Source organism: Ruegeria sp. HKCCD6604 (genome assembly GCF_013110635.1).
GTDB lineage: Bacteria > Pseudomonadota > Alphaproteobacteria > Rhodobacterales > Rhodobacteraceae > Ruegeria.
The window spans coordinates 57,672-171,267 of record NZ_WVQW01000003.1; the positions used below are offsets into that span (position 1 = coordinate 57,672).

Sequence of the window (113,596 nt, forward strand, 5' to 3'; positions counted from 1 at the left end):
CAACCTATTTGTACTTTGCAAATTTTGGCAATTTTTTTCTTGTTGTTGCGTCATGCGATCACAATATCCACGGGCTGGCTTTGCAGCGCGCCAGCTATGCTGTTGGGCAACTCCTCATCCACCACCAGAGTCGCTTTCACCGGCAGAGGTTTCATCACGATCGGACCAACCATGTTGAACTTGCTGCTATCAGCCAGGATCAGCGGCCGCTGCGCCCGCTGCATCATCATATGACGCAAGTTGGCGCCTTCCAGCGAGAAATCGGTAAACAATGCCCGAGAGCTCACACCGCCGACCCCGATCAATGCATATTCCGCATTGTATCGCGACAGGTGGTCGAGCGTGTCCAAACCCAATGTGGCATTCTCTGAAAAATCCAGCCGCCCGCCCAGCAGCGTGACTTCGGCGACCGCCGAAGCCAACACGGATGCAATCGTCAAATCATTGGTATATATGGTAAGATTTTGTCGCACAGTAGCCAGAGCCTGCGCCGCCGCCACTGTCGTTGACCCGCTGTCGATTATCACGCTGGCCCCGTCCGGGATCACGCTTGCCACATAGGCTCCAATCCGTTCCTTGCCTTTCGGGTTGGTTTGAGCCCGGTCGGCCATCGGAGGTTCCCGCCTGCGGATACTGGTCGCGCCGCCCCGCACCTGATGAAGCTTGTTCTCCAGTGCCAACTGTTCAATATCCTTGCGCACGGTTTCCCGTGACACACCAAGCCGTTCCGTCAGCGAACGGATCGAGACCGCTGGCTGGCGCGAGACTTCTTCCAGTATGATGGCGTGGCGTTCGGGTGCGAGCATTGACCGGCCCTTTGGTTTTGGACTGCACGAATATGCCAAAATTTGCAAACATGGTACAGCCCAAACACCCAATCAGACACGCGTTGCCATGGCGCAGCGGTAACGCCCTCACACCAATGGTCCAGAGCGGTCAATGGACCCTGCCACCGGGCACGCAGTGACTACGTCGGGTAGATGAGGAACGATTTGCACAACGCTGCGACCGAGGCTTTGCAGCGCAGAATTGTCGCGCCGGTATCACCCGCGGCCTCAGCTTCGATCAAATCCGCAATCACGTTTGCCAATTGGTCGAACTCGGCCTCTTTCATTCCGCGGGTCGTTGCCGCGCTCACGCCCAGGCGCAATCCAACCCATTCTGGCGGTCGCGTGCTGTCATTGGGGATCGCGTTTTTGTTGGTTGTGATATTGGCCTTCTCCAGAACGACCTCGGCGCGTTTGCCTGTGATACCCTTGGGGCTGAGATCCACGAGCACCAGATGCGTGTCAGTACCACCGGACACGATACGCAACCCCCGGGACTGCAAGGTTTCCGCAAGTTTGGCGGCGTTGGCTTTGACCTGCGCTCCGTAGTCCTTGAATTCATCCGTAAGCGCTTCGGCAAGGCAAACTGCTTTGGCCGCCAGAACCTGGCTGTGGATCGAACCCTGAACGCCGGGGAAAACCGCAGATTGCAGCCTCTTGAACCAGTCCTCGTTGTTGGTGAGGATCAGCCCGCCACGAGGACCACGCAGTGTTTTTGTCGTGGTGCACGTCACAATGTCCGCATGCGGAAAAGGCGAAGGATGCACGCCCGCGGCGACCAGCCCGGCAATATGGGCCATGTCCACATGAAAATGCGCACCGACCTTCCTGGCGATTTGCCCCATGCGCTCGAAGTCGATTTCCCGTGGATAGGCAGACCCACCCGCGATCAGCAGCTTTGGCCGGATTTCCTCGGCCAGTTTTTCCAGCGCATCGCAGTCAATGACCTCGGATTCGGCATCGACACCATAATGATGCGGTTCGAACCAGCGACCCGACAGGTTGGCCTTCAGGCCGTGACTCAGATGACCGCCGGCGGCCAGATCCAGCGACAAGACCCTGTCACCAGGCTTGAGCAGCAGAAAGAAAACAGCAAGGTTCGCCTGGCTGCCGGAATGGGGCTGAACATTGGCATAGTCGCATCCGAACAGTTCCCTGGCGCGGTCAATTGCCGCCTGCTCGACGACGTCGACAAACTGACCACCCCCGTGGAACCGGTTTCCCGGATACCCTTCAAGCGTCTTGTTGGTCATCTCATGCCCAAGAGCATCCAGCACCGCGCGGCTGACGATATTTTCGGACGCGATCAGCTCAATTTGGTCCTGCTGGCGCTTTTTCTCGTTTGCAAGAGCTTCTGCGACGACGGGGTCGGTCATCCTGACTGGGTTTTCAAAGTGCCGCGACATCCGGGCTCCTCCGATGCGATTGCGTTTTCACCAAAATTCCAGAGTTCCACTGGCCGAAGCAAATCAGTATTGCTATTTATTTGCCGCAGAAAAACTAAGGCTTAAATGGATGTCACTTTCCCCTCGTCGCCCGAAAGGCCCACATCTCAATGCTTTACGAGCATTTGAAGCGGCGGCTCGGCTTGGAAGCTTTGCCGCTGCGGCAGACGAGCTATCCGTTACTCCGGGCGCGATAACTCAGCACGTCAAGGCCCTTGAAGCCTGGGCCGGCACCCAACTTTTTGTCCGAAATGCCCGTGGGGTCGAGATGACGGCGCTCGCCGAAGAGCTTTTGCCCGGGTTCACCCAGGCGTTTGATCAATTGGGAATGGCCGTGCAGGAACTTCGAACCAAGGCCCTGCCGCGCAAGGTCAAGGTCGCCGCGCTGCCGTCGATCGCGCAATTGTGGCTGGCGCCCAGACTTGGAACGCTCAGGCAAATTGCCCCGGATTTGTCCGTGTCTGTCGTGGCCCTTGAAACGCCGCCAAACCTTGCGCGTGAACCATTTGACATGACTTTGTTCTTTTCCGGTGAACCGATCGGAATCAACGAAATCAAAATAGCCGAAGATGTGATTTTCCCGGTTTGCGCGCCCTCGGTCGCGGACAGATTGAAATCTGTTTCAGATCTTTCGCGGGAAACCCTTCTCCATGACGGGGCATGGGCAAATGATTGGGACATTTGGCTGAACAGCCAACCGGATGGCGCAGGTGTACCGAAGACGGGAACCGTGCACTCGTTGTATTCCGTCGCGCTGGAAGAGGCGCGTCATGGCGGTGGCGTGTTGATGGCGCACGAAGTTCTGGTTCAGAAATTGCTGGACAATGGCGATCTGGTTCGCCCGTATTCGGCCTCGTTGAAGCTGCCCCGCGTAATGGTGGCCAAATTCACACCCTCTTTCAGCAGATCCCCCGTCTTCAAAGAGTTCAGATCTTTTTTGCTGAACGCAAACTGAAAAGCGGTGCTCGCAAAACGGGGTGTTCGCGCCGATCAGGCCCGCCTTCCCCTGACAGTCTCGGCTGGCCAGTTTTGGCGACGGATCCTTCGGGAAATACCATCAAATCCGTGAAGCTTCACATACTTAAGTCGTGGTCCGGCCTCGGACTGGAAGGTTGAGAAACGCGCCCCGACGATGCAAGCTGCTGTCAAGAACCATGGTTCGGGACGGAGGAAGAATGTCAGACGCGCGCCCCTCGGCGGAAACCGATCCTGGTCTCGCCGTACGCGACCTGAGCTTTCATTATGGCGCCAAGACGGCTTTGGATGCTGTCTCTTTTGACGTGTCGGCGGGAATGTTCTGCGGTCTGCTCGGTCCGAATGGGGCCGGGAAATCGACACTGGTGTCGCTGCTCACGCGATTGCTTGTGGCGCCGGACGGTGAAATCACGGTCGCAGGCCATGATCTGCGCCAATCCCCGCGCAAGGCGCTGGCAAAGCTTGGCGTGGTCTTTCAGCAACCGACACTGGATCTGGGTTTGACGGTGCGCCAGAACATGACCTATTTCGCAGCTCTGCATGGGCTACCACGATCCGAAGTCCCTGGCCGTATCGACGCGGCGCTGGATCGACTGAACATGCGGGAACGTGCCGGGGAACGTGTTCGCGATCTCAATGGCGGTCATCGCCGCCGGATGGAGCTGGCGCGTGCCCTGCTGCACGACCCTTCGGTGTTGCTGTTGGACGAGCCGACCGTTGGGCTTGATGCCGCGGCTCGGCACGCGATAACCGACCATGTGCACGACCTGGCGGAACAGGGGCTGTGCATCCTGTGGGCCACGCATCTGACAGATGAAATACGCGACGACGACCAGCTGCTGGTTCTTCATCGCGGTCAGATTCTTGCCAGTGGGCAGGTGGGCTGCTTGCGGGGGGATCAAACATTGTCCGATTGGTTCCTGTCCCGAACCGAGGTCCCGACATGAACGGTTTCCTGGGAGTCGCCCGCGCCATCATCGGACGCGAGTTTCTGCGTTTCATCCATCAACGCGAACGATTTCTCGCAGCTCTGGTCCGGCCAATGGTCTGGCTTTTGATCTTCGCAGCAGGGTTTCGTGCGGCCCTCGGCCTGTCGATCATTCCACCCTATCAGACCTATATCACTTACGAGACCTATATCGTCCCCGGCCTGTGCGCGATGGTTCTGTTGTTCAATGGGATGCAAAGCTCGCTCAGCCTTGTCTACGACCGCGAGATGGGCTCGATGCGCCTGCTGCTGACCAGCTCGTTCCCACGCTGGTGGCTGTTGTTCTGCCGTCTGCTGGGATCAACGGCGATATCCATTCTGCAAGTCTATACGTTTCTCGCATTGGCCGCTTTGTTCGGCATTGTACTGCCGTTACCCGGTTATGTCGCGGTTCTGCCGGGGCTGGTTCTGGGCGGTCTGATGCTGGGCGCGCTGGGACTGGTGCTGTCCAGTTTCATCAAGCAGCTGGAGAATTTTGCCGGGGTGATGAACTTTGTCATCTTCCCAATGTTCTTCCTGTCCTCCGCCCTTTATCCGCTGTGGAAAATGGCTGAGAGCTCGCCATTGCTGCGTGATATCTGCGCGCTCAATCCTTTCACGCATGTGGTCGAGTTGATCCGGTTTCTGCTTTACTTGCAAATCAACTGGGGCGCCCTGCTGTGGGTTCTGGCGTCAACCGCGATACTGAGCGCGATCGCCGTTTGGGGGTATGATCCGGCCCGGGGCCTGATGAGGCGGAAATCATGACGGCCGCACCACAAACCGCAAAGCGGAGTCTGCTTCTGAAAACACGCTTGGGCCTTGGGGCCGTCGTGCTGGGATCAGGCACCCTGCTGGCGGCCGCAATCCTTTACTTCGGGATGCAGACCGTCGCCAGCCGCCTGGAAACGGCACTGGCATCGGAAACCCGCATGGCACGCTATGCTGCTCTGTCGACCCAGGCCGCCACATTTCTTGTGATCGCAACCGAGTCGATACAGACCGGCCAAACGGTCGAGTCTCGACTCGATCGCCTTTCGCCGATCCGAGACCAGATTGGGGCAACGTTTCTACAGCTTCGTTCCGATGTGGAAGATGCCGTAGCCGCGGTTCAATCCCTGGGGCTGGACGAACAATCGCGATACGGAACCCAATCCCTGGGTCTGGCCAGAATGGAAGCGCTGCTGGCCAGCACGCTGGAAGGGCTAGCCGACGCAGAAGCCGATCACGCCCAGCTGCGCGCCTATGTCGACTCGTTTGCGTCGGCGTTTGATCCCCTTCTCAGCCAGGCGGTGAATACCGAGGTTCTGTTTCGAAACTCCGTCATGGCGGGGATCGAAAGGACCCGCTGGGTTCTGACCTGGGTGGCACTGACACTGGCACTGTTCGCCTTGCTCAGCACGGCGTGGTTCTACTTTGGTCTGGTGCGACCGCAGTTCTCTCGTCTGGATCGGCTGCGCAATGCGGCGGTTCAGGTCGGCCAATCCGAATTCGCAATTTCTCTGCCGCAAACCCGCAATGACGAGATCGGTCAGTTATATGGCGAGACCAACCGAATGGCGGCTGCATTGAGAAAACGCCAGGCCGAGGTTGACGCAGAATGGACCCGGTTGAACGAGACCATTGCCCAGCGAACCCGGGAACTGAGCGCTGCAAATGAATCCCTGTCCAAGATCGACGAAAACCGGCGCCGCTTTTTTGCTGATGTCAGCCACGAACTGCGCACACCGCTGACCGTCATCATGATGGAAGCTCAGATAGGCCAGAGGGATATTCAGACCGCACCAGAGACGTTGGCAACGATCGAAAGCAGCGCCGCAAAACTGAACCAGAGAATCGATGATTTGCTGCGCGTCGCCCGATCCGAAACCGGTGAATTGGCTCTGGAACCAACCAAAGTTGCACTATGCGATCTGATGCAAACAGTTGTGAGCGACATTCAACCTGAAATCGACGGCGCCGACATGCAGCTTGAAACGGGCGACTTCCCGGATTGTGCATTACACTGTGACCTGAACTGGATACGTCAGGTCCTGCTCAGTCTGATACGCAACGCGATCCGACATGCGCGGGACGGGAAGGCGTTGCTGCTGTCGGGTCAATCGGTTGACGGTGACGTTCAAATACAGCTGACGGATAACGGCCCCGGTATTCCCCACGGCGCCCAAACCCGGATCTTCGAGCGGTTTGTTCAGGGAGGGACGGCAAACAGTCAGGGTTTCGGTGTCGGGCTGGCGCTGGCCAGGTGGGTCGTCGAGGCCCATGAAGGAACCATTTCGGTTGCAAGCCCGGTTCCACGTGAAAACGCCCTGGGGTCAAATGCCGGTACAAATGTCTGCATTCGATTACCGCTGGCAGAGGCATAGAAAATGGTCTCCAGACTGCTGATCATAGATGACGACCCCAGAATCACGTCGGCCCTTGTCCGGGGCCTTTCGCTGCACGGCTACTCAGCCGAGGCTGAAAACCGCGCCGACCAAGGGTTGGAGCGGTTGAAAAGCGGTGCATTCTCAGGTGCGATTGTAGATGTGATGCTGGGAACGGATAGCGGTGTCGAACTGGTCCGGGCCGCGCGCCGTGCCGGGGTCGGAATCCCGATCCTGATGTTGTCGGCCCTCTCTGATGTCGATCACCGCGCCGCCGGGCTGGAAGCCGGGGCCGATGATTATGTCGTGAAGCCGTTCAGCTTTGATGAGCTTGTCGCCCGGTTGCAAGTACAGGAACAACGCGTGCTCTCTCAGCGCCCGGACCCCGCGCGCCTGTCGTCGCGGGACAGAACACTTTCAATCCGCGAGACATGCATTGCGCTCACCGAACGTGAATTCGAACTGCTCACGCTGCTCAACAGCAAGGCCGGATCGCCAATATCCCGAGGAGAACTGTTTGACACGCTCTGGTCACAGGACGGGTCCAGTAACGAAAATGTGGTGGACGTCTACATCGGATATCTGAGAAAGAAATTGGGGTCGGATGATTTTGGATTTGAAATCAAAACCATACGCAACCAGGGGTTTTGCATTCAGGGGGTCGCCCCGTTGTCGGATGACACCTGAGTACCGACCAAAGTCTAAATCCTTCTTATGAATTAAGAGTCGCACGGGCGCATGAGACCTGCCACATTGCTCGCAAGCACATCCTAGGAGGAGGACCCTGATATGGCTTGGAACAGACCTGTTATTCGCGAGATCGAATGCGGCATGGAAATCAACATGTATGGCCCCGATCATGACGATGAGCGCGGTGGCGGCCTGATCTGATCAGCCGCAAGCGCCAACAATAGATGACGTTGCGCGCGATAATACTAGGGGCCGCTGCTGGTGGCGGCCTTCCGCAATGGAATTGCGGATGTGAAAACTGCAATCTGGCCCGAAGCGGACATATTCCGGCGCAGACGCAATCATCACTCGCGGTCTCACCCGATGGCAAGAACTGGGCCATCCTGAACGCGTCTCCGGATATTCGAACGCAGCTTGGCAATACGCCCGTCCTGTATCCGACCGGGTTGCGAGAGGTGCCGATTCAATCGGTGCTGGTGACGAATGGTGACATCGACCATGTGGCTGGCTTGCTGACGCTGCGTGAGATGCAACCATTCACGCTGTTTGCAACCCAAAGCATTCAGGACGTCATCGCGCAGAACCCGATTTTCGACGCCTTGAACGCCTCGGTCGTGACTCGCGCGCCGATCTCGTTGAATCAGACGTTCGATCTGGTACCCGGCTTGCAGGCAACATTGTTTTCGGTGCCCGGCAAAGTGCCTCTGTATCTAGAAGGGGAACATGTCGAAACCGAATTGGTTGGCGAACAAACCGTCGGGGTGGCGCTGAGCGCGCAGGGGAAGACGGCATATTACATACCGGGCTGTGCCGCGTTGACGCCCGAGCTGCGCGCCCGGCTTGACGAGGCCGATCTATTGTTTTTCGACGGCACGCTTTGGCACGACACGGAAATGGTGCAGGCCGGGCTGGGTCAGAAAACGGGCAAGCGCATGGGCCATATGTCGATGGACGGCCCCGATGGATCGATCGCTGGTTTCGCCGATATGAAAATCGGGCGGAAAGTGTTCATCCACATGAACAACACCAATCCGGTTCTGCGCCCCGACAGCGCCGAGAACGCCCAGGCACGGGCGAAAGGCTGGACGATAGGCCAGGATGGCATGGAGATAACGCTATGACCCAAAGCCGCAAAGAGTTCGAGGCGCGACTTCGTCAGATCGGAGCCGAGCGTTACCACGACCTTCATCCGTTTCATCATCGCCTGCACGGTGGTCAATGCACGCCTGACGAAGTGCGGGCCTGGGTGATCAACCGCTACTATTATCAGCATTCCATCCCGATGAAGGACGCCGCCTTCATGTCGCGTGTAGAAGATCCTGCGCTGCGCCGAGCCTGGCGGTCGCGGATCGAAGATCATGACGGCACGGAAGACAACGAAGGTGGTATCCGGCGCTGGTTGCGACTGGCCGAAGCAGTCGGTCTTGATCCGGACTATGTCGCTTCATGCGACGGCGTATTGCCTGCCACCAGATTTGCGGTGGATGCTTACGTGCGATACGTCCGCGAAAAGTCGTTGCTGGAAGCGGTTGCGGCCTCACTCACAGAACTGTTTGCTCCCAAGATTCACGCCAACAGGATCGAAGGCCTGCTTCGGCATTACGATTTTGCGGATGACAGCTCACTTGCCTATTTCCGCAACCGCCTGAAAGAAGCCCCCAAGGATGTGGCTTTTGGTCTGGCATGGGTATTGGATCATGCCGACACCGCAGAAAAACAGGACGCGGCAGCCAAGGCACTGATATTCAAGACCGATGTCCTCTGGTCGCAGCTGGATGCCCTGTGGGGTGCCTATGTCGAACCTGCCCGAATTCCTCCGGGGGCATGGAAGCCGGACACCGGTTTACGGATGCGGCAGGCGTCGTGATGTTGGCGCAGGAGGTCCCCTTGCTGCCGCGTGGTGTCCGCATCCATTTCGATTCCGTGCGGGAACAATGGGTTCTGCTGGCACCTGAACGGGCCGTGACTTTGGATCAGATCGGACATGCAATTCTGAGCGAAGTAGACGGCCAACGCAGCTTTGGTCAGATCACCGCAAGACTGTCCAGGAAATACAACGCCCCGGAAGAACAGATTGTCGAAGACAGCTCGGGGTTTCTGGATGCCCTTCGGGTGCGTCGCTTTCTGGATGTCATCTGATGCAGGTAAAACCCCCTCCCCCAATTGCCATGCTGGCCGAGCTGACGCACCGATGCCCATTGTCCTGCCCTTATTGCTCCAACCCAGTCGAAATGGCCAAACTCGACAGTGAAATGGATGCTGAAACCTGGGCACGTATTTTCAAGGAGGCGGCGGCGCTTGGTGTCTTGCAATTGCATCTGTCAGGTGGAGAGCCCGCATCCCGCCGCGATCTGGCTGCGCTGGTCAATGCCGCGCGTGAGGCCGGGTTGTATACCAACCTGATCACGTCGGCGATCGGCCTGTCCGAGCGACGCCTGCATGAACTGGACGACGTCGGCCTGGACCATATCCAGCTTTCTCTTCAGGGCACTGACGCCGCGATGGCGGATAAGGTAGGCGGCTATCGGGGTGGGTTTGACCGCAAGATGAAAACGGTCGAATGGATCAAGAAGATCGGGTTTCCGCTGACCCTGAACTTCGTGCTGCACCGTCACAATGCCCACCAGCTGCCGCGGGCGCTGGAACTGGCGCGCGAAATGGGAGCACGACGGATCGAGGTTGCAACGGTACAGTTCCACGGCTGGGCCTTGCGGAACAGGGATGCCTTGATGCCGACGCGGGAACAGGCGCAACAGGTGACGCGACAGGTGGCCGAGGCCAGGAAAAACCTCAAGGGGCAACTGGTCATCGATTATGTTCCGGCGGACTATCATGATGACTATCCCAAGCGATGCATGGGCGGTTGGGGCACAACCGGGCTGAACGTGGCGCCAGACGGTCAGGTTCTGCCTTGCCATGCGGCACAGTCCATCCCGCATCTGACATTTGACCGGGTACAGGACAAACCGCTTGCGGATATCTGGTACAGTAGCAGCGCGTTCAATGCGTATCGCGGAACGGAATGGATGTCGGACCCGTGCAAAACCTGCGAACGCAAAACCATTGATTTTGGCGGCTGCCGCTGTCAGGCCATGGCCGTTATCGGAGACGCAGGCGCCACCGATCCGGTTTGCATAAAATCACCCCATCATCAGACCCTGCAAAACCAGGCAAACGAACATGCCGCCAAAGCGGATGCGCCCTTCATGTATCGAACCGCACCCGGTGCCGCGAGAGAGCCTGCGGAATGACCCTAACCCAGAACGGCCCCGTCTGGCCCGGCTACCAGGTTCAGGATCCGGTCGGAAAGACGCTGTGCTTCGGGTTTGGAATGCGTCACGAACAGGGTCGCCGGGCGATGCCGCGCGATGAGGTCCTCGGTCAGGGTCAGCATCGTCTCGGCCGTTTCGGAATCCAGTGATACAAAGGGCTCGTCCATAATCAGAAATTCAGGCTTCCCGGCAAAGGCGCGCGCCAGAGAAAGCCGGCGCTGCTGACCCAGTGACAACTGGCCGGGAAACAAATCTCCCTTTCCGTCCAAACCCACGTCAGTCAGCGCGGCGTCGGCCTCAGCCTGCGACAGGTCGCCATGAATCAGGGTAAGATTGTCGATAGCCGAACGCCATGGCAGCAAAGTGGGTTCCTGAAACACAATGGCCAGTCGATCCGGCCGCACGATCTGGCCTTCGAAATCCGGGTCAATGCCTGCCACCAATCGCAGCAGCGTCGTCTTTCCAATGCCCGATGGACCGGTCAGCGCGACCGTTTCCCCGGCGGCGATGTCAAATGCAATGGGGCCTAGGACGGCGTGGTGTTCAAAGCGCTTCTTCCGGATGTCAATTCGGATCATGCAGTTCTCCACCGTCGAGCGTTCCGCTCCAAGGGTTGAAGAACCAGCCATTCGACAACCAGCATGACGGCAATGAACGAAAATGCATAGACCAGCACCATTGCCACATCAAACAGCTGAAAATACAAGTGGATTTGAAACCCGACTCCGGATGAGCGCCCAAGAAACTCGACCACGAGCACGATCTTCCAGATCAAAGAAAGCCCGGACCGCGCAGCAGCAGCGATAAACGGGGCAAGCTGCGGCAGGATCACATGACGCTGTCGCCTTTGCCACGGCATCCGGTAGACCCGTGCCAACGCATCCAGATCCGGGCTCAGCGCCCTGCCGCCCTCTCGGAGGATCGTCGCGACATTGGGAATTTTGTTCAGCGTAACCGCCGTGATCGCCGCAGCTTCGGTCAAACCGATCCAGAGGTAGCACAGCACGATCAGAACCAGCGCGGGCAGGTTCAGGAAGACAACCAGCCATGGATCAAGCCAGCGGTTCAGCGCATCCGACCGCCCCATGGCCAGGCCAATGATCGTTCCCAAAGTCATTGCCAGCACGAACGCCCAGATCACGCGTGACAGGGTCGCGCCAAGGCTGCGCAGCAACTCTCCTGACGCAAGCTCTTGATGAAACCGGGGGATCAGGTCCCAAGGTTGCGGCAGAATCTGAGGGTCTGCGGTCAGCGACGCCGCAACAATCCACAACGCCACAAGGCCTGCGATGGACAAAAGCGGCGTGAGTCGCACGTTTTGCATCTGATCCTATTCCACGTCAGCAAAAAGACCCTGTGGCACTGTCGTCGCAGCGCCCACCAGCTCAGCCCCGCCCAATTCGGCCATAAGTTCCAGCATCTTGTTGGCCGCGACCGCATCGACCGGGCGACGATCGGGAATACCGGCGATCCAATCGAGCCTGAGTTGTTCAAACTGTGCATCAGACTTGACGTTCATCCGCGGTCTGATCGCCTCCCATGCCTCGGGCGAATTGGCCAGCAGGTCCTTGGCGTCGCGGCTGGCGGCAAACAGGCTTTGCGCAAGGTCGGGGTGTTCGTTCAGAAAACTCTGTTTCAGGTAATAGCCCAGCAAGGGCGTATTTGTGTCGAGCCCCAAAGCCTGCCCGGCTTCCTCAACCGAGATCAGCTCTTTCATGCCGGACGCTTTCATCTTGGCCAGGAAATGCCAGAAATTGATTGCCCCGGCATAGTCGCCGTTCAAAGCAGATTTGAAGATCAGCGGGGGCGCACCGAACACCTGTTCGGTGTCGGCTTTCAAGTCCATCCCGTATTCTTTTGCTGCATAGGCGCGCAAAATCAGCCAGGATTTATCCAGCGGACCACCCGCGATGCCGATCTTGCCGCCCGCCAAATCCTTCAAGCTGGTTGCCGGGCTGTCAGCGGGCACAACGACGCCGCCCACGGCTTTGGAATAAGGGATGAACACATAGTCCTTACCGGCAGCCCTTTGACGAGCAACCCAAATCCAGTCGGCAACCGCCAAATCCGCCTCATCCCCCTCGACCGCGATACGCGTTGCGCCATTGTCGGCAAATGGTTGAACATCAAGGACAAAGCCATGTTTCCGATCCAAGCCGTTCCGGCGAATGGTCTCCAGTTCCCAATTCACCGTTCCGATCTTGAGTACGGCCGCGCGAATGGTCGGCAGGGTCTCGGCTGCCAAAGCCCCCGAACTGAGTGCAAGTGCAAGGCAGGCGGCAAGAAGTTTGGTCATGACCCGATCCCTTTTATTCGCTATTCCGCCTTTCGGCTGACTTCATTCAAATCCTTGTCCAGCTTGATATCGAACTGGTTGCCGCCCTTGCAGATGACGTCATCCAGATCATAGCCATCATCTTCAACCTCGATGTCATCCGGGTCCATCTGGCACTCGACAGAGGCAAGATAGGCTTCGATCTTTTCCACCGTTTCCGCGTCAATGTCGTCGGCGAAAGCCGGGGCCGCGAGAAGCCCGACGGTTATCAAAACTCCCATATTTTTCATGTACCTATCCCTTCTCTATTGAATACTAACCGTGATGCGTTGCGTTTCGCCGGTGGACCCGGGGATGCGAATTTCATGACTGCCGGGTTTGATTGCGATGAACGACAATTCAGCCACGCCGGCCTTGTCAAACTCGATGCTGTCCACCGCCATCGGACGGATCTCGATCTTGTTGATCACGATCTCGTTCATCCAGATCGCGCGAAAGAACGATGGCCCCTCGATGGCCAGTTCCGCTGACCCGTCAGCGGTGATCTCAAGCTTGTAATACGCGCCGGATTGCAGAACCACGTCTTCACCCAGGGGTTGCCCCGAAGCAAGCGTCAGCTTGATGGTTTCCCCACGGTTGCATTTCGCCAGAAGCCCGGCAAATCCCAGATCGTCACACAGCGGCGCCGCCGATACTGGCCCACCCAACGCCGCAACCATCGCTGCAATCACTAGTTTCTTCATTCCCGTCCCTCCCAGAACTTCAGTCAATGGTCACCACGCCCCAGGGCTGTTGACCGACCTGTACTGACTTGATGGCTTTCTCTGCGGCCACATCAATGATTGTGATGTCGTTTGAATTACCATTTGTGGTCAGCAGGTATTTTTCGTCCGGCGTGAAATCCAACTGCCAGACCCGCTGCCCCACCAGTATATAGTCCAGAACTTCAAGGCTTTGCGCGTCAACAACGGCGACCCGGTTTGCAGGCCCCAAAGCAACGAACAGGCGTTTGCCGTCCGAAGTCACCTTGGCACCAACGGGCTGCAACCATTCCGGCTGCACGCCCGCCACTTCGAAGCTGATTTTGCCGACAACCGTCGGCGTTCCGTCTTCTGCAATGTCCATGACAGTGACGGTTCCACCGATTTCCGATGTCACGAACAGGCGCTTTCCATCCGCTGTATACTGGGCATAGCGCGGGCGCTGGTCCACCAGGACATTATGCTTGATGGAATAATCCTCGGTGGAAATGAAATGCGCCATGTTGGTGGTCTCGGACGTGTTGACCACGAATTTGGCGTCGGGACTCATTCCCATGCCTTCGGGTTCGACACCTACTGGAATTTCGGCCAGAACGGTGCGGGTTTCGGTGTCTGTGACCGTCACCAGATTGTCGTCTTCATTGGCGATATAGAGCCGCTTGCCCGAGGGTTCGAGAATGAAAAGTTCGGGGTCTGGACCAGAGGGCAAACTGGGAAGTTCCTCATAGGTCTCTGTATCAAACACCCGGATGATATTGTCATCCGAGGCACAGACATACAGCGTGCCGCCATCCGGGCTGACGGTGATCCCACGCGGTCGATTGCCGCCTGGAAATTCGGTGATCACTTCCCAGGTTTCGGTCTCAACCACGGTAATGGTATTGCCCCGCTCGTTCGAGACAAAAGCCTTGCCCGCAAACACGGGACCCGCAGTCAGCGCAGCACAGGCAACGGTCAACAACAGTCGTTTCATCAATACCTCCGGTTACTCGAATGCGCGACAGCTGGATTCCGCCCGATCCAACCCCATCGTATCGAGCGGTGAGACCTGGTGCAGAAACCCCTCTTGCGGACTGACGCTGACAGTGATCGACCCGTCATACAGAAGGATCGGCTGACGCAACTGCCCGTTCCAATCGCGGAATGTCACTTTCTGTCCTTTGAATGCGGCAAGCTCAAACTCGTCCGATAGAGCATAATCCCGAACACCTTCGGGCTCTGCCGTACTGGCACGGGTCACGGCCTCGCCGATCACGCGCAGTGCAAGCCAGGTGTTGTAGTCTTCGGGGCGGACATAGCGCCCTGTCAGATCCTCGAAACGGGTCTGGAACTGGGTCGCGCCCCATGCCTCATGTGCGCCGTGAAACGTCGTCGGACGCAAGCCGCCTGAACCCATCACGGGGCGTGGGGTCCAAAGGTGATAGGACAGATACCGCGCAAAATAATCGGTTTCGTCCGCGGCAATCACAACGTCATGATCTCGCGCATCTTGCGTGTCCAATGGCAATTGGCGCTGAACAAGAACATGACCGGAATCCGTTCTGCGAGATCCCCCGGTATCCGCAAAGGTCCGATCTTCGGCAATCTTCGCGCCGAACTTGTTCGCTGCACGGCGATACGCGTCCGCGAGCTTGACATCCTCGGGGTTGGATCCGGCCAACAGGAACCAGTCGCCCCATTTCTTCCAGACGGCAAACTGAGCAACCGCATCGGCGTTCATGGCGCGGGACGGGGCGATATGAAGCAGGTTGCCCCGGCAGTTTGCGTCGCGAAGATCGACATCAGGCGCGGACACGTTGAAGACAAGCGCCCCGGACTCTGCCGCCTTGTCCGTCAGGCGCAACATGTCCGGCGCCTTGGCCAAAAGGACGATCAGGCGCACGCCTCCGGCAAGGATCCGGTCCATTGCGGCGTCAGCCTCTTCCGGCGGAGCGGCCATCGTGATGGTCTCATAGGTATGTCCCAGAAATCCGCCCGTGGTTCCGTTATCCTCATCCCCAAGCGCGGCACCAGCAAACCCCAGATCGTCCGGTTTCAGATCATAACGCGAGATCGGCAGAAGCGACGGATAGTCGATCCGCAGCACCGCAGCCTTTACATCGAGCGCCGCCGCGGTCATCGCGGATGCACACCAAAGAAGCGCCGCAAGCAGCGGCAGCAGGCGAATATTCAAGATGTCCTCCCGTTGCCTGAAAGTCAGAGTTCAGGTTGAAACATCCGGGGCATAGCGCCCCGAAAAACGGAACCGATACTTTTGGCCGTGTTGTAAAACAAAGCCTATCAGCTTCATCATTGAGCTCGATTCTTATTTTATAAGAATGCGCGTATATGGTTGATCTTGCTTCGGTTTCCCGCGACACCCGCCGATTTTTCAAGGGGTGTGACGGGTGACCGTCAACGTGCGCTCGCACGTCAGGTCTGACAAAAGAAACGCCGCAAGCGCGCGGCGTGTGCAAACGCTCTGCGCATTCAGGGAGGACATGGAATGAATCGACGTTTTCTTCTTGCCGCAACCACCGCTCTGCTGGTTCCGGGTCTGGTTTGGGCCCACGGGCCGACCCGGCAGAAAGTCACGCTGACTGCCGAGGTCGCAGCCTCACCAGAGGAAGTCTGGGCTGTTGTCGGGAACTTTGATGACATGTCGTGGCATCCGGCTGTGTTTGCGACCGAAGGAAACGGCGGCAATAAGATTGATGCGACCCGATTGCTGACACTTGGCCAGGAAGGCGGTCCGAAGATCAATGAAATACTGTACAAGTACAGCGCAGAAAAAATGAGCTACTCCTACCGGATCACCGAAGTCGCGGTAGAGGTGCTGCCTGTCACCAACTACTCGTCGCATCTGACGGTAAAACCGCGCGACGGAGGTGGTTCGATCATCGAATGGCGCGGTGCCTTCTATCGCGGGTATCCAAACAACGATCCTCCGGCCGAGTTGAATGACGAAGCCGCCATTGCCGCCGTGACCGGCGTCTATCAGGCGGGTCTCGACGCGTTGATCGAGCGGTTCGGTGCGGCAAGTTAGCCACCCGCTGATGTTGTTTTTGGCGTTCTCTGGCTGCCCGACACTGGCACAGACAGCATTCATCACCTGTCAGAACGGTGAGGAACTGAGCCGGATAGATCTTGCGAGGATGCAGGAAACGGCCCGCTGGCCACTACCTGGCAAGCCTGCGGGTGTGGCGGTTGGTCTGGATGAAACGCTGTTCACCGTATCCCCGGACAGCAAGATGGTCAGGCGTTTGTCTGCCGAGACCGGTGAAACGGTCGCGCAAGTCACGCTTGAAGGGGGGCCGATTGGAATCGCTCTGGATCAGGATCGCGGGCGGGTTTTCGTCTCGGACTGGTACAACGCCCGACTGTGGGTGCTGGACAGTGAAACTCTGAAAGTTCAATCCGAGTTGCCCACCGGAGCCGCCCCGGCGGGTATTGCGATATCAAAAGACGGGCGTTTTCTGGCGTCGGCCGACAAGGACGCGGACCAGGTGTCGGTTTTCGATGCCGACACTCTTCAGCCTCTGCACCGCAGCCCGGTTGGTTCACGCCCCTTCGGCTTGCGTTTTGACCCGGATGGGCGTCTGTTCGTCGGCAATGTCGGCAGCAATGATGTCAGCGTGGTCGATGCGGAAACCGGCTCCGTCGTCGCAACGGCCCCGGTCGGGGAACGCCCTTACGGCATCGCCTTCGCCCACGGCCGGGCGTTTGTTACGAACCAATATGCCAATACGCTCAGCGTCATATCTCTGGAGACGCTCGAACATGAGGCCGTGATTGATGTTGGAGAATACCCCGAAGGCATTGATGCGACGGCGGGCGAAGATCTTCTGGTCATTGCAAACTGGTTCGACAACACCGTCAGCATCGTGGACCCGCAGGCACTGTCGGTGTTAGAAACAATGGCAACCTGTGATGGGCCCCGTGCCTTTGGCAGGTTCCTGCAAGGAGGAAGACCATGAAAGTTTCTCATCTGATTGCAGTCCTGTTCTGTGTGCTGGCGGCTCCGGTTTGGGCATCCAACGAGGCATGGGAAAATGTCCGAGCGATGTTGTATGGCGACCGACCGATGCAAAACGGAGATGCGTTCATCGCGATTGATGCCCCCTATCGCACGCCCGACGATGCGCGGGCTCAACTGGCGGCTCAGGTTGCGGCCCCTCGGGGGACGAAAGTGGCCAAGGTGACTTTGGTGCTGGACGAAAACCCGATGCCGGTTTCTGCCGTGTTCGAGTTGGAAGAACCATTGCCGAGTTTCTACTTCGACGTGACCATGCGCGTGAACGGCCCGACGCCGATGCATGTCATCGCCGAAACCACGGATGGCCGCCTTTGGGTTTCAGAAACTTTCGTCAAAACCTCGGGTCTTGGCGCCTGCGCGGCACCTCCCGGAACTGATCCGGAACTGGCGTTGGCAAACCTTGGAACGATGGAGGCCGAACTGGTGGGCCGCGTCCCTGCGTTGAACACACGGGCACGATTGTCCAGCTTGGGGGCGAACCGGGCCAACAAGATGGATCTGAACATTGATCACCCGTCGCATTCCGGAATGCAGATGGATCAGATTTCCCTGCTGTTCATCCCGATGCGATATGTAGAGACCGTGGATATCGATCTTGATGGCGCGGGGTATGTCCAGATGACGGGGTCGATTTCACTGTCCGAAAATCCAAGGGTCGGCATTTCCGTTCCAAGCAGGGCGCAAGCAGTTGACGTGACCATGACGGATACGGACGGCACGGTCAGTCATTTACACAAAAAACTGGCAGGTTTTTAGATCAGCCGCCTCCGGCAACGGGTTGGCCCGGGGCTGGCTCTACCCGTTCCAGCGGATAGCCCCACAAGGCCCAGCCGTCGGTACCTTCCGGGAACCAATAGACTTTGGTGTATCCCCATTCGATTGCGCGTCGGGCGGCATTCCAGCTCATCCAGCAGTCTTCCAGACAAAAGAACACGAGACCGTGGTTGATATCGCCATTGGTGCTGGCTTCTAGGCCGGTTCGAAAATAGTCTGCCGTAACATCGGCAATTGCGCCGTAGCCGACATTGGGCAACCACAGTGATCCCGGAATGCTGTCGCGCGGCTTGTCGCGCCAGATCGTGCCTTCGGGCAGATTGGCCGGTTTGGGCGGCTGCGGCAAAACGTCGATGAACGCGACGCTTTGTTCCTGCCACAGGCCGTGCGCCTCTTCCGGGCCGATGACCGTCCCGCCGGTTATCTGATCCGGCACCGGCGCGCGGTAGTGATCCATGCGATAATCACCTGGTTCGGAAACTGTCTGCGCTATTGCGGCAGTCGAGATCAACGCAATTGCCACCGTTGTCCGTATCATTGAGACAGGTCCAGAACCTCGGTCCCCAGATCATTCACCAAGGGAACACCAGCCTCGGCCAATAACGAATTGATCTCGTCCTGGTTGCGCCGGATCAGGGAATTCAGCTGTCTCTGCCATACCTTCTCACCCTGCCGCACGCCCATGGTGATGCGATAGAACAGGCGCGGCGGCAGCTCTTCTTTGACCAGTGGGATCACCTTGAAATCAGGATAGTCCGCCTTGACCAGTGGTCCGCCCAGCGGGCCCCAAAGAATGGCCGCATCGATCTCACCTGTTTGCAGGTCATCCAGCATGTCGATGGCCGGGCTTTCCACACGTCGGTCAACGAAGAGATTATAAGGCTTGGCCTGCCCGATCAGCCCGTTCCGCGCCATATGAGCCGCAGGCGGTGTACCCGCCACGATCCCGATCCGTTTCCCCTTGAGCATGGGATCGTTCAGCCTGTCCACCTGGGCCAGATCACTGTCCATCGGCACGATCAGCGCATAGGCGGACGTGTAGTAGTGGTTGGTGTTCTGCACCAGCTCATGACCTTGCGCATAACCGATCACCACATCGCAACGTTTGGCGGCCAGCGTTTTCCGTATGAAGCCCGTCGCCTGCGGAAACCAGACATATTGCACAGGCAGTTCCAGCTTTTCGGCAATCAATTCGGCCAGTTTGTTTTCATATCCCGATCCATCCTTGGATGACACGGGATAGTTGGCTGGATCCGCACAGACGCGAAAAGCCGTTCTTGAAACCAGGTCAGACGTCTGCGCCGACACGGGCACTGCCTGACAAAGCCAGACGCAAAGTCCGAAAATCGGCAGGCAGGCCTTAGCCCATACACGCATCTTCATCCTCGCGGATCACGTCAGATTTCGCCTCTTTCTTGGGCGGGCGGCCACGCGGGATCGCGCCCGATCCATGGGCTTTGAGATATACATAGATATCATCAAGAAAGCACATCACATTCGGGTTGTCGCCAAATCCCGGCATCACCGAGTTTTCAGCGGCGTTCACCACCTGGCGGCCATTGGTGACGATATCAACGAAGTCGTAATAATCCATTTCCAACGCTGAGTTTTTCAGAGCCGGCGCATAGGTCGAGCCCTCGCCATCCGGGCCATGACAGACATGGCATTCTGCGTGATAGCGCCGGAAGCCTGAAAATGTCATCCAGTCCACGGTTCCATCCTCGGCCACGTTGAATGTCGGGATATCGTCTTCGGTGTAATACCGTCCATCTTCGGAATACGCGACTGCCAGATTGTCGGCAATCGCGGCAACAGGAAGGCAAGATGCAAGAATTGATGCCAGAAGACGTACAGAATGGTTCATGGAACGCTCGTTTCTTTTCAAGTGAAAACCGGCGCAGTCCGATTGAACCGCGCCGGCCGGATCTTTGGCTTAGTTCGGCAATGCGAACACGGTCAGCTGACCGCCCAGCGCGGTATAGTCGCTGAGTGCGGCATAGCCACCCACGGCGCCCAGACCGTCATTCGGGTTGGTCAAACCAGCCGCCAGACCGATACCGGCCCAACCACCGACACCGGACAGAATGCCGATATACTGCTTGCCACCTTGCTCGTACGTCATCACGTTGCCGATGATGCCAGAGGGCGTTTTGAACTTGTAAAGTTCTTCACCTGTCTCGGTATTCACCGCCTTGATGTAACCTTCTAGTGTACCATAGAAGGTGATGCCTCCTGCGGTGGTCAGCGAACCAGACCAGACCGAGAATTGCTCGGGTATAGACCACTTGATCTCACCTTTGATGTTGTCCCAAGCGATGAAGTTACCCATACCACCGTGGCTATCCGGTGCAGGATACATCGCCAGCGTCGCGCCCACATAGGGTTGACCGGCGGTGTAGCTGACACGGAACGGCTCGTAGTCCATGCAAACGTGGTTCGTTGGCACGAGGAACAGACCAAGGTTCGGGTCATACGACGCCGGCTGCTGGTCTTTGGTGCCCAAAGCCGCCGGGCAGATACCGGTCGAGTTCACGTCCTCGCCGTTCTGTTCCGTCGAATACTGCGCAACCACGGCCGGGCGGCCATAGGTTTCGCTGTTGGGATCCATATCGACACCAGTTGTCCAGTTCACAACCGGGTCGAATTTTTCGGCCACCAGCAGCTCACCCGTGACGCGGTCCATGGTGTAGGCCAGACCGTTGCGGTCGAAATGGGTCAGCAACTTGCGCTGCTCGCCATCAATTTCCTGCTCGGTGAGGATCATTTCATTGATGCCGTCATAGTCCCATTCGTCATGCGGCGTCATCTGGTAGAACCATCTTGCCATACCGGTGTCGATGTCACGCGCCATGATGGTCATGGACCAGCGGTTGTCGCCCGGGCGCTGCGCCGGGTTCCAAGTCGATGGGTTACCCGTGCCATAGTACATCAGGTTCTCGTCCAGATCCGCAGAATACCAGCCCCATGTGGTGCCGCCGCCAATCTTCCACTGATCGCCTTCCCAGGTGTTTGTACCCGAGTCCGCGCCAACCGGCTTACCCAGATGGGTGGTCTTTTCCGGATCGACAAGAATGTCCGAATCCGGCCCCATGGAATAGGCCCGCCAGACCTGCTCGCCCGAGTTCATGTCATAGGCCGTAACTGACCCGCGCACACCGAATTCGCCACCCGAGATGCCGACAATGACCTTGTCCTTGATTGGCAACACCGTGGCTGTGTTGGTTTCACCAATCGCCGGGTCGCCATTCTGGACTTCCCAGACGACATCCCCGGACTTGGCATCAAGCGCCACAACCTTGGTGTCGGCCTGATGCAGGAAGATCTTGCCATCTGCATAAGCCACACCGCGGTTCACCGTGTCGCAGCACATGACCGGAATCACGTCCGGGTCCTGCTTGGGCTCATACTTCCAGACGATTTTGCCCTCATTTGCCAGATCCAGAGCATAGACAATATTCGGGAAAGGCGTGTGGACATACATCATGTCACCAATCACCAGCGGTGAGCCCTCGTGCCCGCGCAGAACACCGGTCGAGAAGGTCCAGGCCACTTGCAGATCACCTACATTGTCTGCGTTGATCTGATCCAGTTCGGAATAGCGCTGATTTTTGTAGTCACCCGTCTGGATCGCCCATTGTTTTGCGTTCTCCATCTGGGCAACCAGGTCGTCATTTGCATAGGCCGTGGTGGCCAGTGCAATGGCAATCCCGGAGGTCCAAAGCGATAGATTTTTCATTCAATCTCCTCCCTTTCGTGCAGCGATCTCTCTCTGCATTGCAACACCTCACCCAGGTCGGATTACGGTGTCTGTTGATGCTCGCCCCGACCGACGGTTTTCCGGTCGCTTAGGTGGGAGAGCAATGCGATCTCCTACGACCCGCTGTCCTCAAAGGTCGCAAGATATGCGATGATATTGGCCCGATCGTCCTCTTTTCGCAGCCCGGCGAAGGTCATCTTGATCCCCTTCGCATAGTCGCGCGGTTTCGTCAGAAACGCGTCCAGTTCTTCGGGTGTCCAAACCAGCCCTTCTTCGGACAGCGAAATCAACACCGGTGAATAGCCAAACCCTTCGACGGTTGCGGCCTGACGTCCAACAATGCCGTTCAGCATCGGCCCCACCTTGTTTTCAGCCCCCTCGCCCACCGCATGGCAGGCCTTGCACTTGCGAAAGACCTTCTCACCCGCTTCGGGGTCGCCATCGGCACTTGCGAAGGCGGGGGAAAGCATGAGGCAGGTTGCTGCGAATACCGTTCTGATCACTATCAATCTTTCCTTGTTATTTTCATTGGCTGAGACGTTCCGCGTGCCATTCGACATGGTCGCGCGCAAAACTGTTCACGAAGAAATACGAATGGTCATACCCCTCCTGGATTCTGATCTGTCCGGGCTGGCGGCGCTTGGCCATCATGTTGGCCAGAGCTTCGGGTTTGAGCAGATCAAGGAACTGATCATCCGCGCCCTGATCGATCAGCAGGTCACCTTTCCAGCCGTGCTCTTCCAGCAGCAGCGTGGCGTCATGCGCGACCCAGGTGTTTTCGTCGTCACCCAGATAGCTGCTGAGCTGCTTACGGCCCCAATCCGACCGCGTCGGGTGCGCAATCGGCGCAAATGCCGAAAGAGACCCGAATTTGTCGGCGTTGCGTATCGCGATCGTAATCGCACCATGTCCACCCATGGAATGGCCCGTGATTCCGTGGCGATCCTGCACGGGGAAATTCTTCAGTACAATGTCGCGCAGTTCGTCGACGATGTAGTCATACATCCTGAAATGGGCCCGCCACGGGTCCCGGGTGGCGTTCACGTAAAACCCGGCCCCCTGCCCCAGGTCATAGGCGTCATCATCGGCAACATTGTCGCCACGCGGGGACGTATCGGGAAATACAACCGCGACACCGTAATCCGCGGCCGCCTCCTGAAATCCACCTTTGGTCATCGCGTTTTCATGAGTGCAGGTCAGGCCGGATAAGTACCACAACACCGGCACCGGGCCGGATTTGGCCTGAGGCGGCAGGTAGACGGCAAAGGTCATCTCGCAATCACAGGTCTCGGACGAGTGGGAGTACACGGTCTGTTCCCCTCCGAAACTGCGGTTTTGCGAGATAACTTTCAAACCCATGTCAGTACTCCACGACCGCGCGGATCGACTTACCCTGGTGCATCAGGTCAAAGCCGTGGTTGATTTCATCAAGCGTCAGCTTGTGCGTGATCATGGGGTCGATCTCGATCTTCCCGGCCATGTACCAATCCACGATCTTCGGAACATCCGTCCGGCCCTTGACACCGCCGAACGCGGTTCCGCGCCATGACCGGCCGGTGACCAGCTGGAACGGACGTGTTGAAATCTCGGCGCCAGCGGGTGCCACACCGATGATGATGCTTTCACCCCAACCTTTGTGTGCGCATTCCAAAGCGGTCCGCATCACGCCGACATTGCCGGTCGCGTCAAAGGTATAATCCGCACCGCCGCCGGTCAGTTCGACCAGATGCGCCACGATATCACCACTGACGTTCGAGGGGTTCACGAAATCGGTCATACCGAAATGAGTCGCCATTTCGGCCTTGCCGTCGTTCAGGTCGACACCAACGATCTGATCACAGCCCGCCATGCGACAGCCCTGAATGACGTTCAGGCCAATTCCGCCCAGACCAAAGACCACGCAGCGCGACCCAATTTCGACCTTGGCGGTGTTGATGACGGCCCCTATGCCGGTGGTCACGCCGCAGCCGATGTAACAAATCTTGTCAAACGGCGCGTCCTTGCGCACCTTGGCCAACGCTATCTCGGGCACAACGGTGTGATTGGCAAACGTCGAACAGCCCATGTAGTGGTGGATCGGTGTGCCATCCAACATGCTGAACCGCGTCGTTCCATCCGGCAACAGGCCGGCACCCTGAGTCGCCCGCACTTTCTGACACAGGTTCGTCTTGGGGTTCAGGCAATATTCGCATTCGCGGCACTCTGGTGTGTACAGCGGGATCACGTGATCCCCGACGGCAAGGCTGGTAACGCCTTCCCCGACCTCCAGAACAACCCCGGCACCTTCATGGCCCAGAATTGCAGGGAAAATCCCTTCGGGGTCATCTCCGGAACGGGTAAACTCATCCGTATGACATAGACCGGTCGCCTTGACCTCGATCAGGACTTCACCTGCTTTCGGGCCATCCAGCTCAACCTCCATGATTTCCAGAGGTTGGCCTGCCGCCACAGCAACCGCCGCGCGTGTTCTCATCTCCGTCTGTCCTCCCATGGCACCGGAATCAACCGCAGTCCGGCAGCTTGGGTCGAGTATGGGGGCGAGCACCACGTGCAAACAATTAAGACAATGGTGTGTATTGGGTTGAATGGACTTCGCGCGCACATTTCATGCATGATGTCCGCGTGGAGGAAAGCTGTGATGTCAAACGGCAAGCTGATTGTTTTGGCGCTGGCCTGTCTGGGTGCGGCTGGCCCTGGCTTGGCTGCGGATTTCTCCGATCCAACGTGGCCGTGCATTCAGCGCAAGGTCGAGGACCTGTCGCTGGGCCTCATGTGGCCATATCAGGTTGTTGACGGCGAAACCGCTGAAAACAGTACCGACATCGACGAAATCGCCGGGCTGTTGGCCCTGAGGCGGATCGAACTGGAAGACCTTCGGCCCCAGGTTGCAGAGTTTGCCGCGCGGTACAACGGGGATCCGGATATTCTGGGTCAGGTGTTCCAGCGCGTCTTTGACACCTTGTCCAAAAGGCGCAAGCACATCATCGCGGGGATCGGAGAGTTTTCGCTGAAGCAGATCGATCTGGCCGAAAAGATTGATCTGGCCAGGGTGGAAATGGACCAAGCCCTGTCTTCCGACCCGCCCGACTATGACCGCGTTGACGCCCTGGAAGAGCAGCTGGATTGGGATCAGCTTATCTATTCTGACCGTCAACGCTCGATCACCTATCTGTGTGAAACGCCGCAAATCATCGAACGGCGCCTGTTCGCGATTTCGCAAATGCTGCAACAATTGACCTCAGACCAGGGTTGACGCAGCGCCGGCGGAGGAAGGAGGGACACATGAAACACGTATTGATCATCTTTCTGACGCTGTCGCCCCTCTCGGCCCTGGGCCAGTCCCCACTCAGCGGCGTTGACATGACCCTGCCCAAAATGACCCAAGCGCAAATGACCCGCGCCGATGTCGTGGCCCGACTTGCGGCTGCCACGGCCGACGCCCCTGCCGATTTCACCAGGGTTTGGCTGAACAATCTCGACTTGTCCGGGTTGGATTTCAGCAACGCGATCCTGCGAGCGACATCATTGAACGGCACCAATTTGTCGGGATCCACTCTGGACGGCGCGATTCTCAGCCAATCCTGGATGATCGGTGCCAACCTTTCAGGCGCATCTCTTGTCAGGGCCGAGCTGTTCCAGACTCAGCTCAGCCGGGCCGATCTGAGCGATACGGATTTCACAAACGCCAGAACAGCCGCCGACTTTACCAAGGCCAATCTGAACCGGGCAGTATTCAAAGGGGCGGATTTTTCGGCCGACATGCGCAACCAATCCATGGGGCTTATGCGCGGCGTTCTGTCCTCGGCTCGTGGATCGGACGTGGATTTCACTGATGCGCAAATGTCCCGCGCCGATCTGGAATTTGCCAAATTGCCCAACGCCAATTTCACCAATGCCGATTTGTCGATGGCAACATTGGGCGGGGCGGACCTGACAGGGGCCACTTTGTCCGGTGCCGATTTTACGAATGCCGATTTGACGGCAACGCGGCTGACTGATGTTCAGGGCGCAGATCAGGCCAATCTGAACGAAGCGAAAAACCTGGATCGGGCCATTCGCTGACCGGGCTATTCCCATTCAAGTTCGGTGAATGCGACCGTTGCATTGCGCGGGTTGTAGGCGTCAAACAAGTCCCAGTGCACCGCTTCTTCCTGAGCGATCGTTTCAACCGCATCCCCCAACCGCTGACCACTGTCGATTGCTTCGCGCGTGTCGCTTTCCAGTACGTTCAAATAGCGCATCATATCCTCGGCCCCTTCAGGCCACGCCAGGATCGGCCCACCATGGCCCGGCACGATTTGGGTGACCTCAAGCCCGGTCATCTGTTTCAAGACGCGTTGCCAGCCGATCAGTTGACCATCTAATGCCGGGGTGTGCCGGTGAAATACAAGATCGCCGGTGAACATGACGCCGGTGTTTGCATCCATGACGGTCAAGTCATTCCCGGTATGTGCCCGCGGCCAGGCCCGCAGGATCAGTTTGCGCCCACCCAGATCAATCTCGTGCGTGGTTTCGACGGCGATGTCGACGGAAATCGGCCCGACGCCCACATAGGCGCTTTCGCCGATCGCGGCGCTCAGGCTTTCGACATAGTTGCCCAACCGGTCCAGCAACGCTCGCTCCAGCCCCACATGGCCAACAACCTGCGCACCTGAAAGGACCAAAGGCTCTGTGCCCAATGTGTGATCGGGATGCATGTGAGTCAAAATTACGTGACTGACCGGCTTGTCCGTCTCGGCCCGAATGGCCCGCCAGACAGCCTCGCCTATCCATGGTGCCGTTCCCGTATCAATCACGGCGACACTGTCCTGGCCAATGACAAACCCGATATTGGACACGTCGCCCAGATTGTCCGCGTCGGGTTCCGCTATCAAGCCGCGATGCACGAACAGACCCGGCGCAGCTTCTTCAAATTCCAGAGCCTGGCCAATGGGTTGACAATAGGGCGCACCGCTGCGCCAATCTGACAGCGGCGGAGGAGTTGTTATCAGCTTCTGCTCGCATTCAGCCTGGGATCGGGCTTCGTAACCCGGCAAAAGTTGTTCTCTGCAAGGCTCTGTCGCAACCTGGACGCATAGCAAAATCACGGCTTCAAACATGGCAGCCCTCCGACCGGAACATTGGCATAGATCTCTGCCCGAACCACCGCGCCTTTCGTCGGCATGTATTTTCCCCGCATTTTGTGGCACATTCTCGGCCACCGGTTGCCGGAGGAGACACCATGGCCAAAGCACTAGCACCCGCAGCGATCCTTTCTCTTGCGCTGTCCCTGCCGGCATGGGCACAGCAGCCGATCAAAAATCCGCTGGTCGACAGCGAAACCTGGAAGGACCTGCAATACGATGTCGTGGGCGACGCCCAGATCGGGAACGCGGACACGCTGCTTGCGCTGGACGCCCCTTACCGGGCGCATGATGCCGCAACGGTGCCGATCGTTTTGAAACAGCTTGATCCCGATGTCCGGATTTCCGCTGCTACAGTCGTGATCGACGAAAACCCGGCCCCGATCGCAGGCGTCTTCAGCTTTTCACCGGCCATGGGTCAGTTGGATTTCGAGATGCGCGTTCGCGTGAACCAATATTCGAATGTCCGCGTGATCGCTGAAACGCCTGACGGGCTTCAAATGACAGGCCGGTTTGTCAAAGCATCGGGCGGCTGTTCGGCACCGGCCAGCAAAGACCCAGAGGTCGCATTGGCGTCCATGGGCAAGATGAAGCTGCGCAGCTTCGGGGAAGAGGCGCAGATTTCAACATCACGCCGAGAAGCTCAAATCATGATCCGCCACCCGAACTATTCCGGCCTGCAACGCGACCAGGTCACGCAACTGTTCATCCCCGCGCATTTCATCGACCATATCGAAGTCTGGCAGGGGGATGAGTTGCTGTTCACGATGGATGGCGGCATCTCGATCTCGGAAAACCCGGCTTTCCGTTTTGCCTACAATGACAACGGCTCGACCATGTTGACGGTCAAGGCAACGGATACCGAGGGCAACACGTTCGAAAAAGACCTACCCAAAGCTACGGCCAGCTGACGGACGAGCCTGCTTTTATCGGAAACAGACAACCTCGGCTTCGGCCTGCGCCCGGCGCAGGTCAGCCACCATGTTTTCGGCCAGTACCGCGCTTTTAAAAAACGCCATACGCTCTCCCCCGACCCGACGCATCGACAGAACAGTTTCCGCCTGTTCATATTGCTCATACGGCAGGATCGAAGCGATCAAATCGATCGAGCAGGAACACCTGTCCAGCATCTCGCGGGTTTGACCGTTGGTGACCATGCATGCAAACACGTAATCCGCGCGCGCCGCGGTCGGGTAGTCATTGAGCCGATCCGCAACGCTTTGTGCTGACGCTGCAATGGGCGCTGCCAGAATGCCCGCGACCAGCGCTTTAAAGGTCATGCGGCTGCGTTCCCGAATTTGGCCTGACGTTTTCATTCGCGACCCTCCTGCATTCCTTCAAACCGCATTTCCGATCGATAAACGGCCGTGCCGTCACGTTCGGAAACAGCCTCCGCCACAAGGCTCAGATACCAGCCCGGAACCTCTTCTGACACCGTGACGCGAAGAACCAGGTCTCCGAACCCTTGCATCCGATCGCGGTTCGGATCCTCGGCGAAAGGACGCATGAAAATGGTCCGAACGGGGATGGTTTTGCCACCAATCGCCGCCTCGCCCTCGACGATCTCGGCAGGTTGAACCAGCGCATCTTTGATACGGTTTCGGATGTAAAACGGGCTGCCTCCGGCGGACTCGGCCATATCCCGGATGGCGCTTTCATAGAAAACCATGATCATCGGATTGCCGACGCTGGCCGGAAAAACACCCATGGCGCGGTGTTTGTCATCTTGGCGAAATTCAAGATGGGCCATCTCGTTCCCGTCATCCGAAAAACTGAGAGAGATAAGACCGGTATCACGTTCCGCCGCATCGGGTCTTATCCGGTTTGTGACGGTACGCTGATAGATCAATTCCTTGTCACGTTCGATTGTGTCCAGAACGCCATTTTGGAACAGCAAATCATAGGCTTGCTCGGCATCAACCGATGCCGCGGATACGGCATTCAAACTCAGAAACACAACGGCGATGCCGCAAAGAAGCCTTCTCATGACCTGGCCCTCCCAAGGATGAGAGTATGGGCAAATCGCCCCATGTCATCGCCGACTTTTGTCGGTGTTGAGCGTTTGCGCGTGCAGGGCATTCTGTATTTTCCAAAAGATCAAAGACCGCAGCCGAGGCAGCTTGACCGGTTTCGCCATAACCGAAATTTCATGCCGCAATCCGTCTTTGCGCAACGCTTCGCTGCGATCAGCCGTGATCAGAATCGCCGGAACTTGAGTCTGCGTCATCTCTCGGATCCGGTGAATGGCCATCACGCCAGTTTCCCCATCATCCAATTGATAGTCGGCCAGAATGATATCCGGGGGCATTCCTATGTCTTTTATGAATTGCAGCGCTTCTTTCGGTGACCGGGCCGGCAGAACACTGGCGCCGTTCTGTTCCAGCCACTGCGTTGTTCCAAAAAGAACGTCACGGTCGTTTTCAATCACCAGAATGATGAAATCCAACGGCACGTCGCCCGTATTGGCCAGAAGATCCAAGGGTTCGATGGTGCTTGGCCCGGTTTCGACCCTGTCCATTTCTATGCTGAACACTGAACCAATCCCAGGTTTGGACCGCAGCGACAGCTTATGACCCAACAACCGGCAGGCGCGGTCCACGACGGACAAACCCAGCCCCATGCCGGACCCCAATGGCACGTTTTCGGCCCGCGTGAATTCCTCGAACACGCGCTCCTGGTCTTTGCGTGCGATCCCGATACCCGTATCCCAGACCTGCAAAATGACCTTGTCGCCGCGCCTGCGGCACCCCACCAGAACCCGACCACCCGGTTCGGTATACTGTATGGCATTCACGACCAAATTCTGGATCGAGCGCAACAGATAGACCGGGTCGGATTTCACGATTTCCGAACACGGAACCACATCAAGCGTCACATTCTTGCTCTCGGCCACCAGCGTTTGGTCGCCCTGTATCCCTGCAATCATCGTAGCAAGGCTAACTTCCGTGGGTGAGACCGTGTCCGGGTCAGCGGTTTCAAGCCGCGATATATCCAGCAATGAGTGCAACAGTTGTTCAGCAGATCCAAACGCACCATCCAAACGCTCCATCATCTCATGAAGCTCTGTCTCACGCGTGATCTCCAGCAGGGTCGAGATCATAAGTTTTGCAGCATTGATCGGTTGAAGCAGGTCGTGGCTGGCGGCCGCAAGAAATCGCGTCTTGGAAGAAACCGCAGCTTCGGCGCGTTCCTTTGCGATCCGCAGAGCCTCTTCCACCCGCGCTTTTTCTTCGTATTCCTGAACCAGCTTGGCGTTGGCATGGGTCAACTCTGCCGTGCGTTCCATAACCCGGTTTTCCAGGGTTTCGGTCGCGCGTGCTTCGAAAGTCACGTCTTTCAGTTCGACCAGAAAACCACCATCCGGCAGTTGGTTGACCTGAATGTCCAATACGCGATCTGATCCGTCGCGCACACGTTTGCGCAACCAGCCTCGGCTTTTCAGCTCGTGTTGCCATTTGCCGATCCTGAGTTCATCATCGGCCTTGATCAACCCACGCGCCCGCATCAAATCCAAAAGCGTTTGCACTGGCATATTTGCCTGCAAGACGGAAAGCGGCAGGTTCAGTATTTCCCTGAACCGCGCATTGTGCATCATGATCTTAGTATCTGATGAAAACGTGCAAACGCCTGAGCTCATGTTTTGGAAAACCGCCTTAAGGTAGTCCTCCTGACGGTCGATAAGGGTTTCTTTCTCATCACGGTTTCTGCGAACAACGGATGTGATATCGGTCAACAGAATGACCACATTCTGAGGCGACGTGTATTGTGCGCTGAGTTGATACCAACGATCCCCACGCAGTTCGATCACGTCGCTGGACACCATCCCGGTATGGCAATTGCGCTCAAGCGTATCCAGCATTTTCGATATGCCATTGTCGGACGATACGAATTCGGGGCTGTTCTGCACCAACAGAAAAAACCGACCCAGGCTGAGGCCGGGCCCGACAATATCGGACATATCCGGGAAGATCGCCTGAAACAGCTCGTTACACAGATTCAATTCACCATCAGTGAACAGCGCAAACCCTTCTTCCATGGAAGACAAGGCCTTGACGAGGCTCTTGCGGGTTTGTTCGCGTTCGTATCTGGCGCTTTCAAGTTCGGTGGTCGCGCGTTCCAGATCGCGACTCTGCTTCATCACCTGCTGCTGCAACTCTATCGCCGATTGAAACGCCAGAAAGGCGGACGGGCCTACATCTTTCTGACGGTTGGCGCGCCGCATCAGCGCATCAATGATCTTGGCCTGTTTGGATATCTGGATCTCTGGCGGGTCGTCCGGATTAAGCATGGTCAGCTCAGTTCCCGCTTTTCGGGTTCAAAGAAAGCGACCCCTACAAAGGTCTGGTTCATGTGTACGCCGGATTGCTGCTCTCCGTAGGTGTTGAAGCCAACCACCCGGTGGGATTGCAAAACATCCGAAACCTGTTTGCTCAACTGCTTCTGTTCGATTTCGAGTTTCCGCAGAATACAGTCGAATCCAAGAATGAAATCCGGGGCCGCGCCGGTGTTGTCGCGCACATTCAGTCCAGCTTCGAGCGTTTCAATGATCTCCTTCCCGCGCCCCAGTGTCATGATAAGGCCGTCATCGATCGCCGCTAGAAAAGACAGGGATCCCCCCTCCATCGGTTCACGAATGGCACGCACATAGTAATTGAGGTTCTGCCTGAGAAGCAGCGGGTTTTCCGCGAATACCAGTGGCGAAAGATCTTCGGCCGCACACCCAACCAATCGTGCATATTCCTGCGCTGCCGGCGCCCCGTTGATCTCATACACCACGCGTTCTTCCGGGTTGGCGTCGGTGATGATGATCTCTGACCCGATGGGCAGGAAATGATCAAAACCGATACCCTGAAAACCAAGATTGGTTTCAATCAGCAACAGGACGGCAGCATTGTTGTGCGCACTGCCACCGTGAAAAACGAACGTCTCTTCATATTGAAGGCCGTCCCCGGCAGAGCCGCCGAATATCGGCAATCCATCCAGAACGGTTTCCAGCGTTGAGACCAGCAAGTCTTCCTGCTTGGACAATCCATCCGTAAACACCAGCGCCAGCCTGTTCCACCCCGCCGTGTGGCGGAATCTTTCGGCCAGTCGCTGCGCTGCGGCAGCGATCTCCATTGAATTGAGCGGCCTGAGCGACTCGAACAAAACGGACGAACACCGAAAGTTGGACTTTGGAAAGGCCAACAGCAAAAGCGCATGCGATTCATAACCCGATCGCGTGATTTGACCTGCGGTGGTGCAGCCAAAGACTGGAACACCCGCAAGTCTTCTGTTCAGGCAACGTGACACCTCTGCCGGGTCAAGAGTGCTGGGGACAAAGGCCAGGACAAAGCAGGACGACAGACTATCGATTTCCGCGCAGGCTTCTTCAACGGCGGTCGTCGGGTCCAAATCATCGGAACGGCCAATCACAATGAAATTCGGTTCATGCTCCAGATCCCGCATGTGTCCCCCCTAGTGTTGAAGAAAGGATTTGACCTCCGGTTCGTGTCGCGACTGTCTGGCGACAACCGAGTCGACCAGAACAGCGGCCTGGGTCCGGTTGCGCACCCCAAGGCGGCGCAGCAAAGCGGTGATATGTGCCTTGACCGTCGCCTCTGCCAACGACAGCTCATATGCAATCTGTTTGTTGGATTGGCCCACGCAGATAAGCTTGAGAATTTTGACCTGCTGCGGCGTCAGTGATGAAAGCTCGGGGCTGGATTGGTAGACGGTGCTTTCGGAGGGCTTCAGCTCTTCGACGCGGTTGTATTCGGTGGGTACGTATCTCCGCCCAGAGGTGATCTCCTGAATGGCGTGTTTCAGGGTTTGCGCCGGCGTATCTTTCGGCAGAAATCCCATCGCACCGTGGTCCAGCAAAGATCTTACCAGCTCTCCGGATGCCAAGGACGATATCACCAGAACCGGCGCATTCGGACAGCGCTGCCGTAGCTGCTGAAAACCCGAGATACCCGTTACGTCCGGCAATTTCAGATCGAACATGATCAGATCGGGCTTGAAGCCTGCGCCAAGTATTTCAAGTGTCTGCTTCAGCGTGTTGGCTTTTTCAATTCGGCAGTTCTCGAAGCTCAGCTGCAACGCCGCGGCCAACGCATCGCTGAACAGCGGATGATCATCCACGATAAGCACGCTGGACACCTGGTCCACCGGTTTAGGGCATCCCGCAATGTGCATTGCTTCTCCTCCGACAGGAAAGGTACAGCATTTCCCGATCAGTTCAACTGTTTCATTTTGAGACACGCGAAAGATACCATAGATAACAAATGCTTGATGACTCAGCCGGTCTGGTTCCTGAGGAAGACCCTGGCAAACGCGTTCAAATCGGGCGCCGCAGCATTGGGATCAAAATACTGCCTGTCAAAGTCTTGCATGTGTTTGAGTCGACTGGATGAAGGGCCGTCGCGGCGCAGGATGGCAGAAGCCGCTTGCCGCAGCCTGTCTGCGCGACCAGACTTGGCACTGCGTCGCAATTCCCGGGCCAACGGATCAAAAACCCCAAAGCGGCGCAATGCCCTTGAAACGGCCAGTTTGTGACCGGACAGCCCCAATCCCAAACCGGCCAGAAAAACGACAATGGCGATTGCGGCCATTGGCCAACCCAACAGCGTTGCTGGTGGCGCATCTGCCTCTGCGCCGCCAAGGCCTGCGTTTTCGATGGCCGTGCCATAGGCAATGCGTTGTGGTGAGATGACGACCTCTCGGGTTTCGCGGGCCACGGTATCAAAGTAACTGAATTGCAAGGGTTCAACGATGCCGGACGTGTCGTTCGAGGGGCGTATGGTCCAGCGCCAGAACGCATGGGTGACCGGCCCTTCCGGGGTCAGCTCGACAAGCCGTTTCTCAGGATGCGCGAAGATCAGGGCCGAAGGCGAGGTCAACTCGGGCATGGGCGGGATCATCTCGGGCGTCGCGCCCAGGGCTTCCAGTCGAATGACGCGCAAGACCCCCTCACCCGGCGCAAGTTGATCCGGCGCATTCGACCACTGATCCGAAATCTGCAATTTGCGAACCGGAAACCACCACTCCTTAGTGGCCGGGGCTTGCGCCACCTGAATGGTCAGCGGCTCTGATTGAATCTCGTGTTCGAACCAGTCGTCATTTTCGTCTGTCAGGGTCAACCTGTGCACAAACGGACCAATTGTAAGCTTGCCTGCCTCGACAGGATAGATCGCCATCCGTCGGGTGAACACTTTGTATTTCCGGCCATTGATCCTTTGCTCCGACCAGCTGTCCGGGCCCAGTTGCGCCCAGCTGAACCCATCCAAGCGGGGTTGGATCAGCTCTTCGCGCGTGATGTGCCGACGATAGACACCACGGATCGTCAACAGCACCATCTCTTGGGTGAACGGAACCGGGGCATTGTCTTCGATGGCAACTTCGATCAACGCCTCGGACGGCAGCACTGTTTTCGACTGCGCCAAAACCTGCATCGGAAATGCAATAAGAAGCAGAAACAGCCACTTCATTCCGGGTTCTCCGCTTCTGGAGGCGAAAGACCAAGCTTTGCCCGGCGTTTGTATTCGTGTGCGATCCGGGCCGCCATGAACTCACCCGGAACATCGGAAAGCTGATTGAGCCAGCGCAGATCGGCAACCATGAACTTGTCATCAAAGATGCGGCGCACGCCCAGTTGCCCGCGACTGTCCAATTCCGCCAGTCCCAGCATCGTGTTCGCGTTCGTGACCTCACTGCCGGTTCCCGCCGCCCGCGCATTCCCGCGCGCGACAAAACTGTCGGCCTTGGGGCCGGATTTGCGTTCGGGGAAAAGGCTCAACGCCTCTGGGGTGATCTGCTGCCCTGCGTAATAGGCGGCCAGCACATCGAAATTCGCCTGAGCATCCAGGTTTCCCCTGGCCATGGCCTGATCATAGGCTTCCAGCGCGGCGGCCAATTGGCCGGTCCGGGCGTAAGCATTGCCGAGGTTGTAATGGTTCCCGGCGCGCTCGAAAGCACTGGCCGCTTTGTCAAAAACGCCCGCGCGGTAGAAGGCAACACCTTGCCAGTCAGGGTCGGAAAACAGCTTTGCAGCCATTGGATACAGACCGATTGCCAATGTGACGCGGCCAAATGGGGCAGCGCCGCCCAGCGCAAAGGCAACGGCAATACAAGTGGCACCTGCAATCGCGAACCACCTCATGCCCCTTCCCTCCAGAACAAAAACAGCAGGGGGAGCAATGCGAAATACAGCAAGTACCGCCCCAGATCATGCCAGAACAGCACCGGATAGTCCGCCCGTATCAAGCGGGTTGCGGCATCATCTGCCAGCCAATTGGCCAGATCATCTGACTGGTCCAAAGTGAAGACAGCGCCACCGCCGAGCGCGGCGTGGGTTTGGATTTGCGCAGTCGTGGGGTGAACCGACACCAAGGACACGCGCACCCCTCGTGCGGCAAGCAATGCGACCCGCTGCAATGAGGGTGATCCCAGCCCGTCCCCGTCAGTGAACAGGACGACGTCCCCGGCCAGGATGCCCGCCCCTTCCATCCGCTGCAACGCCAAAGCCAGCGCGCGTTCGGGTCGCGATCCCTTGTCCGGAACGGTCTGACCGTCGACAAGCGACAGCGTTTGACCCAATTGGCGGTGATCGGTGGTCATATCCGTGGCGACATAGGCATCACCCGCGTAAACGATGATGCCGCCGGGGCGGGACCCAAGCGCACTGACACCCAAACGCCCCATGCTCAGCAGTTGCGGCCAGCGGTCGTCTTCCGCCACGCTGTCTGATGCATCCACAAGGAACAAAACGCCATCCAGGTTGCGATAGGTCTGCGCGTCGCGCCGTTCGATTGCCGGGCCGGTCAGGGCAATCGCGACGATCCCGGCGGTCAGAAGCAAGGCGGCTGGTTTAACCGGGAAGGAGCCGCCTTCGATCCGGCCGATCGCGGCCATCGCCTGGACAAGCTGCGGGTCGGTGATCTTGTCCCAGGCTCCGAACCCTCCGGCACGGGAAAGCAACCACCACCCTGCCCCGCAGATGGCAGGCAGCAAAAGCCCCCAGACCGGTCTGAGCAGAGTGACATCCATCTCAATCATCACGCTTGCCTCCACGCCGCCAACAGGGCAAGCGCTGCCGCCATTGCTGCGGGCCAGGTCCAAAATGATCGGTAGACCTCGGCCGTAAGGCCCGCGCTGTCCGTCGCTTCCAGCCGATCCAAGGCTTGAGTCACGTCGACAAGATCATCGGTGGTTTTGACGCGAAACGCTTCGCCGCCGGAAATTTCGGCAATGGCGCGCAGGGTTGTCGCATCGACGACGCCGCGCTCACCAGGTTCGGCGCTTTGCAGGTCTTTCGGGCCCAGAGCAATCGTATGGACCCGCACCCCGATCTCGGCCGCCAGTTCGGCCACGCCACCGGGATTCGTAGCGCCCGCGTTGTTCACCCCATCCGACAACAGAATGACGACCCGCGACGCCGCCTGGCTGTTGGCAAGGCGCTTCAAAGCAAGGCCCAGACCATCGGATATGTTTGTCGCACGGCCTGAGATACCGATCGTGGCCTCTTGGATCCGTCGCGCGACAGCCTCGGTATCGAAAGTGAAAGGCGTGGCGAAATAGGCTTCGGATCCGAAAACAATCAAGGCCACCCGGTCGCCGGCGCGGCGTCGGGCGAACTCGGATCCAACGCGTGTCACCGCTTGCAAACGAGTGATCTGGCGCCCATCGAGAAAAAAATCCTCCCGCACCATCGATCCCGAAAGATCCAGAACAATCGCAAGGTCCCGTCCGGACACTTTCAGGGCGTTGACGGGTTGCAGTTGGCGCGGACCGGACAGTGCAAAAATCATGAGCCCCCATATGATCCACAAAATCAGGAGGTCCGCCAAAGTCCGGGTCCTGGCCTGAGCCTGTGGGCTGGCCGCCATAAGCATTCCGCCTATGCGGTCCGGAACTGGGAACCCCCGCTCGAAAACCGGCCGCGGCTTGACCAAACGTGTGATGACAAGAGGCAATGGCAGCGCCAGCAAGATCCAAGGGTCAGCAAGCTCAAACACGACCCGCGACCTCCTCTTGCAGGGTCGCCAGATCCGGTTCGCCGCCGGGTTGATAAAGATCACCCGTCAACTCTGCATAACGCTTCGGATTCTGAGCGCGCAGTTTGTGCAAAAGAGCCACCCTGCGGCGATCCACGGACCACCCCGGTTGTTCAGCAGATTTATCAGGTGGATCCGGCCGCCTGTTTGCCGCGGTCCTGACGCTCAGCAACCGCAAGATGGCGACACAGCCGACCGAGGCCAGCGCCGCGATACCAAGAACAGCCGCGTATTCCGCAACCGCCCCGCCTGCGGCCTCGGCGGGCAAATGGATATCCCGCAGGCTGGCCAGCATCGTGGCTTCAGAGAGTGCTTTCTCACTCATGCCACATATCTTGCCGCGAAAACCGACGAAATGCGACGAGAGGTTTGTTCGACCGGGTCACTGGCATTCAGGACAAGCGCGGGATGTGCTGCCACCCGCTGAAACGCAAGTTCACCGGCAGGCTCTGCCCGGGCCAGATAGACCCGCTTTTGCCGCCCATCTGAAAGGCGGATCGGATACCAGCCTCTTGGCATCTCATGCGCTTTGCTTTCGGTCACAAGAAGCAGTCTGGGGGTGCGGCGATGATCGAGCCGGTCCAGCACGTCCGAAAAGCCCTCTCCCTGCTGATCGAAGCCAGACGCGATGATAATCTCGGCTCCCGTCGGCGTCAGGCGCTCAACGCCGGCAAGTGCCTGTTCCAGCGTCCAGCTTTCATCCTCACCTTTTTGCAGCGCGGTCAGACTGCGCGCATGAGCCTGAACCAGGCCACCGATCACGTCCAGCATTCCGCGCGTTTTCCCTCTCAACGGTACGATGACGGGTGCGCCGGCGGTAAGCGCCAAAAGACCAACACGCCCGCCGCTTTCAACCATGAACCACCCGATCAGGGTCAAGGCTTCGGCGGCAGCGACTGACAGAAACGCCCGCTGGATGCCCCAGAACATCGGTGCACGAAAATCCGCAACCAACAGGGCGACGCGGTCCTGTTCCTCCTGAAACTGCCGGATATGCATACGCCCCGTGCGGGCGGTTGTTCCGCGATCCAAATGACGAATGTCATCCCCGTCCACATATTCGCGCACATCTGCAACCTCGACGCCCTGCCCGCGCTTTCGGGTCAGAAATCCTCCGGGCAGGGCCGTCATTGTCGGGTTGCCACGGTCGGTCAATGCGATATGCCGCAATGCAATCAAGGCCTCGGTCGTCAGGCGAACCCCCGCATGTGCCAGCACCCCCGTCACAGCGGCTCGACCGCATTCAGAATTTCGGCCACCAACTCGCGCGGCTTTTTCCCATCTGCAACGGCTCTCCAGGTCAGCACCATGCGGTGGGCCAGCGCATCGGGCGCAACAGCGGCGACATCTTCAGGCAGGGCGAAATCCCGGCCCCGCAGATAGGCGCGCGCGCGCGATGCGGAGGCCAGAGCCAATGACCCGCGCGGCGAGACTGCGTGTTCAATATATTCGGAAAACGGACCTTCACGGGTCGCAAGCACAAGCCGTACGATATAGTCCCGCAATTCTGGCGCGACGTGAACCGACTGTGCCTCGGTACGGGCAATCTTCAGCTCCTCAAGCGTCATCCGCTGCGCGTCCGGAGGCCCATTCCGGGTTTCGGCGATGACCAGATCAAGGATCTCACGCTCCGTTTCCAGATCCGGCAATGTCAGTACGACATGCAGAAGAAACCTGTCCAATTGCGCCTCGGGCAAGGGAAAGGTTCCATCATGTTCAATGGGGTTCTGGGTCGCCACGACCAGAAAGGGATCCGGCAGGGCGTATGTTTCATTGCCAACCGTAACCTGATGTTCTGCCATGGCCTCCAGCAAGGCGGACTGCACCTTTGGCGGCGCGCGGTTGATCTCGTCAACCAGCACCAGCGTGTGAAACACCGGCCCCGGAACAAACTCAAAGCGGCCTTCCTGAGGCTGGTAGACTGGTGTTCCGGTCAGATCAGAAGGCATCAGGTCAGGTGTGCATTGAATCCGGGCAAAGCCGCCCTCGACAGCGTTTGACAGCCATTTGACCGCCCGTGTCTTCGCCAGCCCGGGCGGACCTTCTACAAGAAGATGGCCACCTTCCAGCAGCGCGATCAAAAGGGAGTCCACCAGATGCGCGTGACCGATAAGCCCCTGCGACAGGTACGCGGACAATCCCGCAATGGCGCGTGGCGGGTTTTCAGGCCTCGTATCCATATGTCCTCCCATAGCCTCTGAGGGCGCATTGCCTGCGCTCAGGCTACCCGGAGTCACCCGCCCGACAAAACACGTCAGATGGTATTACCTGGGCACACGAACCGAATTGGTGCAGCCTTCATCAAAAAGGGCTGCAAATCTGGGATTGGCGAGGGTTTCGTCCGCCTGCGCCCATAGCCGATCATATTGGGCGTCAATGTATTCGATAAAGCCGGGGTCTATGGTTTGATCCACCGGGGATTGCGCGACAGCGTGCATCATGAAGATGTCAAACGCACAAAGACCGCTTGGGTTCGAAGCCAGCAATGCGCGCATAAAGTCGTGCGAACTCCAAGGCAGGCGCTGCAAGTTTACCGGCGTTTCCTGCAATTTCGACAAGAACCCTGACGATTTGTCATATAACAGGATGTCCATGCCAAAGGTGAAGGACTGAAACAGCTCTTCCAGCAGGATCGATTTGTGAAAATCCCTTTCAAGCTTGCTGGGCCGATCATGCGCCGGTTGTTTGACCACGATATGGGTCCCCTGCCCCCGATGACCAAAAAAGGTCTGTGCCATCGCCGGTGATGTCACCACATAGTTTCGACCCGCAGGCAAACCAAGCTGGTGGAGTTCGCTGAGCCAGTCGATATCTGACGAAAGGTCCCGATTGGGAGGGTACCCGGAATACAATCGCAAAACCACGGTTCGACCGGTTCCACAATCGCGCGCAGACGGGCCAGCGTAGCGCATGGGTGTCGGGTGGCCGAAGCTGTGTTTCAGCAACGCCCGAAAGGTATCAAGAACGACAAGCGTTTGCGGATGCGGTTTTTCACCGACCAGGCACAAGGCTGCACCGGCCTGATCGCGGCCATTGATGTGCACTGGGATCGCCATGTCACGCCCCAGCATCGTGGACCGCAGCTCATACCCCCATCCTCTCTGTGCAAGTTCGATATAATCGCTCTTTTCTGCACAAAGCGCGCCTGCAAAAGCGACAATCGCCAATACTTGCAAAAACAGATAGCGCATTCAGCCCCTCTCAATGTGACGCACATTCTATCTGGGATATGGGTCTCTCGCAAAATTCATTGAGACCCGCCTCGATGGGAATGGCGATCCTTTTAGCCCACCAGCTGAGCAACCTGCTGAACCGGAAAGAGCGACCTGGCGTGAATTGAAATTGCTGGTCATGTTGACCAGTTCCATTCCCGCAAGGACATATATTTTTGTACCGACGGACTTAGACCATAGCATTGGCTTTGCCAGACATTTGTTGAACCGATGGCCTTGCTCAACAATGCTATCAGGAAATTTCAACCTTACGTTTACAATTGGGACCGAAAGCCATCCGCACGTTAAACGCAGGCGCACCAACCGCCAAAACTTTGCAACAGAGCCCCCGTCACAGGGCAATTTTTCGCATGAGCGATGGGGTCGCGGATATTGCGAAGGAGTGTTTCGGTGATCACGGTTGGGTCTTTCTGCTATGACGGCGCTTTGCGGGTAATGGCCTCGGCCATTTCCACCAGCGCGATATGGGTGGTGTCCTTGATGCCGTCCACATGGGGGTCGATGATCCCATCGGCAGAATTGATCAGCCCGTTGGCGGTCATGACCTTCAACAGGCGGGCTTCCATCGCTGGGGTGTGGATCAGGCGGGCGTCGCCTGTGCGCATGGCCATGGCCGCGCAAATCGCTGTGCAGCCCCAATTCGAAACCGCAGCGGTCATCAGGATATCGGCGCCAGAGGTCGCGCCGATCCCGCCGCCGCATGCGCAATCGCCGGGGGCAGCAAAGGGAACGGCGATCTTCACGATATCGGCGACCAGCCCCATGCCGATCTCGTTGCCGCCATCACCCACAGCCAGCGTCGGGATACCTCGCGCCATGGCAGCATCGAACAGCATGTCGATGCGCGCCCGGCCTAAGCCGTAGTCGCGCCCACGCATGTTGTAATAAATGCCGTTTTCGTTGCGCCCCACGCGTTCGGTCGAGACCATGATATCGGGCTTGAGCTGATTCAGCATCTTGGCCGCCGCAACGGCGCCCTCGGCATCTGTCACCGGATACGGCAGCAAGGTTGCGCAGGCCATTGAGCCATCCGCACTGGCCTTGCGCGTCGTCTCAAGATCCACGATCGCGACGCCACAGGCCTGCAGGGTAGCAGCCATGGGCGAGATCAGCGTTTCCTCAATCACCAATACGCAGGTTGCTTTTCGGGCGAGCCAAAGCGCGCGAATGAGGGCCGCCGCCCCGGATGGGCCATCGTTTTCGCCCAAAGCCGGAGACAGCCACGCCCGCGACACGGATCCCGTGGTGACGATTGCCGTCCCGCTTTCGGGCATGGCAAGCAGCAAATCCGCCGCGGCGCCGCACAACGCTTGGCCCGCCAAGGCGCGCGAGGCGTCATAGAGCGGCTCGATCCCCCGGTTGCCGAGGTCGAGGTTCACCAGCCGGTCCAGCCTGTCATCATACTTTGCAAATTCGCTCATGACTCGTCTCCGAACAAAACCGCCTTGAACCACGCGTCATCGTCAAGCCTGTGCGACACTTCTTCTGTGGCCGAGTCCAGCGCCGACACCAAAGCGGCAACCCCACCCACAGCGGCCACAGCTCCGGCGGTCGGTTTCAGGCGCAGCGAAACCCTTCCGCCCGGCGCGCCATGGGTGTTCACGGTCAAAACGCCGTGCTCTTTCAGCAATAGCATACCGATGGCCGCTGTCGCCTCTGCCGGGACAATGTCAGTCTTGTCCCGTCCTGCCAGTGACAGCACCCGCGCTAACACGTCCTCTTCATCCAGCATCGGCCCCAAATCAGACCGCAGCACAACCTCTGCACCCCAGGCCCCGGCCATCGCTTCTGCAATGGACGCGCCGTCGCTTGCCTCGATCCGCAAATCTTCCGGGTCAAAGGCCTGCAGGCTGCGCATCGCGCCGGCCGCTAGGGGTGCGCGTGCCTCCTGGCCCAGTTCCGACGCCTTGGCAAGCGTAGCCAGTACCGGCGCGGACGCCCCACAAAGGATGCCCGCACGCGGGCCGCACAGGCCCGCCTTATCCGCATTCGTGATGGCTATGTCCGCTCCCATGGAAAGGCTCAGCGCTCCACCATGCAGCACCGGGCGCAGACGCGCGCCATAAGCTTCGTCCAAGAACACGGTGGCGCCCGCGGCCCGCCCCTCAGCTATAGCGCGGCTCGTCTCAGCGTCCGGCAATCGCGCCAACGTGCTTGTGACAGTCGTGATCACCACCAATGCGGGCGCGTGCGTGGTTATCGCTGGCCCTGGGTCCGCCGATCCTTCGATTTCCACAAGCTCAACGCCCGCCAGCCGACATCCGCGCACAACCGATGCGTGGCTGCGGTCCTTATCGGGCACCACGGAGACCACGGGTCGCCCATCGCATAGCGCCAATATGGCCGCCACAATACCTGCACTTGTGCGGTTGGTGACAGCGACCGTATCCCCGCCCCCAAAATGCGCGATGGCAGCCTGGGTCAGTTCCGCTGAAAACAGGCCCGGTCCCACCCATTCTTCGCAATAGGTCGACAGATCATCCGGTTTCAGCGGAAAGTAACGCGGGTTACCTGTAAAAATCCCAATTCCGTCAGCCCCGCGCGTTTCCAAGACCTCTGCCGCTACCGCTTGCGCATGGCGCAGCCGGCGGATTTCGGTCGCGCTGGAGGACAAATATCGCCCCCGCGCATAGCCGACCGAAGCGTCAATCATGTTCCCGAATCGGTCTGTTTCCATGCCTACAGCGCCACGGTCACGCACTTACGATAGGTATAGGCCTCAAGCGCGCCTTCGATAGAATATTCGCTGCCCATTCCGGATTGCTTGATCCCGCCGTAAGACATCCCGGGGATTTGCCCGCCACCCTGATTGACCTGCACCCAGCCGGCCTCCAGCGCGCGGGTCATGCGGATGACGGTGCTCATGTCGTGGCTGAAAATGAACGCCGCCAGCCCGTAATGCGTGTCGTTGGCCTGCGCGATCATATCGGCCTCATCCTCCCACGGGATTGCGACCAGGACAGGGCCAAACACTTCTTCGCGGGCAATCCGCCAAGAATTGTCTAGCCCCGTCAGGATTGTGGGGATCGGATGAAACCCATTGTCTGTAGCCTTTGGCGTTTCGCCCGTCAGGAATGTGGCGCCTTGCTCTTCGGCCTCAGCGACATAGGCACAAATCTCAGAGTAGCGTTCTTCATTCACCACGGCCCCGATGTCGCTGTCTTCATCCAGCGCATCGCCGATTTTCATCGCAGCGGCTTTTTCTGCGACCAAGGGCATCAGGTCATCCCAGACAGATTTATGCACAAACAGGCGAGATCCGGCTGTGCAGCTTTGCCCCTGACGTGCAAATCGCATGGCATTGACCACACCTTGCGCCGTGGCGTCGATACGCTCTGGTGCGCAAGCGTCGGGAAAGATGATGCAGGGGCTTTTGCCCCCCAGTTCAAGCGTTACATTGGCCACCCGATCCGCCACGGAATGAGCCACCAGTTTGCCCACTTCGGACGATCCGGTGAACGACACTTTCGCGATACCGGGATGATTGACCAGCGCCGCGCCGGCCTCTTCCCCAAGCCCGGTGACCACGTTGAAGACACCTGGTGGAAAGATGTCGGCAGCCAGCTCAACCAGCCTCAGAACGGCGAGTGGCGCATCTTCGGCAGGCTTCAGGACGATGCAATTGCCCGTGGCCAGCGCCATGGAAATCTTCACCGCGCCGAGTTGCAAGGGCGAGTTCCATGGGATGATCGAGCCGACAACGCCCAATGGCTCGCGCGTGGAATACGACATGAGCCCGGGGCCAAAGGGAAGCGTTTCGCCCTTTTGCTCACCCGCAACACCGCCATAATACTTGAGCACACCAGCCGCGCCCATCGCTTCGCCCCGTGATTGTGTGCGGACCGCATTGCCACTTTCGGCGGCCAGAACGCGGGCGACCTCTTCGGCATGTGTGGTCAGGCGGTTGCCCAGTTCGGTCAGCATTGCGCCGCGTTCCGCGGCAGGTCGCGCGGCCCAGTCCTGGCGCGCCCGCTCAGCGGCGGCAACGGCAAGGCTTATTTCTACTTTGGTCCCCCGGCCAATCTCGCAGATCGTTTCGCGCCGCGAGGGGTTTTCAACTGCCAGCATCTCTCCTCTTGCGGGCCAATGCCATTGCCCGTCTATGAAGGACCCAGCCAACCCATCTGTGGGCAAGGTGTAATCCAGAATAGCCATGTGTTATTCCTTCTGGTGCTCGGGCAATGCCCGAAGCGTGGTGTAAAAGGCCGAGAAGTCGCGGTCGCCGCGCGTTTCGGCAAATTTTGTAAAGGCTTTGGCCGCCTCGGCCCCGAAAGGCGTGGGCTGTCCGCTCGACTTTGCCGCCGCCTGAGCAAGTTGCAAATCCTTTGCCATCAGGCGCACGGCAAAGCCGGGGTCAAAGTTGTTGGACGATGGGGCGTCGGGAACCACACCGGGAATCGGGCAGCGGTTTTCAAGCGTCCAGCTTTGCGCCGCGGCCCCCGCGCACAACGCATAGAATTTGTCGAGATCGAGGTCCAAGGCGTCGGCAAGCGCAAATCCTTCCATCACCGCCATCGCGGTAATACCGCAGATCATGTTGTGACTGGCCTTCGCGGCCTGCCCCGTTCCGGGTCCACCGAAATGGGTAATTTTGGAACCCATTGCCAGCAGGATTGGTTGCGCCCGTTCGACGTTCGCCGCGTCTCCGCCGACCATGAAGCTAAGTGTCCCGGCCTCGGCCCCAGCAGGGCCGCCGGAAACGGGCGCGTCTAGCATTGCCAACCCATGAGACATCGCCTCAAGGGCGAGCGCATGCGCCGTGTTCACATCAATGGTCGAACAATCGATCACCAGCGCGCCAGGTTTGGCAGCCGCTCGGATCAGTGTCTCATGAACGCGCGCGACGTGATCGGCTTCTGGCAGCATGGTGATAATGACCTCTGCCGCTGCGATGCTATCCGACGACGGCGCGATCGCACCGACAAACGCTTCACGCATTTCGGGGCTGATATCCATGCCCGTTACGTCATGGCCTGCGTCCCGCAGAACTTGCGCCATCGGACGGCCCATCGTGCCCAAGCCAATAAACGCAATCCTCGCCATGTTCACCCCGCCGAAGTCGTAGGACGTCAAACCCTAGTCCTTAGTATTGCGCAGGAAAAGCCGACGTTTGCATGAAAGATTCTGGTCTGAGTGCGCGAATTTTCGAATTGCCATTGCGTGAGTTTGCGCAATCCTTGCGTAGATTGTTCTTCTAAGGACCGCCCGATGGCCCGCAGAATCCGCTCAAAAACCGACCGTCGCGCGCCCCGCATCACTCCGCCTCCACAGGGTGGGCGGTTTGCGCCACTGGATGCTGCTGCGGTTTATCGGATCGTGCAGGCCGCGTTTGATATCCTTGCGCGGACCGGGATCGCAGAATGCCCCGATGCCATCGCAGCACAATTCGTCAATGCCGGGGCAACCAGACGTTCGGATGGGCGGGTCTGCTTTTCGCAATCGATGGTGGAAACCGCTATTGCGCGGGCGGCGAGGCGCGTAAATCTACCAGGGTTTGTGGAGGATATGGGCCTTACCGTTGGCGGCGGCCGTGTGCATATCGGAACAGGCGGAGCGGCGACAGAGGTTCTGGACAGCGCCACCGGCGAGTTTCGCGGTGCCCAGCTGTACGATCTCTACGATCTTATGCATTTGGTGGGACGATTGCCGAACATCCACTACGGTTTGCGCCCGGTGGTTGCACGGGACATGGACCAGCCCTTGCTGCTGGACCTCAACACCGGGTTTGCCTGTCTCAGGGCCTGCCCCAAACCCATCGGGATCAGCTTTGACAGCGCCGCGCATCTGGATCCGGCTATCGCCATGTTTGATATGTCCCTGGGCCACGAGGGCGCCTTTCGGGCGCAACCCTTCTGTTTCGGCGTGATCGTGCATGCGGTCTCGCCGCTGCGCTTTGCGCCCGAAGGGTTAGAGATTATGCAACGGGCCATGGCACACAGAATGCCGCTGCAGATCTGCACCGCGGCACAGGCAGGGGCAACCAGCCCTGTCACTTTGGCGGGCGCGCTGGCGCAGGGTCTTGCGGAAACGCTGGCTGGGTTGATGGTCGTCGACGCCCTCGAGCCGGGGTATCCCTGCATCTTTGCGTTCATGCCATTCATTTCCGATTTGCGCACCGGTGCAATGACAGGTGGATCAGGCGAAGCTGCCGTCGCCGCCGCTGCCGCCACGCAACTGCTGTTGCATCTAGGCTTGCCGTCAACCGCTTCTGCGGGAATGACCGATGCCAAAACCCCCGATGCGCAGGCGGGGTATGAAAAAGGGTACAAGGTGGCTCTTGCAGCGCAAGCCGGGGCAGACATGATCAACCTGTCTGTTGGCATGCTCGGGTCCATCATGGCCGCCTCGCGCGAGGCATTGGTGATCGACGATGACATGTGTGGCGCGATCCTACGGTCGGTTCGCGGGGTCGAGTTGACCGAAACCGCGATCGACCTCAGCCGAATCGAAGCCGTGGCGACCGGCGACGGCCACTACCTGGGCGAGGCGCAGACACTGGAACTCATGAAATCCGAATACACTTATCCGAGCCTCGGCAACCGGCAGAGCATTTCGGATTGGAAAGATGCCGGGTCGCGCACGATCTGGGATGTCGCTGTTGATCGCAGCGCCGAGATGTTGCGCGAGCCACCAACCCATTTGCCCAAGGACCGGGAGGCCGCGATACGCGCCGCTTTCGATATCCGATTGCCCGAAGGAAAATAGCCCCATGAAAGACACTGCCCGCGTTGTTGTGATTGGCGGGGGGGCCGTTGGCACCTCAATCCTGTATCATCTCGCTTTGGCCGGCGTAACTGATACACTTCTACTTGAGCGCAACGAACTGACCTCCGGCTCGACCTGGCACGCAGCCGGCAACATCCCGACCTACGCGACTTCATGGCTGGGAATGAGGGCAGGAAACTACGGCTGGTCAACCTATAAACATCTGGCCGTAAAGGTGGACAGCGCAATCACCTATCGTCATACCTCGGCCTTCTGGCCTGCCCATACGCCGGAACGGATGGACCTGTTCCGCCATCTTTGCGGAATTTCGGAAAGCGCAGGCTTCGATCTGCAGATGCTGAGCCCGTCCGAGATGGACAAGATGCACCCGTTCTGGCATCCAGACGAATCCATTCTGGGCGGTATTCTGGACCCTTACGAAGGTGACATTGACCCCAGCCAGCTAACGCAAGCGCTGGCCAAGGGCGCGCGGGATCTGGGCGCGCAGGTGGAACGGTTTGCGCCCGTGAAAGCCATTGACCGCACGGCATCAGGGGAATGGCTGGTCACTTGTGCGAAAGGCACAGTGAAGGCAGAGATCGTCATCAACGCAGGTGGCTTCTACGGCCGCAAAATCTCCGAGATGGCAGGATTGCCTGCCCCGGTGGTCACGCTCGAGCACCAGTATCTTGTGACCGAACCGCTCAAAGCGTTGGAGGATCATGCCGATCTTTTCCCACTGGTGCGTGACCCCGATATCCGCTTCTATCTGCGCCGCGAACGCAACGCTTTCCTTGTTGGTTCCTACGCCCATGATGGTCGCCCCGCGTGGGAGGAGGACGGCCCGCCGGATGACTTTGCGCACCAGCTTTTCCCTGACAGTGTTGAGGATATTCTGGATGTGCTGGAGGCGACGATGGTCCATGTGCCACTGCTTGGCGAAGCGGGCGCGCAGCGGTTTGTCAACGGCCCCATCGCCTATGCCCCCGATGCCCTGCCGCTGGTCGGCCCGGCGGCGGGTGCGCCGAATTTCTATCAAGCGACTGGCGTGCAGGTTGGCATCACCCATTCGGCCGCTATCGGCAAAGCGATGGCCGAATGGATCACCGAAGGCGAAACAGAATGGGACCTCAGTGCGTGGGATCCGCGCCGCTTTGGCGATTGGACCACGCAGGACTATGCCCATTCCCGTGCCTCGCAACACTATGATCTGCAATATGCCATTCCATTTCCGCATCGGAACATGCAGCGTGGCCGCCCGGTGCTATGTACCCCGCTTTATGAACGCCTGAAGGATCAGGGCGCCGTCATGGGCCAGATCGCCGGGTGGGAGCGCGCCTTCTGGTTCGAAACCGATGCGATCAAGGACAATGGCGATGCCGACCTGTCCTTCCGCCGCGAACCTTGGCAGGACGCTGTCGCGCAAGAATGCAAAACCGTGGCAAGAAGCGTCGGCGTCATGGATCACGGCGGTTTCACCAAATACGATCTGCGCGGCCCCGGCGCTGAGGCGTTCCTATCCAGCGTCCTGTGCGGCGGTGTTCCGAAACCGGGACGCGTCCGGCTCAGCTATATGCTGACCCCCAAGGGGCACATCTGGTCAGAAGCCACCGTTGCGCGACTGGCGGGTGACAGGTTCCTTCTATGTGGCCCGACCCTGGCCGATCTGCGAGACTTCGACTGGCTGAACGCCCACCTACCAGCAGAGGGCGTCACACTAAGCCGCGGCTACAAACACGATGCCGCTTTGATGGTCATGGGCCCCAAATCGCGAGAGGTGCTTGCCCCGCTGACCGATGCAGACCTCTCTGCCGCTGCTGCCCCGTGGCTATCAGTGGCCGAGATCACGCTGGCCGGCTTTCCTGTCACCGCGATGCGCGTATCATACGTCGGTGAGCTGGGTTGGGAGTTGCATCTGGCTTCCGAGCACCTTGTGGCGGTCTACGACACGATCATGACGCGCGTGAACGAGGTTGGCGGCTGCCAGTTCGGCTCCTACGCGCTGAACGCGATGCGGATCGAAAAAGGTTATCACGGATGGGGTTCGGATTTCGGAACGGAATATACGCTTTACGATGCGGGACTGGGCCGGTTTGCCAATATGAATAAGGGGGAGTTCATCGGACGCGATGCGGTCGAGCGGCAGTCTGGCGAGGAGGCCAACTGGGAATGGATCGGGCTGGAAATCAGTGACGACAGCCCCGAACCGCTTGCCTCTGATCCGATCCTGAAGGATGGCGAATGGATCGGGTACGTGACCTCAGCCAGCCAAGGCTATCGCACCGGAACACATTGTGTTCTGGCTTATATCAAGCGCGGATCACTGGGTATGGGGGCCGATTGCACGGTGCGTGTGCTTGGCCAGCCCCGCAACGCTCGGCGGCACAATCCCCATGTCTATGACCCGGACAATCTGAAAATGAAGGCCTGAACGACTAAAGGCGTCTGTATGAATAGGCACCTTTTTCTTTTGTCTGAAACTCAATTGGGCCGATGTGATGAAATCGCTGATTTCCTACCATGATGGCCGCGTTCTGGATAAGTCCCAGGCGCGCCCTTTCACCTCGGCCCGGACATCGTCCAAGGCGGCTTTCAGGATCGCAGTTGCCTCGTCGATCTCATCTTCGTTGATAATCAACGGCGGCATAAAACTAATCCGATCGGGCGGGACGGGCCGCAAGTACAGCCCCCGCGTGTGGGCGCGATTCTGCACCATTGTCCCCACCTTCAGCGCCGGATCCCACAGCGCACGCGTCCCTTTGCCCTGCACCAGTTGAATACCGCAAAACAGACCGATCCCGCGCACATGACCGATCAGATCTATGTCGCCATAGATTTTCAGCGCCTCCGACGCGACGGCGGCACCGACAGGGTGACCAGCATAAGTGAACCCGTGGCCCAGCACGCCGGGTGCGTCTGAGCTCAGCATCAGATCGTCAAAGAAATCCTGCCGGAACATGATCGCCGATATCGGGAAAAACGCTGCGGTCAGCGCCTTGGCGCAGGTGGTGATATCAGGGGTTAGATCGAAGGCCTCTACGCCCCAGTAATGCCCGGTGCGGCCAAAGCCGCAAACGGTCTCGTCCACATGGAAATGAATGTCATACTTCCGGATCACGGTCTGCATCGCATGCCACTTTCCCTTTGGCGGGCGGATCGCGCCGCCGCCGGATTGCATCGGCTCAGCAAAGAAACGCGGCGATTGTGTCTGGTCCCGCCTCCAGCACGGTGGCTTCGAACTCGGCCGCCATGCGGGCAGAGAACTCCTCCTCGGTTTCACTGGCCTCGGCATTTAAATAGTAGTTCGACGTCGACAGCTTGAGAAAATCATGCATCGGCAGACCAAAGCCCGCATGAATGTGAAGCTGGCCGGACAGAGCACCGCTGCTTTCGACGTTAGTGTGCGCGCTAAATCCGCGGCTCTTGGATGGGACCTCCCGCAAAATGTCGGCGCGAAAGGCAGTTCCTGCATCTGATCCATGGCCGCCCGCGCCAGCCGGTCGTCATGATTACCCAATGACACGCATCCCAACCCGAAAAAGCCGTCTATGATGCTTTGCCCATCATCCGTTTCAATCCGGACCCCTTGGCCGCGCGTCACCATCGCGGTGGGGCTATCTTGCTGATGCAGGCGGGCGTTCGTCTGTCCATGCACATGGAACTGACGGTCCCAAGCGCGGGGTGAATCGACGTCTGCGAGCTTGTCCATATGGATCTTGATCATCTGTGCCGGGGGTATTCTTGGCGAAAAATTATTGAGCAACACTCGCGTTAATCGTAGGTTTTCATGAACAACTTTCATGCAGAGATCAGTATGGAAAATCCCCGACTAGACATCCGCCACCTGCAGATGATCCGCGCCATTGGGAAAACCGGTCGCGTCGTTGACGCGGCCGATGAGTTGGGCCTGACACCGTCAGCGCTGTCCCACAGAATCCGCGAAGCAGAACGCAGGCTGGGTGTGCCCCTGTTTGAACGCATGCACAAGCGTTTGCGCATGACGGCTGCCGCCGAGTATCTTGCCCGATTCAGCGACAAGTTTCTGAGCGAGATGTATGTGATCGAAGATGAAGTGCGTCGGATGAATGCGGGCATTGATCACGTCGTGCGCATCGCGGTGGAAAACTACAGCGCCTATCACTGGTTCCCCGCGTTTCTGCAAATGTTTCGCGCTAAACACCCAGCGATCGATATTCAGATAATGGCTGGTTACCGTCGTGACATGGTCACATCGCTTCTGGACCGTCAGATTGACCTGGCCATCGTCGCCGGAGAGTCGAGCCATGCAGCGACGCGGTCGTTGCATCTCTTTCAGGATCCTCTTGTATTCGTTTGCGCGCCAGAACACCCGCTGGCCGGGGCTGCATCGGTATCTGCACGTGATATCGAAGGGCAACGGTTTATCACATTCACCAAGATCCCCGAGCCTGATCAAGAATTTGCAAGGCTGTTTCGTGCAGAACGTCGCTATCCCAACTGGACTGCAGCCGTCGAGTTGCCCGAAGCCATTGTCGAATTGGTTGCTGCAAACCAAGGTACAAGCATTCTGGCGCAATGGGCCGTCTCGCCACATGTGGCGTCCAAGCGTATCCTGGCAATACCGCTTGGCCCCGATCCGGTGCTCATGAATTGGAGTTGCAAGTTCCGCACAGACGAGCCTGAGGATGGGCCGGTGCTCCGCGTCGCGCATGCGCTTCAGGACTGGCAAATCGCTGGAAGGTCGTCTCGCCCCGCTACTGTGTCTTCGACAAGGATCAGCGCATCACCCATGCCACAATCACCGAGAACAAGCGCCTCAGTTCCGTCCCGGAGTTCATCGAAGAAGAACAGGACAAAGCGCCACTGAAGAAACGATGTGCTGGCAAACAACGCTCAAGATACAAGCCAAACGGCCGTCGCAATGACGGTTGAAGCTCATTGGCTGATCGTAAGCGCATCAACGACCGCAAAGCCAGCTGGGGCTACGATTTATGAAACCTCTGCACTGTCAGGCTTTGCTGCCGCCGCGCACTATGGTGATATTTGTACTTTGCAGAACCAGCGACGTTTCTACTTGATTGCAACCAGTGCCGAGACATTGAAAACCTGCAATACAGCTAACACTGGTTGGAGGAAACCACTTGCGCTGCATTGATTAAGATTTACGCCAGTGCCGTGTCATGAAGATTTCTTTGTTCCATGTAACAATCAGTTCAGCATCCACCGTCGTATGCCCGAGCGATGAACACGCAGTCAAAGCAACTGAAACCTCTGCGGTTCCGTCAGGTCGCTCAAAAATCATTTTGTGATCAACGTTTGTCTCTTGCTCGACGACATCCGAGGTCTTCAATCTATGCACCATGCCTGTTTCGTAGCTAAAAACAGTACCCATCTGAGGGAATGCAGTCTTCACCAGTGGTTGGCGCCAGCCCATCTCGATACAGTTGTCACGGGTTTTATTCCAGCGTGTCAGCCTGTCAGCAGCAGAAGTGAAATGCGATTTCTCTTCTGGCAAATCTTCTGCAGGCGGAAGAGGTTCGCTTAAGTCCGAAGGCTTATTGGCCATCAAAGGAAGAACAAGTTCTCCATCATCCAGACTCAGGTCACCTTTCGGTGCCGCCGCGTGAATGAGGGGCCAGTAAAACGAAGAGAACGCTAGTCGGATGCGATGTCCTTTGCGGATGCGGTAGGCGGTTGAGTGAAAACGGATGTCTGCGTTAAATGCATCGGTTTTTGCCGAGGGCGAAATGCGATCCAGGTTCTCATCCAGCGACAGATTCCTGACGCCATAGGTTATACGTGCCGACACGCCGTCAGAATTTACATCACTGAGTCTTGCGATAATCTGATTTGGTTGGTCTTTCGTTTCTCCATGTAATCTCAAAACGACCGACCCATAGATTATCAGATCCTCTGTAAGAGGCGCTGTTTCGAAAACCAAAGAACGGGAATCATCAAAGTTTTGATCAAGGGGTAGACCGCCGGTTCGGCCAAAATACCCTGTATCCCCTGCGCTTTGCCCCACCGTCGGATCTGCTGGAACGATCCACCGCCCGTGGTTGGTATTGGATTTTAGTGAAGACAGGGAAATTTCCTGAACTTTTGTTTCTTGAATCGTTGGGCCACTTTCTATCCATTTTCCTGCGGCCATGGATAAAAAATCCTTCGGATCAACGTACTCGCGTAACCAAACCCGAAGCCGCGGCCAGTTTGGCGTTTGAGACGTGTCTGACTTCAGCCAGTGATCCCACCAATCCAGAGCCAGTTTCTGAAACCCGACGGCGGGTCCGGGCGACCCTTGATCTGGATAGTGGTGACCCCAAGGGCCAACCACCCCCCAAACCTGGGTCGGTCGCGCATCAACCAGAGACATTACCGAATTGGAATAGCGATCGCTCCACCCTCCGATAGCCAGAACCGGGACAGAAAGTGCATCTGCTTGATGAATGACAGAACCGTGTCGCCAGTATTGCCCCCTACCATCCTCGCGCAGCCAGTTTTCCAATGGAAACGTAAGGTTCTCAATTCTCTCTTTCCACAGCGCTTTCCAATCTGTCCCGACATTTGCCGTTGGAGGCGAGGCCAGAATAGCCGGAAGCGTCGCACCCCATTCGAACGTATCCGACAAAACGCAACCACCCATATAGTGGATGTCATCCTCAAAACGGTCATGGGTTGCGCAAACGGCGATCGCCGCCTTCAGCGCATCGGGCGCGTTCACACTGGCCTGCAACGATGCCGTACCGCCCCAGGACGTGCCGAACATTCCCACACGGCCATTGCACCAAGGTTGCGCAGCCAGCCACTTGATCACTTGTCGCGCATCGTCCAGTTCAGCCTGAGCATACATATCCGGCATGTGCCCTTCGCTGTCGCCCGAGCCCCGCATGTCAACCCGAATGCAGGCGTAGCCGTGGGCTGCAAAGTAGGGGTGGTTCCTTTCATCGCGCGCGCGCACCATGTCGGTTTTGCGGTACGGGATGTATTCCAAAATGGCAGGAACAGGCATCTGTGTTACCGGGCACCACAGACGGCCTGCCAAACGTACGCCATCAGGCATTTCGATCCATAGATGGTCTGTCTCTGACACTTTGAAGGGATGATCGGTTTGATCGGTCATTTTGATCCGCCGCGTGGAATCCATGTCTGCCTCACTTCTGCAAATCCAGATCGAACATGCAATAGTTTCGTGCTATTCGTCCAAAAATAGAATTTGACTTTAAAATTCTAGTCTGCTTTCAATTTGGGTAGAGTTCATCCACTCTACTCATTTTTCGGAGACCCGCATGTCATCTGACAAAGTTGTCGCCTTGCCATCCGCTATTTCTTCGCTGGGCAGCGAGGTTCGGCAGTTACGCAAAGCCCGTCAGCTTACGCTGAAGCAACTGAGCGAAGAAGCGGGCATCTCGCTCAGTCACGTGTCGGCGATTGAGCGCGGGGTATCCAAGCCTTCTGTTGACGTATTGCAAACTATCGCCAGCGCGCTCAGCGTCACGCCAGATTGGTTCTTTGCCCGCCGCGCTGGGGCGGGTCCAATGGAACAGGCTTTTGTTGTGCGCGCCCAGAACCGTCGAGCCCTGAATACCCTGTACGGTCAGGACGTGGCAGAGCTGGGCTATACCGATCATCTGCTGTCCAGCTCGATCGGAGGACAATTCTATATGGGCATGGCGGTCTACGCACCCCATTCAGAACGCCCGGACGACCCTTTGCAAAAACACGAAGGCGAAGAGCACGGGCTGGTTTTAGAAGGCGAGCTGGAGATGCAGATCGGGGATGAGTTCATTACCCTGCGCGCCGGGGACAGCTACAGCTTTGACGCACGCATCCCGCACCATGCCCGCAACCGCACCGATCAGGTCTGCCGGTTGATCTGGGCCGTCTCACCTGTCGTCATTCCCAAGGATGTCGTCGCAACGCAGCCTTCTAACCGGGAAACGTCCTCATGAGCAGCGACGCCCTGTTGCAACCCTATCAACTGAAGCACCTGACCCTGAAAAACAGGATCATGACCACCAGTCATGAACCCGCCTATCCCGAAGACGGAATGCCTAAGGAACGCTATCGCGCCTATCACGAAATGCGAGCGAAAGCCGGCGTTGCGATGACGATGACCGCTGGCTCTGCCACCGTCAGCCGTGACAGCCCCCCGGTGTTCAACAATATCCTCGCCTACAAAGATGAGGTCGTGCGCTGGATGGGTGAATTAACCGACGCCTGCCACGCCCATGGCTGCGCCGTGATGATCCAGCTGACCCATCTGGGTCGGCGTACCGGTTGGAACAAAGGTGACTGGTTGCCGTCAGTTTCTCCATCGCACTACCGGGAACCCGCGCATCGGGCCTTTCCGAAGAAGATGGAAGACTTCGACATCGAGCGGATCGTGACCGACTATGCCGATGCGGCTGAACGCATGCAGGCCGCCGGATTGGACGGGATCGAGTTGCAGGCCTACGGGCATCTGCTGGACCAGTTCTGGTCGCCGCTGACCAACACGATGGACGCACCGTTCGGAGGTGATCTCGACAACCGGCTGCGCTTTGGCTTCATGGTACTGGATGCGATCCGCGACCGTGTAGGACCAGAGTTCATTGTCGGCGTTCGCTATACTGCCGATGAGGTTGAAAAGGGCGGCATCACCGAGGAAGAAGGGCTCGAGATCGCGCGCAGGCTGCGCGACAGCGGTCAGGTGGATTTCCTGAATGTCATTCGCGGGCGCATTCACACCGACCCTGCCATGACGGACGTGATCCCTGTGCAGGGCATGAAAAGCGCGCCGCATCTGGATTTCGCCGGGCGGGTGCGGGCCGAAACGGGCATGCCGACCTTCCATGCTTCGCGCATCCCTGACGTGGCGACGGCTAGACATGCGGTGTCCTCGGGGCTTTTGGATATGGTGGGGATGACCCGCGCGCACATGGCCGACCCGATGATCGTTTCCAAGGTTCAAGCCGGACAGGAAGATGACATCCGGCCCTGCGTCGGCGCGACCTATTGTTTGGATCGAATTTATCAAGCGGGCGAAGCGCTGTGTATCCACAACCCTGCCACCGGGCGTGAACTGACCATGCCGCATGTAATACCTGCGGCGGACACGCGCCGCCGGGCAGTCATCGTGGGCGCAGGCCCCGGGGGGTTGGAGGCCGCGCGGGTCGCCGCAGAACGCGGGCACGATGTCACCGTTCTGGAAGCCGCCCCCGAACCTGGTGGGCAGGTGCGCCTTACAGCACAATCCAAGCGTCGGGCCGAGATGATCGGGATCATCGATTGGCGCATGGCGCAATGTGCTGCGCGGGACGTTCAGTTTCAGTTCAACACATATGCCGAAGCCAGTGACGTGACCGCGCTGTCACCGGATATCGTCGTGATTGCGACCGGGGGCCTGCCGAATACAACGATCCTCGATTCGGGCAATGAGCTGGCGGTATCCGCCTGGGATATCCTATCCGGCGACGTGCAGCCGGGCGAAAACGTGCTGATCTATGACGATGCAGGAGATCACCCCGCCCTGATGGCCGCCGAGGTCATCGCCGCCTCCGGCGCACGGGTCGAAATCATGACCCGTGACCGCAGCTTTGCGCCCGAGGTTATGGCAATGAATCTGGTGCCCTATATGCGCTCTTTGCAGAAAACCGGAGCCAAGTTTACCGTCGCACGAACGCTGCAAGCGATCGAAAAATCAGGCAATCAGCTGCAAGCCCATATCGGCACAGACTATTCTGATCTGGTCGAAAAAAAGGAATATGATCAAGTGGTTGTCAATCAAGGCACGCAGCCTCTGGACGATCTCTATTTTGATCTTAAACCTCTGTCGCGCAATCGCGGAGCGGTGAATCAGGGTGCGCTTGTCTCCGGCACAGGCGGCCTGTTTCCGCAACCCAATCCCAGCGCCAGATTTGACCTGTATCGCATCGGTGACGCCGTATCGGCACGCAACATTCACGCAGCTATCTACGACGCCCTGCGTATGGGCATCCAATGGTAGCAAGCGCAGGGAGGCAGCGCCAATACAGGAATTTTGAATAATTTTTCTTGCGGAAAAGAAAAACAAACGTAGGATTTCCGACATACCCAGCGAGCGTAGGGAGGATTCGTGAGCCAGGGCAAATCGAAAAAACAAACCCGCACCGCCAGCGAAGAGGGCCTTGCAGCCTTCGGTGCCGAGGTGCGCCAGCTGCGCAAAGCGCGCCAGATGACCCTGGCCGAGCTTGCGACCAGCAGCGGTGTTTCGATCAGCCATCTCAGCGCGATCGAGCGCGGAACCGTCAGCGCGTCTCTCAACAAGATCTCGCGCATTGCCGATGCTCTTGGCGTCCCTGAGGAATGGTTTTTCAACCACCGCCCCGGTTCTGGCCCGTTGGAGCGCGCCTATGTCGTGCGCCAGTCCAACCGACGGAACCTGAACATGCTGTATGACGAACCGGCCGAGCAATCGGGTTATGCCGATCAGTTACTGTCCAGCTCCATCGGCGGTGGGTTTTGTATGGGCGTCTCGGACTACCGCCCTTATTCCGAACAGGTCGTAGACCAATATTTCTCGCGCGATGGCGAGATGCACGGGGTCATTCTGGACGGTGAGCTGGAACTGGTGCTCGAGGACGAAACCGTAACCTTGCGCACCGGTGACAGTTTCAGCTTTCCCGGAGACATTCTTCACGTCCTGCGCAACGTATCCAATCAACCTGCGCGCATGATCTGGGTGAACTCACCCGTGATCATTCCAAGATTCTCAGCGCTCGGCGCTGATGAGCAACTGCCACAGTCACACAAGAAAAAGAACGGATAACGCCTGCTGGCACCTGAAGTCGCGGGCACGCCTGCCCGCAAGCAACCAAACCGGACAGATGCCCGGAGACGAAGACAAACAGGGAGTAAGCAAATGAGTTCGATTTTCAAGGGGGACGTTTCCCGACGCTCCGTTCTGGCCGGTGCCGGTGCATTGGGCGCGGCCAGCCTCGCATTTCCCCGTATGGCAGTTAGTGCAGATGGCTCAGTTCTGACCATCCGGTCCTATAGCGATTTGCAAGTGCTGGACCCGGCCTTCTGGCTGGCTCTGCCCGAGGCCGACATCATGCGGTCGATCTATGCCCCGCTGGTCTCAAACCAACAGGGCGATGAGTGGAACTGGCGGCCCGTTGCTGTTGAAAGCATCGAACAGCTAGACGATCTGACCATCGCCTTCAAACTGCGCGACAATATCGGTTTCACGGATGGTTTTGGTCAGATGACCGCCGATGACGTGAAGTTCTCGATCGAGCGTATCGCTGACCCAGCGAATGAAAGCCCCTATGCGGGTGACTGGAGCGCGCTGAAAGAGGTCGAAGTAAAAGACACCCTTTCGGGCCTGATTCATCTGAAAAACAAATTCGTGCCGCTGTGGACAACCACGCTGCCGACCCCCGCCTCCTGTATCGTTTCGCGCAAAGCAGTCGAGGAAATCGGCGGAAAGATCGGGTCTGATCCGGTCGCGCAATCTGGCCAGTACATTCTGACTGAATGGGTTCCCAAGCAGAAAACCGTTCTAAAGCGCAACCCGGATTGGGCTTATGAACCTGGCGGGTATGAGGAAATCCACATCCTGCCCATTGAGGACCCCTCGACCGCCGAGCTGGGTTTTGAAGCTGGTGATCTGGACTACACCTGGACTTCGGTATCCTCTCTGCCGCGGCTTAAGGAAAACCCGCCGGCGGGATCGGTTGTCGAGGAAAAACCTTCGCTGGCCTATGTATGGCTGGGCATGAACCAGGACAACGAAGCACTGAAAGACGTTCGCATCCGCCGTGCCATTCAGCACGCGATTGACCGGCAGACTGTGGTTGACGCGGCCTATTTCGGCGCAGCGGCCGTGGGCAACGGTATCATCGCCCCTGGCCTGCCGGGCAGCCGGGATAGCGTGACATACGACTACGACCCCGATAAAGCGCGCGAACTGCTGGCCGAAGCGGGTGCGGAAGGCATGACCGTCACGCTCGACATCCTGAACCAGTCCGAACGCCTGACGGCGGCTCAGGTCATACAGGCCAATCTGGCCGATGTGGGGATCACCTGCGAGATCAAGCAAAATGACAGTGGGACGTTCTGGACGCTTGGTTCCAAGGACGGCGACTATTTCATGGATCTTCAGTTGGTACTCAGCCGGTTTTCGATGAACCCTGACCCAAGCTGGGCGACGGTCTGGTTCACGCCGGAACAGGTTGGCGTTTGGAACTGGGAACGGTTCAACAACGCGGAATACAAGGCGCTGCACGAAGAAGGTCTGGTCGAAAGCGATCCGGCCAAGCGCGATGAGATCTACAAGAAGATGCAAGGTCTTATGGATGAAAGTGGCTGCTATGTCTTCCTGACGCACGAAGTGGTCGGCCTGATCCACAAGGATACGGTAAATCCGGGCCTGAAGCCGAATGGCGAGCCGCTGCTGCCGCTGTTCAAACGCGCCTGATCCACGCAAACGGGCGGCGTATGGCCGCCGCCCGCACGGCCTTTTGGGGGGCGCGTATGCTGAGCTATTTTTTCAAACGGCTTGGGCTGGCTGCCGCGATCGTTTCGGTCGCCATGTTCCTGCTGTTTTGTATGATCTACCTGATCCCCGGCGACCCGGCCTCGGTTGCGCTGGGGCCCAGGGCAACCGAGGAAATGCGCGCCGCCCTGCGCGAAAAAATGGGGCTGAACCAGCCGGTTCTGGTTCAGTTCTGGAATTTTTACATCGGGGCCTGGACAGGTGATTTAGGGGATGAGGTTCTATCGGGTCGTCCCGTCACTACGGTCGTGTTCGAACAACTGCCCTATACGCTGGCCTTGATCGTCGGCGGCATCACGTGGTCGGTTGCGCTTGGTATTCCGCTGGGTTGCTGGGCGGCGGTCAGCCGCGGCAGCTGGGCCGACCGGATCGTTGGCATCCTGTCCGTTGCAGTGATTGCCGTGCCCTCGTTCGTGATCGCGATTTATGCGCTGCTGATCTTTGCCGTTGAATTGCGTTGGCTACCTGCCATTGGCGCAGGCGAACCCGGCAATCTCGGCGATCAACTCACGCACCTGGTCCTGCCTTCGCTGGCGGTTGGTCTGGGCTGGGTCGGCTATATTGCCCGTATGGTGCGCGCTTCGATGCTCGAAGTGCTTGAGGCCAGCCATATCCGCACCGCCCGCGCCTTTGGCCTGCCGGATCGAACGATCACCTACCGCTATGCCTTGTCGATTGCGATCCTGCCCACGGTCACGTTGCTGGGCGTGGGCATCGGTCAGATGTTGTCCTCGGCTGTCTTTGCCGAGATCGTCTTTGCCCGCCCCGGCGTTGGCAAGCTGGTCTATGACGCCATCCTGACCCGCAACTTCCCCATTGTGACAGGAACCGTTCTGATCACGACAGTCCTGTTCGTTCTGCTCAATCTGTTGGCAGACCTCATCATCGGAGCTTTGGATCCCCGTGTCAGAAGCAGTTTCTAACCCCGCCCCCGGGCGCATGGCCGAGCTGTGGCGCCCGATCCGCAAAATCCTGCGTGAACCGCTGGGCGCGCTGGGACTATTCCTTGTGCTGTTTGTCATCTTTGGCGCCGTGTTTGCCGATTTTCTCACCAGCTGGGACCCGACGAAAATCAACCCGCGTGACCGGTTCCAAGGCCCAAGCGCGCAGCATCTGATGGGCACCGATCAGCTGGGCCGGGATCTGTTTGCCCGGGTGCTGCATGGTGGACGGATTGCGCTTTTTGTGGCTTTGGTCTCGACTGCTGTGTCGCTGGTGATAGGCATCGTTCTGGGCTTGATCGCGGGCTATGGGCCGCGTTGGCTGGACAATCTGATGATCCTTTTGTTCGACGCAATGAAAAGCTTTCCGACCGTCATGCTGGCCCTTGCGCTGGTCACGCTTATGGGGCCGTCGCTGACCGCCGTTATGGTCGTCGTTGTTCTGGTCACCGTGCCCGGTTACGCGCGGATCATTCGCACTCAGACTATCGCGTTGAAGACGTCAGAATATGTCACGGCAGCGCAAAGCATGGGCGCTTCTTCGACGCGTATCCTGCGGGTGCACATTCTGCCGAACGTCATCGGTCCGCTGGTTATCCTCGCATCGATGGACATCCCAGTCGTCATCGGCATCGAAGCAGGGATGAGTTTTCTGGGCCTCGGTGTGCGCCCCCCGACCCCAAGCTGGGGCTCGATCCTGAATGACGGTTTCACCAATATCCGCGATACTGCCTGGATCGCGATTGCTGGCGGCGTGCCGATCATCATCACAACGCTGGGCTTTACTTTTTTGGGCGAGACGCTGCGGGACGTATTCGATCCCCGGCTGAAAGGACGCTGATGACCACGCTGCGCATAGAAAATCTGAACGTCAGCTTCTCGACCGAGGCCGGGCCGCTGCACGCGTTGAAAAACGTCAGCTTCGATGTGCCCGAAAACCGGATTGTCGGTATCGTGGGCGAATCTGGCTGCGGGAAATCCACCCTGATCAACGCCATTCTTGGATTGCTGGCCGACAATGGCAGCATCGACAGCGGATCGATCCTGTTTGAGGGGCAGAATGAGCTGACCACCCTGCCCCCGTCGCGCATGCGGGACCTGCGCGGCCCGCGCATCGCAACCGTGTTTCAGGACCCGATGGGCGCGCTGAACCCTGTGATCTCGGTCGGCAAACAGATGCTGAACATTCAGTATCGCTCGCCCCTTTCAAAGGACGAAAAGCTAAGCCGCGCGGTCGAGATGCTGGAATTGGTGCGCATCCCCGATGCCCGTGCGGCGCTGGCGCGGTATCCGCACCAGTTATCGGGAGGGATGAAGCAACGCATCGCCATCGCCATGGCCTTGATGATGGAGCCCGCTCTGCTGATCGCGGACGAACCCACAACGGCGCTGGATGCGACGCTTGAGGTTACGACAATCGAACTTCTCAAGGACCTTCAGCAAAAGATCGGCTGTTCAGTCATGTTCATCTCGCACCATCTGGGTGTCATCGCCGAGCTCTGTGACGATGTCGTGGTGATGTACGCCGGGGAAGTGGTCGAGCGCGGTACCGTCCGTCAGATATTCCAGGATCCACGCCACCCCTACACAGCGCGGCTGCTGGAATGCGACCCTGCGCGGCAAAGCGAGCGCACCCGGCACTTGCCGACGATACCCGGAGAAATCCCCGATCTGCGCGCGCGGCCCGCGGGCTGCATCTTTGCCAACCGCTGTGACCGGGTAAGCGACGCGTGTTCGGCCCCGCCACCTGACAAGGACATCGGGGAAGGCCATGTCGCCCGCTGCTTTGTCCCGGACACACCAGCAGAAACCGGAGTGACAGCATGAGCAGCGATCCGATTCTCAAGGTCGAAGATGTTCAGGTCTCGTTTCCGGTCGGCGGACTGGGACGCCGCAGCGCGATCCTGGGTGTGGCAGGGGTGAGTTTTGAGGTCAACCGCGGCGAGACCTTTGCCCTGGTCGGCGAAAGCGGTTCTGGCAAAACAACGCTTGCGCGGGCCGTGAACGGTTTGCAGGAGATTAGCGCCGGCGCCATCACTTTTGAGAACCAGCGCATCGACGAGTTGGACCGAAAGGCGATGAAGCCCGTTCGCAAACGCATGTCGATGATGTTTCAGGACCCGGTAGGCTCCCTCTCGCCCCGCATGACCGTCGGCGATCTGGTGACCGAACCTTTCCGAATTCACGGTATAGAAGGGCGCAATCTGCGGGATGAAGCTGACCGCCTGCTGACACTAGTAGGTTTGCCGACCAGCTTCGCGTCGCGTTTCCCGCATCAGCTATCGGGTGGACAGGCCCGACGTGTCGGCGTCGCGCGCGCCATTGCGCTGGATCCGGCGCTGATCATCGCGGATGAACCCACTGCGGGCCTGGATGTGTCGGTGCAGGGCGAAGTTTTGAACCTGCTGAATGATCTGCGCGAACGGCTGGGTCTGGCGATGGTGATCATCACCCATAACCTGCATGTGGTGCATCATGTGGCGGACAGAACCGCAGTCATGTATCTGGGCCGCTTTGTCGAGGCAGGAGACACCGAACAGGTGTTCAGTGCGCCTCAACACCCCTATACGGCGGCGCTTCTGTCAGCCAACCCCGAGCCCGACCCGGATAAGACACATGACCGGATCACGCTGCCGGCCGAAGTCCCCTCATTGCTGGCCCGCCCATCGGGATGCGAGTTCCACACCCGCTGCCCATGGGCGCAATCGCGATGCAGTGTGGATGCGCCGGAGCGGCAGGTTGCAAACGGGCGCGCTGTCGCCTGTCATTTCCCTTTGGAACCCGGCGCCCGCCCGCCGGAACTAGCAGAAAAGGCAGCGTCATGAGCGATATAGAGGTCATTGAAACCGTTTGGATTCCAATGCCTGACGGAACCAAGCTTGCTGCCCGGCTCTGGCTGCCCGAAACAGCCAGAACTTCACCGATGCCCTGTATCCTCGAATATATCCCCTACCGGCGTCGGGATCGCACGCGTATGCGCGATGAAAGCATGCACCCGCATTTCGCAGCCGCCGGGTACGCCTCAATCCGCGTCGACATAAGAGGGTATGGCGACAGTGAAGGCGTGCCCGAGGATGAGTATTCCCACCAGGAAATCCAGGACGGCCATGACATTGTCCAATGGATAGCCGATCAGGACTGGTGCGACGGAAATGTCGGCATGTTCGGCAAAAGTTGGGGGGCGTATAACGCGTTCCAAGTTGCGGCGACCCGGCCCCCGGCACTTAAGGCAATCGCTCCGGTGATGGGCACGGATGACCGATGGCGCGAGGATATTCACTTCTACGGCGGCTGTTTGGCCAATGACAATTTCTGGTGGGGCTCAATCATGCAGCTCTACAACGCTATGCCGCCGGACCCCGAAGTTGTCGGAGCTGATCGCTGGCTCGACATGTGGTGCGAACGTTTGGAAGGCGCTGAATTCTGGCCCGCCATGTGGCTGGAACACCAAACCCACGACGAAATGTGGCGACGTGGTTCGATCTGCGAGAATTACTCTGACCTACAGGTACCGGTCTACTTCTTTGGCGGCTGGATGGATCTGTATCGGGACACGCCCTTCCGCATTGCAGAACACCTCGGCGGACCAGTCAAAATCCTGATGGGACCTTGGGCGCATCTTTACCCACATGAAGGGGTGCCCGGCCCCAAGGCCGATTTTGTCGGCGAGTTAATCCGTTTCTGGGATCATTGGCTGAAAGGGATCGACACGGGGTTAATGGATGAACCCCCATTGCGGTTTTTCTTGCAGGACAGCGCGGCGCCTTCGGGGACCCATCTGCAACGCACGGGGCGCTGGGTTGAAGAACCGTCTTGGCCGTCGCCCAATATCGCCGAGCAAACGTTCTGGCTGAATGACCAAACTCTGGGCGAAACGGCACAGTCAGGGACTGCGATGTCCATCTGCTCGCCACAGAGCTTCGGTGCCGCTGCGGGCGATATGTGCTCTTTCGCCATTCCCGGCGATATGGCAGCGGATTGCCGGATCGATGCTGGGGGGGCATTACAGTTCAAGGGGTCACCCCTGACCGAACCGCTGGACTTGTTGGGTCAGCCCAGCGTTGACCTGAAGGTGTCGGCGGATCAGACGCAAGCCTATGTCGCCGTGCTGCTGGTGGATGAGGCCCCGGACGGCGCGCAAACGCTGATCGCGCGGGGATTTTGCAATCTCAACCACCGCGACAGCGACACCCAACCTACGCTGATCACGCCCGGCGAAGACATGACCGTTACGGTTCCCTTGTACGGAACCGGCTATCATGTTCCCGAAGGCCACCGCATCACATTGCAAATCGCCTCAGCCTATTGGCCTGTTCTGTGGCCTGCGCCGCAGCCGGTGACACTCATGATCAAGCCCGGCATGTCCCGGCTGACCCTGCCGATCAGAGTCCAGCCTGACGGCAGCGCCGAGCCGCGTCCGCTGCCGGAACCGGAGCCACCAACCGCGGCCCCGCGAAAAACCCATGTTCGCAATGGCTCAATGGAACGCTCGGTCCACACTGATCTGACGAATGGCGAAGTGACCCACCGGTTCTTTCTGGATGGCGGTGTGTTTGGTCCGGTCGGCGATTTCCGTCTTGACGACATCGGAACGGTGCTCAGCGATGTGTCCGACCGGCGCTACACGATCCACCCCGGCGATCCCTTGTCTGCCGTCGCCACAATGGAGCAAACAGCCGGTTTCGATCGGGACGGCTGGTCCGCGAAAATCTGGACTTATTCCGAGCAACGGGCAACGGCAACCGAGTTTCACCTGACCTCACGCCTAAAAGCCTGGTCAGGTGGTGAACTCATTTTCGAAGAAGAAAAGACGCACACCATTCCCCGCAACGGAATGTAGCGCATCCTTGCGGCCACAGGAGCCTTCCAATGTCAGTCTTCCCCGAATTTGGTCCAAAATCAGAAACACATCAATTGACCATGGGCGGCGTCACCATGCGAGTCGTCGTTGAAGGCGAAGGGCCTCCGGTCGTGTTCGTCCCCGGCGGAGATCAGACGGCTGAGGCTTATTCCGAACAATTCTCGTGCCTGTCAGATCACTTTAAATGCATCACTTATGATCCACGCGGCGCGGGTGACACGCAATCGCCCCCTCCGCCCTGGTCGATGCAGGATTACGCGGCCGATTGCGCTGCGGTGATTGATGCATTCGCTGGTGGTCAGGCCGCTGTCTGCGGGTTGTCACTGGGCGGGCTGGTCACGCAGCAAACCGCAATCGACTTCCCGGAAAAGGTGCGGCTGGCAATTCCGATGGGCACCTCGGCCTATATCGACGGGTTCACTCGCGACTGGATGCAGGCCGAGATCGACCTGCGCAAGGACGGCATCACTCTGCCTGATTATTTCCTGGCCCCGCACTATGCCGTTTACGCCTTTCCGGCCAAAGCGCTGCACGAGCCTGAGCTTTGGGAGGCGCTCAAAGCATCCTACACCGAGCGTTTTCGGAATCGCGACCCGCAGGCAACAATTGATCAGTGGGAAGCCTGTCTGAAATTCGACTGTCGTGAAGGGTTGAAAACCTGCCCGGTCCCGATGCATGTCATCGCCTTTTCCGAGGATGTTCAAACCGCTCCGGTCATGTGCAAGGTGGTTTCTGATCTTGCGCCGAACGGCGTGTTCCATGAAATTCCTGGCCTGGGTCATGTTTCGATGACCCGCCACAAACCAGAAATCGTGGCGGCAAAACTGCGTGAGATTTTGACCGCCGAATTGGTGCAGCAATAAGCGGCTGAAGGGTCAGATGAGAATTGCTATCGCAGGATTTCAGCATGAAACCAATACCTTCGTCGCCACTCCAACGAAGCTGAGCGATTTTGAGCAGGCAGATAGCTGGCCGGAAATGCTTTGGGGCCAAGACGTTCTGAACATAACCCAAGGTATGAACCTGCCCATAGCGGGTTTCGCAAAAACTGCCTTGGCGGATGGGGTCGAATTACAACCCATCCTGTGGTGCGCTGCTGAACCGTGTGGCAAGGTTGCGGATCACGCCTTTGATACCATTGCCGGACGCATCACCAATGCGCTGGCGAACATGACGCAGCTTGATGGGGTCTACCTGGACCTGCATGGGGCCATGGTCACAGAGTCTTTGGATGATGGGGAGGGAGAGCTGTTGTCGCGGATCAGACAGGTCATCGGTCCGGACCTGCCGCTTGTTGCAAGCCTCGATATGCATGCCAATATCTCGAGGCAAATGGTGGATCTGTCGGACGCGATGACCATTTTCCGCACCTATCCGCACCTCGACATGGCAGAAACAGGCGCGCGGGCCTTTCGAATGATGCGCGACATCTGCACAAATGGCCCGCCCGCAAAAGCGTGGCGTCAAGGGGAGTATCTGATCCCGCTGCACAGCCAGTATACCGAAGTCGCCCCCGCCAAAACGCTGTACGCCGCGTTGGATGTCTTCGACTGGCCAAACGCGCGTCTGGTTGAACTCGCCGCTGGGTTTACTGCAGCGGATACGGCCGATTGTGGACCATCTGTCTTGGCCTACGGCGAGTCACAATCCGATGCCGATGCAATGGCCGCGCAGATATTCGCAAAGCTGCAAGCGGCGGAAACGCAGTTCGATACGTCTCTGCTTTGTCCGAAAGATGCTGTTGAAACTGCACGGCATGCAAATGGCAAAGGGCCTGTAGTAATCGCTGATGTGCAGGACAATCCGGGGGCTGGAGCGTCGGCCGACACGACAGGATTGCTACGTGAGTTGATGCAACAAAACGCCCCCTCGGCCATTCTCGGGTTGCTGAACGACCCGCAACTGGCGGCCAAGGCCCACGAATTGGGCGAAGGCGCGGAACTCGAGGCCGAGATTGGTGGTCGAGGTCCCGGCGACGTTCCTTTCGCTTCAAAGGTGCGCGTGCATCACCTAAGCGATGGCCGATGTCGTTATTCGGGCGAAATGTATGGCGGCGGCGTTGCTACGATGGGTCCGTCGGCCGCCTTACAGCTGATTGGAACGCAAATCCATGTCCTGGTCACCAGCATTCGAAATCAATGTCTGGATCTGGCGCAAATACGTTTGTTCAATCTGGAGCCGGAAGACGCTCGGATACTATGTGTCAAAAGCACAACCCACTTCCGCGCCGACTTTGAACCCATCGCGCAAAAAGTCTTGAAATGTGCCGTACGGGGGCAGTTTCCGTGTCAGCTCAAGGATGTCAGGTATACCAAGCTGCGACCGGGCGTACGCATAATATGAGGGTACCGAAGCACCTCAGCGTCGTCTCCGCAACAGTACGAAACGGATCTGTTGCAAAGTTTCTTATTGACCGAAGAGTTGAAACCGAACCCGCGGCGCATGCCGCCAGTTCTGCCAACTGGCGAAACGGGCAATCCCCAGGCGTGAGTTGGCCTTTGCGGATCATATGCGCCACTTCGATCCCGTCCAATGTAACCGCCGCTGAAGCGAAGGCCTTGAACCCCAACATAGGCCGTGTTCGTCTCTTGATGCAGCGATGGTCCTGTTCCACGATGTTATTTAGATACTTCCGCCTGACCATCTCGACTGCGATCGGGCAGCGAAAGCCTTTCGGCATCTTGTTTATCGCTCTGATGCCAGCCGTGTTAGCTCCGTTTTTGTCGATGACAATCTTTCTCGGGTGGCCGTTGACCTCCAGCAGCTACGCGAAAAATGTGGCGGCGGCGGGTTTGTTTCGACGCTGCGAAAGCATGAAATCAAGTGTCTTTCCGTTCCTGTCGACAGCGCGATAGTGACAGACCTACGCTCCTTTTACCTTGATGCAAGTCTCTTCCATTCTCCTGGAACAGCCGCACGGCCCCTTTCGCCTGCACGCGACATCGGCAATTGCACTAGCGTATTTTGTGACCCAACGGTTCAGTGTTGCATGATCCAGATTAACGCCGAGTTCCGCCATGATTTCTTCCAGGTCACGGCACGACACACTGTATCGAAGGAAGACGAAATCCGAGTACAAGATGACGTCTTTCGGAAATGCGCCCTTGAAAGAGATCGTCGCGATTGGCTCCTGTCATATTCTAGCCCGCGTTAACAGAACTTCGTTCAAGCTGACAGGTGGAGACAGAGTTTGCGATAAAACCGGCGTCAGCTGAACGGCTTAATGCTGATTGGACTGCCGCACGGCGGGCCCGTTCGCTAGGAAATTCTCTTGCCCAGTCACACATCGAAACCCTGATGGGCGAATTACCGTCGCACTGCAAGATCGTCGCTGCCATTGATGGGTACCCGGCCTCCCTCGCGTGGCTGGGGGTGTGGCTGGAGACCATACGATCTGGCTCGGTGCCGAGCGTTTTGGCCAGACGGGAACCATTTGTGATCTCTACAACCATCACGAGATTGACCCGCGGTCGTCACATCCGTGTTCATGCCGCGACTTGAGAGGGTCCGGTTGTCTGAGATCGATCACAGGCCAATTGCGAACTGTGTACGAGGCGCACAACTGGCCTGGCCAGAATAACTATTGAACTCCATGAAACCACACTCACGGTCGGTTGAATGCCACTCGGGGGAACCAGCCCCCGAGTGCAGAACGTACTGAAAACACTCACTCACGGTTAAACCGCCACCGTATCATCGCGGTCAGGTGGTGGGTCGAAAGCATGTCAAACATAGGGAAGAATGAAGTCGGATTTCTTTATTACACTGTAGAGCAGCAAAGCATTGCCAACCGCAGGTGTTTTCAGGCCGCCTCTCCGCTTGTGCGCATAATTTTGGGTTTTTGATCCTTACTTTTCCACAACACGATTTCACTATAACATTTGATAATTTTTCTTATCATTTGTAATTGCTCTAGCCGAGATTGTGTGCAGTGAGTAGCCGTCATATCACCTTATTCCCGTGTCACATATTGCATGCCGAAATCTCGAGCAGGTATCGGGCGCCCTTCCGTGATCTGAACGTACGAACCCGAACAAGACGCCGTGGTTTTAGGCCCCGACAACACTCCGTGAAAATGACCGTTCCTGAACCAACGTCGATGACTGAAGCCACAAGCCCCGTCTCAAGCTGCGGCAGCATCTATCACGGGACACGAATTCAAGGCAAAACAACTTATGGGCAGTAATCCCTTGCTGAGAACGTCCAGGCATTAGCGACAAGACAAAGGCGCCGGATTCGACCGGCGCCTTTTCTCGGACCTTCAAACCAAACCTTACCCGTGGGTAAGATCGTCTTCCTCGGGAAGAGCATCGATGAAAGCAGCTATTGCCGCCTCAAGTTTGCTGCGATCAACACGCGTAAAGTCCAAATCATATCTCAACTCAATTCGACCACTGGATGCCGAGCACTTGGCGATCCCTGCCCGCCCTGATACCTGAAACGTGGTTTTTGCACGTCGTGGTTTATCGGCGCTTTCAACCGGAGCCTTCTTTGCCACGCTTGTTTCCGGCGCGCCCAGAAATGACCTGAGGATAGCAACCTCACGCGCTCCGTCACGGTCCGGCTCGCTCATGACCGCGGCACTCACCTGGCGCACCAGACCGGGCGTTGCATCCAGCTTGCGCTTCAGCTCTACGCCTACGTTGCGCGGAATGTCGTTCGGATGTTTCAGAACCTTGTCCAACATCATCAGCAAACTGGCAAATGACCTAATGTAACTCCGCTTTGTGTAACTGGCGGATTTGAACAGCGTGGAAACCGCCTTGTCTACATCCGGGCAATCATTTGCCGGGTCTTCGGCATACGCGCGCGCCAGAGCACCCATTTCCGCAAACGAGATATCCTTGCGGATCAGGTTCTCATCCACCATGCGCCGGTAGCTGCTGTCGAGATCGCCCGCCTCTGAAATACCCGCTGGAATTCTGGCATAGGACTCATCGCCAGTTTCTTCATACAAGGCCCGATAGGCAGACAGGCGCCGCATCCCCTGGATCAGTTCAAATCGTCCGTCTGAGCGACGCTCAAGTCGGATGGGGTTGGACAATCCGATTTCCTGAATTGACGCTTTTAGCTCGTCCAGTTCCGGATCCGGCCCGGGTTTACGATCCCGCGTCAGCTTTTCAAACAGAATGTCAGCCAATGCTACACGTTCGGTCACCAGACCTTCGGAACGCAGGCGCACGAGTTCATGCGCAAGACGATCGTTTTCTGCGCGAATGGTTTCTTCCGTCGATTGCTGGTCGCGCAGCGCATCAGCATTTTCCGAAATGGCCGCAGCCATCGGGCCTCGCCGCTTTTCAAGAACCTTGTCCGGAACCTTGCCGACAGGAATGTCATCCATTGCGGGCAGGTCGATATCAAACATTCTGCGCTTGCGGCTCATGCGTCATCCTCCAGCTTGTCCCAGGCAGACAGCATCACACCTCGGAATTCCTCGTAAACATTGTCGAATGTCGAACGGGCCCGACGCCAGGTTTCGCGGGTCATTTCGCGATAATCCATTTCGTACACCGAGCTCAGAAAGCGGCCGGATTGCTCGACCGCGCGGGTCATTTCAACAGGGTGCTGGGCGACGTGGTCTCCGAAGACTTTCTGGAACGCGTCGAACATCGCCAGATGCAACGCGTTTCCGGGCTCGTACCTTGTAAGCAGGAACCGCAGTTCGCAGAAGGTTTTGGGAAGACCGATCTTACCCGTGGGTAAGGTTTTGTCGAACCCGTAGGCCAGGTCCTCCAAAGCTTCTGCCAACTGACCGATAAAGGACGTGGTCGAGTCATATTCCCAGTACCCGGGGCCAGACGGGATGTACAACATGTCCGCCGCGAACACCGCGTTCATGGACTGATACCCAATGGCCGGCGGGCAATCGAACAGGATCAGGTCATAGGCGTCGTCAGGGATTTGATCCAGATACCGGGACACTGCGGCAAAGAAAGACCATTCAGGGTTCAGGTGGCGATACTGTGCCGAGGCAAATTCAACGAAGGCCGCGTTCGCACAGGATGGGATCGCATCGATGGTGGACCAGGACGTCCGCCTGATGAAATCGCTGATCCGCAGATCTCCAAGCCCCATATCCGTGATCGCCGGGGGCAGTTCCCGGCGGGGCAGGGCGGTGCCGGACTCCGCCGCGGCGGGCCGGTTGTTCATGCGCTCGGTCTCGCGGATCAGGTCACGCGCCATGATCCCCCAGACAGTGTAATCCTCGGCGACATCGGTCAGGCCCATTGAATGGCTCAGCGTGGCCTGCGGATCGAAGTCAACGACAAGAACACGGTACCCATCCAGCGCGGCAGCATGCGCAAGATGCAACGCCACCGTTGACTTGCCCGCCCCGCCCTTGAAATTCGCTACGGCCGCGCGAATGGCCCGCTTGCCCTCGGGACGCGGTGGCATGAGGGATTTACGATTCACCTTGAGCCGCCGCCGCAACTCATTCACCTCCTCCAAGCTGAACCAGCGCTGCCGCCCCTCGGGCTCAACTTCGCCTCCGGGCAGAGACGGATCAGCGGCCAGCTTTCCGCGAAAGGTTGACTGGTTGACCCGGAAGATCAGCTCGGACACTTCCCAGCTCGAAAACCGGCGGAGTGTCTTCTCCATCTCGGGGCTAAAGGTCTGCTGACGAATCCACCCCTGGAGTTTGAGAGATTGATTGCGCAATGCATTCAGGTCTTCGTGCGTGTACATGCCTCATGTCTCTTTGTTTGGAACGTAAATTTCTGTTCGTTTCTTATTTACGCCCGATTTGCGCTTTACGCAAAAGAAAATATGATGAAACTCAAATCTTACCCACGGGTAAGAAAACAAGGCCCTGCAAGGCCATCGCCGATTCGGCAGCGCAGAAGATGAGGGGTGACGATTCGCAACACGCCCTCAACCGTATTTAGGGGGGCATTCTTACTGGAACGGCGATATATGGGGGGACATAACAAGCCAATAAGGGGTCATCCTGAACGTCCCCCTTCACCAATACTTCACCAGATTTCTTATATTTTTTGATCTGGATTGGCGCAATTTTCTGACCTGTTTCAGACTCTTCTTGACAGAATCGAAGCTTTGGACGCTAATTGGGCCAAGATGACGAAAAGCGTTGGCAAACAGCGCGAGATCGGCGGGACACACCCGTCTGAGGCAGATAGAGCGGTGAGAACGGGTATGCAGCTGGCTAAACCGGTCGGGCGAAATGCGGCGGCCTTGAAATATGATATACTTTCTGCACTCACCATATATGCGTTGTCAGGCGACAAGCATCGGCAACGCAGCGTACTGCGTGTCATCTCATTGATTACGACACGATATAACTGGCGAAACAACGAATTATCGATTGGACGCGAAGAAATTTCGCGCCTTTGGTCAGTGAACGAAAGGACTGTAAAGCGCGAAATGGCCAGATTCCGCGCACTAGGTTGGGTAACGGTCAAACGGCCTGCTGCACGGGGCCGGGTCGCGGTCTATGAAATCGACCTCAAACAGATCATGATCGATACGCAGGAGGTCTGGCCGATCATAGGCTCCGATTTCCAGGCCCGGATGAGCGAGGATTCCGAGCCCGTTACAAATGTCGTGCCTTTCGCGGCAAAATCCCCGGGGCCTGAAATCAACACCCCCGAAGCCAAGCCCGAGGATGTCTGGTCGCAGGTGCAGTCAATCCTTCACGGGAGCGATCCCGAGCTGTGGGCGAGTTGGTTCCAGCATCTGTCCGAGTCGGAAAGGGCAGGGGGGCGCGTCATTCTGGTTGCACCCTCGCGGTTCATGGCTGATTACATTGCACAGAAATGGACGGCACGGTTGCTGGCCGCCTACAGCCGCGTCGATCCCAGTATCAGAACGGTTCATGTAAACGCAGCCGATTGAGGCTGTCAGGTGCGCAGCACGGCCGAGCAAAGGATGCATCATGATCAACCGAAATTTTCAACCATTTCGGGTCGAACAGTTTCTGTCCGAAACGGAACACGGGGTGGCCTTCAATTTCTCGGAAAGCGGCGTTCATCCCATGTCGTTGCAGGGATTGGTAGAGCTGGCCGGGATTGATCTCGACGCTCTGCTGACAACGATGATCGACTATCCGCAAGTCAATGGAAAGCAATCCCTGCGCAACACCATCGCAGGCTTGTATCCGGGGGCCTCGGCAGATGGGGTATTGGTCACGGTCGGGGCAACCGAAGCGAACACGCTGGTGGCCAACACCTTGTTGGAGCCCGGCGACAATGTTGTGTGTTTCCGACCGACCTATGAACAGATTTCAGGAAACGCCGCCAATCTGGGCAACGAAGTGCGTTGGGTCGATCTGATCGAATCCGCAGGGTGGGGCATAGACGCAGAGGCGCTTGAGCGGGCGGTCGATGACAGAACCCGCATCATCCATGTAGTGAACCCGAACAATCCAACGGGCCGTATTCTGACCGAAGCGGATCGCGCCCGCATCGTATCGGCTGCCGAGCGCGTTGGCGCCTGGATCGTTTCAGACGAGGTTTATGCCGGAACCGAGCGGGAAGGTGACACCGAAACGCCTTCGTTCTGGGGAAGTACGGACAGGGTTCTCGTGGTGAACTCCATGTCCAAGGCCTATGGGCTTCCGGGGCTGAGGCTGGGATGGCTGGTTGGGCCCGAAGACATCATTCAGCACTGCTGGCGGCGGCACGAATATGCCTCGATCGCGGCATCCATGTTGTCGATGGAACTGGCGGACAAGGCGCTTGCCGAACCGGCACGGTCCAAGTTGAAAGCCCGCGCGCGCCGTCTGATCCGCACGGGTTTCGACGTTCTGACGGAAGAACTGGCGCGGCATCAGGGGGTGTTTTCCGTTGTACCACCTCAGGCGTCGGCCATGTCGTTCGTGCGGTTCAATCTACCGATCGCATCCGAGGCGTTCAGCATGCGCCTGTTGCGCGAAAAAGACGTGCTGGTCATTCCGGGGTCGCGGTTCGGGGTCGAGAACCATTTTCGGTTCAGCTCGGCCCTGCCCGAAGATCATCTGCGCAACGGGTTGGCCAAGTTGAATGATCTTACAGGAGACATCCTGAACGGAAGCTGAGAGTTTGCCGCCGAACTGGTGCGAATGGTTCGGTGACATTTCTTTTGCCTTTTTCATACGTGTCGATAGGCTTCGCAAATGGAAGATTCACCTGTGCTTTCCGCCGAAAAACCGCCGCTGGATCACCTAGTCGGGTCCGCGGTGAAAACGCATCGCGCGCTGGCCGGGTTGACTCTGGCCGAATTGTCTCAGCGGTCCGGCGTGTCCACGGCGATGATTTCCAAGATCGAGCGCGGTCAGGTGTCTGCTTCACTGGCGACGCTTGAGGCTCTGGCCGGCGGAATCGGCGTTCCGTTGATCAACTTCTTTGCCGGCACGGTCGAACGCACCGATGTATCATTTGTGGCTGCGGGCGAAGGTGTAACCGTGCAACGGTTGGGCACCGGTTTCGGGCACAGTTACAAGCTGATCGGTCGGGCGGAAGCGAAACATGTCAGTTTCGAGAGTTTCAGCGTTACATTGGAAGGTCCGTTGGACGAACGCCCGCTTTACCAACATCAGGGTGTCGAATTCATCCACGTCACCGACGGCGAGATGGTCTATGGCTGCGGTGAAGCCGCTTATCACATGCGGCCGGGCGACAGTCTGAGTTTTGATTCAAACGCCACTCATGGGCCGTTGGAGTTGAAAACTGATACGGTCAGCTTTGTCACCGTGGTTGCCAAGGCCGTGTCGGGCGACAATTGAAAAACGCCCGGCGACCGGGCCGGGCGTTTGGGAATCAAGGTGATCCGAGAAGAGTTAGAGACCCCATTTCTTGCGATTTTCCTCGAAGAACCCTTGCGCCTTTTTGACTTCGATCCAGTTGTTTACATAGTTGATCCACACCTGATCGGCCTGTGGCAGGATCATCGCTATGGGTGACGGCGAACGCGGGCCAGCGTTCTTCACGCGTACCACCGGAAACTTCGCCTCGAGGGTCGAACCTTCGATGTTCGACGTAATGAAGACATCCGCGCGTCCTGCGATTACTTCCTGAAAACCGCGGGCCGGAGCCTCGACCACCTTGATTTCTGCGTTCGGGAACCATTCGCGGACGCGCTTTTCGAATGTTGTGCCCAGGGTGGTCGCGACTTTTACTCCGGGTTGGTTGATCGAGTCATAACCGTCGAACTTGTCGGCCTTGTCCTTGGTCGTATAGGGGAAGAGTTCCACCGAAATATAGCTGTCGGAAAAACCTGCGACCTTCATGCGCGGCGGCGAAATCGATGCCGATCCGGTCAGGTGATACTTGCCTGCCACCACACCGTTGACCAGTGTTTTCCAGTCGGTGGGGACATATTCGACCTCAACCCCCAGATCGGCGGCCAGCTCGTTCATGATGTCGATGTCGTACCCCTTGTAGCTGTTGGTTGCAGGGTCGCGGAGGGACATGGGGTTCCAATCGCCCGTGGTGCCAACCTTGAGCACGCCGGAATCCAGCACCTCGTTCAGTGCAGATTGCGCCTGCGCTGCGCCTGACAATACAAGCCCAAGCGCAGCGGCTGCCGCAGCTTTCCAAAAAGTGTTCATCGGTTTCTCCCGTTGGTGGCGTTTCGACCTTGTGGCCGTATTCTTCATTGATTTAAGCCCAAAGGGAAAGATAACCTCAAGAAAATATTATACTGGGACTAAAACAGGGGCAGTTCATCTTATGCCAGACGCCGCAATCGAACTTGTGGGCGTGAACAAGTGGTTCGACACGTTTCACGTTCTCAAGGACATCAATCTGACGGTCAACAGCGGCGAAAAGGTGGTGATTTGCGGGCCTTCCGGGTCAGGGAAATCCACCGTTGTGCGATGTATCAACCAGTTGGAAAAACATCAGAAAGGAACCATCCGCGTAGATGGGATCGAGTTGAAGGATGACGAGAAATCCGTGGCCAGGATCCGGTCCGAGGTTGGAATGGTGTTCCAGCAGTTCAACCTGTTCCCGCATCTGACCGTTTTGGAAAACCTGACTTTGGGCCCGATCAAGGCGCGGGGTCTCGGCCGCAAAGAGGCAGAGGAAAAAGCACGCCGCTATCTTGACCGGGTGCACATTCCAGATCAGGCCGACAAAAAGCCCATTCAGTTGTCGGGTGGTCAGCAGCAACGCGTCGCCATCGCCCGGTCGCTGTGCATGGAGCCACGTGTGCTGCTGTTTGACGAGCCGACTTCGGCACTGGACCCCGAGATGATCTCGGAAGTGTTGGACGTGATGGTCGAGTTGGCCAATGAGGGGATGACCATGGTGGTTGTCACGCATGAGATGGGGTTTGCCCGAAAGGTGGCCGACAAGATGATCTTCATGGATGCCGGTGAAATCGTCGAAGAAGGCAAGCCCGAACATTTCTTCACCAATCCTCAGTCCGATCGGTGTCGCAAATTCCTGTCCCAGATCCTGCAACACTGAGAGGGGCCGATGAAAAAACTTCTTCTCATTTTGCCTCTGCTTCTTCTGGCAGGCTGTTCGTCGTCGCAGACCTGGGGCTGGTACGTTATCGATCCGACGACGGCCTCGGGTTGGACCAATGTGAAATTCCTGATCTCGGGGATGGGCGCGACGATCCAGATTTCCCTGATCGCCGCTGTCCTGTCGATCGTCATCGGATTGCTGGTCGCCCTGCCGGGGTTGTCCGAGAAACGCGGCTGGCGGATGCTTAACCGGATTTACGTGGAGTTCATCCGCGCCATCCCTCTGCTGCCGATGTTGTTTTGGGTGTTTTACGGCTTGCCGATCGTGTTTCAGTCCATGGGGATGAACATCCCCATTGATCCCTTCTGGGGTGCGATCCTTACGTTGGCGATTTCTGACAGTGCCTTTACTGCCGAGATCTATCGCGCGGGGATTCAGTCCATTGCCCGAGGCCAGCGCGAGGCGGCGCAGACCATCGGGCTGAACTATGTGCAGACCATGCGCTATGTGATCCTGCCACAGGCAATACGGCGCATTCTGCCGCCGCTGGCGAACCAGTTCATCTACATCGTCAAGATGAGCGCCTTTGCCAGCGTCATCGGAATGCAGGAACTGACCCGACGCGCGAATGAACTGGTGGTGACGGAATACCGCCCGCTGGAAATCTATACCCTGCTGATTTTCGAATACCTGATCCTGGTTTTGATCATCTCAGCCGGGGTGCGCTGGCTGGAGCGTCGCATGGGCGCAGACGAGCGCGGATAAGGAGTGAAAAAATGAACTGGAAAGATTTCATGGCCGAGACCGAGGCCAATATCGGGGCCTTTTCAAAGGAGGTGCCGGAAACCGTGCGCGGCTTTGGCATCATGGGCAAGGCGGCCAAGACTGATGGGGCGCTGAGCGAGAAGACCAAGGAGTTCATGGCGCTCGGCATTGCGATCGCGACCCGCTGCGACAGTTGCATCGGATTCCACGTGCGTTCGCTGGTTCGGCTGGGCGCCACCCGCGCTCAGATGTGCGAGGCGTTGGCCATGGCCACCTATATGGGCGGCGGGCCGTCCTATGCCTATAGCGCCAAGGCGCTCAGGGCTTTTGACGAGTTTTCGGAGTAAGAAACATGCGTCCTGATCTGGCCGGAGCAGAGGGGTTTATTCGCAACAGCTGGTACGTCGCCGGACGGTCCGAGGATTTTGGCCGCAGCCTGAGTGCCGTGCGAATGTTGGGCGATGATATCGTAATCTATCGTGACACAGCGGGCAAAGCAATCGCGTTGGAGGACGCTTGCCCGCATAGAAAGCTGCCGCTGTCTCGGGGCACCATCGAAGGGGATCATGTGGTTTGCGGCTATCACGGTCTGACATTCGGCTGCGGCGGTGAATGTGTCAGTGCCCCGACACAGCTGGACAATCCTCCGCGCCGCGCCGCCGTGCATGCATACCCGGCCGAAGACCGCTGGGGATTTCTTTGGCTGTGGATGGGGGACCCGGACAAAGCCAGCACAGACGACATCATCGACATCCCCAATTTCAACAACCCGTCCTGGGGCAAGACCCGGACCGGTGCGATGGAGATGGCGTGCCATTACCTTTACATTATCGACAACCTGCTGGATCCAAGCCATGTGGCCTGGGTGCATCTGACCTCGTTTGCCGGGGCGGGAACCGACAACCGCCCGCTGGATCTTGAAGAAACCGAAACCGGCGTCATAGTTTCGCGCTGGATCGCGGATGAACCCGCGCCGCCCTATTATGCGCCGATACTGCCGTTCGGGCCAAGCTGCGACCGCAAGCAGCATTACGAATGCCGTCTGCCGTCCACTGCGATCAACATGTCCATTTACACTCCGGCCGGAGAAGGCGGGGCGGATCGGCCGTTGTCGCCCAATGCCTTTGTCAATATTTCGTACAACTTCATCACACCGGTCGATGCGGAAACATCGCGGTATTTCTGGTTCCAGCACCGCAACATGCACGCGGATGACACAGCCATGTCGCAGCGCATGTTCGAAGGCGCGGTCATGGCCTTCAACGAGGACAAAGAAGTTCTGGAACACGTTCAAACCGGCATGGCGCGGCGCAAGACCGGCTATATCAACCTTGGGCTGGACGCGGGCGCGATGCGGTTCCGCGCACGGGTTGCAAAGCTGATCGCGCAGCAGGCCGGCTGATCATCAGGCCGACAAGCGCCCGTTCGCGCCCTGGCCCACGTGTCGGGCCGGGGCGTCGAACACCGCTTTGATGCAGGGATACCGGTCGAGAATTTCAGCCCCACCGGGCAACAGATCGGCCCGGAGAACACCGGCATCCCAGATCGCAACGCCATCCACCCGGATCGTCGGGTCCAGCACGTTCAGTGAAATCTCACCCGGCGCATAATGCCCGCATGTGTGAAAGTGCAGCAGACGCGGATTGCCAAAGGCCGACCCGCTCCAACGTTCAAAATTGCTTCGCGCCGGGGTCGTGTAGGCGCAGCCCGGGTGGATGCCTGCGTGCCAGGAATGCATGGTCAGGGGGTCAAGGTCGAACATCTTGCCGACTTTTTCGTAATGCATCTGCGCGCAATGCACATCCATGGGATGGCCCTCAAAGCCGGTCAGGCGGTTGTTTTCGAACCGTATGGTCAGCGGTTCGCGCAGGTCGCAGCCGTATGGTTCGTAGAATTTCGAACCGGTGCCGACCAGAAACCCGTCCTGAACCAGCACGCCGGAAAACCCCTGCGCGGGAACCGGGGCAAAGACCGACATCGGAAAACGCGCCACGCTGACATCCGCGGCACCTGCTGGGGGGAAGGCGGCGCCGGGGCCGGCGAAGTCGGTGCCCAATGGGCAGGTCACGTGGATGTGCCCGGCAATGGCCAGCAGCCGGTTAACCGCGTTTTTCAATTCAACGAACCCGGTGTAATTGGCGCGCCCGAAACCCGAGGCCAGCATTCCGGCGTCCAGCGCATATGACATGATGGGCCGAACGTCCCTCATTCCTGCGTCGAAACGAATCTGATCGCCGGAGCGGGACAGAAACAAGGTGCGATCCGCCATCTCCATCGCCGTTTTCAGATCCGCTGGCAGCGATGAACCCATGGGATCGAATGCGAGGGTTTGAACTGCGGTCTTGATCCGGTTCTGTCGCGCGCAGTCCACGATAGCCTCGGTGATATCGGCATCGTAATACCCGTTGGCCGCATCTTCGCAGACCACAAGCAACTGGTCGCCCGCCGTCAGGCCGCCGCATCTGAACAACAGGTTTTCGGCACCTGCCATAAGCTCTGGACTGTGCATTCGCGTTGATCCTCAACAAAATCCCCCGCGCTGGTATTTTACATCTTTCACGTTTCCGTGATCCAGAAGAAATTTCACCTTAAGAAAAAAATTAACTGACATGCCTGTGGGCTTTGTACATAAGCTGAGCCCGAACAAGACAGGAGACACAGCAATGAGCGCTTGGATCGAGATGATCTCGGACGACAAGGCCGAGGGCCGCCTGAAAGAGCTGCTGGACAAGGCCCGCACCCCTCATGGCACCGTGGATACGGTCATGCGTGTGCATTCATTGCGGCCCGAAACGATGAACGGGCATGTGACGCTGTACCGTTCGGTCCTGCATTCCGATGACAACCAGTTGCCATTCTGGTTCCTCGAAGTTGTCGCCAGCTATACTTCGATCCTGAACGATTGCACCTATTCACTGACCCATCACTTCATGAACGTGCGCAACCTGCTTAAGGATCAGCCGCGCAGTGACCGGATTTTCGTCGCGCTCAAGGCGCATCGGCCCGAGGATGAATTCGAGGGCAAGGAACTGGCGTTGCTGCGCTATGCCGCCAAGCTGACGACGGATGTTGGCAAAATGGTCAAGTCCGACTTCGAAGCGCTCAAGATTGCTGGCTGTGAGGATGGCGAGATCCTGGAGGTCAATCAGGTCTGCGCCTATTTCAATTATTCAAATCGGTTGCTGAACGGGTTGGGTGCAACGACCGAGAATGATGTGATCGGCTATTACAAGGGTGACGACTGACGGGTTGCGCCGGGTCTGGCCTTCGTGCCGAGGAACATCGTTTTGGGCGGGTCAGCCTGTTGTTTCAGGCTGAGGCGGTTTCACGCCCCACGTGTTTTCTTCGGCTGTTTTGCGGATGATCGCGCCGATCTTCAACAGGTTTTCGCTGAGCGGGTTGGTCTTTCGCCAGATCAGACCAATCGTCCGCGTCGGCGGCGTGTCCTGAAACCGGGCAATGGACACATCCGCGGATCGGGTTTCCAGCCCGACCGCCATTTCCGGTATCAGGGTCACACCGATGCCGGCGCCGACCATCTGAACCAGTGTGGAAAGCGAACTGCCCTCCATGATGTGCTGCGGTTCGATGTTGCGGATTGAACAGAAGGACAGGGCCTGATCCCTGAAGCAATGCCCCTCTTCCAGCAACAGCAGGCGCATGGTTCTGAGCTGCGAGGAACTTGGCATCGGCAGGTTGGCATCCTGCGCCGGGCGAACCAGCAGAAAATCTTCGTTGAACAGCGAGAACTCTCGGAGGTTGGGTTCCGAGACGGGCAGGGCAACGACACCGAAATCCAGTTTCGAATCCAGTATTTCACCGATCAACGTCTTGGTTATCGTTTCCTTGGGTTCGATAGTCAGTTGTGGGAAACGCTGCGACAGAGCTTTGATGATCGAGGGCAGCAGATAGGGTGCGACCGTGGGAATGACCCCGATTCTGATGCGGCCGGACAAGGGGCCCGAGGGAGATTGCACCAATTTCCCCAAATCCTCGACCCGGGTCAGGATTTCGCGGCCATGTTTCAGCACGTCTTCGCCAAGTGCAGTCAGGCGGGTTTGCCGGGCCGCGCGTTCGACCAGCGGCCCACCCATGATTGCCTCCAGCTCTTTGATTTGTATGGAAAGCGCAGGCTGCGATATCGCACTGGCCGCGGCGGCCTTGCCAAAGTGGCCGTGCGTGGCGAGCGCCTCGAAATAGCGCAGATGTTTGAGAGTGAGTGCCTTCATATGAAAAATTAATCACAACGATAGTAATTACAAATTTCCAATTATCGAAGCCGTGGGGTACGAGTCAAGATATCTGAACCCCTAGGTAAATACTCAGGAGATTTACAATGGACGGTACCCCCCACAATCACCAATCCGGCGGCTGCCCTGTCATGCATGGCGGCAATACTGGTACGGGCAATTCCGTCACCAAGTGGTGGCCGGATGCGCTGAACCTGGACATTCTGAGCCAACACGACACGCGCACCAACCCGATGGATGCGGATTACAATCACCGAGAAGCGGTCAAGGGCCTGGATTTCAAGGCGGTTCGTGCCGATGTTGAGGCGTTGCTGACCGACAGCCAGGACTGGTGGCCGGCTGACTGGGGTCACTATGGCGGGCTAATGATCCGTCTGGCGTGGCACTCGGCCGGGTCTTACCGTCTGGGGGATGGTCGAGGTGGCGCCGGTTCGGGCAACATCCGGTTTGCGCCGCTGAATTCATGGCCGGACAATGCAAGCTTGGACAAAGCCCGCCGTCTGCTGTGGCCGGTGAAAAAGAAATACGGCAACGCGCTGTCCTGGGCCGATCTGATCGTTCTGTCGGGCACGGTGGCCTATGAATCCATGGGATTGAAGACCTTTGGTTTCGGTTTTGGTCGCGAAGACATCTGGGGCCCCGAGAAAGATGTTTACTGGGGTTCTGAAAACCAGTGGCTGGCCCCGTCCGAGAACCGCTATGGCGATCTGGAAACCCCCGGCACGCTGGAAAACCCTTTGGGTGCGGTGCATATGGGCCTGATCTATGTTAACCCCGAAGGCGTGAACGGCAATCCGGATCCGGCCAAAACCGCGATGCATATCCGTGAAACCTTTGCGCGTATGGCGATGAATGACGAAGAGACCGCGGCATTGACCTGCGGGGGCCATACCGTCGGCAAAGCCCATGGTGCGATGCCCGGTGACAATATCGGCGCCGAGCCCGAAGCCTGCCCGGTGTCCAGCCAGGGTCTGGGATGGGAAAACCCTGATCAGAACGGTAAAGCGACCAACGCCTTTACCTCGGGGATCGAAGGGGCGTGGACGAAAGAGCCGTTGAAATTTGACATGGGCTATTTCGACTATCTGTTCGGCTACGAGTGGGAACTGGGCAAATCACCCGCAGGTGCCCATCAGTGGCAGCCCGTCGACATGCCCGAAGACGAAAAGCCGGTCGACCCGACCGACCCCACCGTTCGTCGCATGCCAATGATGACCGATGCGGATATGGCGATGAAGGTCGACCCGACCTACAACGCGATCTGTCAGAAATTCATGGCGGATCCGGACTATTTTGCCGATACATTTGCACGTGCCTGGTTCAAGTTGACTCACCGCGACATGGGTCCGCGCGTCAACTATTATGGCCCGGACGTGCCGTCGGAAGATCTGATCTGGCAGGATCCGATCCCGGCTGGTTCGACAGATTACGACATAGATGCCGTCAAGGCCAAGATCGCAGACAGCGGCCTGACCACCGCCGAGATGATCACCACCGCCTGGGACAGTGCCCGAACCTTCCGCGGGTCGGACAAGCGCGGCGGCGCAAATGGCGCGCGCATCCGACTGGCACCGCAAAAGGACTGGGCAGGCAACGAACCCGAACGTCTGGCGAAAGTGCTGGGTGTGCTGGAGCCGATCGCGGCGGAAACCGGTGCCTCGATTGCCGACGTGATCGTTCTGGCGGGCAATGTCGGACTGGAGCAGGCGATCAACGCCGCAGGCTTTGACGTGGCGGTTCCATTCTCGGCCGGTCGCGGCGACGCGTCGATCGAGCAGACCGATGTGGACAGCTTCTCGGTACTTGAGCCGCTGGCGGACGGGTTCCGCAACTGGCAGCTGAAAGAATATGCGGTCTCGCCAGAGGCGATGATGCTGGATCGCGCGCAACTGCTGGGTCTGACCGCAGCCGAGATGACAGTTCTGGTCGGTGGTCTGCGTGTGTTGGGTGCCAACCATGGCGGATCGCCGCATGGCGTCTTCACCGACCGGGTGGGCCAGCTGACAACCGACTTTTTCGTCAACCTGACGGATATGTCGCTGAGCTGGCATCCGGTTGACGGAGGCACCTATGAACTGCGCGACCGCGCCTCGGGTGAGGTCAAGTTCACCGCAACCAGCGCAGATCTGGTCTTCGGTTCGAACTCGATCCTGCGCAGCTATGCTGAGGTCTACGCTCAGGACGACAATGCCGAGAAGTTCGTGCGCGACTTTGTGGCGGCATGGACCAAGATCATGAACAACGACCGGTTCGATCTGGTTGCCTGAATCATGTAATAAATCAGGCGGGGACACCCTCGCCTGATTTTCTTTTCAGGGGGCTGCATCCGCTGATCCCGCTTTCCCGAGACTCACTCACACAGTCATGAAGAGATCTTTGTATCGGTCACGCAGAATGTTCTTTTGAACCTTGCCCATCGTGTTGCGGGGCAGCTCATCCAGAACGATCAGCTTGCGCGGATGCTTGAACCGGGCCAGACCTTCGCGGACCGCGACCGTTATCGCCTCCGGATCAGGGGTCTGGCCGGGCTCTGCCACGATGACACCAACAACCGTTTCACCGAAATCGGGATGTGGCACGCCAATCACGGCGCTTTCCAGAACACCGGGTTGATCATCGAGAACCATCTCGATCTCTTTTGGGTAGATGTTGTAGCCGCCCGAAATGATCAGATCCTTGTTGCGACCAACGATATGGACGTACCCATCCTCGTCGATGCGGCCCAGATCACCGGTGATAAAAAAGCCGTTGTCGCGCAGTTCGGCAGCGGTTTTTTCAGGCATCTGCCAATACCCTTTGAACACGTTGGGCCCGCGCACTTCAATTATGCCGATCTCGCCCGCAGGCAGGGTATTGCCGTCTGAATCACAGATCTTCAGTTCGACCCCGGGCAGTGGGTGCCCGACCGTTCCGGCGCGCCGCTCGCCGTCATATGGGTTTGACGTGTTCATGTTGGTTTCAGTCATGCCATAGCGTTCAAGGATGCGATGACCCGTTCGTTCTTCGAACTGCACATGGGTTTCCGCCCGCAGCGGTGCCGATCCGGAAACGAACAGGCGCATATGGGTGGCCAGTTCCCTGGTAAAACGCGGGTCGTCCAACAGGCGCGTATAGAAGGTTGGGACGCCCATCATCGACGTGGCACAGGGCAATTTGTCGATGATCTGGTCCAGATCGAATTTGGGCAGCCAGATCATGCATCCACCTGCGGCCAGCATGATATTGGTCGCGACGAACAGCCCGTGCGTGTGAAAGATCGGCAGGGCATGCAGCAGCACATCCTGCGAGGTGAAGCGCCATTCCTTGACCAGTGTCCGTGCGTTCGACAGCAGATTGTTCTGGGTCAGCATGGCGCCCTTGGACCGGCCTGTGGTTCCCGACGTGTAAAGGAACGCTGCCAGATCCTCGCCATCGCGGGCGACGGTTTCGAAACGTGTCGGCATGGTCGCGGCCAAATCTGTCAGAGACCCGGTGCCATCCGCGTTCAGTGTCTCTACCCGGGCGCCCAGCTGCGCGCCGACAGGGGTGAGTTTTCCTTCTCTTTCGGTGTCGCAGATAATCAGCGAGGCCCCGCTGTTTTCGATGAAATAGGTCAATTCATCGACCGTGTAGGCGGTATTCAGCGGCAGGAACACCAGACCGGCCTGGGCGCAGGCAGCATAAAGCGCCAGCGCCTCGGGGGTTTTTTCAACCTGCGCCGCAACGCGGTCACCGGGGTTCAGGCCCAAATGCGTGGCCACATGCGCAATCTGCGCCGCTTTGCCGAGGAAATCCTGGTGAGAGATCGTTGTCCCGTCCAGCAGCTGCAAAAAAGGTGTGCCTTTGCCGGCGTGGATGCCGAACAGGCCATCATACAGAGGGTTAGCCATCAGGATTACCTTTCTTGAGATATGAAAAGAGAGGTGGATGCAGCGAGGAAATTGATCTCGAATGGGGCGATCATCTCATGGGTCGTGGCGAATTGGTTGTGGTGCTGGGCAACACGGGTCATTTCATACAGGTAGTTCACCAAAGTGCCAACGGATGGGGCCGGGATTGCGTTGCCCTGTACCGAATGAACAAAAGCACTGTTACCCAAAAGAAACTGTGCAATTGAATCCAGGGGCGTGTGCCTCATTCCCCTGACACTGCGCAGTTGCAACCGCCGACACCCTGCTGCGCAACGTGCTTTCAGAGTATCGGCGGGTGTCGACTGATTTCCCTATGAGAAGTGTTCCGGCAGCAATGCATCCGGCAGATTCTGATAGCAGACAGGACGCAAGAAACGTCGGATCGACAATGTACCCACGGATGTGGCACCGAAATTGGTCGAAGCCGGGTAGGGGCCGCCATGGACCATGCTGTCACATACCTCGACCCCCGTGGGGAAGCCATTGGCCAACACGCGCCCGGCTTTGCGTTCAAGGATCGGCAGCAGGGACTGCGCCATGCCCATGTCGGCCTCGTCCATATGTAGGGTGCAGGTCAGCTGCCCGTGCAACCCGCGCGCGACGTCGTGCATTTCGTCGGGGGTCTCGGCAGTCACGATGATGCCCAGCGGGCCGAACACCTCTTCCGCGAGGGATGTGTTGGCCAGCCAGGTTGCGGCGCTTGTTCGGTAAAGGAAAGGGGTCGCATTGCGCTGATCGCATGTCGAAGCCAGAACCTCGTGAACGCCAGCGGTTTCAGCAACACGGGCCTGACCGTTGCGATAGGCTTTGGCGATGCCGTCGGTCAGCATGGTCTGCGCCGGAACTTCGGTCAATGCGGCCTGTGCGATCTCGGCGAAACGGTCCGTTGCTTCACCTGCCACCATCACGACGACGCCCGGGTTGGTGCAGAACTGACCAGCGCCCATCGTCAGCGAGCCGGTCCAGCCTTTGGCGATGTCTTCACCCCGGTTTGCCAGTGCCGCGTCCAGAATGAACATGGGGTTTACCGATCCAAGCTCACCAAAAAACGGAATCGGTTCGGGGCGCGCGGCGCACAGGTCGAACAGGGCGCGACCGCCCGCAAGCGATCCGGTGAACCCGACCGCCTTGATCAGAGGGTGCTGCACCAAGGCTGAACCCACAGCCGGTCCGCCGTCTTGGATCAGACTGAAAACGCCGGGATGAATGTTGCAACGGCGGATGGCCGCAAGGATGGCTTCGGCGACGATCTCGCCGGTGCCCGGATGGGCGCCGTGGCCTTTGACGACAACCGGGCAGCCGGCAGCCAGTGCGGCGGCGGTGTCCCCCCCGGCGGTGGAAAATGCCAGCGGGAAATTTGATGCGCCGAACACCGCGACCGGGCCGATCGGGCGCTGGATCATTTTCAGATCGGGCCGGGGCAGGGGTGCACGGTCTGGCAGCGCGCTGTCGTGGCGCCGGTTCAGATAATCGCCGCTGAGGATATGCGTTGCGAACAGCCTCAGCTGCCCCGACGTGCGGCCCCGCTCACCTTGCAGCCGAGCCTCGGGCAGGCCGGTTTCCTGAGTGCCAATCTCGGTGATTGCATCGGCGCGCGCTTCGATCTCGTCGGCAATGGCGTTCAGAAAGGCGGCGCGTTCTTCCCGAGTGGAATAACCATAACTCCAAAACGCCTCTTCCGCGGCCTGCGCAGCGGCCTCGACGTCTGAAATCCGACCTTTCGAAAAGTCATGCGATGGCCCATGTGCGGGTTGTGACGCAAAGAAATCGTCACCAGCAAGCCAGTTGCCGGCGATCAGATGCTTGCCATGCGGAGTAAAGGTCATTTGGGCCTCGTATTTCGGGATGTCCAGATTTATGGATAATGTATCCAAAATAACAGGACATGCAAGACCGCCCTAGGGTTCGTCTGTCCCGCGCTTCGAGGCGATCATTTCCAGAAGCTGTTCCTTGGTCCGGCGAATATGCTGCGTCAAGACCTCGCAGGCTTTGTCCACATTGCCTTCCCGGGCCAGCCGCAACAGATCACGATGCTCCTTTTTTGCGGGTTCGCGCTGTTTCATCACGCTCAGATGCATCCTGACATAGCGATCCGATTGCAGGTTGACGCGGTCCAGCAATTCGTTGGTCAGCTTCCGCTGTGACGCCGCATAAAGCGCCGAGTGATACTGATAGTTCAATATCCCCCACTTGCCGACGTCATTTTCATCATACGACGCTTCCATCTGCTTGAGGATTTCGTCGCAACGCGCAAATTCCCCTGGGCCCATATTCGGGATGGCCCGGCGGAACAGATCGACTTCGATCAGGATGCGAAGATCGAAAATTTCACCGATTTCGTCGAGGGAATGCTTGGTCACCGAGCCGCCGCGATTGTTGGCCCATTGCACCAGACCTTCGGCATTCAGGCGCTTCAGCGCCTCGCGGATCGGCATGCGAGAGACATCATATTCCTCGGCCAGTGCTTCCTGCCGGATCGTCTCACCCTCGGCGAGTTCGCCACTGAGGATACGTTCACGCAGATCATTTGCGATGACGTCCGGTAGGCTTTGTTTCGTGATCGCGCGTTTTCCTGCCATTTCCAATATCCCGCCACGGTTTTTGGATACAATTACCCGCAATCACGGACTTTTCCAAGCCGAACTTGGATTTCGACCCATGTTCAACCCCTGCCCGAGATTTGAAAAAAGGCCTGAATCTGATGATGAAACCGCAACGAGGCCGCGTATCTTCAGACTTTTCCGTTTTCGAAAACCGTGCCTGCTGACGTCAAACGCCCCAGGTGTCAGACAGGCGATATCCACTGGGCCATGGATCGTCAGGGTCCAACATGTGCTGATGAATTCCGGTGATCCAACCGCGACCGCTGATTTCAGGAACGATCGCCGCGCGGCCACCGACCTGCGCAGTGTCAATGATCCGCCCGGTGAATCGCGATCCGATGATCGAGACAGCCTCGAAGGTCTGGCCGGGTTTCATCACCCCCTTGGCCGCCATCAGCGCCATGCGCGCGGATACAGCGGTGCCCGTCGGCGAACGGTCGACCTTACCCGGCTGGATCGCCACGGCGGACTTGCCGCTCAGGCCGGTTTCCGTTTCATTCAACGGGCCGCAAAAGGCGCAGAACGATATATGATCCCAGTCCGGGTTCTCGGGATGCGAGAATCCAAGCTGCTCATTGGCGGCGTTTGTAATCTTAACCCCCAGCCGGGCAATGTCGCGGGCCTCGTGGTCGACGATTGCGAACCCAAGCGCCTGCGCATCGACGACCACGAAACTGTCGCCGCCATAAGCGGTGTCTACCGTGATCGTGCCCAGTCCGGATACCTCAAGCGGGACGGACAGCTTGTCGGCGAAACTGGGCAGGTTCTGGACAAAGATGCGCTGTGCCTTGCCATCGCGGCATTCCGCACGTACCCGGACCAACCCGCCCGGTGCCTCGAGCACCATATGGGTTTCCGGTTCGTGCATTGGAATGATCCCGCCATCCAGCAACACGGTTGAGACACAGATCGAGTTGGACCCCGACATGGGCGGCGTGTCTTCGGGTTCCATGATGATCCAGGCGGCGTCCGCCTCGGGGTGTTTTGGCGGAACCAGAAGGTTGACATGCCGGAACACACCGCCGCGTGGTTCGTTCAGAACAAAGTTGCGCAGGGTCTGGTCCCGCGCAATGAAGCTTCGCTGTTCCCAGAGAGTGTCGCCCGGCGGTGGGGCGACACCCCCGACGATGACATCCCCAACCTCACCTTCGGCATGGGCCGAGATCACATGTACGGTTTTGCTGCTGCGCATGTTTACCTCAGCTATTTTGCGCGACGGGGGCACCCAGCGCGTCGAAGATCGGTGTGACGCCCAGACCGGGGCGATCTGCTGCGGTCATCCGGCCATTGACTCGCTTTGGCGCGCCCTCGGCGATGTCCACGGTACCATAGGAATTGAAATCGGTGGCCGAGAACGTGAACTCGGACGGTGTCGACCGCGCCAGATGAGCGATGGCGGCGGTGGTGATATCGCCCCCCCAGGTGTCTTCGATGGTCATCGGGATACCATGTGCGACGCAAAGATCGCGCATCAGCCTTGCCTTGCTCAAACCTCCTACCTTTGAGATTTTCAGGTTGATCACGTCCATGGCGTCGTCGGCAATGCCGCGGACCAATGTGTTGGGCGTGTCGATGACCTCATCCATCACGAAGGGCAGCGCGGTGCGCCGGCGGATCGACACGCATTCCTCATAAGTCAAACAGGGTTGTTCCACATAGACATCCATGCCCGCGATGGCGCCTACGACACGCGCGGCCTCGTGCCGGGTCCAGCCGGTGTTGGCATCTGCCACCAGCAGGTCGGTCTTTTTCAGAACCGCGCGGGTGGCATGAATGCGGTCGATGTCGTCATTGGCTTCACCGCCCACCTTGAGTTGGAACTTCGTATAGCCTTCGGCCGCATAACCTTCGATCTTTTGCGCCATGATGTCCGGTGCTTCCTGGCTGATCGCGCGATACAGCACCACGTCCTGTTGCGCGTCGCCGCCCAACAGGGTGTAAAGGGGTTGCCCGGTCGCCTTGCCCAGCAGATCCCAGCAGGCGATATCAACAGGCGCCTTGGCATAAGGGTGGCCACGCAGGGCGCCATCCATGGTGCGATTGATCTGGCCGATATTCAGCGGATCCTGCCCGATCAGATGTGGCGACAATTCCGCCAGCCCGGCCCTGACGCCCAGTGCAAAGGACGGAAGATAAGCCGATCCCAGCGGGCAGCATTCGGCATACCCCTTGAGACCTTCATCCGTGATGATCTCGAGAACGGTGCTGTCGAAGACTTCGACATAGTTGCCATTGGACCAGCTATAGCGACCTTCCTTCAGCGGCAGATCCACCTGATATACGTTCAGTGCAGTGATTTTCATGTGGTGTTCTCCTGATCAGAAGCGTGTGGATGCGAAAGGCTTCATGTCGAGCGCGGGCTTTGTGTTCGTGACCAGATCCGCGACCAGTTCCGCCGTGCCTGCGGATTGCGTCAAACCCAGATGGCCATGTCCGAAGGCGTAAAACACCTGTGGCGCACGCGCCGAGCGGTCGATCAGCGGCAAACTGTCGGGCAGCGACGGCCGAAAGCCCATCCATTGCGTGCCGCCTTCCAAATTCAGGCCAGGCATGAAGCGCCCGGCCTTTGCCAGAAGCGCGTCGGCGCGTTTGTAATTGGGCGGCAATTCCAGCCCGCCCAACTCGACCGCGCCACCGATGCGCACACCGCCGTTGATCCGCGTCACCACAAATCCGTGGCCACCGAATGTCAGATGGGTGCGCAGGTCAAAGGCCCCTTGGGGCAGGGTCGTGTTGTACCCGCGCTCGGTTTCCAGAGGGATGCGATCGCCCAGGGTTTTCGCCAGGTGATGAGACCACGCCCCGGCGGCCACGATCACCTGTCTTGCATCAATTTCACCGATCGAAGTCGTCAGGCGAACGCCTGCATCCATGGGTGCGAGCGCGCTGATTGTCGCGATTTCGACCTGACCGCCACGGGCGGTGAACCGGGTGGCCAAATGTCTTGTCCAGCTGGCCGGATCGACCGTGTTCATCCAGGTGGGTGTAAAACCCGCATGGGTAAATCGTCGGTCAAGCCCGGGCTGGATTTCCGCAATCGCGTCGGGGTTGTCCAGCAGGTCAAAGGGGATGCCGTGATCCTTGCGCCTGTCCCATGTGGGCAGACTGGCGCGGAATTCTGCTTCACCCTCGAACACCTGCAACTGGCCGTCGCGTTGCATCAGCGCTTCGCCATCGACATCCGCGATCTGGCGTTCCAGCGCCGCGCGGCTGTGATCCATCAAAGCAGCCTGCGCAGACAAGGCCGCAGCATAGCGATCCTGCCAACTGGCCCGCCAGAACCGCAGCATCCACGGCGCGATGTTCAAAGCGTAAGAAGGAGGAATTGAAAGTGGACCCAGCGGGTCAAACAGCCATTTCGGAGCCTTGCGCATGATCCCGGGGGTGGCCAATGGCACGATGTCGGTAAAGGCAAAGGCTCCGGCGTTGCCCTTCGAGGCACCGGCTCCTACGCCTTCGCGATCCAGCACCAGCACGCGCCGGCCGCGTTTTTGCAATTCAAGTGCGGTGCTGATGCCGATGATACCGGCACCGATCACAACGATATCCGTCGGGTTGTCTTGCAGCATGGCCAGATCTTCTCAAACTGTGGCTTGGTTCCGGGGGCTGGATTGCGCCAGTCCCCGATAGTTTTGTCAAAGAAGGATCCCACCGCGGAACGGATCGTTTTGCGCGAAAAACAATGTGCCCTCGGCCGTGATATGCGCCTGCCCGGTCAGGGTCGGAATGATGCCGCCATTGGGACCAGGCTGAAAGCTCAGCCGGTAAGAGCTGCCGATCACGCTTTCCTGCACGATCTCTTGCCCCGGAACCAGAACCCCATCCGCCGCCAGACAGGCCAGACGCGCAGAACTGCCGGTCCCGCACGGGGATCGGTCATATTGATCGTCCGGGCACAGGACGAAATTCCTGCTGTGAACGTCTTTGTCCGGGGATTTGTCCTGCAAGATCACGTGGTCCACCGGTTCCCCGTTTTCGCCACGCACGTTCTGGTCGATGCAGGCTTTGCGAATTGCAATGGTCAGATTGGTGAGGGCACGGATGTTGCCGGGCGTCACGTCCATCGGGCTGGGATCGACAATGAAGAACCAGTTGCCACCATAGGCCAGATCGCCGGTCACTTTTCCATGGCCTTCGACGTCAACCGACACCGAAGCCTTGACCCGGCGGCTTTCGATATTGGTGACGCGCACCGTATTGGCGTCCAACAGGTCAACCGAGATGACGCCGGCCGGCGTTTCGACCCTGTGCGTCCCCGGACCGATCTGGCCCAGATGGGCCAGAGTGACCCCAAGGCCGATGGTGCCATGACCGCACATGCCCAGAACGGCGTCGGCATCGAAATAGATCACGCCGGTTTCGCAGCCAGACGTTTCCGGGGCCACCAGAAGCGCCCCGACCATGCCGGGTTGACCGCGTGGTTCAAGAAGGACCGATTTGTAGAAATCCTTGTGCTTGGTGGCCAGGCGTTGCGCGCGCTCGGCCAGCGGGCCCGACCCCAGATCGGGGCCGCCGTTCAGGATGACCCGCGTGGGCATGCCTCCGGTGTGGCTGTCGATCACATGCATTCAGCGATGACCCCGCCCTGGCTGGACCAGTCGGCGAACCAGGTGCGGAACAGTTTGTATTGCTGTTCGCAATAGTTGCGCTGGGCATCCGTCAGCTCGTCGGTTTCGTTGAAGTGCAAGCGGTATTCCTCTTCACCGTTCAGGACCAGCAGGTGCTTGTAGTACAGCACCAGATCGGTGCCTTCGTCAAAGCTGGCCAGCACGCCAAAGGCTTCTTCAAGCTCGCGCGCGCGCAGGCGCGCTTCGGCGTGGCCCGCCGCCGCTTTCTGGCACAGGGCGGCCAGCAGCAGTGCCTCTTTGGGCAAGGCAGTACCAATACCGGTAATCGATCCGGTAGCGCCGCAATTGACGAATCCATGGTAAACTTCGGTATCCACACCAACCATCAGTGTCACCTGATCATCTTTCGAGGTGATGTGTTCCGCGGCGTAGCGCAGGTCGCTTTTGCCGCCGAATTCCTTGAACCCAACCAGGTTCGGATGATCTGCACGCAATTCCAGGAACAAATCGGCGCGGGTGGCGAAGCCGTAAACGGGGCTGTTGTAAATGATGGCCGGAATATCCGGCGCGGCTGACAGAATTGCCTTGAAGTGGTTGCGCTGTGCCGGGATGGACGATCCGCGCGACAGCACACGTGGGATGACCATAAGCCCTGCCGCGCCGACCTTTTGCGCATGTGCAGCCAGCGCCACGGCAGATTTGGAATTTATCGCACCGGTGCCGACAACGACGGGCAGGCCTGCCTCGATCAAGCGTTCGACGCCTTGCATGCGTTCGGCATCCGACAGCAACGGCCAGTCGCCCATCGAACCGCAATACACCACGGCAGACATGCCTGCCTGGATCATTTCCTTGCCCTTTTTCACCAGCGCATCGAAATCCGGTGTCCGGTCGGTTTTGCAGGGGGTCATCAGGGCTGGCATGGTGCCGGTGAAGATATTCTTGGACATGAAGGTGATCTTCCTCGTTGTTTCAGGGGGCCGGTGCACTCAGCGCACGTTGGCCAGGAATTTACGGGTGTTTTCGGATTGCGCATCACCGAATATCTGCCCGGGCGGGCCGATCTCTTCCATCACGCCCTGATGGAAATAAGCAACCCGGTCCGACACATCGCGTGCGAAACCCATCTCGTGCGTGACACAGATCATGGTCATCCCTTCTTCGGCCAAAAGGCGCATCGTGTCGAGAACCTCGCCCACCAGTTCGGGGTCCAGCGCTGACGTCGCCTCATCAAACAGCATGTATTCCGGTTCCATCGCCAGCGCGCGGGCGATGGCCAGACGCTGTTGCTGGCCACCCGAAAGGGCCGAGGGGTAGACGCCCAGCTTTTCGCCCAGGCCAACATGGGTCAGTTGGCGGGCGGCGATATCGCGGGCTTCTGATTTTGACAGTCCCTTGACGATCTTGGGGGCGAGCGCGACGTTTTCCAGCGCCGTCAGATGGGGAAAGCTGTTCCATTGCTGAAATACCATCCCCAGCTTCGTGCGCAGCTTGTTGATGTCGGTGCCTTTGGCATGAACATCGATGCCATCGACCCTGACCGAGCCTTGCTGGATCGGCTCCAGCCCGTTGATGCAATACAGCAGGGTCGATTTGCCGGATCCCGATGCGCCGATCACCGACAGGACCTCTCCTTTCTGCACATCCAGATCGATGCCTTTCAGCACATGCAGCGCGCCGAAATACTTGTGCAGGTCGCGAATTTCGATCATTGGGCCCACCTTTTTTCAAGAGACGCGGAATAGCGCGAAATCGGATAGCTGAGCGCGAAATAGAACGCGCCCGCGATTGTCAGGATCAGGAAAGGTTCCTGCGTGCGGGTGATCAGGATCTGGCTGGCCTTGAGCAGTTCGACATAGCCCAGCACCGAAACCAACGCGCTGTCCTTCATCACTCCCAGTGCGACACCGACCCAGGCGGGGAACACCGCGCGTCCGCCGATTGGGAAGACGACATAGCGCAGGTCCTGCCAATAGGTCATGCCCAGGCTGCGTGCCGCACGGCGCATCGGCGTTCCGACGGCCTCGATCCCGCCGCGCGCGACATTCGCAACCAAAGCGGCCGTGTAGATCGACAGGATCACCACGCCCGAGGCGAACGGGTCCAGATTGAGCCCGACAATGGGCGCAAAGTTGTAGAACAGCACCAGTTGGATGATCAGCGGGACGGAACGGAAAACATCCAGAAACGGGGCCACTGTGAGGGCTGCGGCCAGCTTGCCCTCGTACAGGATCCACCCGCATACCACGCCAAGAAGCGTTCCGATGGATATCGACAGAACCGAAATCCAGAGTGTCCGCAGGGCCGCTTCGCCCAGAAACCACAGATCATTGATGGTGAAGCCGCTGAAAAAGCTGACAGTGGGTTCCATCCGAGCGTCCTTCAGTAGCGAAAGAGCCGGGTCGCCAGCAGGCGTGAGGCTCCGAGAATGATTTTGACGATCACGTAGTAGATGATCGCGGTGACGGCGAAATATTCAAAGATGCGGAAGGTGCGCGAGGCAAAGAACTGCGTCTCGCCTGACAGCTCGCGGAAACCGACCAGCATGCCCAGCGAGGACATGAGCACGGCCCAGACCATCTGATTGGTGATCGGGTGATAGACGATGCGAAACACCTGCGGGATCACCACGCGTGTGTAAGCCTGCCACGCGGTCATGCCCAGAGAACGAGAGGCCCGCAACTGCGTCTCGGGGACGGTCTGAAAACCTCCGCGAAAGTTTTCGGCCAGATAGCCGGCGCAATTGAAGGTCAAACCCGCCAGCACGATGAAGTAAGGCGACAGGTGCAGGCCGAATGCGCCAAGCCCGAAGCCGAAAAAGAACAGCTGAAACAGGGCGGGCGTGTTTCGGGCCAGTTCAACCCAGGCCGAGGCGAACCAGTACAGCGGCCCCTTCAGGTGCAGCCGCGTCAGCGCAAGACACAGGCCGATGAGGATGCCCAGGATCATCGCCAGAACCGCGACTTGCAAGGTCAGCAGCGATGCCTCAAGCAAGTCCGGCAGGCTTTTCATGACCGGCCGCCAGTGGAAGTTGTAATCGAACACAGGTTTTTTCCGAATTGACCGGCTCTTTCGCCCGGCCGAAACCCGACGAAAGAGCACTTGGGGGGTGAAATCAGTACATCACGCCGGGGATGCGCAGCTCGGGGGCTTCGCCTCCGACATATTTGCCCCACAGTTCCTGGTACCGGCCCGAGCGCACCTGATGCGTGACAAACAGGTTCAGGAAGTTCAGCCAGGTGACGTCCTGTCTTTTGCCCACGACCGAGGTGTAGTCGGTGGTCCAGGGCATACGCGGACCGGCCAGCACGGTTTCATACTGCTGGGTGATCGGCAGAACGGCGGTGTTGGTGGTGATGCCGATATCGGCCTTGCCCTGCGCGACCGCCAGAAACACCTCGTTTTCCGACTGATAGCCCTGATAGTTGCCTTCCTCACCCCATTCGGCGGCAATCTTCAGCCATTCCTGTTCCGGCACGGTGCCAATCGCGGCGGCGACGCGTTTGCCGCGGATGTCTTCGAAGGTTTCGATCCCGCTGTCCGCGTTCACGACGCCCTGCGCATAGTAGATTGCATAGGGAATGCTGAAGCCCACGGTCCGCGCCCGTTCAAGGCTGTCCGAGGTTGCGCCGAACACGACATCGGCGCGCCCGGTCACGATGACCGGCAGGCGTTCGGCCCAGGTCACAGGCAGGATTTCCGCCTCAACTTCAAGCGCCGCGGCCAGATCATTGCAGTATTCCACGTCAAATCCCGCCGGTTCGTTGTTGGCGTCGCGATACCCGATCGGCGGAAAGTCCAGAACAACGCCGCAGCGAAGAGTGCCGCGATCCACGACATCGTCGAGCGTGTCCGCCATCGCAGGACCTGTTGTGAAAGTGGTGAAGGCCGCCAAAGCGACGAGTTTCTTGAGCATGTGATCCTCCCTGAATCAAAGATGCGATCACGAATAAAGGATATTGGATCCAACATCCATAAAAATTTTCTACCAGCAACCGACACGGGTCCGTACCCGGCTACAGGATGGATCAATTGTTCAAGAAACGCCCTTCGCTGATTGATCGTCTTGGGGGTGGGGGCAGGCCGATCATCAAAACGTAGGGGAAACGCTTTTTGCGCAACATCCCAAGAAGAACCGGTCATTCTGACCCGGTCCGCGTGGTGCAGCCTGCACCGGGCCGGGATGGACGAAGACAACACCAACACGCTCTGGAACCGTCCGTCTGAAGACTGGGTGCCCGAGGTTTACGGAACCGACCCGCACAGATCCGGCCAGGTGCCACAATTCGCTGTCAGACAACGCGCAGGGTTGTTTTGCCCTTTCCCACTCCTTCCAATGGCTTTCAGTCTGTTCTGATGACGCCGGTTTCCACCCACGTGTCAAATCGTGACAGAACAGCCTGACAGAAAGCCGCGTCGTTGATGTGAACATCCAGCTCGGTCATCGGCACCCGGCCGGGCATGACCTTGCGCGCCTCGTCCACCATTTCTGCCAGAGCCTCTGGATCATGCACCTCTTCGCCTTCCCTGTCCCAGGCCTCGACACCCTGAACGGGCAAAAAGAAATGCACCGGCCCGGTTGCGGCTTCCAGCCGGTTGGCGAGTTCCCGAATCCAGGCGCGCCGTTCGGCGCCGTTGAAGACCGAGCTTTTGATCAGGCGGTTGTGTTCGTGGAACGGGCGATCGGCATATTGTTCGGGGATGTCCTGCCAACCCGCAAAATCCAATAGATCCAGCGCACCGGGTGCCACCATCTGGGGCGTTCCTACGCGCCCGGCATTGGTGACCCGGTCATCGCCGCTGGACACGACAGAGCCCGCCATCAGGTTGCCAAATTCCTGCATGCAGAAGTCCATCACGCAGGCAAACGCGCCTTCGCCCGCCAGTTTTTCATAGGCCATGCCGCCCATGCCGGTAGAGTGGAACACGGCCACTTCAAAGCCGCGGTCTTCCAGTGCCGGTTTCAGAATTTTCATGTAACGCAGGCAGGACGAACCAAGGCTGGTCATCCCGATCAGAGGTTTGCTGCGATCGGGTGCGGTCGCTGCCCTGGCTGCGCCCACGACGGCCCCGGCAGCTTGGCTGAGCGACGACTTGCAGATCGAATTCATGCCATACAGGCCGCCGGCCCACAGGATCATCTGAACATCCGGCGCCAACCGGTGCGGAGGGATCAGAGGCGAGAAGCTGACCGTTGACACGATATATTTGGGAACGCCCATCGGCAAAGCCTGCGCACAATCCAGCGCAAGGTCTGTGCCCATGGTCCCGCCCGTGGCCAGCATCCCGTCAAATCGACCTTCTGAATAGGCCTGTGCAACAACTTTTGCGGCCCCTGCGGACATCACGCGAAAGGCTTTGTTCTCGTCTCCTTGCGCGATGACCTGTTCTATTGTCATGCCGCCGGCAGCGGCAACGTCGTGTTTCGAGATATCCGTCGATTCGGACGGATCACCCAGAACCGATACATCCATGGTCAGCACGTCAGCGCCCTGCGCTCTGACCGCCTTTTCGATAAACCGCATTTCGGGCTCTTTGGTATCATACGTACCAATCAGCAGGATTGTCTTTTGGGCCATTGGTGCCTCCTGTCTAGGTGTGCTGTTGAAGGTATTGGGACATCAACGCCCGGGCGGTTTCAATGAACCGCTCATTGCGTATGCCCGATCCATCTTCGTTCAGTCGGGATGCAACCCATCCCACGTAGGTTACGGCGCGCAGTGCCATGAACAGGTCGAGTTGGCGGGTGCAGATCGGTCGTTCAGATCGATACCCCGCCAGCAAAGCACCGCGCAGCTGGTTGAAATCAGGTTCGTGCAGGTTCTTGAGAAGCGTCGTTGCGATATCAAACAGGCGAAAACCGAACCCGGCATCGTCGAAATCAATCAGCCACAGTTTGTCCCCGTCAACCATGACGTTTTCGCGGACAAGATCGGCGTGGATCAGGCCGTAATCCAACTGATTTTCCGCGCGCCGAAGGTCACGATCTGCGATATCCCGGAACGCGAGGAACAGGGCCCGGTCCGTTTTTCCAAGCGTTGGGTTTTCCCAGAAACGACCCCAGACAGGGGCGTCTCCAAGCAGCCCGCTGCGATCCCATGACCAACGCAAGAAGTCCTGAGGAGGTGTCCATTGGTCGCTGATGTGGTGCAGCCGTGCCATTTCCCGGCCGATTGAGCAAAAGACGCCTGTCCTGTCCTGATGCGTCAAAGCCTGTCCTGTCGCACCCAAAGGGCGGCCCGGCAACCAGTCGAGTATGTCGACCTGAATACCGTCCACCAGATGCAGATAGCGCCCATCTGCGGCCGGAACGGGCGTTGGAACCCGGACCCCGTTTTTGCCGAGAACAGCCATCCACTGTAGCTCTGACCGGAGTTCGGCATCCGTTCGCAAGCCCTTGCGATGCAGTCTCAGGGCATAGGCGGTCTGACCTGCCTGAACGCGATAGACGCGGTTTTCCCGAGCCGCCACAAGAGACGCCTGGCCATCAGCCAGCCCCCAAAGGGACAGCGCATGTTCCACGATCTGCTTCATGCTACCCGTGGCGTTTCCGCCAACACGTCGTCCAGCGTGTCGAAAAGAAGATCCGCGTTTTCGACAGAGAATGGCATGGGCGGGCGAATTTTCAGAGTATTCTTGTGACGCCCAAGCTTGGAGTGAATGATCCCGCGCTGGCGCATGGCGTTGATGATACGGTCAGTGAATTCACCGGCGGGTTCCTTGCTGTCGCGATCAAGGACCATTTCAGCCCCGAATATCAGCCCCGAGCCGCGTATGTCTCCGATGACGTCATATTTTTCTTTCAAAAGGTTCAGCCGTTTTCGCGCATGGTCGCCAACGGATCTGGCGTGTGCGACCAGGCTCTGGTCTTCGATCTCTTCCAAAACCGCCATCGCGGCAGCACAGGAAACAGGATTTCCGCCAAACGTGTTGAAGTACCGATATCCCTTGCGGAATGCCGAAATGATCTCGGAACCTGTGACCACGCCGCCTACTGGATGGCCGTTGGCCATGGGTTTGCCCAAGGTCATGACATCCGGCACAACGCCCAACTTCTGATGCGCCCACATGTGGGTGCCGGTTCGGCCAAAGCCTGATTGCACCTCGTCGCAGATCAACAGGCCCCCGGCCTGGCGTACGACCTTGGCCGTGGGTGCCAGCCAACCGTCCGGGTTGTCGGGAAACCCCTCGTTCAGAAAATAAGGGCAGAGGATCAATGCGGCAAAACCGGTGCCGGCCTTTTCGTGTTCCGCAATCTGTTCCGCCACCGCATCGGCGAATTTTGACCCGTCCGGGTCGGGATGGCGATAGCTGTCGGGTGCGCTGACAAAGCGGAAATACCGGCCCAGACCGAAGCCGACCGTCGGGATGTTCGATTTGCTCAACTGGCTGACCAGCGCGGTATTGCCGTGATAGGTGGCGTCAGTGGCAATGATCCCTCGTTTTCCGGTCATCGCCTCGGCCATTCGCAGAGCAATGTCATTTGCCTCGGAGCCGGTACAGGTGAGGATGGCCGTATCCAGGGAGTCGTCCATCGTTCCGGTCAGTTTTTCCACATAGTCCAGAATCCCGTCATGCAGATACCGGGTGTGCGTGTTGAGCGTGCGCGCCTGACGACAGATCGCCTCGACCACGCGCGGGTTGCAATGCCCCACATGAGGCACGTTGTTGTAGCAATCCAGATACTTGCGCCCGTCCGCATCCCACAGCCAGACGCCTTCACCTTTCACGAAATGAACGGGTTCGTCATAGAAGGTCGATACATTGGGCCCCAGCAACCGGGCCCTGCGTTCAATGAGTTCCACGGATTTCGCTGAAAGGGTCATGCGGGCGGCCTTTTCTCAGAGTTTTATCCAGGCGGTTTTCAGATCGAAGTATTTCTCGATCGCGTGCAGCGATTTGTCGTGCCCGTTGCCGGATTGGCGAACGCCGCCCAGCGGAACGGTCAGGTCGGCACCGCCATATGTATTGACATGCACAACGCCGGCGCGAATGCCTGCCACCATGCGATGCGCGCGGCTGAGGTTCGAGGTCCAGACACCACCGGCCAACCCATAAACGGTGGCATTGGCAAGGCGCAGCGCTTCGTCTTCGTCGGCAAAGGGCGTGACGGCCAGAACAGGGCCAAAGACCTCATTCTGGAACAGGGTGTCGGTCTCTTTCACGTTGGCCATCACGGTCGGCGCCATGTAATAGCCTCCGGTCTCCGTCAGGATGCGGTTTCCGCCGGTCCGGCGTTCGGCGCCTTCGGCCTCGGCCTTCGTGACGAAATCCAGATTGGCCTGAAGCTCTGGCAGGCTGTGGACCGCACCGATCTGGCTGTTGAGATCCAGCGGGTCGCCGACGCGAAAGCCTTCGGCGTGGCGGCTGATCTCGGTGACGAAGTCCTCGTAGATCTCTTGCTGGACCAACAGGCGCGATCCGGCGACGCAGACCTGACCAGAGTTGCGGAAGATGCCCGCCGCGGAAACCTTGGCCGCTTCGGCCAGATCAGGGGCGTCGGCAAAAACGATGTTCGGGGATTTGCCGCCCAGTTCAAGGTAGCAGCGTTTCAGGTTCGACCGCGCCGAATACTCCAGCAGCCGCCGCCCGGTTGTGCCCGACCCGGTAAACACCATGATGTCGACATCCATCGACAAGGCCAGCGCCTCACCCACGACTAAGCCACTCCCGGTCACGACGTTGAACACCCCATCGGGCACTCCGGCTTCTGCGGCAAGCTCGGCAATCTTGAGCAGGCTGAGTGAGGCGCTTTCGGCAGGTTTCAGCACGACGGAATTGCCTGCGGCCAGTGCCGGTGCAATTTTCCAGCTGCCGATCATCAGTGGAAAGTTCCAGGGCACGATGGCCCCGACAACCCCGACCGGAGCGTGATGCACAAGACCCAGAACGTCACCGCTTGTCGGGGCGATCTGCCCGTAGATCTTGTCGATCGCCTCGGCATAATACCGGAAAGTGGCCGCCGCCGAGAGCGCCTCGGCCTTGTAGGCCATGGTGATCTCGGTTCCGTTGTCGCGTACGCCCAGCACGGCCAGTTCAAGCGCGCGGGCTTCGATCAGGTCGGCCAGCTTCAGCAGCACTTTCTTGCGGCCGGCAGGGGCCATGCGCGACCATCGCCCGTCCACGAAAGAATCGCGCGCCGCGCGCACGGCCATGTCGACATCGGCCGGTGTGCCTTCGGCGATCAGCGCCAGAGGTTGGCCGTTGATCGGAGACAGAACCTGATGCCGGGCCCCGGTTTCGCCATCCTGACTGTGGCCGTTTATGAAATGCCCGCGCGGAGCAATGTCCTGCGCACGCAGCGCATCAATCGAGGATTGGTCCATGGGGGTTATCCTTGCTGAGTTGAGTCTTCGTCGAGAACCGGCTGCGGTCTGATTCGTTCCTTGTGTTCCTTGATCAGCGAGCGAACGTGCAGCAGAAGGATCCCGAGGATCATGATGAAAAGCATTGCGGCAATCGGTCGGTCGATGAAATCAAGTGGCGACTTCACCCGCGCCATGGCGCTGCGCAGTTTGACTTCCATGATCCCGCCCAGAACCATGCCCAGAATGATCGGAACAATGGGCAGGTTCAGGCGCTTCAGGATCAGCCCGAACACGCCGAACCCGGCGGCAATGGCGCAGTCCGTGACTGAGTTGCGCAGGCTGAATACACCGACAAAGGACAGCGTCAGGATCATGATCCCCAGAAAGCGCGTCGGGATCTGAATGATCTTCAGCAGCAGGTTGGTCGAGAACAAAAGAAAGACCAGAACGATCACGTTGAGCAGGATCAGCGACATGTACAGCGCCATGACAAAATCCATCTGATCGGCGAATAGCTGCGGTCCGGGGATCACGTTGTGAACATAGAAGACGGACAGCATCATCGCGGTCAGCGCCTCGCCTGGAATACCCAGCGCCAGCAGTGGAATCATCGCAGCCCCGGGAACGGCATTGTTGGCCGCTTCGGACGCCACCAGGCCTTCGGGTGACCCATCGCCGAATTTGTCTGGGTCCTCAGAGGTTTTCTGTGCGTATGTGTATGACAGGAACTGTGATGTGAATTCGCCAGTGCCCGGTATCATGCCCATGAGCACGCCCAGCGAGGACGAAACCGTCGCGATGCGTTTCAGGCCCAGCAGCTCTTTGAGGCCCGCGAAGATGCTGCCGCGCACATGGGCTTCGCCCGGCGCGTGTTCTTTGTCGACCAGCAACAGCAGCGCCTGACTAATTGCGAACAGGCCAAGAACCACCACGATCAGATCGACACCTGACGAAAGCCAGGTTTGGTCAAAGGTGAAACGTTTGGTGTATTTGACGGGTTCCAGACCGACGGTGCTGAGAAAGATGCCGAAGAACGCCAGCATCGCGGCCGAGAAGGTTTGTCCGCGATGGGCCAGGATCACCAGAAGGATGCCCATGAGTGCGGCCAGAAAAATCTCGCGGCTGCCGAAATGCGGGGCAACCCAGGCCAATACGGGTGATAGGATGATCAGACAGAGGATCGAGAAGATGCCGCCGAAAAACGACGCCGAATAGGCCAGCGACAGGGCCCGGTGGCCCTCGCCGCGCTTGGTCATGGGATAGCCGTCATAGGTGGTCAGTGCATTGACGGCGGTACCGGGCGTGTTGATCAGGATGGCGGGGATTGCGCCGCCATACATGGACGACCCGTAGATGCCCAACAGAAGGGTCAGGCCGACGATGGGCTCGAACGCGAAGGTGGCGGGCAGCAGGATGGCAATTGCGACAGCAGCGCCGACGCCGGGCAATGCGCCGATGATGACCCCGCCCACCGATCCGATGACCAATGCCACGACGACCTGCCACTGCGCCAGAATTGCAAAGCCGGAAATCAGATTGTCCATCTTGGCCTCACAGGTAGGTCAGCGCAAAGGCGCGCAGCCCGTCGGGCAGGTATTCGTATATCCGACCGGCAGGAATGTTCACCTGAAGCAACGCGCGGAAAACGACTGCAACGACAGCGCCGAAGGCAAGTGCAACGCAAAAAGCCCCGGGCAATCGAAACCCCAATCGTATCGTCAGCAGGGCTGCAAAAAGCATGGTCGATGGCAGGTATCCAAGCCACGGAACCGCCACGACATAGATCAGAAAATAGGCAACGTATTCGAGGGACATCAACCAGAACGTCACCTCTCGCAACCGTCCGGGAATGCGTGGGGACAGGAAGGAGCCCAGCAAGTGGAGGCCGCTGAACAAAACCATGCCCCAGATCGCGATCTTGGGCCAAAGGGCGGGTTGCGCAAACCACTTGGTTCGTTTGACAGCCTGAGTCTCAGCGCCGATCTGACTGAGAAGGAACAGGGAGAAGCCGAAGAAAAGGAAGGCAAAGACAATATCGCCAGGACGTCGATACCGTCGGAACATGTCTTGCAGCGTCTTTGCTATCATTTTGGCCTCCTGTTTGAATCAAACAGACCCGGCGTTGTTCGATCTGGCCGGGCCTGTTTCGGATTATTCGCCCAGAATCTCTTCGATCTTGGCGAAAGAGGCTTTGTCCTGCTCGATCTGAGCATTCGAAGCGTCCGGGTCCTGCCAGTAGATCAGGGCGCCCGTTTCCTCAGCCAGCTTTTTGGCCTTGTCCGAGGACAACGCTTTCTGCGCGGCAGCCGTGATTTTTTCACGCGCGTCGGCAGGCGTGTCCTTGTGCACGAACAGCCCGTTCCAAAGGGCCAAAGGCAGATCCGCATTGAGCTCCACGATCGTCGGCGTGTCCGGAACCAGTGAAATCCGCTCGCCGCCGATGCTGGCAAGGACATTCACCTGATCAAGGCAGGGAAGGATAAGCTGTAGCGTCGTATTGATGACATCCACGTCGCCTGAGGCCAGCGTGTTGCAATCCAGGGCGTCGAATGCCGCTTCGCTGGCAAAGTCGAACCCGCTGCTGACCGCAGCTGCAAATGTGACCTGAGTGGGGGGCAGAACCGATCCGAAATGGCCAAGCGCCACGTCATTTTCCTTGCCGTAGTCGGCCAGTTCTTCCCAATTTGAAAACGGCGCGTCTTTGCTGGCTGCGATGACGAAGGGATAGGTCAGGAAGATGCCGATTGGATCAAAAGGATTCGGGTTGAGTTCGGGAATTCCGATTTCGGGGCCGATGACAGGTACGCCGATGACGAATGAGCCGATGGTGTAACCATCCGCCGGGGCGGTTGCCACCTCGACCGCGCCGGGGAATGGGCCACCGCCGCCGCCGGGTTTGTTCACGACAGCGGCAGGCACACCGTACATGGCCTGGAATTCGTCGGCGATCATCCGGGTAAGGACATCTTCCAGATCACCCGGAGGCCAGGGGACGACAAAACTTACCGGCTTTTCAGGGTACTCTGCCAGTGCGGCAGTGGCCGAAGCCGCAAAAGCGGCGGCTGTTAGAAATTTCTTCATTGACACCTCCCGTTAGTGGCTCAATATTTGAACCGCGTTAACAATAATAATGTTGCTTTGTTAAGTTAGTTCTGTCAAGTATTACCTGAGCAAGAGGACCACACGCACATGGGTACAGCCCTTAACGCCCTAAAAATGCTGGACTACTTTTCCAATGCCCGCCCTGAGATCGGGCTGAGTCACCTGGCGCGGTTGTCCGGGCTAAACAAAGCAACGGCGTTGCGGCACCTGCGCGCGCTCGAGGAGTTCGGGTTGATCGAGCAGAATCCGATGACGAAATCCTATGCGATCGGGCCGGCGGCTTTGCGTTTGGCCGCGCTGCGAGAGATCGCCAGGCCCGGCATCGAGGGCGCGCGCCAAAAGATGCAGGCCGCTATGCAGGTGGTCGGTGAATCCCTGCATCTGTCTTTGCTTGAGAAAACGGGGTTGCAGACGGCGCTTGTGGTGGAAACAACGCAGCACAGTGTCCGCGTCAGTCTGGATCCCAGCGAGATGCTTCCGCTCAATGCGACGGCATCAGGTCTTTGCATGCTCAGTTTCGGGCCGGCTCACCTCTTGGAGCAGTTGGATCAGCACGTGCAGGCACGGTTTACACAAGCCACGCTTACTGATCCGAAGCTTATCAAGGAACGGGTCGCAAAGATCAGAGTTTCAGGCTGGGCCGACAGCCGAGGCAGTTACGAAGAAGGTGTTTTTGGATATGCCGCGCCGATCTTCGGCATCGATCAGGTCGCATTGGGTACCATCGCGATAGCTGTCCCGGAAACCCGGGCAACCAGCGACCGCCTTCCGGCAATACTGTCCACGCTGCATTCACTTTCGGCTGATCTGACTGCTGGTTTTGGCGGCCAGTTGCCCGACTCCTTTCCAACCGGATTCCACCCGTGACCCAGGGCGGATTCAACACTCGGAGACCCGCGACATGAAAGACTCCAACTTTCTGAAGGAAAACAACGCCCGGTACTTCTGGCACCCGATGGCGCACCCTGCCGACAGCCGGAAGAACCCACCGACCATTCTCAGCGGTGGTGAAGGGGTCAACATCACTGATGTCGATGGCCACACGGCGCTGGACGCCGTGGGGGGGTTGTGGAACGTCAATCTGGGCTATTCCTGTGAACCGGTGAAACAGGCCATAGCGGATCAGCTGAACGCGTTGCCCTATTACTCGACCTTTCGCGGCACCAGCAACGACAAGGCGATCGAGCTGTCCTATGAGCTGGCCCAGTTCTTCGAGGCCGACGGGCTGACCCGTTCATTCTTTACGTCGGGCGGGTCGGATTCGGTCGAAATTGCGCTGAAGCTTGCGCGTCAATATCACAAGGTCCGGGGTGAAGCAGGGCGCACCAAGTTCATCAGCCTGAAGCAGGGTTATCACGGCACCCATTTTGCCGCCGCTTCCGTCAACGGCAACCAGAAATTCCGCGCGGTGTATGAGCCGATGATGCCCGGCTGTTTTCACGTGCCTGCGCCGTGGACCTATCGCAACCCGTTTGACGAAACCGACCCCGAGCGTCTGGCGCAGCTTTGCGTCAAGGCGCTTGAGGCCGAGATCGCTTTTCAGGGTGCAAACACTGTTGCCGCCTTCATCATGGAGCCGGTGCTGGGCGCGGGAGGTGTGATTCCGCCACACAAGAGCTTCATGCCCATGGTGCGCGAGGTCTGTTCGAAACACGGCATCCTGCTGATCTCGGACGAGATCATCACCGCCTTTGGTCGTACCGGCAGCGAGAGCGGTGCGCGGCACTGGGGTGTTCAGCCCGACATCATGACGACGGCCAAGGCGATCACCAACGGGTATTTCCCTTTTGGCGCGGCCATGATTTCCGGTGCGGTCGCAGAGGTGTTTGAAAGTGACACCACGGGCCTGGCATCCGTGGATCAGGGGTACACCTATTCTGGCCATCCGGTCGGGGCGGCCGCGGCCTTGGCCGCCCTGTCCGAGATCAACCGGCTGAGGATCTGGGAAAATGCTGCTGCGCGCGGGGACGAGTTGTTTGCCGGCTTGCAAAAGCTGGCCGACAAGCATGACGCGATCGGGGACGTGCGGGGCGGCGAGGGGCTGATGTGTGCATTGGAACTGGTTTCGGACCGGGCGACCAAGGCGCCTGTCGCAAAACACCTGCCGCTTCAGGTTCAGAAAGCCGCATATGAAGATGGCGTGATGGTGCGTGTGTCTGGCAACAACATCATTCTGTCGCCGCCGCTGATCGTCACTTCGGAAGATGTGGCCAAAATTCTGTCGGCGCTGGATACCGGTCTTGCCACTTTGTAGGTGGTCAACCGACCCCGTCGGAACCTGGCGGGGTCAGACTTTGATGGCTTGCAGCTCCTCGAGCAGGTCCAGCAGCTGATCCAGCTTCTCCTTGCCCATCTGCGTTTCGATATTGCTGGAGATCGCAAGTGAAGTGGCTAGGTTTTCCCTTAGGATGGTGCGGCCTGCTTCGGTGATCTTGACCATGGTGCGGCGTTTGTCGTCGCTGTCCTGACGGCGGGTGATCTGGCCGTCGGCCTCCATCGTGCGCAAAATGCGGGTCACGCTGGGCAGCAGCAAGCACGCCTCGTGCGCGATGGTGCTTTGCTCCACTTCGCCCAACTCGTCCAGAACGCGCAGGATGCGCCATTTCTGCTCGGTCAGTTGGATGCCTTGCAGCATATCCCGGATCGGAGCCATGACGGTTTCACGGGCACGCAGCAACGCGATCGGAAGGGACCGGGCCGTACTTTTGGAATGGCTTTGAGTGTTCATGCGGCCTTCTAGAACGCCGTTCCGTGAATTGCAAAGATTAACAAAGCAATCTCTTGACAGGGGGTGCATTAAAAACTAAACATGTTAACTAATAAAGGAGAGACCATGCCTCACTTCCACGTCGAATATTCCGGCAATCTTGAAGACAGGATCGACATGGATGGCCTGTGCGAGTGCATTCGGTCAACGGCGGCTGGAATCGAGACCTTTCCCATGCCCGGTATTCGTGTGCGCGCGACACGGGTCGATCATTACGCCATAGCGGACGGCAACCCGGCGCACGGGTTCATTGATATCTCGATCCGCCTGCGGGCAGGCCGATCCGCGGATGTCAAAGAGGATGCGACACAGCGCATATTCGAGGCGGTCAAAACATATCTGGCGCCGGTTTTTTCACAGCATTCCATCGCGCTCTCGCTTGAGATGCGTGACATCGACCCCAAGCTGTCGCCCAAGGCCGGTACGATCCGCGACCACCTGTCGGCGACCACGCAGGAGATTTGACGCATGAGCGCATTGGACACAAACATCGAAAAGCTGAACGGCTTTCTGGACCGGTTCCGGGAAACGGGCATCCGCAACCGTATCGCGGGTGAAGACCGGGACGGATCCGCCGGAGTGTTTCAGTCGGTCTCGCCCGTCGATAAATCCGTGATCTGTGATGTTGCCCATGGCACGGCAGTTGACATCGACGCGGCGGCCCAGGCCGCCCACGCAGCCTTTGCCGAATGGCGAGACATGCCCGCCACCCAACGCCGTCGCATCTTGTTGAATGTGGCTGATGCCATAGAAGCGCGCGCCGAGGAAATAGCGCTGTGCGAGTGCTGGGACACGGGGCAGACCCTGCGTTTCATGTCAAAGGCAGCTTTGCGCGGGGCAGAGAACTTCCGGTACTTTGCGGATCAGGTGATAAAGGCGCGGGATGGGCAGCACCTGAAGTCTCCGACGCTGATGAATGTGACGACCCGTGTGCCGATTGGCCCGGTCGGCGTGATCACCCCATGGAACACGCCGTTCATGCTGTCGACCTGGAAGATCGCGCCGGCCCTGGCTGCGGGTTGCACGGTGGTTCACAAACCCGCCGAGGATTCCCCTCTGACGGCCCGCCTTCTGGTGGAAATCGCCGAACAGGCAGGGCTGCCCAAAGGTGTGCTGAACACGGTCAACGGGTTTGGCCCCGACGCTGGCAAGGCTTTGTGCGAGCATGCGCTGATCAAGGCCATTGCCTTTGTGGGCGAAAGCCGTACCGGCAGTCTGATCGTCAAGCAAGGCGCAGATACCCATAAGCGCAACCATCTGGAACTGGGTGGAAAAAACCCGGTTGTCGTGTTTGATAATGCGGATCTGGACCGCGCTTTGGATGCCGTGATCTTCATGATCTATTCGATCAATGGCGAGCGCTGCACCTCGTCTTCGCGGCTTTTGGTGCAGGACACGATTAAGGAAGACTTCGAAGCCAGATTGATTGAGCGCGTCAACAACATCAAGGTGGGCCACCCCTTGGACCCCGATACCGAGATCGGGCCGTTGGTGACCGAAGAACACTACACCAAGGTCACGAGCTATTTCGACATCGCCAAGGAAGATGGCGCAACTGTCGCCGCTGGCGGCGTCACGGTGGGGGATGCGGGCTATTTCGTCCGGCCGACCCTGTTCACCAATGCCACCAACCAGATGCGCATTGCGCGTGAAGAGATATTTGGCCCTGTCCTGACCTCGATCCCGTTCTCGACCGAGGATGAGGCGCTGGAGATCGCCAACGACACGCCATATGGCCTGACCGGCTATGTCTGGACCAATGATCTGACCCGCGCGCTTCGGTTTACAGACAGGCTGGAGGCTGGAATGATCTGGGTGAATTCCGAGAACGTGCGTCACCTGCCCACGCCGTTCGGTGGGGTCAAGGCGTCCGGCATCGGCCGGGATGGCGGCGACTGGAGCTTTGAATTCTATATGGAACAGAAACATATCGGCTTTGCCACCGGTCAGCACAAGATCATGCAGTTGGGTAAATAGATCACGTAGGCCGACCCCGGCTGGGGCAAGCCCATTACACGAGGAGGAATTGCCATGGGAAAGATAGTACAGGCCGCAAAGATCACGCATGTACCCAGCATCTGGATGTCCCACACGATGCCAAAGTACAAGGGCATCCGGCAATCCGCCATTGATGGATATGCACGCCTGCGTCAGGACGCGATCGACCGCGGGGTCGAGACGTTCATCGTGTTCGACACCCATTGGATCACCAATCAAGGGTTTCACCTGAACACGAAGGAACATCACAAGGGCCGGTTCATAAGTCACGAACTGCCGCATATGTTGGCGGATATGGAGTTCGACTATCGCGGCGATCATGAACTTGGGGAAACCATCCTTGACGTTCTGCGCGAACGGGGAGAGCGGGCGCTGGGCCATTCGCACCCCGACATGGGCATGGAATACGGCACCCTCCTGCCGATGCATTTCATCAATGATGGCGTGAATGCCCGGGTTTTGCCGGTGGCGGTCAATCAATTCTCGTCGATTGCGGAAAACCGGGCCTGGGGCGAGGCCATTGCCGAGGGTATCCGACGTTCGGACCGCAATGTATCCATTCTGGCGTCCGGCTCGCTCAGCCACGACTTTACGCCGAATGAACGCTCGGTCGACGGGCTGAATGCCGTGAATGGCGAGTTCAACCGCCAGATGGACATGCGCGTTCTGGAGCTGTGGCAGCAGGGCCGATTTGAAGAGTTTCTGGAAATGCTGCCGGACTATGCAAAAAAATGCACCGGTGAATGCGCCATGAATGACACCGCTTTGCTGTTTGGTGCGTTGGGGTGGGGAAGCTACAAGGGTGAGATCGACATTTACACCCCGTATTTCGGCAGCTCTGGCACCGGTCAGGCCAATGTCAGCTTTTCGGTGTGACGCACGCAACGGAACAAAAGGATTTGGCGGTGATCCCGTCACAAAGGAAAGTCAGTAGATGAACTGGGACACGTTTTCGTATTGGGGTCAGCACATCTCGAAATGGGCGGCGGATTATCACAAGACACTTGCTGAACGTCCCGTGCGGGCGCAGACCGCGCCGGGGGAAATCGCGGCACAGCTTGTTGCAACGCCACCCGAGACAGGCGAGCCGATGGACGCCATCATGGCCGATTTCGAACGGATCGTGATGCCGGGCATTACCCATTGGCAGCATCCGCGCTTTTTTGCGTATTTCCCGGCCAACGCTGCACCCCCGTCCATGTTGGCCGAGATGCTGGTGACGACCATCGCGGCCCAATGCATGTTGTGGCAGACCTCGCCTGCCGCGACCGAGGTCGAGGGCGTCATGGTCGACTGGCTGCGGCAGGCCCTTGGATTGCCCGAGGGTATGACCGGCGTCATACAGGACAGCGCCTCTTCGGCCACCTTGTCGGCGGTACTGACCATGCGGGAACGGGCCACCGGCTTTACCGGCAATCGGGAAGGCCTGAACGCCAAGGGGGCGTTGCGGATCTATTGTTCCGATCAGGTGCATTCGTCGATTGACCGGGCATGCTGGGTTGCCGGGATCGGTCAGGACAATCTGGTCAAGTTGCCCACGCAGGGGTCGAATTTCGGGATTGTTCCCTCGGCGCTTGAGGCCGCCATTCAGAATGACGTCGCCGCCGGACATATCCCGGCCGGGATCGTTGCAATTACCGGTGGCACAGGTGTGGGGGCCTGCGATGATCTGATGGCCGTGGCTGATATTGCCCAAAAATACGACCTCTACACCCATCTCGACGCCGCCTGGGCGGGTTCGGCCATGATCTGCCCCGAATTCCGCAGGGCTCTGTGGCAGGGCGCCGACCGCTATGACAGCATCGTCTTCAACCCGCACAAGTGGATGGGTGCGCAATTCGATTGTGCGATCCAGTTCCTGAGGGACGCCACGCCGCAGCTCGATACGCTGAAAATCGAACCGGAATACCTCAAGACGACCGGAGCCGAGGTGACGAATTACTCAGAGTGGACCATCCCACTGGGCCGCAGGTTCCGGGCGTTGAAAATCTGGTTCCTGTTGCGGTCATATGGGTTGGAGGGATTGCGCGAACGCATCCGCAACCATGTGGCATGGGCCGGCGAACTGGCGGAAAAGATTGGTGCGATCGAGGGGTTCGAGATCACAACCGGCCCGATCCTCAGCCTGTTTTCCTTCCGCTGCCCGGGGGACGATGCTCAGCAGCAGCGTCTGGTGGACGCGCTGAATGACGACGGCCGGATTTACCTGACGCAGGGCATGTTCGACGGCCGCAAGATTATCCGCTTTCAGGTCGGGCAGTTCGATACCACCCGCGACGACGTGTTGATGGCCGCGGACGTGATCCGGGACGTGTGGGAGGCCATGAAATGAAGCTTGCAACTTTCGTTTCGGGCGAAGAACGTTTCTTCGGGGCAATCACCGATGGTGGTGCAATTGCATTGAATCCGGAATTCCCCGAACACGCCAGCCTCTACGAGGTGATCGCGGCCGGTGCATTTGATCAACTGGCGGAAGCCGCCGAGGGCAAACCGGTCACCCATTCCGAGTTTACCTATGACATGGTGATGCCGGATGCCCGACGTATCCTTTGTGTCGGGGTGAACTTTCCCGACCGGAACGCGGAATACAAAGATGGCAGCGCGCAGCCCGAATACATGTCCCTGTTCCCGCGTTTCGCCAGTGGCTTTACCGGCCATGACCGGCCTCTGATCCGCCCGCCGGAAAACCACACGCTGGACTACGAAGGCGAAGTTGCCATCGTGATTGGCAAGGCGGGCCGCCGCATTCCACAGGAAGACGCGTATGATCACATCGCCGCGCTGACGTTGTGCAATGAGGGAACCATTCGCGACTGGGTTCGGCACGCCAAGTTCAATGTCACACAAGGCAAGAACTGGGACAAGTCCGGGGCGATCGGCCCGTGGCTGGTTCCGTTCACGGATGCGGCTCAGCTGGATGAGGCGCGTCTTCAAACCCGTGTGAATGGCGAGCTGCGGCAGGATGATACGCTGAACCGCATGATGTTCCCGATCCGGCGCGAGATCGAATATATCTCGACTTTCATGACGCTTCAGCCCGGCGATATCATTGTGACCGGTACACCGACCGGGGCGGGCGCGCGGTTCGATCCGCCGAAATTCCTGGCACCCGGTGATGTGGTCGAGGTCTCGGTCGACGGTATCGGTACTCTGCGAAACACGGTTGAGGACGAAAAAGTATGACGCCCGAAGACCATGCTCGCGCGGCCGCTGATCTGTTGCAGGCGGAACGAACGCATGAACAGATTGGCCTGCTCAGCCTGCGCCACCCCGAGATGGGCATGGATGACGCTTACGAGGTGCAGAACGCCATCTGTCGCCAGAAACTGTCCGAAGGGCGCAAGGTGATCGGGTGGAAGATCGGCCTGACTTCGAAAGCCATGCAATACGCGTTGAACATCGACATTCCTGACAGTG

Annotated in this window: 110 protein-coding genes and 1 pseudogene (1 of these 111 running past the window's edge); 48 read left to right on the plus strand and 63 right to left on the minus strand. The window is 58.3% G+C overall.

Annotated features, from left to right (window positions below):
- Positions 1-50: 50 nt before the first annotated feature.
- Both GS614_RS10300 and glyA read right to left on the minus strand, forming a co-directional pair.
- Positions 51-806 (minus strand): DeoR/GlpR family DNA-binding transcription regulator, encoded by a 756-nt coding sequence (locus tag GS614_RS10300; protein WP_171726194.1) that lies wholly within the window; start codon positions 804-806, stop codon positions 51-53.
- Positions 807-967: 161 nt separating this feature from the next.
- The gene (gene glyA / locus GS614_RS10305) at positions 968-2,233 is read right to left on the minus strand and encodes a serine hydroxymethyltransferase (protein ID WP_171363230.1); all 1,266 of its coding nucleotides are present in this window, start codon (positions 2,231-2,233) and stop codon (positions 968-970) included.
- Between the two features lie 109 nt (positions 2,234-2,342).
- Here glyA and GS614_RS10310 point away from each other — a divergent pair, with 109 nt between their 5' ends.
- The 10 genes from GS614_RS10310 to pqqE all read left to right on the plus strand — a co-directional run bounded on the left by GS614_RS10310 (position 2,343) and on the right by pqqE (position 10,521).
- A complete protein-coding gene (locus tag GS614_RS10310) occupies positions 2,343-3,227 on the plus strand; it encodes a LysR family transcriptional regulator (RefSeq protein ID WP_171726195.1) in 885 nt (294 codons plus the stop codon).
- A 220-nt stretch (positions 3,228-3,447) separates the two neighbouring features.
- Positions 3,448-4,194, plus strand: a complete 747-nt coding sequence (locus tag GS614_RS10315) for an ABC transporter ATP-binding protein (protein WP_171726196.1) — start codon at positions 3,448-3,450, stop codon at positions 4,192-4,194.
- On the plus strand, positions 4,191-4,982 hold the full coding sequence (locus GS614_RS10320) for an ABC transporter permease (RefSeq protein ID WP_171331257.1): 792 nt from the start codon (positions 4,191-4,193) through the stop codon (positions 4,980-4,982). The genes GS614_RS10315 and GS614_RS10320 overlap by 4 nt, the downstream gene beginning before the upstream one ends.
- Positions 4,979-6,580, plus strand: a complete 1,602-nt coding sequence (locus tag GS614_RS10325) for a HAMP domain-containing sensor histidine kinase (protein WP_171726197.1) — start codon at positions 4,979-4,981, stop codon at positions 6,578-6,580. The genes GS614_RS10320 and GS614_RS10325 overlap by 4 nt, the downstream gene beginning before the upstream one ends.
- A 3-nt stretch (positions 6,581-6,583) precedes the next feature.
- Positions 6,584-7,267: a response regulator transcription factor gene (locus GS614_RS10330; protein WP_171726198.1), complete on the plus strand. Its 684-nt coding sequence runs from the start codon at positions 6,584-6,586 to the stop codon at positions 7,265-7,267.
- Positions 7,268-7,369: 102 nt separating this feature from the next.
- Complete coding sequence (gene pqqA, locus GS614_RS10335; RefSeq protein ID WP_117873022.1) at positions 7,370-7,471, plus strand: pyrroloquinoline quinone precursor peptide PqqA; 102 nt, start codon at positions 7,370-7,372, stop codon at positions 7,469-7,471.
- A gap of 23 nt (positions 7,472-7,494) precedes the next feature.
- Positions 7,495-8,391 (plus strand): pyrroloquinoline quinone biosynthesis protein PqqB, encoded by an 897-nt coding sequence (gene pqqB / locus GS614_RS10340; RefSeq protein ID WP_171726199.1) that lies wholly within the window; start codon positions 7,495-7,497, stop codon positions 8,389-8,391.
- On the plus strand, positions 8,388-9,137 hold the full coding sequence (gene pqqC / locus GS614_RS10345) for a pyrroloquinoline-quinone synthase PqqC (protein ID WP_171118343.1): 750 nt from the start codon (positions 8,388-8,390) through the stop codon (positions 9,135-9,137). The genes pqqB and pqqC overlap by 4 nt, the downstream gene beginning before the upstream one ends.
- On the plus strand, positions 9,095-9,409 hold the full coding sequence (gene pqqD / locus GS614_RS10350; RefSeq protein ID WP_253283556.1) for a pyrroloquinoline quinone biosynthesis peptide chaperone PqqD: 315 nt from the start codon (positions 9,095-9,097) through the stop codon (positions 9,407-9,409). The genes pqqC and pqqD overlap by 43 nt, the downstream gene beginning before the upstream one ends.
- Positions 9,409-10,521, plus strand: coding sequence for a pyrroloquinoline quinone biosynthesis protein PqqE (gene pqqE, locus GS614_RS10355; protein ID WP_171331252.1), 1,113 nt, complete (start codon positions 9,409-9,411; stop codon positions 10,519-10,521). The genes pqqD and pqqE overlap by 1 nt, the downstream gene beginning before the upstream one ends.
- Positions 10,522-10,523: 2 nt before the next feature.
- On the opposite strand, the gene GS614_RS10360 is transcribed toward pqqE, so the two are convergent.
- Genes GS614_RS10360 through GS614_RS10390 form a run of 7 tightly spaced genes read right to left on the minus strand, consistent with a single transcriptional unit; the run spans position 10,524 to position 15,697 of the window.
- Positions 10,524-11,120, minus strand: a complete 597-nt coding sequence (locus GS614_RS10360; RefSeq protein ID WP_171726200.1) for an ABC transporter ATP-binding protein — start codon at positions 11,118-11,120, stop codon at positions 10,524-10,526.
- Entirely contained in the window at positions 11,117-11,866 is a 750-nt protein-coding gene (locus GS614_RS10365; RefSeq protein WP_171726201.1) for an ABC transporter permease, read from the minus strand. The genes GS614_RS10360 and GS614_RS10365 overlap by 4 nt, the downstream gene beginning before the upstream one ends.
- Before the next feature lie 6 nt (positions 11,867-11,872).
- On the minus strand, positions 11,873-12,838 hold the full coding sequence (locus tag GS614_RS10370; RefSeq protein WP_171331247.1) for an ABC transporter substrate-binding protein: 966 nt from the start codon (positions 12,836-12,838) through the stop codon (positions 11,873-11,875).
- 20 nt (positions 12,839-12,858) lie between these two features.
- On the minus strand, positions 12,859-13,107 hold the full coding sequence (locus GS614_RS10375) for a PepSY domain-containing protein (protein WP_171331245.1): 249 nt from the start codon (positions 13,105-13,107) through the stop codon (positions 12,859-12,861).
- A 15-nt stretch (positions 13,108-13,122) separates the two neighbouring features.
- The gene (locus tag GS614_RS10380) at positions 13,123-13,560 is read right to left on the minus strand and encodes a hypothetical protein (protein ID WP_170346824.1); all 438 of its coding nucleotides are present in this window, start codon (positions 13,558-13,560) and stop codon (positions 13,123-13,125) included.
- Between the two features lie 19 nt (positions 13,561-13,579).
- Positions 13,580-14,551, minus strand: coding sequence for a YVTN family beta-propeller repeat protein (locus GS614_RS10385; RefSeq protein WP_171726202.1), 972 nt, complete (start codon positions 14,549-14,551; stop codon positions 13,580-13,582).
- A gap of 12 nt (positions 14,552-14,563) precedes the next feature.
- On the minus strand, positions 14,564-15,697 hold the full coding sequence (locus GS614_RS10390; protein WP_171205979.1) for an ABC transporter substrate-binding protein: 1,134 nt from the start codon (positions 15,695-15,697) through the stop codon (positions 14,564-14,566).
- Between the two features lie 366 nt (positions 15,698-16,063).
- Here GS614_RS10390 and GS614_RS10395 point away from each other — a divergent pair, with 366 nt between their 5' ends.
- Genes GS614_RS10395 through GS614_RS10405 form a run of 3 tightly spaced genes read left to right on the plus strand, consistent with a single transcriptional unit; the run spans position 16,064 to position 18,349 of the window.
- Positions 16,064-16,603, plus strand: coding sequence for an SRPBCC family protein (locus GS614_RS10395; RefSeq protein ID WP_171726203.1), 540 nt, complete (start codon positions 16,064-16,066; stop codon positions 16,601-16,603).
- Positions 16,590-17,534, plus strand: coding sequence for a YncE family protein (locus tag GS614_RS10400; RefSeq protein ID WP_367396974.1), 945 nt, complete (start codon positions 16,590-16,592; stop codon positions 17,532-17,534). The genes GS614_RS10395 and GS614_RS10400 overlap by 14 nt, the downstream gene beginning before the upstream one ends.
- Positions 17,531-18,349: a quinoprotein dehydrogenase-associated SoxYZ-like carrier gene (locus tag GS614_RS10405; RefSeq protein ID WP_171726204.1), complete on the plus strand. Its 819-nt coding sequence runs from the start codon at positions 17,531-17,533 to the stop codon at positions 18,347-18,349. The genes GS614_RS10400 and GS614_RS10405 overlap by 4 nt, the downstream gene beginning before the upstream one ends.
- 1 nt (position 18,350) lies before the next feature.
- Here GS614_RS10405 and GS614_RS10410 read toward each other — a convergent pair whose 3' ends face one another.
- From GS614_RS10410 to GS614_RS10440, 7 genes are all read right to left on the minus strand, one after another.
- Positions 18,351-18,905 carry a PQQ-dependent catabolism-associated CXXCW motif protein gene (locus GS614_RS10410; protein ID WP_171726205.1) on the minus strand — a complete coding sequence of 185 codons (555 nt, stop codon included), beginning with the start codon at positions 18,903-18,905 and terminating at the stop codon, positions 18,351-18,353.
- Positions 18,902-19,744, minus strand: a complete 843-nt coding sequence (locus tag GS614_RS10415; RefSeq protein ID WP_371809394.1) for a substrate-binding domain-containing protein — start codon at positions 19,742-19,744, stop codon at positions 18,902-18,904. Before GS614_RS10415 ends, GS614_RS10410 begins: the two co-directional genes overlap by 4 nt.
- The gene (locus GS614_RS10420) at positions 19,728-20,231 is read right to left on the minus strand and encodes a c-type cytochrome, methanol metabolism-related (protein WP_171726207.1); all 504 of its coding nucleotides are present in this window, start codon (positions 20,229-20,231) and stop codon (positions 19,728-19,730) included. Before GS614_RS10420 ends, GS614_RS10415 begins: the two co-directional genes overlap by 17 nt.
- A gap of 69 nt (positions 20,232-20,300) precedes the next feature.
- Entirely contained in the window at positions 20,301-22,103 is a 1,803-nt protein-coding gene (locus GS614_RS10425; RefSeq protein ID WP_171726208.1) for a methanol/ethanol family PQQ-dependent dehydrogenase, read from the minus strand.
- A 134-nt stretch (positions 22,104-22,237) separates the two neighbouring features.
- Complete coding sequence (locus tag GS614_RS10430) at positions 22,238-22,594, minus strand: cytochrome c family protein (protein ID WP_171118314.1); 357 nt, start codon at positions 22,592-22,594, stop codon at positions 22,238-22,240.
- A gap of 55 nt (positions 22,595-22,649) precedes the next feature.
- Positions 22,650-23,483, minus strand: coding sequence for an S-formylglutathione hydrolase (gene fghA / locus GS614_RS10435; RefSeq protein ID WP_216601148.1), 834 nt, complete (start codon positions 23,481-23,483; stop codon positions 22,650-22,652).
- 1 nt (position 23,484) lies between these two features.
- Complete coding sequence (locus GS614_RS10440; RefSeq protein ID WP_171726209.1) at positions 23,485-24,597, minus strand: S-(hydroxymethyl)glutathione dehydrogenase/class III alcohol dehydrogenase; 1,113 nt, start codon at positions 24,595-24,597, stop codon at positions 23,485-23,487.
- Positions 24,598-24,762: 165 nt separating this feature from the next.
- On the opposite strand from GS614_RS10440, the gene GS614_RS10445 reads away from it, so the two are divergent.
- On the plus strand, positions 24,763-25,377 hold the full coding sequence (locus GS614_RS10445; protein ID WP_171118309.1) for a hypothetical protein: 615 nt from the start codon (positions 24,763-24,765) through the stop codon (positions 25,375-25,377).
- Positions 25,378-25,406: 29 nt separating this feature from the next.
- Entirely contained in the window at positions 25,407-26,186 is a 780-nt protein-coding gene (locus GS614_RS10450) for a pentapeptide repeat-containing protein (protein WP_171726210.1), read from the plus strand.
- A 5-nt stretch (positions 26,187-26,191) separates the two neighbouring features.
- Here the strand turns inward: GS614_RS10450 and GS614_RS10455 are convergent, their stop codons facing one another.
- Positions 26,192-27,223, minus strand: a complete 1,032-nt coding sequence (locus GS614_RS10455) for a quinoprotein relay system zinc metallohydrolase 2 (protein ID WP_171726211.1) — start codon at positions 27,221-27,223, stop codon at positions 26,192-26,194.
- A gap of 122 nt (positions 27,224-27,345) precedes the next feature.
- On the opposite strand from GS614_RS10455, the gene GS614_RS10460 reads away from it, so the two are divergent.
- Positions 27,346-28,158: a quinoprotein dehydrogenase-associated SoxYZ-like carrier gene (locus GS614_RS10460; RefSeq protein ID WP_171726212.1), complete on the plus strand. Its 813-nt coding sequence runs from the start codon at positions 27,346-27,348 to the stop codon at positions 28,156-28,158.
- 15 nt (positions 28,159-28,173) lie between these two features.
- Here the strand turns inward: GS614_RS10460 and GS614_RS10465 are convergent, their stop codons facing one another.
- From GS614_RS10465 to GS614_RS10545, 17 genes are all read right to left on the minus strand, one after another.
- Positions 28,174-28,527, minus strand: a complete 354-nt coding sequence (locus tag GS614_RS10465; RefSeq protein WP_171229304.1) for a hypothetical protein — start codon at positions 28,525-28,527, stop codon at positions 28,174-28,176.
- A 32-nt stretch (positions 28,528-28,559) separates the two neighbouring features.
- A complete protein-coding gene (locus GS614_RS10470; protein ID WP_171726213.1) occupies positions 28,560-29,234 on the minus strand; it encodes a hypothetical protein in 675 nt (224 codons plus the stop codon).
- Between the two features lie 45 nt (positions 29,235-29,279).
- Positions 29,280-31,535, minus strand: coding sequence for a PAS-domain containing protein (locus GS614_RS10475; protein ID WP_171232387.1), 2,256 nt, complete (start codon positions 31,533-31,535; stop codon positions 29,280-29,282).
- A 2-nt stretch (positions 31,536-31,537) separates the two neighbouring features.
- Positions 31,538-32,695 (minus strand): FIST N-terminal domain-containing protein, encoded by a 1,158-nt coding sequence (locus GS614_RS10480; protein ID WP_171726214.1) that lies wholly within the window; start codon positions 32,693-32,695, stop codon positions 31,538-31,540.
- A 9-nt stretch (positions 32,696-32,704) separates the two neighbouring features.
- The gene (locus tag GS614_RS10485; protein ID WP_171118293.1) at positions 32,705-33,424 is read right to left on the minus strand and encodes a response regulator transcription factor; all 720 of its coding nucleotides are present in this window, start codon (positions 33,422-33,424) and stop codon (positions 32,705-32,707) included.
- 101 nt (positions 33,425-33,525) lie between these two features.
- Positions 33,526-34,716: a BatD family protein gene (locus GS614_RS10490; protein ID WP_171726215.1), complete on the minus strand. Its 1,191-nt coding sequence runs from the start codon at positions 34,714-34,716 to the stop codon at positions 33,526-33,528.
- A complete protein-coding gene (locus tag GS614_RS10495; protein ID WP_171726216.1) occupies positions 34,713-35,387 on the minus strand; it encodes a tetratricopeptide repeat protein in 675 nt (224 codons plus the stop codon). The genes GS614_RS10490 and GS614_RS10495 overlap by 4 nt, the downstream gene beginning before the upstream one ends.
- Positions 35,384-36,283: a VWA domain-containing protein gene (locus GS614_RS10500; RefSeq protein WP_171726217.1), complete on the minus strand. Its 900-nt coding sequence runs from the start codon at positions 36,281-36,283 to the stop codon at positions 35,384-35,386. The genes GS614_RS10495 and GS614_RS10500 overlap by 4 nt, the downstream gene beginning before the upstream one ends.
- Positions 36,283-37,242: a VWA domain-containing protein gene (locus GS614_RS10505; RefSeq protein ID WP_171726218.1), complete on the minus strand. Its 960-nt coding sequence runs from the start codon at positions 37,240-37,242 to the stop codon at positions 36,283-36,285. The genes GS614_RS10500 and GS614_RS10505 overlap by 1 nt, the downstream gene beginning before the upstream one ends.
- A complete protein-coding gene (locus GS614_RS10510) occupies positions 37,235-37,606 on the minus strand; it encodes a hypothetical protein (protein WP_171118282.1) in 372 nt (123 codons plus the stop codon). The genes GS614_RS10505 and GS614_RS10510 overlap by 8 nt, the downstream gene beginning before the upstream one ends.
- A complete protein-coding gene (locus tag GS614_RS10515; protein WP_371809395.1) occupies positions 37,603-38,499 on the minus strand; it encodes a DUF58 domain-containing protein in 897 nt (298 codons plus the stop codon). Before GS614_RS10515 ends, GS614_RS10510 begins: the two co-directional genes overlap by 4 nt.
- A 5-nt stretch (positions 38,500-38,504) precedes the next feature.
- Positions 38,505-39,461: a MoxR family ATPase gene (locus tag GS614_RS10520; protein WP_171170130.1), complete on the minus strand. Its 957-nt coding sequence runs from the start codon at positions 39,459-39,461 to the stop codon at positions 38,505-38,507.
- A gap of 84 nt (positions 39,462-39,545) precedes the next feature.
- The gene (locus GS614_RS10525) at positions 39,546-40,472 is read right to left on the minus strand and encodes a hypothetical protein (protein WP_171726219.1); all 927 of its coding nucleotides are present in this window, start codon (positions 40,470-40,472) and stop codon (positions 39,546-39,548) included.
- Between the two features lie 455 nt (positions 40,473-40,927).
- A complete protein-coding gene (locus GS614_RS10530) occupies positions 40,928-41,935 on the minus strand; it encodes a glutamate cyclase domain-containing protein (RefSeq protein ID WP_171726220.1) in 1,008 nt (335 codons plus the stop codon).
- Complete coding sequence (locus tag GS614_RS10535) at positions 41,932-43,191, minus strand: aminotransferase class I/II-fold pyridoxal phosphate-dependent enzyme (RefSeq protein WP_171726221.1); 1,260 nt, start codon at positions 43,189-43,191, stop codon at positions 41,932-41,934. Before GS614_RS10535 ends, GS614_RS10530 begins: the two co-directional genes overlap by 4 nt.
- A 2-nt stretch (positions 43,192-43,193) precedes the next feature.
- Positions 43,194-44,669: an aldehyde dehydrogenase family protein gene (locus tag GS614_RS10540; RefSeq protein ID WP_171726222.1), complete on the minus strand. Its 1,476-nt coding sequence runs from the start codon at positions 44,667-44,669 to the stop codon at positions 43,194-43,196.
- A gap of 3 nt (positions 44,670-44,672) precedes the next feature.
- Complete coding sequence (locus GS614_RS10545) at positions 44,673-45,587, minus strand: NAD(P)-dependent oxidoreductase (protein ID WP_216601149.1); 915 nt, start codon at positions 45,585-45,587, stop codon at positions 44,673-44,675.
- Positions 45,588-45,722: 135 nt separating this feature from the next.
- On the opposite strand from GS614_RS10545, the gene GS614_RS10550 reads away from it, so the two are divergent.
- Together GS614_RS10550 and GS614_RS10555 are read left to right on the plus strand one after the other, a co-directional pair.
- Positions 45,723-47,219 (plus strand): trimethylamine methyltransferase family protein, encoded by a 1,497-nt coding sequence (locus GS614_RS10550; RefSeq protein ID WP_171726223.1) that lies wholly within the window; start codon positions 45,723-45,725, stop codon positions 47,217-47,219.
- Between the two features lie 4 nt (positions 47,220-47,223).
- Positions 47,224-49,650 carry an FAD-dependent oxidoreductase gene (locus tag GS614_RS10555; RefSeq protein ID WP_171726224.1) on the plus strand — a complete coding sequence of 809 codons (2,427 nt, stop codon included), beginning with the start codon at positions 47,224-47,226 and terminating at the stop codon, positions 49,648-49,650.
- 84 nt (positions 49,651-49,734) lie between these two features.
- Here the strand turns inward: GS614_RS10555 and GS614_RS10560 are convergent, their stop codons facing one another.
- Positions 49,735-50,346 (minus strand): aminotransferase class III-fold pyridoxal phosphate-dependent enzyme, encoded by a 612-nt coding sequence (locus tag GS614_RS10560; protein WP_253284245.1) that lies wholly within the window; start codon positions 50,344-50,346, stop codon positions 49,735-49,737.
- 55 nt (positions 50,347-50,401) lie between these two features.
- Entirely contained in the window at positions 50,402-50,554 is a 153-nt protein-coding gene (locus GS614_RS21975; protein WP_171118265.1) for a hypothetical protein, read from the minus strand.
- 479 nt (positions 50,555-51,033) lie between these two features.
- Between GS614_RS21975 and GS614_RS10570 the strand changes: the two genes are divergently transcribed.
- On the plus strand, positions 51,034-52,065 hold the full coding sequence (locus GS614_RS10570) for a LysR family transcriptional regulator (RefSeq protein WP_171726226.1): 1,032 nt from the start codon (positions 51,034-51,036) through the stop codon (positions 52,063-52,065).
- A 9-nt stretch (positions 52,066-52,074) separates the two neighbouring features.
- The gene (locus GS614_RS10575; protein WP_171118260.1) at positions 52,075-52,353 is read left to right on the plus strand and encodes a hypothetical protein; all 279 of its coding nucleotides are present in this window, start codon (positions 52,075-52,077) and stop codon (positions 52,351-52,353) included.
- Here GS614_RS10575 and GS614_RS10580 read toward each other — a convergent pair whose 3' ends face one another.
- Positions 52,354-54,342 (minus strand): CocE/NonD family hydrolase, encoded by a 1,989-nt coding sequence (locus tag GS614_RS10580; protein WP_216601150.1) that lies wholly within the window; start codon positions 54,340-54,342, stop codon positions 52,354-52,356.
- 142 nt (positions 54,343-54,484) lie between these two features.
- On the opposite strand from GS614_RS10580, the gene GS614_RS10585 reads away from it, so the two are divergent.
- From GS614_RS10585 to GS614_RS10635, 11 genes are all read left to right on the plus strand, one after another.
- The gene (locus GS614_RS10585; protein ID WP_171118256.1) at positions 54,485-55,147 is read left to right on the plus strand and encodes a helix-turn-helix domain-containing protein; all 663 of its coding nucleotides are present in this window, start codon (positions 54,485-54,487) and stop codon (positions 55,145-55,147) included.
- Positions 55,144-57,183, plus strand: coding sequence for an NADH:flavin oxidoreductase (locus GS614_RS10590; protein ID WP_171726229.1), 2,040 nt, complete (start codon positions 55,144-55,146; stop codon positions 57,181-57,183). Before GS614_RS10585 ends, GS614_RS10590 begins: the two co-directional genes overlap by 4 nt.
- 108 nt (positions 57,184-57,291) lie before the next feature.
- The gene (locus GS614_RS22455; protein ID WP_171170118.1) at positions 57,292-57,984 is read left to right on the plus strand and encodes an XRE family transcriptional regulator; all 693 of its coding nucleotides are present in this window, start codon (positions 57,292-57,294) and stop codon (positions 57,982-57,984) included.
- Positions 57,985-58,077: 93 nt separating this feature from the next.
- A complete protein-coding gene (locus GS614_RS10600; RefSeq protein ID WP_171363257.1) occupies positions 58,078-59,637 on the plus strand; it encodes an ABC transporter substrate-binding protein in 1,560 nt (519 codons plus the stop codon).
- Positions 59,638-59,693: 56 nt separating this feature from the next.
- Complete coding sequence (locus tag GS614_RS10605; protein WP_171118247.1) at positions 59,694-60,638, plus strand: ABC transporter permease; 945 nt, start codon at positions 59,694-59,696, stop codon at positions 60,636-60,638.
- Entirely contained in the window at positions 60,619-61,497 is an 879-nt protein-coding gene (locus GS614_RS10610; protein WP_371809396.1) for an ABC transporter permease, read from the plus strand. The genes GS614_RS10605 and GS614_RS10610 overlap by 20 nt, the downstream gene beginning before the upstream one ends.
- Entirely contained in the window at positions 61,497-62,483 is a 987-nt protein-coding gene (locus tag GS614_RS10615; protein WP_171726231.1) for an ABC transporter ATP-binding protein, read from the plus strand. Before GS614_RS10610 ends, GS614_RS10615 begins: the two co-directional genes overlap by 1 nt.
- Positions 62,480-63,481 (plus strand): ABC transporter ATP-binding protein, encoded by a 1,002-nt coding sequence (locus GS614_RS10620; RefSeq protein ID WP_171726232.1) that lies wholly within the window; start codon positions 62,480-62,482, stop codon positions 63,479-63,481. Before GS614_RS10615 ends, GS614_RS10620 begins: the two co-directional genes overlap by 4 nt.
- Positions 63,478-65,496 (plus strand): CocE/NonD family hydrolase, encoded by a 2,019-nt coding sequence (locus GS614_RS10625; RefSeq protein ID WP_171726233.1) that lies wholly within the window; start codon positions 63,478-63,480, stop codon positions 65,494-65,496. The genes GS614_RS10620 and GS614_RS10625 overlap by 4 nt, the downstream gene beginning before the upstream one ends.
- A 29-nt stretch (positions 65,497-65,525) precedes the next feature.
- Entirely contained in the window at positions 65,526-66,380 is an 855-nt protein-coding gene (locus GS614_RS10630) for an alpha/beta fold hydrolase (protein WP_171726234.1), read from the plus strand.
- Positions 66,381-66,396: 16 nt separating this feature from the next.
- Positions 66,397-67,860 (plus strand): M81 family metallopeptidase, encoded by a 1,464-nt coding sequence (locus tag GS614_RS10635; RefSeq protein WP_253285334.1) that lies wholly within the window; start codon positions 66,397-66,399, stop codon positions 67,858-67,860.
- Positions 67,861-67,963: 103 nt separating this feature from the next.
- Here GS614_RS10635 and GS614_RS10640 read toward each other — a convergent pair.
- The 3 genes and pseudogenes from GS614_RS10640 to GS614_RS10650 form a co-directional block, all read right to left on the minus strand.
- Positions 67,964-68,641: pseudogene (locus GS614_RS10640) on the minus strand (IS6 family transposase); the annotation flags it as partial.
- 1,149 nt (positions 68,642-69,790) lie between these two features.
- Complete coding sequence (locus tag GS614_RS10645) at positions 69,791-70,900, minus strand: ParB N-terminal domain-containing protein (RefSeq protein ID WP_171118237.1); 1,110 nt, start codon at positions 70,898-70,900, stop codon at positions 69,791-69,793.
- On the minus strand, positions 70,897-72,204 hold the full coding sequence (locus GS614_RS10650) for an AAA family ATPase (protein ID WP_171118234.1): 1,308 nt from the start codon (positions 72,202-72,204) through the stop codon (positions 70,897-70,899). The genes GS614_RS10645 and GS614_RS10650 overlap by 4 nt, the downstream gene beginning before the upstream one ends.
- A gap of 696 nt (positions 72,205-72,900) precedes the next feature.
- Here GS614_RS10650 and GS614_RS22150 point away from each other — a divergent pair.
- From GS614_RS22150 to GS614_RS10665, 3 genes are all read left to right on the plus strand, one after another.
- Entirely contained in the window at positions 72,901-73,371 is a 471-nt protein-coding gene (locus GS614_RS22150) for a DnaA N-terminal domain-containing protein (RefSeq protein ID WP_253285335.1), read from the plus strand.
- A gap of 40 nt (positions 73,372-73,411) precedes the next feature.
- The gene (locus GS614_RS10660; RefSeq protein WP_171118231.1) at positions 73,412-74,551 is read left to right on the plus strand and encodes an aminotransferase class I/II-fold pyridoxal phosphate-dependent enzyme; all 1,140 of its coding nucleotides are present in this window, start codon (positions 73,412-73,414) and stop codon (positions 74,549-74,551) included.
- Positions 74,552-74,629: 78 nt separating this feature from the next.
- Positions 74,630-75,238 (plus strand): helix-turn-helix domain-containing protein, encoded by a 609-nt coding sequence (locus GS614_RS10665; protein ID WP_171726236.1) that lies wholly within the window; start codon positions 74,630-74,632, stop codon positions 75,236-75,238.
- Positions 75,239-75,292: 54 nt separating this feature from the next.
- On the opposite strand, the gene GS614_RS10670 is transcribed toward GS614_RS10665, so the two are convergent.
- Complete coding sequence (locus GS614_RS10670; RefSeq protein ID WP_152460614.1) at positions 75,293-76,063, minus strand: transporter substrate-binding domain-containing protein; 771 nt, start codon at positions 76,061-76,063, stop codon at positions 75,293-75,295.
- 121 nt (positions 76,064-76,184) lie between these two features.
- Between GS614_RS10670 and GS614_RS10675 the strand changes: the two genes are divergently transcribed.
- Genes GS614_RS10675 through GS614_RS10690 form a run of 4 tightly spaced genes read left to right on the plus strand, consistent with a single transcriptional unit; the run spans position 76,185 to position 79,095 of the window.
- Positions 76,185-76,925 carry an amino acid ABC transporter ATP-binding protein gene (locus GS614_RS10675; protein ID WP_171726237.1) on the plus strand — a complete coding sequence of 247 codons (741 nt, stop codon included), beginning with the start codon at positions 76,185-76,187 and terminating at the stop codon, positions 76,923-76,925.
- A 9-nt stretch (positions 76,926-76,934) separates the two neighbouring features.
- Positions 76,935-77,693 (plus strand): amino acid ABC transporter permease, encoded by a 759-nt coding sequence (locus GS614_RS10680; RefSeq protein WP_171726238.1) that lies wholly within the window; start codon positions 76,935-76,937, stop codon positions 77,691-77,693.
- 11 nt (positions 77,694-77,704) lie between these two features.
- Positions 77,705-78,040, plus strand: coding sequence for a carboxymuconolactone decarboxylase family protein (locus tag GS614_RS10685; protein ID WP_170345140.1), 336 nt, complete (start codon positions 77,705-77,707; stop codon positions 78,038-78,040).
- A 5-nt stretch (positions 78,041-78,045) separates the two neighbouring features.
- Complete coding sequence (locus tag GS614_RS10690; protein ID WP_171726239.1) at positions 78,046-79,095, plus strand: aromatic ring-hydroxylating dioxygenase subunit alpha; 1,050 nt, start codon at positions 78,046-78,048, stop codon at positions 79,093-79,095.
- 3 nt (positions 79,096-79,098) lie between these two features.
- On the opposite strand, the gene GS614_RS10695 is transcribed toward GS614_RS10690, so the two are convergent.
- Entirely contained in the window at positions 79,099-80,202 is a 1,104-nt protein-coding gene (locus GS614_RS10695) for a hypothetical protein (RefSeq protein WP_171726240.1), read from the minus strand.
- 154 nt (positions 80,203-80,356) lie between these two features.
- Between GS614_RS10695 and GS614_RS10700 the strand changes: the two genes are divergently transcribed.
- Positions 80,357-80,938: a carboxymuconolactone decarboxylase family protein gene (locus tag GS614_RS10700; RefSeq protein WP_171118213.1), complete on the plus strand. Its 582-nt coding sequence runs from the start codon at positions 80,357-80,359 to the stop codon at positions 80,936-80,938.
- A 51-nt stretch (positions 80,939-80,989) separates the two neighbouring features.
- Here the strand turns inward: GS614_RS10700 and GS614_RS10705 are convergent, their stop codons facing one another.
- Complete coding sequence (locus GS614_RS10705) at positions 80,990-81,922, minus strand: hydrogen peroxide-inducible genes activator (protein ID WP_171118211.1); 933 nt, start codon at positions 81,920-81,922, stop codon at positions 80,990-80,992.
- A gap of 107 nt (positions 81,923-82,029) precedes the next feature.
- On the opposite strand from GS614_RS10705, the gene katG reads away from it, so the two are divergent.
- Positions 82,030-84,210 (plus strand): catalase/peroxidase HPI, encoded by a 2,181-nt coding sequence (gene katG / locus GS614_RS10710; RefSeq protein ID WP_171726241.1) that lies wholly within the window; start codon positions 82,030-82,032, stop codon positions 84,208-84,210.
- Positions 84,211-84,297: 87 nt separating this feature from the next.
- Here katG and GS614_RS10715 read toward each other — a convergent pair whose 3' ends face one another.
- From GS614_RS10715 to GS614_RS10805, 19 genes are all read right to left on the minus strand, one after another.
- Positions 84,298-85,812: a malonyl-CoA synthase gene (locus GS614_RS10715; protein ID WP_171726242.1), complete on the minus strand. Its 1,515-nt coding sequence runs from the start codon at positions 85,810-85,812 to the stop codon at positions 84,298-84,300.
- A gap of 332 nt (positions 85,813-86,144) precedes the next feature.
- Positions 86,145-87,659 carry an aldehyde dehydrogenase (NADP(+)) gene (locus GS614_RS10720; RefSeq protein WP_171726361.1) on the minus strand — a complete coding sequence of 505 codons (1,515 nt, stop codon included), beginning with the start codon at positions 87,657-87,659 and terminating at the stop codon, positions 86,145-86,147.
- Positions 87,660-87,731: 72 nt separating this feature from the next.
- Positions 87,732-88,412, minus strand: coding sequence for a GntR family transcriptional regulator (locus GS614_RS10725; protein WP_171363271.1), 681 nt, complete (start codon positions 88,410-88,412; stop codon positions 87,732-87,734).
- A gap of 190 nt (positions 88,413-88,602) precedes the next feature.
- The gene (locus GS614_RS10730; protein ID WP_171170081.1) at positions 88,603-89,628 is read right to left on the minus strand and encodes a proline racemase family protein; all 1,026 of its coding nucleotides are present in this window, start codon (positions 89,626-89,628) and stop codon (positions 88,603-88,605) included.
- A gap of 7 nt (positions 89,629-89,635) precedes the next feature.
- Positions 89,636-90,739, minus strand: a complete 1,104-nt coding sequence (locus tag GS614_RS10735) for a cis-3-hydroxy-L-proline dehydratase (protein WP_171726243.1) — start codon at positions 90,737-90,739, stop codon at positions 89,636-89,638.
- Positions 90,740-90,754: 15 nt separating this feature from the next.
- Positions 90,755-92,005: an FAD-binding oxidoreductase gene (locus tag GS614_RS10740; protein ID WP_171726244.1), complete on the minus strand. Its 1,251-nt coding sequence runs from the start codon at positions 92,003-92,005 to the stop codon at positions 90,755-90,757.
- 66 nt (positions 92,006-92,071) lie between these two features.
- Positions 92,072-93,004: a proline racemase family protein gene (locus GS614_RS10745; protein ID WP_171726245.1), complete on the minus strand. Its 933-nt coding sequence runs from the start codon at positions 93,002-93,004 to the stop codon at positions 92,072-92,074.
- Positions 92,995-93,954, minus strand: a complete 960-nt coding sequence (locus GS614_RS10750; RefSeq protein WP_171726246.1) for a dihydrodipicolinate synthase family protein — start codon at positions 93,952-93,954, stop codon at positions 92,995-92,997. The genes GS614_RS10745 and GS614_RS10750 overlap by 10 nt, the downstream gene beginning before the upstream one ends.
- Before the next feature lie 39 nt (positions 93,955-93,993).
- Positions 93,994-94,716, minus strand: a complete 723-nt coding sequence (locus tag GS614_RS10755; RefSeq protein WP_171726247.1) for an amino acid ABC transporter ATP-binding protein — start codon at positions 94,714-94,716, stop codon at positions 93,994-93,996.
- Positions 94,713-95,375, minus strand: coding sequence for an amino acid ABC transporter permease (locus tag GS614_RS10760; RefSeq protein ID WP_171726248.1), 663 nt, complete (start codon positions 95,373-95,375; stop codon positions 94,713-94,715). The genes GS614_RS10755 and GS614_RS10760 overlap by 4 nt, the downstream gene beginning before the upstream one ends.
- A gap of 11 nt (positions 95,376-95,386) precedes the next feature.
- Positions 95,387-96,049 carry an ABC transporter permease subunit gene (locus GS614_RS10765; protein ID WP_171726249.1) on the minus strand — a complete coding sequence of 221 codons (663 nt, stop codon included), beginning with the start codon at positions 96,047-96,049 and terminating at the stop codon, positions 95,387-95,389.
- Between the two features lie 70 nt (positions 96,050-96,119).
- A complete protein-coding gene (locus GS614_RS10770; RefSeq protein ID WP_171726250.1) occupies positions 96,120-96,920 on the minus strand; it encodes a transporter substrate-binding domain-containing protein in 801 nt (266 codons plus the stop codon).
- A 427-nt stretch (positions 96,921-97,347) separates the two neighbouring features.
- Entirely contained in the window at positions 97,348-98,583 is a 1,236-nt protein-coding gene (locus GS614_RS10775) for a Tm-1-like ATP-binding domain-containing protein (RefSeq protein ID WP_171726251.1), read from the minus strand.
- Between the two features lie 13 nt (positions 98,584-98,596).
- Positions 98,597-99,538: a phosphotransferase enzyme family protein gene (locus tag GS614_RS10780; RefSeq protein WP_171726252.1), complete on the minus strand. Its 942-nt coding sequence runs from the start codon at positions 99,536-99,538 to the stop codon at positions 98,597-98,599.
- A complete protein-coding gene (locus GS614_RS10785; RefSeq protein ID WP_171726253.1) occupies positions 99,535-100,830 on the minus strand; it encodes an aspartate aminotransferase family protein in 1,296 nt (431 codons plus the stop codon). Before GS614_RS10785 ends, GS614_RS10780 begins: the two co-directional genes overlap by 4 nt.
- A 15-nt stretch (positions 100,831-100,845) precedes the next feature.
- A complete protein-coding gene (locus GS614_RS10790) occupies positions 100,846-102,330 on the minus strand; it encodes an aldehyde dehydrogenase (protein WP_171726254.1) in 1,485 nt (494 codons plus the stop codon).
- A gap of 5 nt (positions 102,331-102,335) precedes the next feature.
- The gene (locus tag GS614_RS10795) at positions 102,336-103,856 is read right to left on the minus strand and encodes a tripartite tricarboxylate transporter permease (protein WP_171726255.1); all 1,521 of its coding nucleotides are present in this window, start codon (positions 103,854-103,856) and stop codon (positions 102,336-102,338) included.
- 7 nt (positions 103,857-103,863) lie between these two features.
- Positions 103,864-104,400, minus strand: a complete 537-nt coding sequence (locus tag GS614_RS10800) for a tripartite tricarboxylate transporter TctB family protein (protein WP_171170060.1) — start codon at positions 104,398-104,400, stop codon at positions 103,864-103,866.
- Between the two features lie 63 nt (positions 104,401-104,463).
- Positions 104,464-105,393 carry a tripartite tricarboxylate transporter substrate binding protein gene (locus GS614_RS10805; RefSeq protein WP_171726256.1) on the minus strand — a complete coding sequence of 310 codons (930 nt, stop codon included), beginning with the start codon at positions 105,391-105,393 and terminating at the stop codon, positions 104,464-104,466.
- Between the two features lie 108 nt (positions 105,394-105,501).
- Between GS614_RS10805 and GS614_RS10810 the strand changes: the two genes are divergently transcribed.
- Both GS614_RS10810 and GS614_RS10815 read left to right on the plus strand, forming a co-directional pair.
- Entirely contained in the window at positions 105,502-106,281 is a 780-nt protein-coding gene (locus GS614_RS10810) for an IclR family transcriptional regulator (protein ID WP_152460586.1), read from the plus strand.
- A gap of 34 nt (positions 106,282-106,315) precedes the next feature.
- Positions 106,316-107,668: an aminotransferase class III-fold pyridoxal phosphate-dependent enzyme gene (locus GS614_RS10815; protein WP_152460585.1), complete on the plus strand. Its 1,353-nt coding sequence runs from the start codon at positions 106,316-106,318 to the stop codon at positions 107,666-107,668.
- A gap of 33 nt (positions 107,669-107,701) precedes the next feature.
- Here the strand turns inward: GS614_RS10815 and hpaR are convergent, their stop codons facing one another.
- Positions 107,702-108,142, minus strand: a complete 441-nt coding sequence (gene hpaR / locus GS614_RS10820; protein WP_152460584.1) for a homoprotocatechuate degradation operon regulator HpaR — start codon at positions 108,140-108,142, stop codon at positions 107,702-107,704.
- A gap of 105 nt (positions 108,143-108,247) precedes the next feature.
- Between hpaR and GS614_RS10825 the strand changes: the two genes are divergently transcribed.
- The 6 genes in view from GS614_RS10825 to hpaH are tightly spaced (at most 58 nt apart) and all read left to right on the plus strand, a layout consistent with a single transcriptional unit that may run on beyond the window.
- The gene (locus tag GS614_RS10825; protein ID WP_171726257.1) at positions 108,248-108,646 is read left to right on the plus strand and encodes a 5-carboxymethyl-2-hydroxymuconate Delta-isomerase; all 399 of its coding nucleotides are present in this window, start codon (positions 108,248-108,250) and stop codon (positions 108,644-108,646) included.
- A gap of 3 nt (positions 108,647-108,649) precedes the next feature.
- On the plus strand, positions 108,650-110,158 hold the full coding sequence (gene hpaE, locus GS614_RS10830) for a 5-carboxymethyl-2-hydroxymuconate semialdehyde dehydrogenase (RefSeq protein WP_171726258.1): 1,509 nt from the start codon (positions 108,650-108,652) through the stop codon (positions 110,156-110,158).
- A gap of 54 nt (positions 110,159-110,212) precedes the next feature.
- Positions 110,213-111,055, plus strand: coding sequence for a 3,4-dihydroxyphenylacetate 2,3-dioxygenase (gene hpaD, locus GS614_RS10835; protein ID WP_171118157.1), 843 nt, complete (start codon positions 110,213-110,215; stop codon positions 111,053-111,055).
- 58 nt (positions 111,056-111,113) lie between these two features.
- Complete coding sequence (locus GS614_RS10840; RefSeq protein ID WP_171726259.1) at positions 111,114-112,511, plus strand: pyridoxal-dependent decarboxylase; 1,398 nt, start codon at positions 111,114-111,116, stop codon at positions 112,509-112,511.
- A complete protein-coding gene (locus GS614_RS10845; protein WP_171726260.1) occupies positions 112,508-113,362 on the plus strand; it encodes a fumarylacetoacetate hydrolase family protein in 855 nt (284 codons plus the stop codon). The genes GS614_RS10840 and GS614_RS10845 overlap by 4 nt, the downstream gene beginning before the upstream one ends.
- Positions 113,359-113,596, plus strand: the start of a protein-coding gene (gene hpaH, locus GS614_RS10850; RefSeq protein WP_171726261.1) for a 2-oxo-hept-4-ene-1,7-dioate hydratase. Its footprint extends 563 nt past the window's final position; only the first 238 of its 801 coding nucleotides appear in the window; its start codon is at positions 113,359-113,361; the stop codon falls past the right edge of the window. The genes GS614_RS10845 and hpaH overlap by 4 nt, the downstream gene beginning before the upstream one ends.

What these genes read in the sequence shown, in the direction of transcription:
- GS614_RS10300 (WP_171726194.1), bottom strand. Translation starts at nt 806, where the DNA reads ATGCTCGCACCCGAACGCCACGCCATCATACTGGAAGAAGTCTCGCGC.
- glyA (WP_171363230.1), bottom strand. Translation starts at nt 2,233, where the DNA reads ATGTCGCGGCACTTTGAAAACCCAGTCAGGATGACCGACCCCGTCGTC.
- GS614_RS10310 (WP_171726195.1), top strand. Translation starts at nt 2,343, where the DNA reads ATGTCACTTTCCCCTCGTCGCCCGAAAGGCCCACATCTCAATGCTTTA.
- GS614_RS10315 (WP_171726196.1), top strand. Translation starts at nt 3,448, where the DNA reads ATGTCAGACGCGCGCCCCTCGGCGGAAACCGATCCTGGTCTCGCCGTA.
- GS614_RS10320 (WP_171331257.1), top strand. Translation starts at nt 4,191, where the DNA reads ATGAACGGTTTCCTGGGAGTCGCCCGCGCCATCATCGGACGCGAGTTT.
- GS614_RS10325 (WP_171726197.1), top strand. Translation starts at nt 4,979, where the DNA reads ATGACGGCCGCACCACAAACCGCAAAGCGGAGTCTGCTTCTGAAAACA.
- GS614_RS10330 (WP_171726198.1), top strand. Translation starts at nt 6,584, where the DNA reads ATGGTCTCCAGACTGCTGATCATAGATGACGACCCCAGAATCACGTCG.
- pqqA (WP_117873022.1), top strand. Translation starts at nt 7,370, where the DNA reads ATGGCTTGGAACAGACCTGTTATTCGCGAGATCGAATGCGGCATGGAA.
- pqqB (WP_171726199.1), top strand. Translation starts at nt 7,495, where the DNA reads ATGACGTTGCGCGCGATAATACTAGGGGCCGCTGCTGGTGGCGGCCTT.
- pqqC (WP_171118343.1), top strand. Translation starts at nt 8,388, where the DNA reads ATGACCCAAAGCCGCAAAGAGTTCGAGGCGCGACTTCGTCAGATCGGA.
- pqqD (WP_253283556.1), top strand. Translation starts at nt 9,095, where the DNA reads ATGGAAGCCGGACACCGGTTTACGGATGCGGCAGGCGTCGTGATGTTG.
- pqqE (WP_171331252.1), top strand. Translation starts at nt 9,409, where the DNA reads ATGCAGGTAAAACCCCCTCCCCCAATTGCCATGCTGGCCGAGCTGACG.
- GS614_RS10360 (WP_171726200.1), bottom strand. Translation starts at nt 11,120, where the DNA reads ATGATCCGAATTGACATCCGGAAGAAGCGCTTTGAACACCACGCCGTC.
- GS614_RS10365 (WP_171726201.1), bottom strand. Translation starts at nt 11,866, where the DNA reads ATGCAAAACGTGCGACTCACGCCGCTTTTGTCCATCGCAGGCCTTGTG.
- GS614_RS10370 (WP_171331247.1), bottom strand. Translation starts at nt 12,838, where the DNA reads ATGACCAAACTTCTTGCCGCCTGCCTTGCACTTGCACTCAGTTCGGGG.
- GS614_RS10375 (WP_171331245.1), bottom strand. Translation starts at nt 13,107, where the DNA reads ATGAAAAATATGGGAGTTTTGATAACCGTCGGGCTTCTCGCGGCCCCG.
- GS614_RS10380 (WP_170346824.1), bottom strand. Translation starts at nt 13,560, where the DNA reads ATGAAGAAACTAGTGATTGCAGCGATGGTTGCGGCGTTGGGTGGGCCA.
- GS614_RS10385 (WP_171726202.1), bottom strand. Translation starts at nt 14,551, where the DNA reads ATGAAACGACTGTTGTTGACCGTTGCCTGTGCTGCGCTGACTGCGGGT.
- GS614_RS10390 (WP_171205979.1), bottom strand. Translation starts at nt 15,697, where the DNA reads ATGACCGCGGCGGCGCTCGATGTAAAGGCTGCGGTGCTGCGGATCGAC.
- GS614_RS10395 (WP_171726203.1), top strand. Translation starts at nt 16,064, where the DNA reads ATGAATCGACGTTTTCTTCTTGCCGCAACCACCGCTCTGCTGGTTCCG.
- GS614_RS10405 (WP_171726204.1), top strand. Translation starts at nt 17,531, where the DNA reads ATGAAAGTTTCTCATCTGATTGCAGTCCTGTTCTGTGTGCTGGCGGCT.
- GS614_RS10410 (WP_171726205.1), bottom strand. Translation starts at nt 18,905, where the DNA reads ATGATACGGACAACGGTGGCAATTGCGTTGATCTCGACTGCCGCAATA.
- GS614_RS10415 (WP_371809394.1), bottom strand. Translation starts at nt 19,744, where the DNA reads ATGCGTGTATGGGCTAAGGCCTGCCTGCCGATTTTCGGACTTTGCGTC.
- GS614_RS10420 (WP_171726207.1), bottom strand. Translation starts at nt 20,231, where the DNA reads ATGAACCATTCTGTACGTCTTCTGGCATCAATTCTTGCATCTTGCCTT.
- GS614_RS10425 (WP_171726208.1), bottom strand. Translation starts at nt 22,103, where the DNA reads ATGAAAAATCTATCGCTTTGGACCTCCGGGATTGCCATTGCACTGGCC.
- GS614_RS10430 (WP_171118314.1), bottom strand. Translation starts at nt 22,594, where the DNA reads ATGCTTTCCCCCGCCTTCGCAAGTGCCGATGGCGACCCCGAAGCGGGT.
- fghA (WP_216601148.1), bottom strand. Translation starts at nt 23,483, where the DNA reads ATGGGTTTGAAAGTTATCTCGCAAAACCGCAGTTTCGGAGGGGAACAG.
- GS614_RS10440 (WP_171726209.1), bottom strand. Translation starts at nt 24,597, where the DNA reads ATGAGAACACGCGCGGCGGTTGCTGTGGCGGCAGGCCAACCTCTGGAA.
- GS614_RS10445 (WP_171118309.1), top strand. Translation starts at nt 24,763, where the DNA reads ATGTCAAACGGCAAGCTGATTGTTTTGGCGCTGGCCTGTCTGGGTGCG.
- GS614_RS10450 (WP_171726210.1), top strand. Translation starts at nt 25,407, where the DNA reads ATGAAACACGTATTGATCATCTTTCTGACGCTGTCGCCCCTCTCGGCC.
- GS614_RS10455 (WP_171726211.1), bottom strand. Translation starts at nt 27,223, where the DNA reads ATGTTTGAAGCCGTGATTTTGCTATGCGTCCAGGTTGCGACAGAGCCT.
- GS614_RS10460 (WP_171726212.1), top strand. Translation starts at nt 27,346, where the DNA reads ATGGCCAAAGCACTAGCACCCGCAGCGATCCTTTCTCTTGCGCTGTCC.
- GS614_RS10465 (WP_171229304.1), bottom strand. Translation starts at nt 28,527, where the DNA reads ATGACCTTTAAAGCGCTGGTCGCGGGCATTCTGGCAGCGCCCATTGCA.
- GS614_RS10470 (WP_171726213.1), bottom strand. Translation starts at nt 29,234, where the DNA reads ATGAGAAGGCTTCTTTGCGGCATCGCCGTTGTGTTTCTGAGTTTGAAT.
- GS614_RS10475 (WP_171232387.1), bottom strand. Translation starts at nt 31,535, where the DNA reads ATGCTTAATCCGGACGACCCGCCAGAGATCCAGATATCCAAACAGGCC.
- GS614_RS10480 (WP_171726214.1), bottom strand. Translation starts at nt 32,695, where the DNA reads ATGCGGGATCTGGAGCATGAACCGAATTTCATTGTGATTGGCCGTTCC.
- GS614_RS10485 (WP_171118293.1), bottom strand. Translation starts at nt 33,424, where the DNA reads ATGCACATTGCGGGATGCCCTAAACCGGTGGACCAGGTGTCCAGCGTG.
- GS614_RS10490 (WP_171726215.1), bottom strand. Translation starts at nt 34,716, where the DNA reads ATGAAGTGGCTGTTTCTGCTTCTTATTGCATTTCCGATGCAGGTTTTG.
- GS614_RS10495 (WP_171726216.1), bottom strand. Translation starts at nt 35,387, where the DNA reads ATGAGGTGGTTCGCGATTGCAGGTGCCACTTGTATTGCCGTTGCCTTT.
- GS614_RS10500 (WP_171726217.1), bottom strand. Translation starts at nt 36,283, where the DNA reads ATGATTGAGATGGATGTCACTCTGCTCAGACCGGTCTGGGGGCTTTTG.
- GS614_RS10510 (WP_171118282.1), bottom strand. Translation starts at nt 37,606, where the DNA reads ATGAGTGAGAAAGCACTCTCTGAAGCCACGATGCTGGCCAGCCTGCGG.
- GS614_RS10520 (WP_171170130.1), bottom strand. Translation starts at nt 39,461, where the DNA reads ATGGATACGAGGCCTGAAAACCCGCCACGCGCCATTGCGGGATTGTCC.
- GS614_RS10525 (WP_171726219.1), bottom strand. Translation starts at nt 40,472, where the DNA reads ATGCGCTATCTGTTTTTGCAAGTATTGGCGATTGTCGCTTTTGCAGGC.
- GS614_RS10530 (WP_171726220.1), bottom strand. Translation starts at nt 41,935, where the DNA reads ATGAGCGAATTTGCAAAGTATGATGACAGGCTGGACCGGCTGGTGAAC.
- GS614_RS10535 (WP_171726221.1), bottom strand. Translation starts at nt 43,191, where the DNA reads ATGGAAACAGACCGATTCGGGAACATGATTGACGCTTCGGTCGGCTAT.
- GS614_RS10540 (WP_171726222.1), bottom strand. Translation starts at nt 44,669, where the DNA reads ATGGCTATTCTGGATTACACCTTGCCCACAGATGGGTTGGCTGGGTCC.
- GS614_RS10550 (WP_171726223.1), top strand. Translation starts at nt 45,723, where the DNA reads ATGGCCCGCAGAATCCGCTCAAAAACCGACCGTCGCGCGCCCCGCATC.
- GS614_RS10555 (WP_171726224.1), top strand. Translation starts at nt 47,224, where the DNA reads ATGAAAGACACTGCCCGCGTTGTTGTGATTGGCGGGGGGGCCGTTGGC.
- GS614_RS10560 (WP_253284245.1), bottom strand. Translation starts at nt 50,346, where the DNA reads ATGCAGACCGTGATCCGGAAGTATGACATTCATTTCCATGTGGACGAG.
- GS614_RS21975 (WP_171118265.1), bottom strand. Translation starts at nt 50,554, where the DNA reads ATGCATGATTTTCTCAAGCTGTCGACGTCGAACTACTATTTAAATGCC.
- GS614_RS10570 (WP_171726226.1), top strand. Translation starts at nt 51,034, where the DNA reads ATGGAAAATCCCCGACTAGACATCCGCCACCTGCAGATGATCCGCGCC.
- GS614_RS10580 (WP_216601150.1), bottom strand. Translation starts at nt 54,342, where the DNA reads ATGGATTCCACGCGGCGGATCAAAATGACCGATCAAACCGATCATCCC.
- GS614_RS10585 (WP_171118256.1), top strand. Translation starts at nt 54,485, where the DNA reads ATGTCATCTGACAAAGTTGTCGCCTTGCCATCCGCTATTTCTTCGCTG.
- GS614_RS10590 (WP_171726229.1), top strand. Translation starts at nt 55,144, where the DNA reads ATGAGCAGCGACGCCCTGTTGCAACCCTATCAACTGAAGCACCTGACC.
- GS614_RS10600 (WP_171363257.1), top strand. Translation starts at nt 58,078, where the DNA reads ATGAGTTCGATTTTCAAGGGGGACGTTTCCCGACGCTCCGTTCTGGCC.
- GS614_RS10605 (WP_171118247.1), top strand. Translation starts at nt 59,694, where the DNA reads ATGCTGAGCTATTTTTTCAAACGGCTTGGGCTGGCTGCCGCGATCGTT.
- GS614_RS10615 (WP_171726231.1), top strand. Translation starts at nt 61,497, where the DNA reads ATGACCACGCTGCGCATAGAAAATCTGAACGTCAGCTTCTCGACCGAG.
- GS614_RS10620 (WP_171726232.1), top strand. Translation starts at nt 62,480, where the DNA reads ATGAGCAGCGATCCGATTCTCAAGGTCGAAGATGTTCAGGTCTCGTTT.
- GS614_RS10625 (WP_171726233.1), top strand. Translation starts at nt 63,478, where the DNA reads ATGAGCGATATAGAGGTCATTGAAACCGTTTGGATTCCAATGCCTGAC.
- GS614_RS10630 (WP_171726234.1), top strand. Translation starts at nt 65,526, where the DNA reads ATGTCAGTCTTCCCCGAATTTGGTCCAAAATCAGAAACACATCAATTG.
- GS614_RS10635 (WP_253285334.1), top strand. Translation starts at nt 66,397, where the DNA reads ATGAGAATTGCTATCGCAGGATTTCAGCATGAAACCAATACCTTCGTC.
- GS614_RS10645 (WP_171118237.1), bottom strand. Translation starts at nt 70,900, where the DNA reads ATGAGCCGCAAGCGCAGAATGTTTGATATCGACCTGCCCGCAATGGAT.
- GS614_RS10650 (WP_171118234.1), bottom strand. Translation starts at nt 72,204, where the DNA reads ATGTACACGCACGAAGACCTGAATGCATTGCGCAATCAATCTCTCAAA.
- GS614_RS22150 (WP_253285335.1), top strand. Translation starts at nt 72,901, where the DNA reads ATGGCCAGATTCCGCGCACTAGGTTGGGTAACGGTCAAACGGCCTGCT.
- GS614_RS10660 (WP_171118231.1), top strand. Translation starts at nt 73,412, where the DNA reads ATGATCAACCGAAATTTTCAACCATTTCGGGTCGAACAGTTTCTGTCC.
- GS614_RS10665 (WP_171726236.1), top strand. Translation starts at nt 74,630, where the DNA reads ATGGAAGATTCACCTGTGCTTTCCGCCGAAAAACCGCCGCTGGATCAC.
- GS614_RS10670 (WP_152460614.1), bottom strand. Translation starts at nt 76,063, where the DNA reads ATGAACACTTTTTGGAAAGCTGCGGCAGCCGCTGCGCTTGGGCTTGTA.
- GS614_RS10675 (WP_171726237.1), top strand. Translation starts at nt 76,185, where the DNA reads ATGCCAGACGCCGCAATCGAACTTGTGGGCGTGAACAAGTGGTTCGAC.
- GS614_RS10680 (WP_171726238.1), top strand. Translation starts at nt 76,935, where the DNA reads ATGAAAAAACTTCTTCTCATTTTGCCTCTGCTTCTTCTGGCAGGCTGT.
- GS614_RS10685 (WP_170345140.1), top strand. Translation starts at nt 77,705, where the DNA reads ATGAACTGGAAAGATTTCATGGCCGAGACCGAGGCCAATATCGGGGCC.
- GS614_RS10690 (WP_171726239.1), top strand. Translation starts at nt 78,046, where the DNA reads ATGCGTCCTGATCTGGCCGGAGCAGAGGGGTTTATTCGCAACAGCTGG.
- GS614_RS10695 (WP_171726240.1), bottom strand. Translation starts at nt 80,202, where the DNA reads ATGCACAGTCCAGAGCTTATGGCAGGTGCCGAAAACCTGTTGTTCAGA.
- GS614_RS10700 (WP_171118213.1), top strand. Translation starts at nt 80,357, where the DNA reads ATGAGCGCTTGGATCGAGATGATCTCGGACGACAAGGCCGAGGGCCGC.
- GS614_RS10705 (WP_171118211.1), bottom strand. Translation starts at nt 81,922, where the DNA reads ATGAAGGCACTCACTCTCAAACATCTGCGCTATTTCGAGGCGCTCGCC.
- katG (WP_171726241.1), top strand. Translation starts at nt 82,030, where the DNA reads ATGGACGGTACCCCCCACAATCACCAATCCGGCGGCTGCCCTGTCATG.
- GS614_RS10715 (WP_171726242.1), bottom strand. Translation starts at nt 85,812, where the DNA reads ATGGCTAACCCTCTGTATGATGGCCTGTTCGGCATCCACGCCGGCAAA.
- GS614_RS10720 (WP_171726361.1), bottom strand. Translation starts at nt 87,659, where the DNA reads ATGACCTTTACTCCGCATGGCAAGCATCTGATCGCCGGCAACTGGCTT.
- GS614_RS10725 (WP_171363271.1), bottom strand. Translation starts at nt 88,412, where the DNA reads ATGGCAGGAAAACGCGCGATCACGAAACAAAGCCTACCGGACGTCATC.
- GS614_RS10730 (WP_171170081.1), bottom strand. Translation starts at nt 89,628, where the DNA reads ATGCGCAGCAGCAAAACCGTACATGTGATCTCGGCCCATGCCGAAGGT.
- GS614_RS10735 (WP_171726243.1), bottom strand. Translation starts at nt 90,739, where the DNA reads ATGAAAATCACTGCACTGAACGTATATCAGGTGGATCTGCCGCTGAAG.
- GS614_RS10740 (WP_171726244.1), bottom strand. Translation starts at nt 92,005, where the DNA reads ATGCTGCAAGACAACCCGACGGATATCGTTGTGATCGGTGCCGGTATC.
- GS614_RS10745 (WP_171726245.1), bottom strand. Translation starts at nt 93,004, where the DNA reads ATGCATGTGATCGACAGCCACACCGGAGGCATGCCCACGCGGGTCATC.
- GS614_RS10750 (WP_171726246.1), bottom strand. Translation starts at nt 93,954, where the DNA reads ATGTCCAAGAATATCTTCACCGGCACCATGCCAGCCCTGATGACCCCC.
- GS614_RS10755 (WP_171726247.1), bottom strand. Translation starts at nt 94,716, where the DNA reads ATGATCGAAATTCGCGACCTGCACAAGTATTTCGGCGCGCTGCATGTG.
- GS614_RS10760 (WP_171726248.1), bottom strand. Translation starts at nt 95,375, where the DNA reads ATGGAACCCACTGTCAGCTTTTTCAGCGGCTTCACCATCAATGATCTG.
- GS614_RS10770 (WP_171726250.1), bottom strand. Translation starts at nt 96,920, where the DNA reads ATGCTCAAGAAACTCGTCGCTTTGGCGGCCTTCACCACTTTCACAACA.
- GS614_RS10775 (WP_171726251.1), bottom strand. Translation starts at nt 98,583, where the DNA reads ATGGCCCAAAAGACAATCCTGCTGATTGGTACGTATGATACCAAAGAG.
- GS614_RS10780 (WP_171726252.1), bottom strand. Translation starts at nt 99,538, where the DNA reads ATGAAGCAGATCGTGGAACATGCGCTGTCCCTTTGGGGGCTGGCTGAT.
- GS614_RS10785 (WP_171726253.1), bottom strand. Translation starts at nt 100,830, where the DNA reads ATGACCCTTTCAGCGAAATCCGTGGAACTCATTGAACGCAGGGCCCGG.
- GS614_RS10790 (WP_171726254.1), bottom strand. Translation starts at nt 102,330, where the DNA reads ATGGACCAATCCTCGATTGATGCGCTGCGTGCGCAGGACATTGCTCCG.
- GS614_RS10795 (WP_171726255.1), bottom strand. Translation starts at nt 103,856, where the DNA reads ATGGACAATCTGATTTCCGGCTTTGCAATTCTGGCGCAGTGGCAGGTC.
- GS614_RS10800 (WP_171170060.1), bottom strand. Translation starts at nt 104,400, where the DNA reads ATGATAGCAAAGACGCTGCAAGACATGTTCCGACGGTATCGACGTCCT.
- GS614_RS10805 (WP_171726256.1), bottom strand. Translation starts at nt 105,393, where the DNA reads ATGAAGAAATTTCTAACAGCCGCCGCTTTTGCGGCTTCGGCCACTGCC.
- GS614_RS10810 (WP_152460586.1), top strand. Translation starts at nt 105,502, where the DNA reads ATGGGTACAGCCCTTAACGCCCTAAAAATGCTGGACTACTTTTCCAAT.
- GS614_RS10815 (WP_152460585.1), top strand. Translation starts at nt 106,316, where the DNA reads ATGAAAGACTCCAACTTTCTGAAGGAAAACAACGCCCGGTACTTCTGG.
- hpaR (WP_152460584.1), bottom strand. Translation starts at nt 108,142, where the DNA reads ATGAACACTCAAAGCCATTCCAAAAGTACGGCCCGGTCCCTTCCGATC.
- GS614_RS10825 (WP_171726257.1), top strand. Translation starts at nt 108,248, where the DNA reads ATGCCTCACTTCCACGTCGAATATTCCGGCAATCTTGAAGACAGGATC.
- hpaE (WP_171726258.1), top strand. Translation starts at nt 108,650, where the DNA reads ATGAGCGCATTGGACACAAACATCGAAAAGCTGAACGGCTTTCTGGAC.
- hpaD (WP_171118157.1), top strand. Translation starts at nt 110,213, where the DNA reads ATGGGAAAGATAGTACAGGCCGCAAAGATCACGCATGTACCCAGCATC.
- GS614_RS10840 (WP_171726259.1), top strand. Translation starts at nt 111,114, where the DNA reads ATGAACTGGGACACGTTTTCGTATTGGGGTCAGCACATCTCGAAATGG.
- GS614_RS10845 (WP_171726260.1), top strand. Translation starts at nt 112,508, where the DNA reads ATGAAGCTTGCAACTTTCGTTTCGGGCGAAGAACGTTTCTTCGGGGCA.